This window comes from Achromobacter sp. 01N37 (assembly GCF_056399725.1).
This window is the reverse complement of the sequence record NZ_JBFTRX010000012.1, coordinates 1-115,343: the sequence shown is the minus strand read 5'-3', so window position 1 is coordinate 115,343 and position 115,343 is coordinate 1. Positions and strand designations below refer to the sequence as shown.

General features: G+C 64.1%; 91 protein-coding genes, 2 tRNA genes, 2 rRNA genes and 1 other RNA gene (1 of these 96 running past the window's edge). 31 read left to right on the top strand and 65 right to left on the bottom strand.

The features are described 5' to 3' along the window. The 10 genes from AC1DSJ_RS22575 to AC1DSJ_RS22530 all read right to left on the bottom strand — a co-directional run. Positions 1–315 carry the 5' portion of a hypothetical protein gene (locus AC1DSJ_RS22575; RefSeq protein ID WP_441370511.1) on the bottom strand. 633 nt of this gene lie to the left of the window's left edge, so only the first 315 of its 948 coding nucleotides appear in the window; its start codon is at positions 313–315; its stop codon lies beyond the left edge, outside the window. Next, the gene (locus AC1DSJ_RS22570) at positions 312–3,011 is read right to left on the bottom strand and encodes a type VI secretion system Vgr family protein (protein WP_441370510.1); all 2,700 of its coding nucleotides are present in this window, start codon (positions 3,009–3,011) and stop codon (positions 312–314) included. The genes AC1DSJ_RS22575 and AC1DSJ_RS22570 overlap by 4 nt, the downstream gene beginning before the upstream one ends. A 16-nt stretch (positions 3,012–3,027) precedes the next feature. Continuing rightward, on the bottom strand, positions 3,028–5,748 hold the full coding sequence (tssH, locus tag AC1DSJ_RS22565) for a type VI secretion system ATPase TssH (RefSeq protein ID WP_441370509.1): 2,721 nt from the start codon (positions 5,746–5,748) through the stop codon (positions 3,028–3,030). Between the two features lie 23 nt (positions 5,749–5,771). Further along, positions 5,772–6,863, bottom strand: coding sequence for a type VI secretion system baseplate subunit TssG (tssG, locus tag AC1DSJ_RS22560; RefSeq protein WP_054421336.1), 1,092 nt, complete (start codon positions 6,861–6,863; stop codon positions 5,772–5,774). Next, a complete protein-coding gene (gene tssF, locus AC1DSJ_RS22555; protein WP_441370508.1) occupies positions 6,827–8,665 on the bottom strand; it encodes a type VI secretion system baseplate subunit TssF in 1,839 nt (612 codons plus the stop codon). Before tssF ends, tssG begins: the two co-directional genes overlap by 37 nt. A gap of 48 nt (positions 8,666–8,713) precedes the next feature. After that, positions 8,714–9,199 carry a type VI secretion system baseplate subunit TssE gene (gene tssE / locus AC1DSJ_RS22550; protein WP_006226590.1) on the bottom strand — a complete coding sequence of 162 codons (486 nt, stop codon included), beginning with the start codon at positions 9,197–9,199 and terminating at the stop codon, positions 8,714–8,716. A 68-nt stretch (positions 9,200–9,267) separates the two neighbouring features. Then, positions 9,268–9,771 (bottom strand): Hcp family type VI secretion system effector, encoded by a 504-nt coding sequence (locus tag AC1DSJ_RS22545; protein WP_006226591.1) that lies wholly within the window; start codon positions 9,769–9,771, stop codon positions 9,268–9,270. Positions 9,772–9,816: 45 nt separating this feature from the next. Beyond that, positions 9,817–11,310 carry a type VI secretion system contractile sheath large subunit gene (gene tssC / locus AC1DSJ_RS22540; RefSeq protein WP_054420538.1) on the bottom strand — a complete coding sequence of 498 codons (1,494 nt, stop codon included), beginning with the start codon at positions 11,308–11,310 and terminating at the stop codon, positions 9,817–9,819. Continuing rightward, a complete protein-coding gene (tssB, locus tag AC1DSJ_RS22535) occupies positions 11,303–11,818 on the bottom strand; it encodes a type VI secretion system contractile sheath small subunit (protein ID WP_054420537.1) in 516 nt (171 codons plus the stop codon). Before tssB ends, tssC begins: the two co-directional genes overlap by 8 nt. 73 nt (positions 11,819–11,891) lie before the next feature. After that, on the bottom strand, positions 11,892–12,515 hold the full coding sequence (locus tag AC1DSJ_RS22530) for a tetratricopeptide repeat protein (protein WP_441370507.1): 624 nt from the start codon (positions 12,513–12,515) through the stop codon (positions 11,892–11,894). Positions 12,516–12,769: 254 nt separating this feature from the next. On the opposite strand from AC1DSJ_RS22530, the gene tssJ reads away from it, so the two are divergent. The 5 genes from tssJ (at position 12,770) to AC1DSJ_RS22505 (ending at position 24,540) form a co-directional block, all read left to right on the top strand. Beyond that, positions 12,770–13,387: a type VI secretion system lipoprotein TssJ gene (gene tssJ / locus AC1DSJ_RS22525; protein WP_082386884.1), complete on the top strand. Its 618-nt coding sequence runs from the start codon at positions 12,770–12,772 to the stop codon at positions 13,385–13,387. Between the two features lie 67 nt (positions 13,388–13,454). After that, positions 13,455–14,798 carry a type VI secretion system baseplate subunit TssK gene (gene tssK, locus AC1DSJ_RS22520; RefSeq protein ID WP_175170744.1) on the top strand — a complete coding sequence of 448 codons (1,344 nt, stop codon included), beginning with the start codon at positions 13,455–13,457 and terminating at the stop codon, positions 14,796–14,798. Between the two features lie 16 nt (positions 14,799–14,814). Then, positions 14,815–15,594: a type IVB secretion system protein IcmH/DotU gene (gene icmH, locus AC1DSJ_RS22515; protein WP_441370506.1), complete on the top strand. Its 780-nt coding sequence runs from the start codon at positions 14,815–14,817 to the stop codon at positions 15,592–15,594. Between the two features lie 82 nt (positions 15,595–15,676). Beyond that, on the top strand, positions 15,677–23,980 hold the full coding sequence (gene tssI, locus AC1DSJ_RS22510; RefSeq protein ID WP_441370505.1) for a type VI secretion system tip protein TssI/VgrG: 8,304 nt from the start codon (positions 15,677–15,679) through the stop codon (positions 23,978–23,980). Positions 23,981–24,039: 59 nt separating this feature from the next. Continuing rightward, complete coding sequence (locus AC1DSJ_RS22505) at positions 24,040–24,540, top strand: hypothetical protein (protein ID WP_441370504.1); 501 nt, start codon at positions 24,040–24,042, stop codon at positions 24,538–24,540. Positions 24,541–24,602: 62 nt separating this feature from the next. On the opposite strand, the gene AC1DSJ_RS22500 is transcribed toward AC1DSJ_RS22505, so the two are convergent. The 10 genes from AC1DSJ_RS22500 to AC1DSJ_RS22455 form a co-directional block, all read right to left on the bottom strand. Beyond that, positions 24,603–25,463 carry a hypothetical protein gene (locus AC1DSJ_RS22500; protein WP_441370503.1) on the bottom strand — a complete coding sequence of 287 codons (861 nt, stop codon included), beginning with the start codon at positions 25,461–25,463 and terminating at the stop codon, positions 24,603–24,605. Beyond that, positions 25,456–26,235: a DUF3304 domain-containing protein gene (locus AC1DSJ_RS22495; protein WP_441370502.1), complete on the bottom strand. Its 780-nt coding sequence runs from the start codon at positions 26,233–26,235 to the stop codon at positions 25,456–25,458. Before AC1DSJ_RS22495 ends, AC1DSJ_RS22500 begins: the two co-directional genes overlap by 8 nt. A 17-nt stretch (positions 26,236–26,252) precedes the next feature. Beyond that, a complete protein-coding gene (locus tag AC1DSJ_RS22490; RefSeq protein ID WP_441370501.1) occupies positions 26,253–28,559 on the bottom strand; it encodes a DUF2235 domain-containing protein in 2,307 nt (768 codons plus the stop codon). Next, entirely contained in the window at positions 28,549–29,331 is a 783-nt protein-coding gene (locus tag AC1DSJ_RS22485) for a hypothetical protein (protein WP_441370500.1), read from the bottom strand. The genes AC1DSJ_RS22490 and AC1DSJ_RS22485 overlap by 11 nt, the downstream gene beginning before the upstream one ends. Positions 29,332–29,548: 217 nt before the next feature. Continuing rightward, on the bottom strand, positions 29,549–30,331 hold the full coding sequence (locus AC1DSJ_RS22480) for a hypothetical protein (protein WP_441370499.1): 783 nt from the start codon (positions 30,329–30,331) through the stop codon (positions 29,549–29,551). After that, positions 30,316–30,726, bottom strand: a complete 411-nt coding sequence (locus tag AC1DSJ_RS22475) for a hypothetical protein (RefSeq protein ID WP_441370498.1) — start codon at positions 30,724–30,726, stop codon at positions 30,316–30,318. Before AC1DSJ_RS22475 ends, AC1DSJ_RS22480 begins: the two co-directional genes overlap by 16 nt. Continuing rightward, on the bottom strand, positions 30,719–31,540 hold the full coding sequence (locus AC1DSJ_RS22470) for a hypothetical protein (protein ID WP_245636227.1): 822 nt from the start codon (positions 31,538–31,540) through the stop codon (positions 30,719–30,721). The genes AC1DSJ_RS22475 and AC1DSJ_RS22470 overlap by 8 nt, the downstream gene beginning before the upstream one ends. Positions 31,541–31,626: 86 nt before the next feature. Further along, complete coding sequence (locus AC1DSJ_RS22465) at positions 31,627–32,601, bottom strand: DUF4123 domain-containing protein (protein WP_441370497.1); 975 nt, start codon at positions 32,599–32,601, stop codon at positions 31,627–31,629. A gap of 5 nt (positions 32,602–32,606) precedes the next feature. Further along, positions 32,607–35,594: a type VI secretion system Vgr family protein gene (locus AC1DSJ_RS22460; protein ID WP_441370495.1), complete on the bottom strand. Its 2,988-nt coding sequence runs from the start codon at positions 35,592–35,594 to the stop codon at positions 32,607–32,609. Positions 35,595–35,651: 57 nt separating this feature from the next. Next, a complete protein-coding gene (locus AC1DSJ_RS22455) occupies positions 35,652–36,569 on the bottom strand; it encodes a hypothetical protein (RefSeq protein WP_441370494.1) in 918 nt (305 codons plus the stop codon). A 225-nt stretch (positions 36,570–36,794) separates the two neighbouring features. Between AC1DSJ_RS22455 and AC1DSJ_RS22450 the strand changes: the two genes are divergently transcribed. The 5 genes from AC1DSJ_RS22450 to AC1DSJ_RS22430 all read left to right on the top strand — a co-directional run bounded on the left by AC1DSJ_RS22450 (position 36,795) and on the right by AC1DSJ_RS22430 (position 44,671). After that, positions 36,795–37,646 carry a M15 family metallopeptidase gene (locus AC1DSJ_RS22450; protein WP_054420519.1) on the top strand — a complete coding sequence of 284 codons (852 nt, stop codon included), beginning with the start codon at positions 36,795–36,797 and terminating at the stop codon, positions 37,644–37,646. Positions 37,647–37,703: 57 nt separating this feature from the next. After that, positions 37,704–39,062 carry a hypothetical protein gene (locus AC1DSJ_RS22445; RefSeq protein ID WP_441370493.1) on the top strand — a complete coding sequence of 453 codons (1,359 nt, stop codon included), beginning with the start codon at positions 37,704–37,706 and terminating at the stop codon, positions 39,060–39,062. Between the two features lie 64 nt (positions 39,063–39,126). Continuing rightward, positions 39,127–42,894, top strand: coding sequence for a type VI secretion system membrane subunit TssM (gene tssM / locus AC1DSJ_RS22440; RefSeq protein ID WP_342066854.1), 3,768 nt, complete (start codon positions 39,127–39,129; stop codon positions 42,892–42,894). Continuing rightward, on the top strand, positions 42,891–43,874 hold the full coding sequence (gene tagF / locus AC1DSJ_RS22435; RefSeq protein ID WP_175170729.1) for a type VI secretion system-associated protein TagF: 984 nt from the start codon (positions 42,891–42,893) through the stop codon (positions 43,872–43,874). Before tssM ends, tagF begins: the two co-directional genes overlap by 4 nt. 2 nt (positions 43,875–43,876) lie before the next feature. Beyond that, complete coding sequence (locus tag AC1DSJ_RS22430) at positions 43,877–44,671, top strand: OmpA family protein (RefSeq protein WP_054420516.1); 795 nt, start codon at positions 43,877–43,879, stop codon at positions 44,669–44,671. 101 nt (positions 44,672–44,772) lie between these two features. Here the strand turns inward: AC1DSJ_RS22430 and tssA are convergent, their stop codons facing one another. Beyond that, positions 44,773–45,894 carry a type VI secretion system protein TssA gene (gene tssA, locus AC1DSJ_RS22425; RefSeq protein ID WP_346552253.1) on the bottom strand — a complete coding sequence of 374 codons (1,122 nt, stop codon included), beginning with the start codon at positions 45,892–45,894 and terminating at the stop codon, positions 44,773–44,775. A 130-nt stretch (positions 45,895–46,024) separates the two neighbouring features. Here tssA and AC1DSJ_RS22420 point away from each other — a divergent pair, with 130 nt between their 5' ends. Next, on the top strand, positions 46,025–46,279 hold the full coding sequence (locus AC1DSJ_RS22420; protein WP_054420514.1) for a hypothetical protein: 255 nt from the start codon (positions 46,025–46,027) through the stop codon (positions 46,277–46,279). Positions 46,280–46,296: 17 nt separating this feature from the next. Then, complete coding sequence (locus AC1DSJ_RS22415; protein ID WP_054420513.1) at positions 46,297–46,566, top strand: PAAR domain-containing protein; 270 nt, start codon at positions 46,297–46,299, stop codon at positions 46,564–46,566. An 84-nt stretch (positions 46,567–46,650) separates the two neighbouring features. Here AC1DSJ_RS22415 and AC1DSJ_RS22410 read toward each other — a convergent pair. Both AC1DSJ_RS22410 and AC1DSJ_RS22405 read right to left on the bottom strand, forming a co-directional pair. Then, a tRNA-Lys gene (locus tag AC1DSJ_RS22410) sits at positions 46,651–46,726 on the bottom strand. Positions 46,727–46,879: 153 nt separating this feature from the next. Beyond that, complete coding sequence (locus AC1DSJ_RS22405) at positions 46,880–47,626, bottom strand: 3-oxoacyl-ACP reductase family protein (protein ID WP_346552254.1); 747 nt, start codon at positions 47,624–47,626, stop codon at positions 46,880–46,882. 116 nt (positions 47,627–47,742) lie between these two features. On the opposite strand from AC1DSJ_RS22405, the gene AC1DSJ_RS22400 reads away from it, so the two are divergent. Beyond that, positions 47,743–48,417, top strand: a complete 675-nt coding sequence (locus AC1DSJ_RS22400) for a TetR/AcrR family transcriptional regulator (RefSeq protein WP_346552255.1) — start codon at positions 47,743–47,745, stop codon at positions 48,415–48,417. Positions 48,418–48,428: 11 nt separating this feature from the next. Continuing rightward, entirely contained in the window at positions 48,429–50,024 is a 1,596-nt protein-coding gene (locus AC1DSJ_RS22395) for a diguanylate cyclase (RefSeq protein WP_441370492.1), read from the top strand. Between the two features lie 13 nt (positions 50,025–50,037). Here the strand turns inward: AC1DSJ_RS22395 and AC1DSJ_RS22390 are convergent, their stop codons facing one another. Next, the gene (locus AC1DSJ_RS22390; protein WP_054420498.1) at positions 50,038–52,122 is read right to left on the bottom strand and encodes an AsmA family protein; all 2,085 of its coding nucleotides are present in this window, start codon (positions 52,120–52,122) and stop codon (positions 50,038–50,040) included. A gap of 347 nt (positions 52,123–52,469) precedes the next feature. Between AC1DSJ_RS22390 and AC1DSJ_RS22385 the strand changes: the two genes are divergently transcribed. Then, positions 52,470–54,368, top strand: coding sequence for an LTA synthase family protein (locus AC1DSJ_RS22385; RefSeq protein ID WP_054420497.1), 1,899 nt, complete (start codon positions 52,470–52,472; stop codon positions 54,366–54,368). On the opposite strand, the gene AC1DSJ_RS22380 is transcribed toward AC1DSJ_RS22385, so the two are convergent. Next, positions 54,369–54,974: a DNA-3-methyladenine glycosylase I gene (locus AC1DSJ_RS22380; RefSeq protein ID WP_054420496.1), complete on the bottom strand. Its 606-nt coding sequence runs from the start codon at positions 54,972–54,974 to the stop codon at positions 54,369–54,371. A gap of 217 nt (positions 54,975–55,191) precedes the next feature. Between AC1DSJ_RS22380 and AC1DSJ_RS22375 the strand changes: the two genes are divergently transcribed. Further along, positions 55,192–55,653, top strand: coding sequence for a YkgJ family cysteine cluster protein (locus tag AC1DSJ_RS22375; protein WP_054420495.1), 462 nt, complete (start codon positions 55,192–55,194; stop codon positions 55,651–55,653). Positions 55,654–55,769: 116 nt separating this feature from the next. Here the strand turns inward: AC1DSJ_RS22375 and AC1DSJ_RS22370 are convergent, their stop codons facing one another. Next, the gene (locus AC1DSJ_RS22370; protein ID WP_441370718.1) at positions 55,770–56,612 is read right to left on the bottom strand and encodes an alpha/beta hydrolase; all 843 of its coding nucleotides are present in this window, start codon (positions 56,610–56,612) and stop codon (positions 55,770–55,772) included. 242 nt (positions 56,613–56,854) lie between these two features. Then, complete coding sequence (locus tag AC1DSJ_RS22365; RefSeq protein ID WP_082386879.1) at positions 56,855–57,634, bottom strand: helix-turn-helix transcriptional regulator; 780 nt, start codon at positions 57,632–57,634, stop codon at positions 56,855–56,857. Between the two features lie 108 nt (positions 57,635–57,742). On the opposite strand from AC1DSJ_RS22365, the gene AC1DSJ_RS22360 reads away from it, so the two are divergent. The 5 genes from AC1DSJ_RS22360 (at position 57,743) to AC1DSJ_RS22340 (ending at position 62,236) form a co-directional block, all read left to right on the top strand. Then, positions 57,743–58,183: a Fur family transcriptional regulator gene (locus AC1DSJ_RS22360; RefSeq protein WP_054420494.1), complete on the top strand. Its 441-nt coding sequence runs from the start codon at positions 57,743–57,745 to the stop codon at positions 58,181–58,183. Next, the gene (locus AC1DSJ_RS22355) at positions 58,180–58,599 is read left to right on the top strand and encodes a hypothetical protein (protein WP_054420493.1); all 420 of its coding nucleotides are present in this window, start codon (positions 58,180–58,182) and stop codon (positions 58,597–58,599) included. The genes AC1DSJ_RS22360 and AC1DSJ_RS22355 overlap by 4 nt, the downstream gene beginning before the upstream one ends. 415 nt (positions 58,600–59,014) lie before the next feature. Continuing rightward, complete coding sequence (locus tag AC1DSJ_RS22350; protein ID WP_054420492.1) at positions 59,015–59,926, top strand: LysR family transcriptional regulator; 912 nt, start codon at positions 59,015–59,017, stop codon at positions 59,924–59,926. Positions 59,927–60,106: 180 nt separating this feature from the next. After that, entirely contained in the window at positions 60,107–61,723 is a 1,617-nt protein-coding gene (locus AC1DSJ_RS22345; protein ID WP_441370491.1) for a methyl-accepting chemotaxis protein, read from the top strand. Between the two features lie 225 nt (positions 61,724–61,948). Beyond that, entirely contained in the window at positions 61,949–62,236 is a 288-nt protein-coding gene (locus AC1DSJ_RS22340; protein WP_054420490.1) for a ClpX C4-type zinc finger protein, read from the top strand. Positions 62,237–62,413: 177 nt separating this feature from the next. On the opposite strand, the gene AC1DSJ_RS22335 is transcribed toward AC1DSJ_RS22340, so the two are convergent. From AC1DSJ_RS22335 to AC1DSJ_RS22315, 5 genes are all read right to left on the bottom strand, one after another. After that, positions 62,414–62,489: transfer RNA gene (locus tag AC1DSJ_RS22335), tRNA-Lys, on the bottom strand. Between the two features lie 150 nt (positions 62,490–62,639). Further along, entirely contained in the window at positions 62,640–63,437 is a 798-nt protein-coding gene (locus AC1DSJ_RS22330; protein ID WP_441370490.1) for a MetQ/NlpA family ABC transporter substrate-binding protein, read from the bottom strand. Between the two features lie 56 nt (positions 63,438–63,493). Then, positions 63,494–64,147 (bottom strand): methionine ABC transporter permease, encoded by a 654-nt coding sequence (locus AC1DSJ_RS22325; protein ID WP_054420487.1) that lies wholly within the window; start codon positions 64,145–64,147, stop codon positions 63,494–63,496. After that, positions 64,104–65,192, bottom strand: coding sequence for a methionine ABC transporter ATP-binding protein (locus tag AC1DSJ_RS22320; protein WP_054420485.1), 1,089 nt, complete (start codon positions 65,190–65,192; stop codon positions 64,104–64,106). The genes AC1DSJ_RS22325 and AC1DSJ_RS22320 overlap by 44 nt, the downstream gene beginning before the upstream one ends. Before the next feature lie 229 nt (positions 65,193–65,421). Further along, complete coding sequence (locus AC1DSJ_RS22315; RefSeq protein ID WP_342066877.1) at positions 65,422–67,602, bottom strand: glycoside hydrolase family 31 protein; 2,181 nt, start codon at positions 67,600–67,602, stop codon at positions 65,422–65,424. Between AC1DSJ_RS22315 and AC1DSJ_RS22310 the strand changes: the two genes are divergently transcribed. Further along, complete coding sequence (locus tag AC1DSJ_RS22310; RefSeq protein ID WP_254600780.1) at positions 67,525–67,779, top strand: hypothetical protein; 255 nt, start codon at positions 67,525–67,527, stop codon at positions 67,777–67,779. The genes AC1DSJ_RS22315 and AC1DSJ_RS22310 overlap by 78 nt on opposite strands. A 137-nt stretch (positions 67,780–67,916) precedes the next feature. Here the strand turns inward: AC1DSJ_RS22310 and mnmC are convergent, their stop codons facing one another. Next, complete coding sequence (mnmC, locus tag AC1DSJ_RS22305) at positions 67,917–69,785, bottom strand: bifunctional tRNA (5-methylaminomethyl-2-thiouridine)(34)-methyltransferase MnmC2/FAD-dependent 5-carboxymethylaminomethyl-2-thiouridine(34) oxidoreductase MnmC1 (RefSeq protein ID WP_441370489.1); 1,869 nt, start codon at positions 69,783–69,785, stop codon at positions 67,917–67,919. 144 nt (positions 69,786–69,929) lie between these two features. Here mnmC and AC1DSJ_RS22300 point away from each other — a divergent pair, with 144 nt between their 5' ends. Continuing rightward, on the top strand, positions 69,930–70,817 hold the full coding sequence (locus AC1DSJ_RS22300; protein ID WP_054420479.1) for an inositol monophosphatase family protein: 888 nt from the start codon (positions 69,930–69,932) through the stop codon (positions 70,815–70,817). Between the two features lie 6 nt (positions 70,818–70,823). Here the strand turns inward: AC1DSJ_RS22300 and AC1DSJ_RS22295 are convergent, their stop codons facing one another. After that, positions 70,824–72,527, bottom strand: a complete 1,704-nt coding sequence (locus AC1DSJ_RS22295) for an AMP-binding protein (protein ID WP_441370488.1) — start codon at positions 72,525–72,527, stop codon at positions 70,824–70,826. Positions 72,528–72,603: 76 nt separating this feature from the next. Here AC1DSJ_RS22295 and AC1DSJ_RS22290 point away from each other — a divergent pair, with 76 nt between their 5' ends. After that, on the top strand, positions 72,604–73,800 hold the full coding sequence (locus AC1DSJ_RS22290) for a M20 aminoacylase family protein (RefSeq protein WP_441370487.1): 1,197 nt from the start codon (positions 72,604–72,606) through the stop codon (positions 73,798–73,800). Positions 73,801–73,812: 12 nt separating this feature from the next. On the opposite strand, the gene AC1DSJ_RS22285 is transcribed toward AC1DSJ_RS22290, so the two are convergent. Then, the gene (locus AC1DSJ_RS22285) at positions 73,813–74,706 is read right to left on the bottom strand and encodes a LysR family transcriptional regulator (RefSeq protein WP_054420473.1); all 894 of its coding nucleotides are present in this window, start codon (positions 74,704–74,706) and stop codon (positions 73,813–73,815) included. A gap of 114 nt (positions 74,707–74,820) precedes the next feature. Here AC1DSJ_RS22285 and AC1DSJ_RS22280 point away from each other — a divergent pair, with 114 nt between their 5' ends. From AC1DSJ_RS22280 to pagP, 4 genes are all read left to right on the top strand, one after another. Further along, on the top strand, positions 74,821–75,939 hold the full coding sequence (locus AC1DSJ_RS22280) for a YeiH family protein (protein WP_441370486.1): 1,119 nt from the start codon (positions 74,821–74,823) through the stop codon (positions 75,937–75,939). A gap of 105 nt (positions 75,940–76,044) precedes the next feature. After that, positions 76,045–76,455 carry an acyl-CoA thioesterase gene (locus AC1DSJ_RS22275; protein WP_054420472.1) on the top strand — a complete coding sequence of 137 codons (411 nt, stop codon included), beginning with the start codon at positions 76,045–76,047 and terminating at the stop codon, positions 76,453–76,455. A gap of 10 nt (positions 76,456–76,465) precedes the next feature. Further along, on the top strand, positions 76,466–77,938 hold the full coding sequence (mgtE, locus tag AC1DSJ_RS22270) for a magnesium transporter (protein WP_054420471.1): 1,473 nt from the start codon (positions 76,466–76,468) through the stop codon (positions 77,936–77,938). A gap of 160 nt (positions 77,939–78,098) precedes the next feature. Then, positions 78,099–78,653, top strand: coding sequence for a lipid IV(A) palmitoyltransferase PagP (pagP, locus tag AC1DSJ_RS22265; RefSeq protein ID WP_054420469.1), 555 nt, complete (start codon positions 78,099–78,101; stop codon positions 78,651–78,653). 62 nt (positions 78,654–78,715) lie between these two features. Here pagP and AC1DSJ_RS22260 read toward each other — a convergent pair whose 3' ends face one another. The 9 genes from AC1DSJ_RS22260 to AC1DSJ_RS22220 form a co-directional block, all read right to left on the bottom strand. Beyond that, complete coding sequence (locus AC1DSJ_RS22260) at positions 78,716–79,327, bottom strand: gamma-glutamylcyclotransferase (protein ID WP_175171836.1); 612 nt, start codon at positions 79,325–79,327, stop codon at positions 78,716–78,718. A gap of 160 nt (positions 79,328–79,487) precedes the next feature. After that, the gene (locus tag AC1DSJ_RS22255) at positions 79,488–79,946 is read right to left on the bottom strand and encodes an Lrp/AsnC family transcriptional regulator (protein WP_006226278.1); all 459 of its coding nucleotides are present in this window, start codon (positions 79,944–79,946) and stop codon (positions 79,488–79,490) included. A 9-nt stretch (positions 79,947–79,955) separates the two neighbouring features. After that, positions 79,956–80,738, bottom strand: coding sequence for an SDR family NAD(P)-dependent oxidoreductase (locus AC1DSJ_RS22250; protein ID WP_054420466.1), 783 nt, complete (start codon positions 80,736–80,738; stop codon positions 79,956–79,958). A 205-nt stretch (positions 80,739–80,943) separates the two neighbouring features. After that, positions 80,944–82,638 carry a thiamine pyrophosphate-binding protein gene (locus AC1DSJ_RS22245; protein ID WP_054420465.1) on the bottom strand — a complete coding sequence of 565 codons (1,695 nt, stop codon included), beginning with the start codon at positions 82,636–82,638 and terminating at the stop codon, positions 80,944–80,946. Positions 82,639–82,697: 59 nt separating this feature from the next. After that, positions 82,698–83,684 carry a tripartite tricarboxylate transporter substrate binding protein gene (locus AC1DSJ_RS22240; protein ID WP_054420463.1) on the bottom strand — a complete coding sequence of 329 codons (987 nt, stop codon included), beginning with the start codon at positions 83,682–83,684 and terminating at the stop codon, positions 82,698–82,700. Beyond that, positions 83,681–84,436 (bottom strand): GntR family transcriptional regulator, encoded by a 756-nt coding sequence (locus AC1DSJ_RS22235; protein WP_054420462.1) that lies wholly within the window; start codon positions 84,434–84,436, stop codon positions 83,681–83,683. The genes AC1DSJ_RS22240 and AC1DSJ_RS22235 overlap by 4 nt, the downstream gene beginning before the upstream one ends. Before the next feature lie 154 nt (positions 84,437–84,590). Then, positions 84,591–85,310 carry a VOC family protein gene (locus tag AC1DSJ_RS22230; protein WP_441370485.1) on the bottom strand — a complete coding sequence of 240 codons (720 nt, stop codon included), beginning with the start codon at positions 85,308–85,310 and terminating at the stop codon, positions 84,591–84,593. Positions 85,311–85,325: 15 nt separating this feature from the next. Next, entirely contained in the window at positions 85,326–88,061 is a 2,736-nt protein-coding gene (gene secA / locus AC1DSJ_RS22225) for a preprotein translocase subunit SecA (RefSeq protein WP_054420460.1), read from the bottom strand. Positions 88,062–88,238: 177 nt separating this feature from the next. Continuing rightward, the gene (locus tag AC1DSJ_RS22220) at positions 88,239–89,225 is read right to left on the bottom strand and encodes a M23 family metallopeptidase (RefSeq protein WP_054420459.1); all 987 of its coding nucleotides are present in this window, start codon (positions 89,223–89,225) and stop codon (positions 88,239–88,241) included. A 128-nt stretch (positions 89,226–89,353) separates the two neighbouring features. Between AC1DSJ_RS22220 and AC1DSJ_RS22215 the strand changes: the two genes are divergently transcribed. Beyond that, positions 89,354–89,761, top strand: coding sequence for a DciA family protein (locus tag AC1DSJ_RS22215; protein ID WP_082386878.1), 408 nt, complete (start codon positions 89,354–89,356; stop codon positions 89,759–89,761). A gap of 195 nt (positions 89,762–89,956) precedes the next feature. Here the strand turns inward: AC1DSJ_RS22215 and lpxC are convergent, their stop codons facing one another. The 16 genes from lpxC to rnpB form a co-directional block, all read right to left on the bottom strand. Beyond that, a complete protein-coding gene (gene lpxC / locus AC1DSJ_RS22210) occupies positions 89,957–90,880 on the bottom strand; it encodes a UDP-3-O-acyl-N-acetylglucosamine deacetylase (RefSeq protein ID WP_054420456.1) in 924 nt (307 codons plus the stop codon). Between the two features lie 240 nt (positions 90,881–91,120). Beyond that, on the bottom strand, positions 91,121–92,305 hold the full coding sequence (ftsZ, locus tag AC1DSJ_RS22205; protein WP_054420454.1) for a cell division protein FtsZ: 1,185 nt from the start codon (positions 92,303–92,305) through the stop codon (positions 91,121–91,123). A gap of 187 nt (positions 92,306–92,492) precedes the next feature. Further along, positions 92,493–93,719 carry a cell division protein FtsA gene (ftsA, locus tag AC1DSJ_RS22200; protein ID WP_006217473.1) on the bottom strand — a complete coding sequence of 409 codons (1,227 nt, stop codon included), beginning with the start codon at positions 93,717–93,719 and terminating at the stop codon, positions 92,493–92,495. Positions 93,720–93,723: 4 nt separating this feature from the next. Next, on the bottom strand, positions 93,724–94,548 hold the full coding sequence (locus AC1DSJ_RS22195) for a cell division protein FtsQ/DivIB (protein ID WP_054420453.1): 825 nt from the start codon (positions 94,546–94,548) through the stop codon (positions 93,724–93,726). A gap of 12 nt (positions 94,549–94,560) precedes the next feature. Then, a complete protein-coding gene (locus tag AC1DSJ_RS22190) occupies positions 94,561–95,511 on the bottom strand; it encodes a D-alanine--D-alanine ligase (RefSeq protein ID WP_054420446.1) in 951 nt (316 codons plus the stop codon). Next, entirely contained in the window at positions 95,508–96,914 is a 1,407-nt protein-coding gene (gene murC / locus AC1DSJ_RS22185) for a UDP-N-acetylmuramate--L-alanine ligase (protein ID WP_054420445.1), read from the bottom strand. Before murC ends, AC1DSJ_RS22190 begins: the two co-directional genes overlap by 4 nt. Further along, positions 96,911–97,987, bottom strand: a complete 1,077-nt coding sequence (murG, locus tag AC1DSJ_RS22180) for an undecaprenyldiphospho-muramoylpentapeptide beta-N-acetylglucosaminyltransferase (RefSeq protein ID WP_441370484.1) — start codon at positions 97,985–97,987, stop codon at positions 96,911–96,913. Before murG ends, murC begins: the two co-directional genes overlap by 4 nt. Next, positions 97,984–99,177: a putative lipid II flippase FtsW gene (ftsW, locus tag AC1DSJ_RS22175; protein WP_476760394.1), complete on the bottom strand. Its 1,194-nt coding sequence runs from the start codon at positions 99,175–99,177 to the stop codon at positions 97,984–97,986. Before ftsW ends, murG begins: the two co-directional genes overlap by 4 nt. Further along, positions 99,174–100,706 carry a UDP-N-acetylmuramoyl-L-alanine--D-glutamate ligase gene (gene murD, locus AC1DSJ_RS22170; protein ID WP_441370483.1) on the bottom strand — a complete coding sequence of 511 codons (1,533 nt, stop codon included), beginning with the start codon at positions 100,704–100,706 and terminating at the stop codon, positions 99,174–99,176. The genes ftsW and murD overlap by 4 nt, the downstream gene beginning before the upstream one ends. Then, the gene (gene mraY / locus AC1DSJ_RS22165) at positions 100,703–101,872 is read right to left on the bottom strand and encodes a phospho-N-acetylmuramoyl-pentapeptide-transferase (RefSeq protein ID WP_054420438.1); all 1,170 of its coding nucleotides are present in this window, start codon (positions 101,870–101,872) and stop codon (positions 100,703–100,705) included. Before mraY ends, murD begins: the two co-directional genes overlap by 4 nt. Then, positions 101,862–104,720 carry a bifunctional UDP-N-acetylmuramoyl-L-alanyl-D-glutamate--2,6-diaminopimelate ligase MurE/UDP-N-acetylmuramoyl-tripeptide--D-alanyl-D-alanine ligase MurF gene (gene murF, locus AC1DSJ_RS22160; protein WP_441370482.1) on the bottom strand — a complete coding sequence of 953 codons (2,859 nt, stop codon included), beginning with the start codon at positions 104,718–104,720 and terminating at the stop codon, positions 101,862–101,864. The genes mraY and murF overlap by 11 nt, the downstream gene beginning before the upstream one ends. Beyond that, entirely contained in the window at positions 104,717–106,447 is a 1,731-nt protein-coding gene (locus AC1DSJ_RS22155; RefSeq protein WP_054420435.1) for a peptidoglycan D,D-transpeptidase FtsI family protein, read from the bottom strand. The genes murF and AC1DSJ_RS22155 overlap by 4 nt, the downstream gene beginning before the upstream one ends. Beyond that, positions 106,444–106,734, bottom strand: coding sequence for a cell division protein FtsL (gene ftsL / locus AC1DSJ_RS22150; RefSeq protein WP_054420433.1), 291 nt, complete (start codon positions 106,732–106,734; stop codon positions 106,444–106,446). The genes AC1DSJ_RS22155 and ftsL overlap by 4 nt, the downstream gene beginning before the upstream one ends. Further along, complete coding sequence (rsmH, locus tag AC1DSJ_RS22145) at positions 106,734–107,831, bottom strand: 16S rRNA (cytosine(1402)-N(4))-methyltransferase RsmH (protein WP_054420432.1); 1,098 nt, start codon at positions 107,829–107,831, stop codon at positions 106,734–106,736. The genes ftsL and rsmH overlap by 1 nt, the downstream gene beginning before the upstream one ends. Positions 107,832–107,838: 7 nt before the next feature. Continuing rightward, positions 107,839–108,267: a division/cell wall cluster transcriptional repressor MraZ gene (gene mraZ / locus AC1DSJ_RS22140; protein WP_006226256.1), complete on the bottom strand. Its 429-nt coding sequence runs from the start codon at positions 108,265–108,267 to the stop codon at positions 107,839–107,841. 366 nt (positions 108,268–108,633) lie between these two features. Continuing rightward, positions 108,634–109,039: RNase P RNA component class A (gene rnpB, locus AC1DSJ_RS22135), an RNA gene on the bottom strand. A gap of 132 nt (positions 109,040–109,171) precedes the next feature. Between rnpB and AC1DSJ_RS22130 the strand changes: the two genes are divergently transcribed. Continuing rightward, positions 109,172–110,998, top strand: coding sequence for an ATP-binding cassette domain-containing protein (locus AC1DSJ_RS22130; protein ID WP_054420431.1), 1,827 nt, complete (start codon positions 109,172–109,174; stop codon positions 110,996–110,998). A 170-nt stretch (positions 110,999–111,168) separates the two neighbouring features. Here AC1DSJ_RS22130 and pyrC read toward each other — a convergent pair whose 3' ends face one another. Together pyrC and AC1DSJ_RS22120 are read right to left on the bottom strand one after the other, a co-directional pair. Then, complete coding sequence (gene pyrC / locus AC1DSJ_RS22125; protein ID WP_420840197.1) at positions 111,169–112,233, bottom strand: dihydroorotase; 1,065 nt, start codon at positions 112,231–112,233, stop codon at positions 111,169–111,171. 10 nt (positions 112,234–112,243) lie between these two features. Beyond that, the gene (locus tag AC1DSJ_RS22120; RefSeq protein WP_006226253.1) at positions 112,244–113,437 is read right to left on the bottom strand and encodes a M20 aminoacylase family protein; all 1,194 of its coding nucleotides are present in this window, start codon (positions 113,435–113,437) and stop codon (positions 112,244–112,246) included. A gap of 147 nt (positions 113,438–113,584) precedes the next feature. Between AC1DSJ_RS22120 and AC1DSJ_RS22115 the strand changes: the two genes are divergently transcribed. Then, a complete protein-coding gene (locus AC1DSJ_RS22115) occupies positions 113,585–113,863 on the top strand; it encodes an SWIB/MDM2 domain-containing protein (protein WP_008160134.1) in 279 nt (92 codons plus the stop codon). Positions 113,864–114,371: 508 nt separating this feature from the next. Here the strand turns inward: AC1DSJ_RS22115 and AC1DSJ_RS22110 are convergent. From AC1DSJ_RS22110 to rrf (AC1DSJ_RS22100), 3 genes are all read right to left on the bottom strand, one after another. Continuing rightward, a complete protein-coding gene (locus AC1DSJ_RS22110; RefSeq protein WP_054420429.1) occupies positions 114,372–114,737 on the bottom strand; it encodes a DUF4870 family protein in 366 nt (121 codons plus the stop codon). A gap of 207 nt (positions 114,738–114,944) precedes the next feature. Next, a 5S ribosomal RNA gene (rrf, locus tag AC1DSJ_RS22105) occupies positions 114,945–115,057 on the bottom strand. A 184-nt stretch (positions 115,058–115,241) separates the two neighbouring features. After that, a 5S ribosomal RNA gene (gene rrf / locus AC1DSJ_RS22100) occupies positions 115,242–115,343 on the bottom strand; the annotation flags it as partial.

Genomic DNA, 115,343 nt, shown 5'->3' with positions numbered 1-115,343 from the left:
CATGGCTTCGTCCACGGCCAAGCGGATGCTGGCGTTGATCAGGCGTTCATGGCGGATCTCATCCGGCACCTCGGCCAGATACAACGGCGGCGCGGCCGCGCCTTGGGAAATCAGATTGACCTCGCGCCGCGCGAGCCCCGCCGTGGCGATATCTTCCGCCAGCGGATCGGCCAGCGTCGAATCGCAAAGCAGCAGCACGCGGCGGTTGGCGCGGCCATCCAGCACCGCGCGCAAACCGGCGATGGCGCGTTCAACACGGTCTTCGGCGCGCGCCGTTGCTTGGTGAGGACTGCCCGGCATCCTGGTCATCTTCATGCCGCCAATGCGCCGCTGCCGGCCGCGTCTTCGAGCGCGGCGGCGCAGCCTTCCATATCGCCCTGCGGCGGCTGCGCGGGGCCGGTTCCGCTTTGCGGCCCCACCCAGCTATGCACGCCCGCCTTCAGTTCAACCTTGCCCGGCGCATGCAGCTGAATACCGCCGCCCTCGATGCGCATATAGGCGCCCGCCGCCGTGGCCAGTACTTTCTTTGACGCGTTGACATCCACCGCGCCCTGCGCCGACACCAAGGTCACCGCCTTCTCGGCCGCCAGGCGCATGCGGGCCTTCTGGCTCTGCAAGCGCAGCTTGCCGCCTGCGGCATGCAGACGAATGCCTTGCTCCTCCACCGCGCGGCCGCTGCCGCCCAGCCCCTTCGTGAACAGCACCACGCCCTGCGCCACGCACACCGCCAGGTTCGCACCCGCCGCCCAGTTCACATCCGGCGCAACCTGGCACAGCGTCGTGCCCGCCACCGTGTACGCGTTCTTCGGCGTGTATTGGCCAATGCCCTTGGGCGCGCTCACCTGGATGTGCGGCAGCGTGTAGGCGGGCACGTTGACGCCTTCTTCACCCTTCGTGCCTTCCATCACCTTGCGCACCGCGTCCAGCTCGTTCAGCGGCCGTGTCTTCTCGCTATCGCCCGGCAGCAGCGCTTCCTGCCGCACCACCGTGGCCGACAGCTCGTTTGCCTGCTCGATGGCTTTCTCCATCTGCTGAATGGCCTCTTCACTATCCAGCAAACCACCGGCCGCGCCTTCGCGCTTATCCGCGCTGATCAGCAGGCCTTCGCCCGCCCGCAGCGCCAGCGCTTCGCTCGTCGCGAGCTCCGCGCCATGGCCCAGATCCGACAAGCGTTCGTTATCGCGCTGCTGCTTCAGATGGCCCAGGTTCAGCCGCGCCTCGGCTTGCGTGGTCGACGCCGTCAGCCGCGACTGCCCCGGCGTGTCGTCCTGCACCAGCTGGTTATAGCCGCCCATGCCCTGTCCGCTTTCGGCGAGCGCCTGCGTCTTGAAGCCCGACATCACCACGTTGTGCGCATGGCCTGCCTCGCTGCCCGCGAACCACGCGGGTGCGTTGCCGGTTGCCTTGGCCGCGCCGCCTTGCACCTGATTGTTCGCCGCGTTATCCGTGCCTGCGCCGTTGTACAGCGCGCCCACCACCACCGGGCGGTCGATATCGCCATGCAGGAATTGCACCAGCACTTCCTGCCCCAGACGCGGCACGAAATGCCCGCCCCAGTCCGACCCGGCAACGGGTTCCGCCACGCGTACCCAGGTGCCTAAGGCCTCGCTGGCGGGCGCATTGTCGGCCCCTGCCGGATGGTCTTGGCGATTGCTGGAGGCGCTGCCGCGCTGCCAATGAAACTGGATCTTGATGCGGTGGTCGCGGTCGGTATAGACCGGGTCACCCGCGCCCACCACCAACGCGGTCTGCGAGCCATGCACCGTGGGCCGCGGATGCAGCCGCGCGCCATGGCCATCCACCGTGCTGGGCCGGTATTCCAGCGTGGCGGCAATGGCCTCGAACCGATTGCGATAGAAATCCGCATCGCCGTCCTGCGGCTCGCCCGCTGTGCCCAACGCCTGCGTCACCGCCGCGCCCAGGCTTTCATCGAAATTGTTGCGGGCGTCGTGGTGCATGCGCAGCACCACAAAATCGGCCCCCTCGCCTTGCGACGGCCCCCAATGGCCCGTCAATGTAAAGCGCTGGCCGGGCGCCAGCGTGCGCACCGTGCCTTCGCCTTCGTACAGCGACTGCCGCACGCGTTGCGCGGCCAGCGCGTTATGCGCCAGACGCTCGCCTTGGCCGCCATCCTCGAACAGGTACTGGCCGGGGTAATCAGAATCGGCCAGCTCCATGGCATTCGGCAGCTTATCGTCCACCTGTGCGCTGACCTTGCGTGCCTGCATCGCGCGGTAGTCCCACGTGGCCAGGCGCACGGCGTTGGTGCGCCACGTGCGGCTTTGGCGCCAGGTCTGGATGGTGTCTTCGGTTTCAGTGGCGTCCGCGCGCTGGAACTTCACGCTTTCTTGCGGGCCGGTTTCAAACGCGCCGTTGTGGTCAGCGATAACGACGGTATGGGTGCCCGGCTCGCCTTCGCCGGCTTCGTGCTCCACCCAATAAAACAGCCCTTCTTCCGCCAGCAATCGTTCCACAAAGGCGTAGTCGGTTTCGCGGTACTGGATGGTCAGGCTGCGCTTGGCATACGCGTCACGGTCTTTCACTTCCCAACGCCACTGCGGCGCCACCGCGCCCTGGCCGTTGTAGTCGCCAAATACGCTGTCAACGATGTCGATCACCGACAAGTCCTGGAACGCATAGCTGTCACGCCGCTGCCGCAACAAGGCCAGCCACGGTTCGATGCGCAAGCGGTAGCGCGCAAAGCCGCCGTTGGCGCCATCAAAGCGGGCTTCCGATACCAGGCCGCACCAAACGCGGCGCTCATCCCGGCCCAAGGCCGTCTGCAACGTCACCTGCACCGGCTGGCCGATCAACGACTTCAGCGGAATGTGCGCGTCATCAGACAGCGCATCCACCTGCAAGGCAAAGCCGCCATCGCTCAGTTGCTCGGTGCCTTGAAGCCGTTCCGCCAGCAGCTTGTCCTGGCCCAACGGCGTGCTCAGATCAAGCAGGCGATCCGCTTGGGTGAAGCCTGCGCCCAACAGGCTGGCGGCGGCGAGTTCAAGAGCCATGTCGGCGTCTCCTGCGTCAGCTCATGCGAAAACGGAAGTCGCCGTTCTTGCCCGCGCCCACGCGGATCTTGGCGATGGCTTCACCCTGCGCCATGCGGCTCAGCACCTGCTCGGCGATTTCGGGCAACAGCGTTCCGTTCAAAATGTGGTCGACGTTGCGCGCACCGGTATCCACTTCGGTGCAACGCGCCAGCACGGCTTCGACCAGCGCATCGTCCCATTCGAACGAGGCGCGGTGCGTGGCTTGCACCCGGCGCGCGATGCGGCCGAGCTTCAGCCCGATGATGTGCGCCAGCGCATCATCATCCACCGGGAAATAGGGAATGGTCTTCATGCGGCCCAGGAACGCGGGCTTGAACGCCTTGTACAGCTGCGGCGTCAACAGTTCCGACAACTGATCGGGCGACGGCCGTTCACTGGCGGGCTTGTTCAAGCAGGCTTGCATGATGGTGCTGGAACCCACGTTCGACGTCAGGATGATCAGCGTGTTGCGGAAATCAATTTCGCGGCCCTCGGCGTCATCCATGACGCCCTTGTCGAACACCTGAAAGAACAGCTCCAGCACATCGGGGTGGGCCTTTTCAATTTCATCCAGCAGCACCACGCTGTAAGGCTGACGCCGCACGGCTTCGGTCAGCACGCCGCCTTCGCCGTAGCCCACATAGCCTGGCGGCGAACCCTTCAGGCCCGAGATGCTGTGGGCCTCTTGATACTCGCTCATGTTGATCGTGACCAGCTTGCGCTCGCCGCCGTACAGAATCTCGGCCAGGGCCAACGCGGTTTCGGTCTTGCCCACGCCCGACGGCCCCACGAACAGGAACACGCCCTTCGGCTTGTCCGGGTCTTCCAGACCGGCGCGCGCCGTGCGCACCCGTTGCGCGATGGCATGCAGCGCGTGGTCCTGGCCAATCACGCGTTCCGCCAGCATCGGCTGCAATTGCAGCACGGTGCGGATTTCGTCATTGACCATGCGGCCCAGCGGAATGCCGGTCCAAGCGGAAATGATCTCGGCCACGATCTGCGCGTCCACGCAGGCCGGCACCAGCGGCTGTTCGCCTTGCAGCGCGCGCAACTCATCCATCAAACCGGCCAGGCGTTGTTGCTCAGGCGATAACGCCGGTGCGGCGGCCTTGCGCTTCGAAGCAGGCGCAGCCGACGGTGCAGCACCTTCGGCCAAGGCCGTGTCCAGCCCCTGCGCATCCTGCCCCTGCACTTCCAGTTCGGCGCGCAACGCGTGGATGCGTTCCACCAAGCCCGTCTCCGCCGCGTGGCGCGCCTCGGCATCAGCCAGCGTCTGCTCAACCGCCGCAATCTCCTGATCCAGTTCCGCCAGACGCGCATGCGGCGCACCCGTCGCGGCTTCGCGGCGCAGCGCCGCCTGTTCCGTGCGCAAACGCGTCAGGCGATGGCGCGCATCATCAATCAGTGCCGGCGTGGCGCTGCGGCCCAACGCCACGCGCGCGCAGGCCGTGTCCAGCACGCTGACCGCCTTGTCGGGCAACTGCCTGCCGGTAATGTAGCGGTGCGACAAGCGTGCCGCCGCGCTGATTGCTTCGTCCAGAATGCGCACGCCAAAATGGCGCTCCATCAACGGCGCCATGCCGCGCAGCATGGATGCAGCCAGCATTTCGTCGGGCTCTTCCACCTTCACGACCTGGAAGCGGCGAGCCAGCGCCGCGTCCTTCTCGAAGTACTTTTTGTATTCGCTCCACGTAGTGGCGGCAATGGTGCGCAGCTCGCCGCGCGCCAACGCGGGCTTAAGCAGGTTGGCGGCGTCGTTCTGTCCCGCCTGCCCGCCCGCGCCAATCATGGTGTGCGCTTCGTCAATGAACAGGATGATGGGCGACGGGCTTTTCTTGACCTCGTCGATCACGTTCTTCAAGCGATTTTCGAATTCGCCTTTGACGCTTGCGCCCGCTTGCAGCAAGCCCATGTCCAGCACCCGCAAGGTCACATCCGCCAGGGCGGGCGGCACGTCTGCGGCCACGATGCGCAGCGCCAGGCCTTCCACCACCGCCGTCTTGCCCACGCCGGCCTCGCCGGTCAGGATGGGGTTGTTTTGGCGCCGCCGCGTCAGAATGTCGATCATCTGGCGGATTTCGGCATCGCGCCCAATCACCGGGTCAATCTTGCCTTCGCGCGCGCGCTCGGTCAGGTTGGTGGTGTATTGGTCCAGCGCGGGGGATTGCGATAGCCCCGGCGCAGGCTGCCCGGCCTCGCCTTGTGGTGCGGCGCTATCGGCAAAGCCCACCGCCTGGCCCGCCTCTTCCGACCCTTCGGTCTGCGCGGCGAAGTCATGCTTCAGTTCGTCCAGCCGGAACGACTCGAACAAGGGTGAACCCCGGCGCGCCAGCTGGGCCAGATCGGGTTCGGTCAGCAGCGCCAACAGCAAATGCCCGGAACGGATGCGCGTCGTCTGCGTGTCCAGCGACGCAATCAGCCACGCGTGTTCAAACAGCTTGGGCAGGTGCGCCGAAAACACCGGCGTGCGCGTATTGCCATGCTTGAAGCGGCTGATTTCCGCCTTCAGGTCAGCCTCCAGCGCGTCGGTATGAATGTGGCAACGCCGAGCGATGATGCTGACATCGCTGGCCGGCTTCTCCAGCAGCGCCAGAAACAGATGCTCCAGATCCACCTCGTAGTGGCCTTGCGCCATGCACAGGCTGGCGGCGCGCTCGGCGGCCTGGCGGCAGGTCTGGTTCAACTTCCCGATCAACGTCTTCAGCGGTGTGGCCATGAGTGTCTATGTTGTTTTAAGGATCAGTGAATGGTGTGCAGTTCGTAGCTGGCGTCGTCGCGATCCGACTCGGCCGGGCCGCTGCACAGGAACGAATTCCAGCCCAGCCGCACGTCGCCGCCCGCGCCCAGCTGGCTGGGGGTGACGCTTTCGCGGGCCATCACCAGCCGGACTTCGTATTCGAACGTCATGCCGCCAAACATCGTCAGCAGCTTCTCCAGGGCCTGTGCGCGATCGCCGCCCGGCAGAAAGTCCGAGAAGGCCTGACCTGACAAGGGGCCAATCCACAACCGGATGCGCAGGTCGCGCTGCCAGATGCGATCGCCCGCCAACGCCGACACGCCCAGCACCGCGCCCGGTTGGCCCAGCTGCGTGCGGTTTTGCGGCGGCACGTCATACCAACGGCCCACAAACTGTTCAACACGCAGCGGCACGCCGAAGTAATCCTGCAACACGCGTTGCAGGAAAGGCGCCGACACGGGCCGCTGGCGTGCCGCCGCGGCATAGTGCGCGACAGATTCGTCAAACACCCGGCCCTTGCCGTTGTGCAGGCGGTCGCGCAGCGCCGGGTGCCCGATGCCGCCCAACGCCAGCAAGAGCGGCAGGTAATGATGGTCTTGCTCGGTCTCGTGCCGCAGCGGCATGCGGTACTTCTTCCAGGCCGCATAGAACAGCGCCGCCGCCCGGTTCGAAAAGATGTCGAAAAACGCGCGCGCGCCCCGGTCGCGGCGCAGGCTTTCCCGGTTCGCCAGCATCTCGGAATAGTGCAGCGGCAATGCCCCTTGCGCGCCCAGCAGGCCGAAGAAGGCGGGTGTCAGATCCACCCGGCCCAACCGCCCTTCGGCTACCGCCGCCTTGCGTGAAGCCTCGTCCTCCAGCACGTCGCCGTTCTTGTCGTAGGCCACGGCGTCAACGATTTCACTGGGCGGAAAACCCAGGCCGGGCGAATTGGGAAAGCGCAGGTGCACCGGCACGGTATGACGCGTCGCGCCGCGCTCCTGCTTTGCAAAGCACTGTTCAAGCAGGCGCACCGCTTGGAAAAACTTGAAACGCTGCGGCTCAGCCAGCAGCGTGTCCATCACGCTAGGATGGCGTCGCCGTTGCATGGGGGGCATCGTAGAAGTTCCTCTGCGCCACGGCGCGACAGCACAACCAGTTGCACGAAGCTGTTGGCGTGCACGTAAAGGCCAAAGAATCGGTTGATGACCGCCACGAAGGTGTGCAGGCTCGTGCCCACAAAATGGTCTTCGTTGACGGTCAGGCGGATTTCGATGCCGCGCACAAAGGTTGCGAACGGCTCGCCCGGCATCCAGTGCGTAGCCGGCTTGTAGTCCAGGCCAACCAGCCCTTCAATCTGGCGCGCCGCCACCGGCGAGCCCGACAGGTCGTACAGGCGCAGCGTTTCCTTCAGCGCGGGCAAACCGCTTTGCACCAGCGACAAATGGTTCAGCGCCAGATGCGAAATCAGCCGCCAGTGCGCGGCGCGGCCCTGCTGGAAACGGTGCGAGTTCGTCGGCCGGCGCAGCATGCGGATGCTGCGCGCAACGGTGCCGCCTTCCAGGAACAAGTCGCCGCCTGACTGCCCCACCGCAATCTGCGACGGCAGGTCGCGATTGGTGCAGGTCAGGTCCAGGCTCAGCGTTTCGGTTTGCGGCACCATCGGGTCGAAGTCGATATCGACGATGGAAATCTCGGTCTCGTACCCGGGGCTGCGTTGCGCCATCGCGGCGTCGCGCCGCATCGTCCAGTAATGGCCGGCGGCCTCGGGCGATTCGCCGTGATGCAGGGAATAGAACGACCGGAAGTCCACCACCGCATCGCCCTGGGCGTTCTGCCGCACCTGGCGCACGCGGTCGATGGAATAGACCTCGTAGCCGTAGGCGCGGCGCGCATCGGCCACCACCGGATACGACGCGGCCGCATGCGTCACGCGGATGGGGTCTGCGCGCTGCGTGAACAGGTTCACCACCGGCGTGCAGCCCAGCCGCAGATTGTCGGCCGACGTCGATTCCAGCAGCCGCGCCGTGTTCGAATCCGCGCGCAGGCCGCTTACCGGCAGATGCAGCGTGAACTGGCGCACCGTACCCAGATACGGGCGCAACGCCGCCAGATCGATATCGACGAAATTGAATTTCTCGGAAAAGACGAAGTACTCGGCCAGCAGCCGGTAGGCCGGATGCGAGCTGGCCGGAAAATCAATCAGCGCGTCGTCTTCCGCCAGGCCGACTTGCGCCAGCGGAATCGCGGGCAAGCGGTCCCAGCGGCCCGGTTGCAGCTCAACATATGCCGCCGCCGTGCGCAGGAACAGCGCGTCGCGCAGCGCCGCCACGAACGACGGCTCGCCGTGCAAGTACACGCGCAGCTTATCCACACCCAGCATGCCGAAGTGCTGGTTTTCACCCTGGCATCCCAACGTGACTGCAAAGCGGCCGGTGACGCCGGCGGGCAGCTTGGCGGTGGCCGGCGCATTGGCGCTGGACACAAAGCCCGCGCGCTGCACTTCCACGGGCGCCAGCGTCACCTCGTACGCCGTGCGAAAACGGCACGACACGCCGCGCACCGGATGCGATTTCAATTCCGTGCCGCGCGCAATGCGCACGGGCGCGGTCAGTTGCGCGCCCGCGCCGCCCAGGTCGAACTGGGCCACGCTGCACGACGGAAACGGCCGCAGATAGTGCGGGTACATCACCTCGAACAGCGCTTCAGTGAATTCGGGGTAGTCGTCGTCCAGCTTCTTGTTGATGCGGGCGCTCAGCAGTGCGAACGACTCGATCATGCGTTCGACGTGCGGGTCTTCACAGGTCTCGCCCGACAACCCCAGACGCGCCGCGATCTTCGGATAGCGTTCGGCAAAATCGCGCGACGAGGTGCGCAGAAAACCCAGTTCGCGCTCGTAATAAGGCAGCAATTCTTCCATTGATGTCTTCCTTTCCAGCGCGCCAGCGCATGAGCGATGGGTGTTGCGTCAGACCGTGGCCGGGCTCTTGGCCCAGCCTTTGGTGACGGAGTACTGCAAGGTCGACGGCTGCAACGTCGCATCAAAGGTCACGGGTTCGTGGGCGGGCCCCACATCCAGCATGGCCGTGATGGCGAAGTACAGTACCGACGTCGCCCGGCTATCCACCTGCAGCATCACCCGCACATGGGTCAGCCGCGGTTCGTGCCGCGCAATCGCCTGTTCCAGCGAACGGCAGATGAACTCGCGGTCGTAGTGGCTGGCCAGACTCAGGCCGGAAAAATCCGACAGCCCGTACGTCAACAGCGACCGCTGGCAATTCGGGTAGCGCCGCAGGTCTTCCTCGGTGAACACCATGCGGGTGTTCAGCAAGGCCTCGATGTCGCGCGCCACCGTCTCCTTCATTTCCTCGATCGACAAGCGCCGCAGGGCATAGGGCGACTGGCCCTCGCCTTCGAACAGCTTGTCGAACAGACTCGGTTCGAATCCTTTCATCCGGGCCTCAAATAAAAAAAGACAGCGACCCGGCTCGGGCCGCGGTCTTCTTGCCAGCGCAGCCGCGATCAGACCGAGTAGGTCTTGTCGTTCTTGGTCAGGCTCCAGGCGCCCTGGGCGTTACCGCCCTGGTTGCCGCCCACCTTCTGCTGCGTGTACTTCCATTGCACGGCGGCGTACTTCAGCGAGAACGACTCGTGCGGCAGCCCTTCGGCCACCACTTCGGGCGCCACGCGCGCGATGATCACGTACTTCAGCTTGATTTCCAGGTACTTGACGCGGTTGCCTTCACCGTCGGCGCGCAGGAAGTCGATGGTGACTTCGTCAAAGGTGGTGCCGCCCGAGGCGTGCTGATACAGCAGCGGGCTGACCACATCCAGGTCCTTGGTGAAGACCATTTCCCCATGTTCGGTACGCTCGGCGGTGTGCCCGCCCGAGGTCGAAGCGGTGGCCGAACGCGGCTGGATGATCTCGTGGCGCCACGAGCTGACTTCGATCCAATCCGGGTGGTCCTTGTCTTGCGACTCGCCTTTGAGCGCCGGATTGCCGAACTTGACGTAGATGTCCTTCATTGTTGATAACCTCTTTTAATGGATAAGTTGTCAGTGCAATGACGCTCAGGATTTCTGGGCCTGGGCCGGCAGTTCGGCAACCAGGCGCAACGAGATCGAGAGTTCGTCAAGCTGGAAATGCGGCCGCAAAAACGCCACGGCACGGAAGACGCCAGGACGTCCCGGGACCTCGGCCACCTGCACCGAAGCTTCACGCAGCGGGAACTGCGCTTTTTGTTCCTGCGTCGCGTTGTCGTCCAGCAGCACGTACTGCGACACCCAGCGGTTCAGGAAACTCTCTACGGACTGCGCCGATGCGAAGCTGCCGATCTTGTCGCGCATCATCGCCTTCAGGTAGTGCGCCACGCGCGATACCGAGAAGATGTATTGCAGCTGCGCCGACAACACCGCGTTGGCGTTGGCGCTGTCCGTGTTGTACTTCTTGGCCTTCTGCACCGATTGGGCGCCGAAGAAGGCCGCGTAATCCGAGTTCTTGCAATGCACCAGCGGGATCAGGCCCTGATCGCTCAGTTCCTTTTCGCGGCGGTCGGTGATGGCGATTTCGGTCGGGCACTTCAGTGCAATTTCGCCGTCGTCCGTTTTGAACGTGTGCGTGGGCAGGTTCTCGACCAGGCCGCCGCCTTCCACGCCACGGATCGCCGCGCACCAGCCGAAGTCCGCAAACGCGGCCGTCAGGCGCGCGCCGAACGCCCACGCGGCGTTGCACCACAGGTACTTCGAATGGTCGGTGCCATCCACGTCTTCAACGAAGTTGAAGCCTTCGACCGTCGTGCCTTCCACCGGGTCATACGGCAGGCGGCCCAGAAAGCGCGGCATGGTCAGGCCGACATAGCGCGAATCTTCCGAGTCGCGGAAGCTGCGCCACTTGGTGTATTCCACGGTGTCGAACACCTTGGCCAGGTCGCGCGGGCGGCCCAGGTCAGCAAAGCTGTCCAGCCCCAGCAGCTCGGGCGACGCCGATGCGATGAACGGCGCGTGCGACGCCGCAGCCACGTGCGACATCTGTTCGATGAAGTACATGTCCTCGGGTTGGCGCGTGATCTCGAAGTTGCCCAGCAAGGCGCCAAACGGCGCGCCGCCGAAGGTGCCGAACTCTTCTTCGTAGACCTTCTTGAACATCAAACTCTGGTCGAAGTCGATCGCAGTCTGGAAGTCGCGAACCAGGTCACGCTTGGTCGTGTTCAGCACCTTGATCTTCAGCATGGGGCTGGTGTCGGTCTCTTGGCACAGATAGTGCAGGCCGCGCCACGTGCTCTCCAGCTTCTGGAATTCAGGCGCGTGCATCACTTCGCTCAGCTGCGCGGAGATCAGGCGGTCCAGCTCGGCCACGCGCGCATCCAGCATGGCCGACAGGTTGTCAGAGACCACCACGGTGCCCTTCATCACTTCACGCACCAGCTCGCCAATGATGTCTTTGGCGCGGTCATGTTCGGCGGTGGACTTGGCGACGCGGCTCTGCTCGACGATCTGGTCCAGCAGCCCGTTCTCGGACGCGGCAGATGTGGCGGCGGTGTTCTGTGCGGCGGCGGAATTACTCATTGCGGCCTCCCTTGTCGGTCTCGCTGGTCAGCTGTTGCAGTTTTTCGGTGCTGGTCAGCACTTCGCCCAGCAGGTCTTCAAGCTTGTCGTTGCCAGCAAGCTTGTTGCGCAGGTCGGCCAGCTTGGTGCGGATGTCCAGCAGCTCGCGCAGCGGGTCCACCTGCTGCACCACGGCTTCCGGACGAAAGTCTTCAATCGAGCGGAACTTCAGGTCGACACCGAACGTGCCGCCCTCGTCCGTCAGGCTGTTCTTCACGCGGTAGGCCGCGCGCGGTTCCAGCCCGCGCATCACGTCGTCGAAATTATCGACGTCGATGTTGACGAATTTGCGGTCCTTCAGACGCGGCAGTTCCGCCTCGGATTGCGCGCTGAAATCGCCCACCACCCCGACCACGAAGGGCAACTCCTTCTGTTCGATGGCGTCGCCCTTCTCCACGTCATACGTGAGCTGAACGCGCGGCGGACGAACTTTCTGCAATCGTTTCTGTACGCTTTCTTTCTTGGCCATGGAAGGCTCCGTGCAAAGGATCGTGTCTGTCGGTCAAGCGTGCGCCGCATGGCGCGGCGCACGCTCAGGCGAATCACTTGGTAAGCAGGTCGCCGAACGGATTCGGCGCGCGGTTAGGCTGCTGGGCGGGCGGGGAAGCGGGTTGAGGCGCCGACGGCTGAGCCGCCGGGGGTGCTGCGGGAACGGTGGCAGGGGCCGCGCCGGACGACGCGGCTTGCGATGACGGGGTTGCGGCGCCAGGAGTCGTAGTGGCCGGGGTTGCGACGCCAGAGGTGGCTGCGCCAGGCGCCGGGTCCACCTTGCGCGGAGGCTGGCGGGGACGCGGCGGCGGGCGGCGGCCTTCAGGGAACAGCACATCCTGCCCCAGCGTCTCACGCATGGATTCGGCCAACGCCACCGCATCGGCACGCGCGTTGCCCGCCAACAGCGCATCGGCGCGCAGGTCCGCCAGCGACTGCATCGCCACCCGCAAGCCCCCCACGGCGCGCACGGTCTTGGCGACAAAGTCCTGCGGGTCGCGGCTCAGCGTTTCATCGGCGGCAACAATCGCCTGCCCATACTTCTGTTCGTCAAAACGAATCTTGGCGATGTAAGACCAGGGCTCGCCCTTGGACGGATTGCGTTGCGCGATCTCTTCGAATTGCACAACAGCCTGGTCAGCACCCTTCTGCTCCAGCGTCTTTTGCGCGGCGTCCATGGATTGTTTGAATTCAGCTTCCGACTGTGGTTTGACGGTGGCACAGCCGGCCATTACTGCAACAACACCAGCAATAACAACGAGGCGGGAAAAGGGCATTTTTAAGCACCTAGCAAGGTTGTAACTAGGGGCCGTATTTCAACAACCTTTTGTTAGTACCGCGCTACAGCGCGTGTCTTCATGTTACTTGCGCCGAAATTGCATTCATCATGCCGCGATCTGTATTGCTTCACACAGTTCCGGTATAAAGGGCCATGTCCAAACATATCCATTTATCACGTTTGTTCGCAGTGGCGGCTTGCGCGCTTGCAAGCACCGCCGTTACTGGATGTGCGGCCGTTTCGGCTATCGGCGCAGTGGCCGGTTTGACCGGTAATGCGATGGAGATGGCAGGCCTGAAAAAGCCTGAAAACGCGCCTGTGGAAGTGAAATTAGCGATTCACGCCGGAGAAAATTTGAATGCCAGCAGCGGGCAATCGATGGCTGTCGTTACAAAAATATACTACCTGAAGAATCCTGAGCAATTCCAGCGTGCACCGCTCACGCAATTGATAGACACTGCGCAAGAGAAAGCCGCGCTGGGTGAAACAGTGTTGGGCGTACGCGAGCTAACACTCACACCTGGCCAGCGCTACGAGACCGTGGAAAAGGTCCCTAAACAAGCGGAATACATTGCGATCGCGGGGCTGTTCTACGCCCCCGCGCCAATGCGTTGGAAGTACGTATTCAAGGTCGACGGTGTGGAAGACAGTGGCATTGTTTTAGGCGCGCATGCGTGCGCGCTGACAGTCGCCACTGGCAAACCCACACTGCCGGCGGGCATACCAACCTTTGACCCCGCACGCTTATCCGGCGTGCAGTGCCCTGGTTAACGCGCACTGCGCGGCCGCCCGCCTTCTATATAGATAGACATAGAAAGACAAGAGAGGGAGCGCCAACTTGAGTTATTCAGCCAAAGTCCTTTGGGGCGAAGGATTGTTCCTGAGACCGCAGCATTTCCAGCGGCAGGACGCGTATCACGAAGACCGGCTGGCCGAGATGGCCCGCGCACTGCACCCTTATGCATGGGGGTTGCGATCCGCGCGCTTTGATGCGTCGGCGCTGGCCAACGGCATGCTGCGCGCCACCGAAATGAGCGCCGTGTTTCCAGACGGCGAGCTCTACAACGCGCCCCACGGCGATGAGCTGCCGCCCCCGGTTGCGCTGACTGCGCTGGATGGCGTGAGCGAAGCGGTGTTCTATCTGGCGATTCATCCGCTCAAAGCCATTGGCGGCAACTACCGTGATGGCCAGGCCGCGAGTTTCGACACGCGCTACACGCACAACAACACGCCCGCGCCGGATCTCTACACCGGCGCCACCACCGCGGAACTGGCCTTCCTGCGTAAAGACGTGCGCCTGATTTCCGAATTCGAACCGCGCGACGAACTGCTGGCGATACCTGTTGCGCGCGTGCGCCGCACCGCCAGCGCGGGCTATGAACTCGACAGCACATTCATCGCGCCCAGCCTGTCGCTGACGGCTTCGGGCGCGCTGCATGAACAGCTGCGCCGCCTGCTCGACGCGCTGCAAGCGAAGGTCAACGCGCTCTATGGGTTTCATCGCGAGCCCAGCAAGAACATCATTGAATTCCGCTCGGGCGACGTGGCCTCGTTCTGGCTGCTGCATACCGCCAACGAAGCCTACGCCACGCTCTCGCACCTGTTCCATCATCCGCAGCTGCATCCTGAACGCCTGTTCCAGGAACTGGCGCGGCTGGCCGGCGCGTTGATGACATTCTCGAAAGTTCACACGCTGGCCGATCTGCCCGTGTATCGCCACGACGCGCCCGGCCCTGCGTTTGCACGCATGGACGAGATTCTGCGCGACCTGCTTGAAACGGTGATTTCCACGCGCTACTTCTCCATCGTGCTCGAAGAACTGCGGCCCTCGTTCCACATGGGCCGGCTCGACTCCGAAAAGCTCGACGAAACCACCTCGCTGTACCTGGCGGTGCAGGCCGCGATGCCGGCCGCCGAACTCTCCGAGAGCGTGCCCATGCGCTTCAAGGTGGGCGCGCCGGAAGACGTGGACAAGCTCGTGCTGTCGGCCATGCCGGGCGTGCCGCTGGCCTACACGCCGCAAGTGCCGCCTGCCGTGCCGGTAAAGCCCGGCGCCGTCTATTTCGCCTTGCAGACGCGCGGCTCGCTGTACGACCGCATGCTGCAAGCGCGCAGCATCGCCATCTATGCGCCCGCAGGCATTCCCGAACTCAAGCTGGATTTGATCGCAGTGACTCGCTGACAGGAACGACACCGCCATGACCGCTGACACCCCTTCCCTGATGTCCGGCGCAACCCTGCCCCCGCGCGCGGCCGACTTTCACGCCAGCCGCCCCGCCAAGTCATTGCTGGACCTGTTGTACGACGGCTTCTTGATGTTGTTCCTGGTGAAAAGCGGACAGGAGCCCACCGATGCGGCCGCCTTCTCGGCGCGCGTGCAGCAGTTCCTGGCGGACTACGAGCGCGCCGCCAAGAAGATGGATATTCCCGCCGAAGACGTGTACGCCACCAAGTACGCCTTCTGCGCGGCCGTCGATGAAACCGTCTTGAATTCCCGCTTCGCCATTCGTGATGCGTGGATGCTGCAACCCTTGCAACTGACGCTGTTCGGCGAACAATTGGCCGGCGAGAATTTCTTCGCTCGGCTTGAAGACCTGCGTGCCCAAGGCGCGCCGCGCCTGCAATCGCTAGAGATCTATTACATGTGCCTGCTGCTGGGTTTTCAGGGCAAGTACCTGATCGAAGGCCAGGAAAAGCTCGGCTATCTGACTGCGCGCCTGGGCGACGAAATTGCGTTACTGCGCGGCAAGCGCACCGGCTTCGCACCGCACTGGCCCTTGCCCGACCAAGTGGCCCACACGCTCAAGCGCGACGTTCCGCTGTGGTCGATCATGGCGGTGTTTGCGCTGCTGGGCCTGCTGGCGTTCCTGGGCATGGGCCACTTCCTGAACAGCGAAATGCAGACCGCGATGGCGCCGTATCACGACATCGTCAAGCTGGGTCCACGCGCCGCGCACCTGACCATTTCGCTGCCGTAGCCCGTAACCGCCACGCCGCCCCCGCCCCTTCCGGCGCGTACTGCGCGCCTTCGGCACTGCCGATCGAACACCGCCAAGTCCTATGAACGCCTTGTCTTCGAACGCCCCGGCCTACTCTTCGCTGAACATCGCCACCCTGTCGCAACAAGCGCGGCTGCTGCGGGTGAGCACGCCGCTGGATGCAGAGCTGGTGGCCGAACACATGACCTTGCGCGAAGGCGTCTCGCGTCTGTTCTCGCTGACGCTGGACTGCCTGGCGGCCAGCGCCGAGCTCGACGTGGCGGCGTTGCTGGGCAAGGAGATCAGCGTCAGCCTGTTGCAGGCCGACGGCTCGATGCGGCGCTGGCATGCGGTGGTCGACGGCGTCGATGCCTTGGGCGCAGATGGCGGCCTGGCCCGCTACCGCTTGCACGCCGCGCCGTGGATGGCCGCGCTGGCCTTGCGGCGCGACAGCTTCATCTATCAAGACCTGTCGGTGCAAGACATCGTCAGCGAGGTGTTTTCGGATTATCCCCAGGCCGCGTTCGCCTTTGAAGTGACTGCCGCCCTGACACCGCGCGCCGCTTGCACGCAGTACCGCGAGTCAGACCTGGATTTCGTGCAGCGCATCCTGGCCGAAGCGGGCCTGAGCTATCGCTTCGAACACCAGCAGGACGATGCGCAATCCGCAGGCGGCGGCGCGCGCCATCGCGTCGTCATCTTCGACGCCGACGCGGCACGCCCCGAAGACCCGGCATCGCCTTTGCGCTTTCATCGCAGCGACGCCACCGAAACGCGCGACAGCATCACGCGCTTTGCGGCCGTGCAGACGGTGCGCCCGAACTCGGTCGCACGCGCGGCCTGGAACGAGCGCTCGCTGACCGCGCACGCTGCGCAAACCCGTTCGCAGGTGCAGGTCGAAGCCTTGCCCGTGCTTGAGGACTACGATTATTCCGGCCATGGCCGCTACGCCGATGACGACGCCGCTGAACAAAGCGTGGCGCGCGCCTTGCGCGCCCATGAGTCCACGCTGGTGCGCTTTGAAGGCGCGGGCACGGCCCGCTCGCTTGCGCCCGGCCGGCTGTTCGCGCTGAGCCAGCACGACCGCTATGCCGCAGGCGGCGGCGGGCAGGCTGTGGACGAGCTGGGCGGCAACCGTTACGTCTTGCTGGATGTCACGCACGAAGCCACCAACAATCTGGGCGGCCAGGCGGCGCAAGTATTGAACACGCCCGACATGGAACGCGGCACGTATCGCAACCGCTTTCGCGCACAGCCCGAAGCCGCGGCATTGATCCCGGTCTGGCGCCCACGCCCCACCGCGCCCGAGGGCCTGGCTGCCGTCGTGGTCAGCGCCAGCGATGCGCCCATCACGTCAGACCGCGACTTGCGCGTGAAGGTGCAATTCCCGTGGCAACGCGGGGAAAAGCCCTTGACCGGCGGCCTGCCCCATCGCACCCATGGCGACGCCAGCGGCAACGCCCCCGGCGACGAACGCTCTGGCACCTGGCTGCGCGTGGCCAGCTCGCAGGCTGGCCCCAACTGGGGCGCGCACCATCTGCCGCGCGGCGGCACCGAAGTCATCGTCGAATTTATTGATGGCGATATCGACCAGCCCGTTGTTGCGGGCCAGCTATACAACGACGCCGACCTGCCGCCCTGGTCCGCCGGAGAGAACGGCGACGCCAACCACGCGGGCGTACTAAGCGGCTGGCACAGCCAGGGGCTGGACGGCGCAGGACGCAACCAATGGGTCTTTGACGACACCAATGGCAAACTGCGCACGCGCCTGGCGAGCTCCACGGCCGCCACGCAGCTGGGCCTGGGTTACCTGGTCGAGCAAGAACTCGACGACGCCAATCGTGGTCAATGGCGCGGCACCGGCTTCGAACTGCGCTCGGACGCCTGGACCGTGGCGCGTTCCGGCCAGGGCATGCTGATATCGGCCACGGCACGCGAACAAGGCAAGTCGACGCAGGCCGACGCCGAAGAAGCGCTGTTGCTGCTGCGCGGCGCGCAAGACGCCTCGCGCCGCTTGAACGACAGCGCCGGCCAACATCAGGCGCGCCCCTTGGCTGCGGCCGAGGGCTACGACGCCCTGCTCCAGGCGCTGGACCCCGAGCAAGACGGCCGCTACACGCCGCAAGTCAACGGACAAGCCGCCGGCAAAGCCGCCAACGGCCAACGCACGGGCGATGCAGCCGTCGAACGCATCAACGGCCCGCATCTGTTTATCGACACACCGAATTCACTGAACCTGGCCACGCCCGCCAGCGCCGTGCTGCACGCGGGCGAGCACCTGCACACCACCGCGCAGTCCGACGCGCACGTCGCTGCCCAGCAGACCTACGCGGCCGTCTCGGCGCGCTCTGCCAGCGTGTTCGCACAGCAAGGCCCGATCCGCGCCATCTCGGCGCAAGCGCCCGTGTCATTGCACGCGCACACCGACATCCTGGAAGCGCTGGCCGGCCAGGACATCACCGTCACCTCGTCCGCCGAAGGCATCGAGATCCTGGGCAACCAGCGCGTCACTTTGCAAGCCGCAGGCGGCAGCGTCACGCTGGACGGCGCGGACATCGTCTTCAAGGGGCCGGGCCTGTTCTCGGTCAAGGGCGCAACGCACAACTTTGTCGGCCCCGGCAACGACGCCGCCAATCTTCCGGCGCTGCCCAGCACCACCGTGGACGATCCGCTGATCGTCAGTGCGGAGCTGGTGCACAAGGACGGCGTGTTCGCCACCGCGGCGAAGAAGGCCGGTGCAAGTTTGATGGCGGGGTTTGGCGGCGCGGGCACCGGCGCGGGGGCTGGTGCCGCGGCAGGGCTGGGCGATGTCGTGCCCAGTGGCTTGAGTGAATTGGGCAAGACCGCGGCCGGCGCCGCCTCCAAGCTGTCGCAGCTGGCCGGCCAGGCGAACACGCTGGCCGGGCTGGCGAAGAATCCGATGGGCGCGCTCTCGGCGGGTTCTGGCTTGCTGGGCAACGCAAGCCCCGCCTTGGGCGGCCTGATGTCGACCGCCAAGAACACGATGGGCATGGTGTCGCAAGCGCAAGCCATGGTCGCCAACCCGATGTCGGCGCTACCCGCCGCGTCGGGCCTGCTGGGCTCCGTCGCGCCGGGCGCAAGCGGCATGATCGACAGCGCGACGTCAGCGGTTGGCACGGTGACGAAGGCGGCGGAATTGATCAAGAACCCCGCATCGGCCCTGCCCGCCGCAACCGACATGCTGGCATCCGTTGCGCCCGAAGGCGCATCGAAGATGATCAGCAGCGCGGCAGGCTTTGCGGGCGTTGGGGCGGGTGCGGGGGTGGGTTCTGAAGCGGGTGCAGGTGTCGGGTCGAGCGTCGGGGCCGCGCCCCAGGCGAGTGTGGCGGGTGCGAGTTCGGCGGGCGGTGCTGCAACGGCATCTGCATCGGCGACGGCTCCTGGTGCTGCTCCTGCTGCTGCTTCGGCTGCTGCTCCTGCTTCGGCTCCCGCTTCGGCATCGGCCTCGGCTCCTACCTCGGCATCGACTTCGCCGGCGGCATCCGCATCGGCGCCTGCCACCACGGCACCGAGTTCAGCGGCCGCACCTTCTACCGCGACGGCGTCTACTGCTGCGCCGACGCCTGCGGCATCCGCTGCCTCCACGCCCAATACAACCTCGACGAACGTGGCTGGCGCAAATGGAACAAGCAGCGCCACCGCATCGGATGGCGCGCCTGCCAGCGTGTCGCCGGCCGCCACCGCGCCCGCTCCGATGTCAGCGTCCACCAGCACCGGCATGTATTCCGGTACGCCTGATGCGGCGACGACTGCCGCCGGGTCGCCGATGGCCGCAGCGCAAGCATCCGCGACGTCGCCAGCATCGATGGGAAGTACCGCCAACATCCCGGTGGCCTCGACGGCCTCAGCCCCCGCCGTGGCGGGAATGGACGCACCCGTCAGCGCCGCGGGTGTCGCCTCCGGCGCGGGTGTCACCGCCGGCACAGGTGCCGCCTCCGGCACGGGTGTCACCTCCGGCACGGGCGTCGCCTACGGCACAGGTGTCACCTCCGGCACGGGTGTCACCTCCGGCACGGGCGTCACCTCCGGCACGGGCGTCATTGCTGGCGCCGCCGCAGGCACGGGTGCAGGCGCTGGTGTCGCCGCTGGTGCAGGCGCAGCGGGCGTAGCGGGCGCAGCGGGCGTAGGCGTTGCTGCAACGAACGCGTTGGCGCAATCGGCAGCCGGCAACGCCATCCCGGCCACCACGTTGGCCGCCGCGCCTGCGACAACGGGCATCGACACCGCCAGCCTGGGCAACTCGCCATTCGGCGTGAACGCCATTGATGCGCCAGGAGTCGATGCGCCCGCAGTCGTGACGCCAGCCACGTTCGCATCCGATTATTCGACTGCTGACCTATCCACGCCGAACGTCAATTCCGCAGGGTTGACCAACGCGGCCAGCGCGGCGAATGTTCAAAGCGTGACGGCAGAACATGTCGCTTCGGAGGCGGCCATTCAGGCGGTCAACCCGACAAGCACGCGCGCGATGGGTGCGGATGCGGCGGGCGTCATTGCAACCCAGGCAGGGACGGCCAACGCAGGCACGGCCAGCTTCGGAACCGCCAGCGCGGCGCCCGTCAGCCTTGACGCGGTGAATCTGGGCGCGGCCGCCACCACTACGGCCGCATTGGGCGCAACCACTACGGCGGCCTCGGGCGCAACGGTCAACGCTTCGGCCATCGACAAGACCAGCGTGGCCCCTTACGCAAACGGCTTGAATAGCAACGCCGAAAATACTTCGGCGCGCGACACTTCCCTGTCCGGCTCAATCAATACCTCGCCCGCTATGTTGCCGTCGACACCGGTTGCCGCCGACGCACCGCCAGCGGAATCCATCGCCACGCAGCCGTCGATCGGAACCGCGATCACCAACGCCGCTATTGCCAGCACCGGCCTGTTGGCCGCCGTTGCGGCAACGGTGGCGGCGACTACGCCGCTACGCTCGCGCTCGGATGACGACGCCCGCGACGACGCCACCACGCAGACGCCAACACACGCTACGCCGGGCGCGGCAGCATCGCACCACCACAACGCCGCCGCACTTAGGAGCGATACGCGGCACGCGACTCCTGCCGGCGAGAAGGCACGCGGATCGGCGCAATCATCGGCGTTGCCATCCGCGTTGCCATCCGCGTTGCCATCCGCGTTGCCATCGGCGTTGTCATCCGCGCATGCCACACAATCCACGCAAGCCGCCGCATCGTCCGCACACGCCGCATCCCAAGCAGACGCCACGCATAAAGACGATGCCGCGCAACGCCCTTCCACGGTCCCGAACGCGGCCTTGCTGACCACGCTCGCGGCAGGCGCCAGCAGCTTGTTCAGCGCTAGCGCCTCCGCAGCCAGCAGCGCCGCATCAACCCTGTCCGCCGCTGACAGCACCTTGTCCGGCGCACTGGATCTGCCCAACGTTGCATCGCCTGCCGGCACGGCGATGCCGAGCATGAACGTGCCTGACGTCACGACGAGTACGCTCCCGTCGGTTGCCGAACCCTTGCCCCAAGTTGAGGCTTATACCCGGGTCACAGAAGCGAGCCACGACGCGGGCCTCTCGACGTTATCTAACACCGGCATCCCAAGCGACTCCAACGTCCTTGCCGCCAGCACCACCCGCGTCCCGGGATCGGAGACCGTGCTGAACAGCGCGCAGTCCATACCGCAAGCTGCCACGCAAACGCCCGGCTTCGTTCCGGCATCAGGAACCTCGCTGCCGCAAGGCGCGGGCCTTCCCGGTGCAGGCGGTGGCGGCTTGGGCATTCCCGGCGTCGACGCGTCAGCCTCTGGCAACGCCGCGATGGGCGCCGCCAGCGCGGGAACCAGTGCGACCGCCGCTGCGACGAGTACGAGCTCCAGCGCTGCCTCGGCCTCGACGGCTGCGACGAGCGGCGATGCAACCGTAGCAGCCGCGTCTGCGCCGGGTGCGGGTGCGGGTGCGGGTGCGGGTGCGGGTGCGGGGACAGTCGCGCAAACAGGTTCTGCCTCGGGAGGCGTCGCGGGAACGGACGCTGTGTCCGGTGCCGGTACGAGCGTCGGCGCAGACGCTGGCGGCACTGCGAGCACCAATACCGGCACTACCGCTGGCACCAACGCAGGCAGCCACGCCAATGCCGGGACCGCTACAACCGCCACGTCCGCCGACACCGGCAACCCGGCCAGCTCCACGCATCAAGGTGCCGCCGCCACCGGTTCCACGAACCCGGGTGGCGTCGATACTCCTTCCAGCGCCTCCCCTGCCACGGCTTCGCCATCCGCTACAACCGGCGCAGCGGCGCCGAGCAGCGCGGCCACAAGTTCGGCAGCAGGCACCGCCCCCACCGTCTCTGCGCCCATCGCAAGCACCGCCCCCGCCTCCAGCCCCGACAGCGTCCTGGGCAACACGACCGCGCGCGCGGCGGGCATGTCAGACAGCACGCCCGCCACCCGCGCGACTGACTTGTCAGCCGCCGCGGGGGCCGGCGCCGCCGCAAGCACCGCGGCCTCAAGCAGTGGCGCGGGCGCATCCGGCATCGCCGCGGTTGCGGCAGGCGGCGGCCTGGCGACGTTTGCGCAGCAGGCCAGCGCCGCGTCCACGTTCGCCGCAGGCGGCGTCAGCGCCAACGTCGGCGCGGCGATCGTGCCGGTCATGACGCAGGCGTTGAACGCCAGTGGCGACCGCATGGCCGCCTTGAGTTCCGCCGTTGACACGCTGTTCAACTTGCCCGACGTCAATCAATCGAACATCCCGTCCGTGGCCGGGGCCATCCTGAGCATGCCGGGCCTGTCTTCGTCGTCGGTGCCAAGCGTGATCGGCGCCATCCTGCAATCCCCCACGCTTGCCACCGAAACCTTGCCCAAGGTGGCCGACGTGCTGATGAAAATTCCCGGCGTGGCAGATTCACCGCTGCCGCAGATCGCACGCGATGTGCTGGACTCGGTCGGGCTGGGAACCACGGCGCGCACGCAAGGCACGAACCTGCCTGGCGGTGCCCCCGCGGGCTCCGGCCGCGTGGTGGCGGGCGTGTCCACCTACCGCGCCCGCCAGGACGGCGCGCGCCTGCAGTACGTCAACCTGGCCCAAGTGGCCGAACGCTGGAACGACGGCAGCGCGCTGACCACCACCGAACGGCAATCGAACCGCCCACGCATTCACGTGGAATTCAACCGCCCCGGCCAGCACCGCTTCACCATCACGGTCAAGGCCGACCCTGCCAACATTCCCTACTCCGCACGCGAACGCGGCCGGCGCCCCAGCTATCAGGAACCGCACAGCAACCCGCGCAGCTACGTCACCAACGCCGACGGCACCCGCATCGTTGACGACATCACGCTACCCGCCGCCGGCCTGAACCTGTACCTGTTCGAAGTGCGCGACGAACGTGGGCAGTTGATCAAGACCGAACGCGTCGAAACCGTGCGCCGCCTGTACATCCAGGAGGTCATGTGCATGAGCGCGCATCCGGCCGGCCACCTGGCTGACGTCACCCCCGTCACCGCGGAGTTCGCGCTGCACGGCATCGACATGATCCAGCTTCCACGCCTGCAATTCCGAGGCCGCTCGGCGGTTGACGCGGCCGACACGCCCGAGTCCCAGCAAGCCATCATGAACGCCGTGCGCGCTGTCTATTCCAGTTCCGCAGGCAAGCAGCGCGAACCCTATACGCTGGTCGTTTGCCACGTGGACCGCCTGGCCGCGCCGGGGGTCAGCGGCGACATGCGGCTGCCGGTGCCCGCCGGCCCCGGCGGGCGCGTCATGACCGTACCCATCGTCAATGACGACCGCAGCCGGTCCAGCCTCTGGTACGAATTCGACGCCAGCGACGACTGGCTGGTGCACGCGCGCTACCTCTACACAGACGCCTCGGGCGCCGAGCGCTCGATTCCGATTCCGCGCCACCTGATCACGCCCATCCGCGAGAGCAATGGGTCGGTCTGGTCCGTGTCCGTGGACCTGACCCGCGTGTCCCCCACCCCGCTGACCGGCATGCTGAACATCCAGTTCAACACCGTGGCCGCCAGCTACGCCGGCCTTGCCATCACGGGCACCAACCTGCTGTTCGTGTCGACGCTGGACCCTTACGAACCCAATTCGCAGGCCTACCTGACCGAAACCCTTGCCCACGAAATGGGCCACTTGCTGGGCATGGTGCCCAGCGGCCCCGACTGGCCTGGGCTGCGCAACCAGGACGAGTCGGCGGACGACTCAAAGCTGGACCCGCCGCCGCACTTCTACTACAACGCAGGGGGCCACTGCTATTACGGCCTGCCCGACCAGAATGGCGAGTACAACGAAGAAATCGGGCAGTGCGTGATGTACGGCATCACCTGCGCGAACATTCATTTCTGCCCCAGTTGCAGCAAGGCCGTGCGCAAGGTCGACTGCTCCGAAGGCTGGACGGCATTCTGACGCCGCCGCCTTAGCCCCGACGACCACCGCCGCCCGCTTACGCAAATTCAGATTCCGACATGCCCATCATGACGACCGATTGGATTGAACCCGCCACCTTCGCTTCGGTGCCCTCGCACTCGCAGAAGGAACACGCCTGCATGCCGCCGCTGCAAGGCTACGACGCGCAGATGCGCATCGCCGCGCCCACCCGCGTGACGATCCGCGACGGCAGCACGCTGACGATTCCGGTCTGCGCGCGCGGCATCCTGCCCGTCGTGGACGACCCGCAGCTGCCGCGCTTTGTGGCGGTGGACACGCGCACCGGCAAGGTCTATCGCGGCATCGCATTCAACTACGTGCGGCCTAAGCTGCCCAACGTGTCGGTTGACCCCAGCGAAGGCGCCCCCCCGCCCAAGATTCCGCTGCCGCCAGGCATGACCGTCGAAACGCGCTTCACCACGGATATGGCCGGGGTACTGCATCTGCCCGCCACGCCCGCGACGTACGAGGTGTATATCGAGGCGGAAACCGTGAAGTCGAATACGGTGACGATCGAGGTCGAAGCCGGGAAGAAGTAAGCGCGGCAAAGCAGGAAGCGTGCCGCGCTGCCCGATGCGGGCCAGCCCCCATCACGCGCGCGTCATTCCGACACGCATTCTTCATTTGCGAGCATTCCAGGCGCATGCACTTTCGTGGCCGCGACGAGGCCCCGGACTTCCCTGCACACGTTCTTGTCACCGGGCGGCGCGCCGGTCGCCTTCATCTGGGCGATCTTTTCTTTTGAAAGTTTTCCCACTTCACGGCCAAAGTCGCCGGGCTTTCGGTTGGACGCTTTCAACATGGCTGCTATCTCCGCATCTCTTTCAAAATCGGACGCGACGATGAAGTACAGATACATGTAGGCGCGCATGTCCGCTGCGTCTTCGATGCGGTACCGCATCCAGGCTTGTTTGGCGACCTTGGAAAGAACATCGTTCAGCTGGTCATCGTGCTCGTATCCAACGAGTTCGTCGCGATAGTTTTTGTACAACCAGCTAGTGGTAGCGGAGATCGGGATCCTGCTTTGCCCCGACAGCTGGCGACTCAATGCAAGTTCAATATGTTCATCGGGATAGATGTGCAATTCCAGAATGAGCGTGCCATTGCCGCCGGGCGCTTTCGTGGCAGGAAAATGCACCGACGTTTCCTTTTTGAACATCACGTCGTCGAATTTGCTGTCAAACATATGCTTGCGAATCATATCGGGGTCGCCACCGCTCCACTTCACAGTGAACTCTGTTCCCGTGAACGTGTAGCAGCAAGCGACGCGTCCCCCACCGCCGCCTGGCTCCAGGGAGCTGGAACCGGCCACACGGCCGGAAGCGTCGATGAGGCGAACGGGTGCGAGGTTCCATGGCGTGTAGTTGTAGGCAACCAGGCTGACGCCGCTGTACACCGGCTCCCCGTTGCAACCCGTTAAGAGGCCAAGTCCCAACAGCGCGCCAACTGCGAGCCTACGCATTCTTGTCTCCCGGTGGTTTGCCCGTTTTCTTTAACTGATCCAGCTTGGCCTGCGGCAACGCCATGACTTCCTGAGCAAAGTCGCCCGGCGCGCGTCCCGGCCTCTCCAGAATCGTCTTCATTTGCGGGTCTGAATCGAAGTTCGATGCGACGGTGAAATACAGCCGCATGTATTGGCGCATGTCTTGCTTGTCTTCAATGCGGTATTTCTGCCAAGCAGACTGCAACACCTTTGCAGCCACCCGCAGCAGTTCGGCGTCGCTTCGGTAGTCGCCAAGCGAAGCGCGATGCTCGCGCCACAGCCAGTCCACGGTATCGACAATCGGAATCCGCGTCTGGCCAAGCAGCTTGCGGCTTAGCGCCAGCTCCATGTGTTCGTCCGGATAGATGTGCAATTCCAGATACAGAGGACCATCACCGGGCGGGATCTCCGCCGCCGGAAAGTTGATGGCGCGCTGCCGATCAAAATACAGCGAGTCGGCCTTGCCGTCATGCAGATGCGTGCGCAACAACTCCGCATCGACGCCGCGCCAGTCGGCGATGAACTCGGTTCCCTTGAGCGTGAAGCAGCAGGTGACCGAGCCTTCACCACCGCCCGGGCTGACCTGCATCGTCGACGCAACGCCATTGCCCTTGTCCTTGACGCTGATGCTGCGGATATTCCACGGCGTGTAGTTGTAGACGATGAAGCTGACGCCTCGGTAGACCGGCTCGCCATTGCAGCCGGCCAACAAGCCCACGCAACACAGCAACGCGATCCATGCCCTACGCATGCCTGTCGCTCGCGCCGTCAAGGCCGGGTGGGTGTCATTTGTTGCATGTTCTGCTCTGATCTTGTCGCCAGAGCTTCCACCTTCTCCGCGTTGCGCATGTCCTTGGCACGTTGGTCCATTTCCGCCTTCGCATCGGTCTTGGCAAATATGTCTTTGTCGCGTACGCGGAAGTACATCGTGGTGCTGGCCAACAGGTGATCGGGCCAACTGCTCAACATGGCGTCGTGCACCAGCCAGTCGAACAAAGTCATGACCTTGGGTGGCAACTGCGTTTTTCCGTCGCGCGCATCGCGCCAGGCGGTCAGCAGGCGCTTTTGCATGGCGCGTTCTGCCTTCATGTCGGCCAGCGGGTCGGGGGCCTTCTGTGCGCTCTGGGCGTCGCCCGGCTTTGCCCCATTGCGCATGGCTTCGTTGGCATCCCGTTCTCGATCCCACATTTCAATCGTGCGAAGAATCTGCGGGTTATTCTTTTCCAAATCCAGACGACGCTGCTCGGTGTCGGCATCCCGCTGCTCGGCCTTTTCAAGGCTTTTGTATTCCTCTTCCAGACGATCCCAGAGTGGCTTGAATCGTTGCGGTGGCGCTTCGCCCCGGCTCGCCATGGCGCGCTCGCGGCGTTCTTTCGCAAGGGCTTGGAGTTCGCGATGCCGCGCGGTAGTTTCGGGCTTGGCAAGCTCTTCCCGCGACAGCGTCGACAAGCGCCGCGCCTCCTCCTGGGCCTCTTGCTCGGGAGTCATGTAATCGCGGTCTTTGAGCCATGCTTCGGCGGGGTCTGAAAGACCGGCGCGAAACACCGGGTCCTGATACCGCACCGCCAGCCAGCGCAAGAAGATTTCCATGTGCGGAGCGAAATCGCAACCGGGCTCGTACTTGACGAGTTCGCGGTAGGCCGCGACGAGTTCCGGGACGTGGTAGCTCTGGCCTTCGTCTTCGATGGGGATGGCGAGGCTAAGCAATGTATAAATAGCCGGGTCCCGGCGCATCATGCTTTCCATACTTTGCATCGCCGCACCGTGCGACAGCGCAAGGTTCATCATCTCCCGTAATGGCAAGCGGGATAAGGACGCTCGGGTGCCTAGGGAGCCCAGCGGAGCTACTCCCGTAACGTCACCGCTTGAGCCTGGATACAGATACTGCAAGCCACGAGTCTTTTCCAGAGAATCCAGTCGCTGATTGCGTCGAAGTTCGTGCGCCGCTGCGAAATGTACGGCCTTCTCGACCGCCGCGGGTACGGTCAGGGTGCGGTCCTTATGCGTTTGCTTAAGCAGATCGGTAAACGGCAAAAAACCCAGAAAAGTGCTCTCGTCCATGATTGATGCAACGGAGTCAAACAACCCTAAGAATCGGATACGTATCTTTGCATCGGGCGAGCCATCCTTACCGATGATTGCCAAGTCTTGATCGTGGCGACGCTTGTACTTCTTGACGATATCGTTGACGAACTGCTTCGCGATTACGCCGCCGCGATCCGCGCCAAATACTGTTATCTCGATACGAACAACCTTCTCTGTGCCCGCGTTCGACGCTTCATAGGCTTGCTCGAACTGGCGCTTGGCCGCCTCCAAGCGTGTGTCAACGCCCGTTCCCATCAATTCGGCAACGGCAGCGTTGTCGCGCACGACCGGAACACCTTCCATGATCGTGGCTTTGACGGCGCCCTTCGCCGCCGTCCAAGCGACTTTCAGCGGGTTCTTCTTGAAATTCGCCCAAGATTCGCGAAGGGTAGCGCGCGCCCGATCACCGATCCGCTCTGGATCCATGGCATTCCAGATTCTTACGGTCTTCTCGGGCAGGGTTTTGACATCATTAACGACGTCCTTGAATACCTTCACCATGGGTTGGAAGGAACCATCTTTGACAGACTGCTGGGTTGCCTTTTTTACGCGGCCCATACCGTCGACATTGGGTACTTCATCAAGACGAGTAATGTTCTTCGCGGCATCCTGCGCACTGGCGACTGCCTTGTCGGCCATTTTTCCGCCAGCGATCTTAAGCGCGCTGACAACGATATTGGCCTTGGCGCTCTCGTTCAGGTCGATGCCAATGCCTGAGTAGTAGAGCGCGTACCAGCGTTGCTTGCTTGGCATATCCGTGGCGTCTTCCCTGAAGTGCGCCATCCATAACCTGCTCACGTTCGATAGGAACGTTGGATCATTCTTGTCGAGATCCTTGTTACGGCCGAAACCATCAAAGAAAAACCCTATGCGCAGGGTGACACCACATTCAGTACACGAGTCTTTTGGATAGGCGGCCTCGTTTTCCGCCATGGCTTTCAAAATCGAGGCGGGCGTTCTGTCCTGTTCAGGAATCCGATCACTGGACATTCTTCTCTCCAGGCTGTTTACCGGATGCCCTGATACGTGCGATTTTCTCTTCTGACAGGGCTGCGACAGCGCGACCAAAGTCACCAGGTTTCCGGCCGGGGTCTTTCAATATGGCCGCCATCTCCGCATTCTTGTCGAAATCGGAAGCCACGATGAAGTAGAGATACATATAGCCTCTCATGTCTTCGGCATCTTCGATGCGATACCGCATCCAAGCCTGCTTCGTTACCTTTGAAAGAACATCGTTCAACTGATCAGAGTGCTCATATCCGACCAGCTCATTGCGATACTTCCTGTACAACCAGCGAGTGGTCTCGACGATGGGGATCCTTACTTGCCCCGACATCTGGCGACTCAAAGCAAGCTCCATATGCTCATCGGGATAGATATGCAGTTCCAGGATTAGCGTGCCATCGCCGGCGGGCACCGCCGTAGCTGGAAAATGCACCGACGTTTCCTTCTTGAATTTCACCTCATCAAATTTTCCGTCGAACAGATGTTTGCGAAGTAGATCGGGGTCGCCCCCACTCCATTTCACGGTGAAGTCAGTGCCCTTGAAGGAGGAGCAGCAGGAGAAACTTCCCGCTCCCCCTCCCGGAATGAGCGTGCTGGAACTGGCCACATTCCCCGAAGCGTCACTAAGGCTAACCGGCTCCAAGTTCCAAGGCGTGTAGTTGTACGTAACGAAACTGACGCCGGAGTATGTAGGCTCGCCATTGCAGCCCGCCAACAGGCCCAGCCATATCAGTACGCCGATCAACCCTTTACGCATTCGTGACTCCCTTGGTATCCCGCGCCCTACCGCTCCGCGGCCGCGACGTTTTGTTCATCTTCACTTCTGACATGCTTATCTCCCGTCGCCGCATCCGATGCCACCAGGCCTTGCCCCTACGCATCACGCCCCACGCCACATAGTCCAACGTGTCCTTGTCGCTCTTCAACCCATGCCCCCCGCGCGCGGTCCGGTTGCGCTTGCACACGAGACTTGATCACTGGACATTCTTTTCTCCGGGAGGCTTCCCAGACGCCTTGATCCGCGCGATTTTCACTTCGGACAAGGCGGCTACCGCGCGACCAAAGTCGCCGGGCTTTCGGTTGGGATCTTTCAGAATTCTCGCGACCTCGACGTTCTTGTCAAAATCGGAAGCCACGATGAAGTAGAGATACATATAGCCCCGCATGTCTTCGGCGTCTTCGATGCGATATCGCATCCAAGCTTGCTTCGTGATCTTTGCAAGAACATTTTTCAACTCAGTGGCGTGCTCATATCCCACCAGCTCAGTACGGTATTTTCCGTACAACCAACGAGTGGTTTCAACGATAGGAATCCTGACTTGCCCCGTCAGATTTCGGCTCAATGCAAGCTCCATATGTTCATCCGGATAGATGTGCAATTCCAGGATTAGCGTGCCATCGCCTTCGGGAATCTTCGTATCAGGGAAATGCACCGCAGTTTCCTTCTCGAACATCATCTCGTCGAATTTGTCGTCGAACAGATGTTTACGCAGCAAAACAGGGTCGCCCCCGCTCCATTTCACTATGAAGTCAGTCCCCCTAAACGTGTAGCAGCAAGAGACGCTTCCCGCCCCCCCGCCAGCTACGAGGGTGCTAGAACTTGCCACATTCCCCGACGCATCACTAAGGCGAACCGGCGCCAAGTTCCAAGGCGTGTAGTTGTACGTAATGAAACTGACGCCTGAGTAAGTAGGCTCGCCATTGCAGCCCGCCAACAGGCCCAGCCATATCAGTACGCCGATCAACCCTTTACGCATTCGTGACTCACTTGGCATCCCGCGCCATACCGCCCCGCGCCCAATGCAACGCCTGCAGTAGAAAGAGCCGCCACGAAAGTGTCGGCCTTCGCCTCTTCGTTGAGTTCAACCCCGAGACCGGAATAATAGAGGCGAAGCCAATACTGCTTGCTGGGCCGATCCGCATCGCATTCTGAATAGTGGGCCATCCATAGCCTACTCACGTTGGATAGAATCGTAGGATTGGCCTGATCCAAGTTCTTATTTCGCCCAAATCCATCAAAGAAAAATCCAATCCGCAACGTCAGCCCACATTCGAGACGCGTATCCTTGGGGTCCGCCGCCTCGTTCTGAGCCATGGCCTTCAGCACGGCGGCTGGCGTGCGATCCTGCTCGGGGAAGTCTAGGTCAGACATTTTTATCCCCCGGAGGAGTACCTCGGGATTTCATCTGTTCGATCTTTTCTGCAGGCATCGCCGCGACAGCACGACCGAAGTCACCGGGCCTTCTATTTGCATCATGCAGAATTGCCGCAACTTCGGCGTCTTGGTCAAAATTCGAGGCAACGATGAAATAAAGATACATGTAGCCTCGCAAGTCTTCTGCGGTCTCAATTCGATAACTCGTCCACGCCTGCTTTGTCACCTTAGCAAGCACGTATCGTAATTCGTGAATACTCCTGTAATTCCTCAACTCATCTTTGTGATTTTTATATAGCCAACGCGTAGTTTCAACAATCGGAATTCTCACTTGCCCGAATAGGAGGCGGCTCACGGCCAACTCCATATGTTCGTCCGGATAGATATGCAATTCCAAAATTACCGGTGCGTCGCCAGGAGGAATTTTTGCTGCGGGTAAATGTACTTTTGTTTCCTTGCTAAATATCACTTCATCAAACTTTCCATCGTACATATGCTTTCGCATGAGATCGGCGTCTCCACCCCGCCACTTCACGATGAAGTCTGTACCGGCTAACGTGTAGCAGCACGAAATACTGCCCTCTCCTCCGCCCGAAGGGACCATACCCGTCCCCGCCACGCCACCGGACGCATCAATGATCTGGACGAGCTCCAAATCCCACGGCGTGTAGTTATAGGTAACTACGCTGACACCCCTATAAGTAGGCTCGCCATTGCACCCGGCCAGCAGCCCTAGCCAAACCAGCACGCCGATCAACCCTTTACGCATTCGTGAGCCCATGATGTCCGCCCCAAGCAGCCACGCAGCCACGACGTTTTGCTTATCTTCAACTCAGACATACTTCTCTCCCGTCGCCGCTGCTGATGCCAACAGACTGGGCCTCCCTCGGATCTGTACTACGCATCACGCCCACGCGCCCAATGCAACGCCTGCACCTCATCCCACACCGCATCCGGCACGCTCGCCAGCGCCTTCGCCAGCGCGCCGTCAGCATCCGGCCGATATCCCCGCAATCCCTCACGGATCAACGGATGCTCATCAAAACCAGGTGAAATCGACACGCCCCACGCCACATAGTCAAACGTGTCCTTGTCGCCCTTCACTCCATGCGCCCGCGCGCGTTCCAGCTGCGCTTGCACGCGAGGCACCAGCGCATCCTGATCCGGGTCGCCGGGCAGCAGTCCGGGATACAGGCGGCGTAGTTGCACCGCGAGCTTGTCCGGGTAGTCCAGATCAAACAGCATCTGGTGCTGCTCGGGCGTGAAGCGTTGGATGCCGTCGGGCGGGTCTGCGGGCAGCCTGCCCGTGCCGGACACGTCCGCCTGCGTCCCATCGCGCAGCGCGTAGCGCAAGGTGATTAGCGGCGAGGCGAAGCGCGTGCGCTGCTCGGCGGTCCAGACTTGCAGGGCGCGCGCCAGGATGCGGGCGTCGTACCAGTGCAGGAAGAACTCGCTGGCGTCGGGCAAGGCGTAGTCGCAAAACCTTCCGAAGTGCGCGATGAGTTTTTCCAGTGGCACGGCGGACGCGAAGCTCATCATTGCGTATCGGCCGCCATTGCGTTCATGCAGAGCGTTCAACACGCGCACAAGCGACGTACTGAAATCAGCCCGGCGCGGCCCGCGCAGCACGCCTTGCGATGCGCCGTCCACTTCGATCAGCAGGGGCGCCACGTCGCCGTAGATGTCCAGGCCGGTCTGCGCCCAGATCGAGCCAAAGCTCAGGTCTTCAGTGGCGGTGATGCGCGCCAGCAGATCGGGGTGGCCACGAAAGTCAACGATCACATAGGCGCGCGCGGCTTCGCCGTAGGGGCCGCGGTGTTGCGGCAGTTCAGCCATCGTGGAAAGCAGCGCCTGCTGCCAGGAATAAACCATCGCCATCACGCCTTGTCAGTGATCGACTGCACGCTGTCCTGGGCGTCCAGAATGCAGGTCTTGCACACGGTGAATTGCGGAAACGGATACGGCATTTGCGTCGGGCCGGCGAATTGCTTGTTGCCGGTCTTGACGTCGATGCGGCCCGGCGCCGTGACGGTGATGTTGCCGCCTTCGATGACGATGCTGGCGCCCGCTGCGTTGGCGATGCGGATGCGTTTGGGCGACGCGTATTCGATGCCGGCGTTGGCGCTGATCATGCGCAGGTCTTGCTGGGCCTGTACCGTCAGCACATCGTGTTGCGAGATCACGTCGACTTCGCCGGTGCCGGCGATCAGGTCCAGGCCCGACTCGGCGCCGCCCTGCTGCACGCCGGCCACGATGCCCAGCGCCTGGCCGGTGTGCACGCGCAACGAGCCGATGACGGCCAGGTTGTGGTCTTGTCCCGACGACCAATGCACCAGCTCGCCGGCCGTGATTTGCACGTTGCGCCCGGCGGCTTGCGTGAGCCCGGCGCGGCCCGCCATCAGCACCAGCGGATCGGTCAGGTGCGGCACTTTGCCGTCGGCCACTTCCGTGTGCTTGGCCGAGGCATCGCCCGATGCGACGCCGAGGGCGTCGCCGGCGACGGTGCCGGAGACGGCGTGCGTCATTGCGGCCAGCGGCGCACGTTCACCGTCCAGCCGGCTGGCGCCTGCGGACGTCGTGCCGCGGGCCGAGGCCAGCCGCACGCCCTGGTGCGCGCCGACCACGCCGTCGAATGACTGCGCCATGATGTCGGCCTGCCCCGCCAAGGCCAGCGGCGCTGCGGCATCGCCGGCAGGCTCGCTGCCGCCCGCCGTGTAGGTGGTCAGCAGGACACCGCCGCCGCCGCGCAACGCGCCGAAGCCGTCGGTGCGCAATTCCGCGCCCACGCCGCGCACGTTGCCGCGATAGTTACCCGCTTGGTGTATCAGATGGCCCAGGTTCAGCTCGCTGGCAGACTGCGTGGACTTGATCTGCATGCGCAGCTGGCCGTCGCTGTCGTCGAACACGATCTGGTTGTAGCCGTCGCCGCCGAACTCCTTGCTCTTGAAGCCGCTTAGCGCGGCTGCATTGCGATGCTGCTCGTCGCCGCCCGCCGCGCCGTGCCAGGCTGGCGCGTTGCCGCTGGCAAGGTTGGCTTGTGCGCTGGGCTTGCCATCGCTGGCCGCGGCATAGACCTCGGTGTTCATCGGTTCGCCGGATTTTCCGCCGGGGGTGGACGGAATGCCGCCTTCGCCGCGTCCGTTGTATAGGGCACCTACGACAAGCGGCTGGTCGATGTCTTCATCCAGGAATCGCACCAGTACTTCCTGGCCGATACGCGGCACAAAGCTCATGCCCATGCCCGCGCCCGCCTGGCGTTGCGCCACGCGCGCCCAGCGGCTTTTGGCCAGACCGTCGCCGTCGGCTTGCCAATGAAAGCGCACGCGTACATCGCCGCGCGCGTTGCGGTAGATTTCGTCTTCGCCGCTGGCTTCGGTGGCGCCTTCGGCGTTCGTCACGATGGCAGTGTGGACGCCCACCGCCGATGGCGCGCCGGCAAGCCTGGCGCCGCGCGCGGTGGGCGGCATGGCGCGCCAAGGGCGGTCGCAACGCACCGCGCGAAAGCGGTTGGCGTAGCCCACTTCGTGCGCACGCGCCAGCACGGCGGCTTCGGGGCGGCCGACGCCAATGTCGCCGTCGTCGCGTTGTCCGTTGTGTTGCCCGTCGTGCTGTCCGCTGCGATGTCCGTTGTGTTGCCCGTCGTGCTGTCCGCTGCGATGTCCGTTGCGTTGCCCGTCGTGCTGTCCGTGATATTCATCCTCGTCACCCGCCGCCGACTCGTCGTCTTCAAAACACAGAAAGTCGTCCAACGCGCCCAGCTTGTTGGCCAGGTTGGCGTCGGCCTGACCGGGCAGGTTGTTCACACCCGCATGCTCCACGCGGTCTAACGCAAACACCGGTTCAAAACCCGATTCCCCTGACGGCCCCAACGGCGACATGTCTTGCAGCGTGAAGCGCGTGCCGGATCGGAACGTCCGCACATTGCCGCGCCCCAAGAATGTCTCGGCGCTTGCCTGCACGGCTTCCATCAGCAAAGTGGCCTGGAACTGCGCGTGCGCCTGATTCAGCAGCCCGCCGTGGCCCAGAGGTTCAAACCATTCCAGGCCCGCGCTCTCGTCGTCGGCGCCGCTGGCGGGGCCGGCCAGCGCTTGTCCGGTGATGGCGTGTTTGCCGCTGTCGTGCCAGGCCAGCACGGTGACGCGTTCGACGCCTCGGCGCTGCCTGCGCGCCAGGGCCTGCACGCCGTCGCGCGATTCCGTTGCATGCGCGCGCTGAAAGCGCACACCCGCGCCGGCGGACTCAGCGTCTTCAGCCAAGCTGCGGCTGTCGGCAAAGATCAGTACGGCGTGGCGCGCCGGAGCAGCATCGTCTTCGACGGTGGTCCAGCCCAGGCCAGATTCCGCGAGCAGGCGCGACAGGAAGGCGTAATCGGTTTCGCGGTACTGCGTGGTGTACGACCGCGCGGGCAGATCGGCCAGATGGCGCTCGACCTCGGCGGCGATCTTGTAGGTGTAGCCCTCGTAGCTATCCAGCACGTGGCGCACGATTTCAAGGACGGGCTGATTTTCATAGATGCGGCTGTCGCGCCGTTGTGTGGCCAGCCACAGCCACGGCGCCAACGTCACGCGGTAGCGCGCTTTGCCCGCATTGCCGCCCAGCATCTCGGCCGCTCGCACGACACCGCTGCGGCCGGTCTCGCTGCCATCGGCGCGCGTGGTCCACAACGTAGCGGGGCGCGACACCATGTCATTCAGGTCCAGCGCCGCGTCGTCGGCCAGCGCCACGACGCGCATCTCGGCCAGCGCTGACAGGCCTTCGCGCGCGACCCAGCCTTCAACTTGCAGGGACGCCATCGCGCCCTCGCCGTCAAGCCGGTAGAGACGGGAGTTGGCGCTGGCGCTGCCGTTGCTTGCGTTCACAGCCATGGAGCAAAAACCTCGTGGGGGACGTTAGCGATACCGGCCCGATACGGACGGCAAATTTCAGGGTTCGACGTTGGCCTGCGGGGTGGGGCATTCGGGCGCGGTGCCCCATTGCCCTGCGCACACGCGCAGGCGGCATTGTTCGCCTTCGATAAAGCTGAGCTTGCGGCATTCCTTCAAGCGCTCGGACAGCGGCGAGCCGGGCATCTCGCGCATGAAAACGCCTTCCGACTTATACACACGCGTGCCCGGCGGCGATGCGGGCGGCAAGCCATAGTTCATCAACGCGGACAACAGCGCGGCGTCGGTATCAGAGGGCTTGGCAGTCTTGCGCGGCGGCGTGCTGGCGGGCTTCGCGGCGCGCGGTGCATTGGCGTGCTGCGCGCGTTGCTCGGCAGCCTGGCGCGTGGGACCGGGAGCTGCGGCAGGCGAACCTGCGGCAGGCGATCCTGCGGCGGGCGACCCTGCGGCGGGCGATCCCGCGGCGGGCGATCCCGCGGCAGGCGGTGTCGTCATCGCCAGCATGGATAGCGGATTGGTGGGTTCGTTTTGCGGCTCAGGTTCACCACGGCCCACGCCTGCATCGCGCGCGGGCGGCGCTTCGTCAATGATGGCGGCCACGTCGGGCGGCCTATCCATGGGCTTGATGGCAAGCTCGCCCGATGGCGAAGACGGGCTCGGCATTGACGCCTGCGGCAACGAGGCGACGGGGTTGGAAGCGGATGCCACGGCAGGCGCCGGAGCCTGCGCCACCATCGGCGCGGCCCCGTCCTCATGAATGATCCAGCTGATGCCGCCCGCCATCAGCGCCAGCAATACCGCCAGCGCCACCCAACGCCGCGCGCGGCCCTCGCGCGGCGTCGCAAGATGTTTGACTTCGGCTTCCGGCGCGCGCCCTTCAAGCGCGGCAAGAATTCGCGACGACTCGGCCTCGCCGCGCGCGGGTGCTGAAGCGCTGAGCAAACTCGGCGCGGTCATCGTAGGGCGAGCTTCTTTTTTCTCTTCTGCCATGCGGGTTCCCGTGTCAGCAGGAGGCGTGTGCAGCCCCCCTGTAACCAAGCTCGACGAGAATACCCGATAGGCCTATTTTGAACATTGCTCCTTGTTACGATTCCTAAGGGTCGGACGCTGTTTGCAACGCCGGATCACTTGCCTCATGCGCGAATAGAACAAAAGATTACGCCTTCACATGAGGGACCTAACTTGTTGCTGCTACTGCCCCTGTATTTTTTACTGGCGGTGGGCGTCTCCGCTCTCCTGTTTTTTCCGGCGCTGCGCCAAGGTGCAGTCCGGAGTTTGCGCGCGTGCGTACAGGGCGTAGCACGGGGCGCAACGCGTAGCGCGAGCCATGCCGGAGGCGCGGTTGGCGGCACAGCGGGCGCAGTCAAAGATGGCATGAATGCGTCGATGGAGTGGGTGGGAAGGTATCGCTGGCAGGTCGCGATTGGGCTGACAGTTGTATTGCTTCCGTCACTTTTCGCTTTCGTCATGCGACACAATCACACATTCGTTTACAGCACTCAAACGGCCGGTCCAGACCGCCGAATTCAGGCGTTACTGGAGGGTGAACGGCTCGCTGCACCGCCTGCATTGCCCCCCGAAGCGTTCACCACGCGCGAGGTGGAATTGGTGCGTCCGAAGCTTGGTGGCGCAAGCCGCAACTGGGATCTGTTCGATGCGGATTTCCGTCAGCGTCTGCTGCTTGCGTATCGCATCATGCGTGAACAGCATGGCTATGAAATGGCGCTGATCGAAGGCTATCGCAGCCCCGAGCGGCAGGAAGAACTGGCGGGCATGGGCACGCATGTGACGAATGCCGGCGCGTTCCAGAGCTATCACCAATATGGGTTGGCGGCTGACAGCGCGTTCTATCGCGACGGCAAGATCGTCATCTCTGAAAAAGACCCCTGGGCCATGCGTGGCTACGAACTGTTCGGCGAAACCGCGGAACTGGTCGGCCTGACATGGGGCGGGCGCTGGAAGATGATGGACTTCGGCCACGTCGAGCTGCGCCGGCCCGGCGTCATGCAGCGTGCGCGCGAGGCCGCGAAATGAGGGCGCCGTGGTTGATTGCCCTGCCCTCTGTCACGAAACCCCTTTGATCAGGCACACATGGCTCGCGTACTGAAAAAAGGTCTGTTGATTCTGGCGCTGTTCGCAGTGGTGTGGCTGGCCGTCATTATCTGGTGGCAGGAATCCCGCACGCTGCCCACGGGCGTCGACATCGGGCTCTATTTATTTGCGCTGCCGCTGGCGATGCTTGCCGCGCTGTGGCTGGGCGTGCGCGCCGTGCGGGCCGCACGCGCACCGAAGCCCGAACCGGCCGCAGCGCCGCAAGCCGCGGCCGAAGCGCCTGCGCGTGCCGTGGAACTGCGCGTCATCGCCGTGGCCGCGCGCGCCTCGGCGGGTGACGATGCCGCGTCGATCTCGCAAGCACTGGCCGAACAGAAGCGCCCTGAGCTCGACCCGGAACTGAAAACGCAGCAAGGCTTTCCGGTGTTTGCCGGGCGCGTGCCGGGCCTGGACGATATGGCGCTGTACGCGACCGCGCAAGAACGTGGCGCGCCGCCTGACGCATTGGCCATCGCCGCATTGCGCGTGACGGCACTGTTGACCGATATCGCCAGCACGCTGACTCGGGAAGCGCATCGCCACGTCACCGAACTGGACGTGCCCGCCCGCGATGAAGACTGGCCCTTGCTGCGCTTCGAACTCTTGCTGCCGGCAGATTGGCCCGAAGCCGCGCGCCAGCGTGTACGCACCGAAGTGTTGGCCGCCGCGCGCGTCTGGCCGGACGCGCGCGTCAGCGCCACCGAACATCTGGCGCGCGACGCCATGGCCGCAGACCTGCTGTTGCGCGAACTGGCGTCCGCGCCCGACGCCCCCGACGCCCCGCCGCCGTGGCGGGTGGTGCTGGCGGGCGACGGCTATGTCGACGCCGAACGTGTCGCGCAATGGGATGCCGAGGCCACCCTGCTCACCCACGCCAATCCGCACGGCCGCGTGCCGGGCGAAGCCGCCGCCGGCCTGTTGCTGGGGCCTGCCGATGCCGACGCAGAGGTGCGCGTGGCGCTGTCGCCCGTGCTGCGTCGGCAGAAGCCCGCCGATGCGCGCGGCGCGCAGGCCGAAGCCGCGTTCTCTGACCTGGCTCGCGATCTGCTCGAACGCGCGAACGTCACGGCTGACAGCGTGATCCAGATTGTCAGCGAAGCCGATCATCGCGGCAGCCGCCCGCTGGAACCGCTGGGCGTGGCCTCGCAGCTGTTCGCCCATATGGACGCCGCCAAAGATTGCCAGTCTGTCGCCGCAACCTGTGGCCACACCGGCGCGGCGGCGTCGCTGCTGACGCTGGCCGTAGCCGCGGACGCCTGCGTGCAGTTCGATCAAGCCGTGCTCGCTTTAACCCTGCAAGACCCCGCATTGCGCTGCGCGGCGCTGGTCTCCCGACCCGCCGCCCGCGCTACCGCCTGACCCTAAAACAACAGCGAAAACCATGCGTAGCCCATCAGGATTCCTTTCTCGATTTTCCAGCGCCATGAGCGATGTCCGCTATTGGGGCGCGCGCGTGTTCGCCAACCCGCGCACCTTCATGGTCATCGGACTGATCGCGTTGATCGTGTTCCTGTTCCTCTTTGCCGACACGATGCAAATTGCCTTCGTCTGGGCTGGGGTGTTGCTGGGCGTGCTGCTGGTGCTGTGGCTCTGCGTACAGCTGTGGCGCCGCCGCCGCACGCGGCGCGCGAATCAGAAGCTGGGCGACATGCTTGAGCAGCAGGTGCAAACGGGCGCTGCCGCCAGCCCCGCCGCCAACCGCAGCGAAATCGATGCGCTGCGCACGCGGTTGACGCAAGCCGTGCGCACGATCAAGACGTCCAAGATTGGTCAGACCTCGGGCAACGAGGCGCTGTATGAGCTGCCCTGGTACATCGTCATCGGCAACCCGGCGGCCGGCAAAAGCAGCGCGGTCATCAATTCCGGTTTGCAGTTTCCGTTTGCGGACAAGAACGGCGCGGCGGTGCGCGGCGTGGGCGGCACGCGCAACTGCGATTGGTTCTTCACCACCGAAGGCATTCTGCTGGACACGGCGGGCCGCTACTCCGTTCACGAAGAAGACCGCAACGAGTGGATGAGCTTTCTGGATCTGCTCAAGCGCCATCGCCCCAAGGCGCCGATCAACGGCATCATCGTTGCCGCCAGCATCAGCGAGCTGACTGACTCCGGCCCCGAGTTCGCCATCAACCTGGCCAAGAACCTGCGCCAGCGCGTGCAGGAACTGACCGACCGGCTGGAAGTGTTTGCGCCGGTGTATGTGATTTTCACGAAGGCGGATTTGATTGCCGGCTTCTCGGAATTCTTTGCCGATGCCGATGCGCGCGAACGCGACCGCGTGTGGGGCGCCACGCTGCCCTATGGCGCCGACGAAAGCCGCGATGTGCTGACGCTGTTCGACGATCGTTTCGACGAGCTGTATGAAGGCCTGAAGGAAATGGGCACCGCGCAGATTTCGCTGCGCCGCAGCGGCGCCCTGCCCCCGGGTCTGTTGACCTTCCCGCTGGAATTCGCAGGCATCAAACCCGCGCTGCGCACCTTCCTGTCGACGCTGTTTGAGACCAACCCATTCCAGTACAAGCCGGTGTTCCGCGGCTTCTACTTCACCAGCGCCTTGCAGGAAGGCGCATCGCGCAGCACCTCTACCGAGAAGCTGGCCGAGCGTTTCACCTTGCGCCCGGCCTCGCATGAAGCGGCGCGCAGCGTCACGTCGCACAACGGTTTCTTCCTGCGCGATCTGTTTTCCAGCGTGATCTTTGCGGACAAGAAACTGGTGCGCCAGCACGCCAGCCCGAACAAGGTGCGCATGCGCTACCTGACGTTCTTCGGGCTGGTGCTGGCATTGGGCCTGGTGTTGGGCGGCTGGAGCTGGTCGTACCTGGGCAACCGGCAGCTTGCCACCAATGTGCAGGCGGACCTGGACAAGGTCGTGCGCCTGCAAAGCGAGCGCACTGACTTGCAGAGCCGTCTGGAAGCGATGGAGATTCTGCAAGACCGCATCGAACAGCTGGACCGTTATTCCGCCAGCCGGCCGCTGTCGCTGGGCCTGGGGCTGTATCAAGGCGACGTGTTGAAGCAGCGCCTGCTGGCCGAGTACTACAACGGCCTGCGCCAGTTCATGCTGGTGCCGGTGAAAGCCAGCCTGGAAGATTATCTGGGCCGCGTCGATGTCTCGCAGGCCGCCGCTTCCGGCACGCGGCCCACGGCGCCGCCGCCGCAGGCGCAGCCCGTGCGCGCCAATGCGGGCGACACGCTGTTCCAGGACGCCTCGCCCACCAACGTTGACGACGCCTACAACGCGTTGAAGACGTACCTGATGATGGCGAATCGCGAACACGTGGACCCCACCCATCTGTCGGACCAGATCACCCGCTTCTGGCGCGGCTGGCTGGAAACCAACCGGGGCGCGATGCCGCGCGATCAACTCATCCGCAGCGCCGAACGGCTGATCTCGTTCTATGTGGCGCGCGCGGCCGATGCCGATTGGCCGCAGATTGAAACCAACCTGGCCATGGTCGAACGCACGCGTGGCAACCTGCGCAGCGTGATGCAAGGCATGCCGGCGCGCGAACGCGCCTACGCCACGCTGAAGGCGCGCGCCGCCACGCGCTTCCCGGCCATGACGGTGGCGCGCATCATGGGCGAAGCCGACGCGGCCGTGGTGGCCGGCAGCTACGCCGTGCCCGGCACCTTCACCCGAGAAGCCTGGGAGCAATACATCGAGCCCGCCATCGGCGAAGCGGCGCGCCGCGAAGTGCAGACCAGCGATTGGGTGCTGGGCGTGAACGCGCGCGACGACCTCACGCTGGAAGGCAGCCCGGAGCAGATTCAGAAGAGTCTGGCCACGATGTACAAGACCGAGTACGCGCAGGAATGGCAGAAGATGCTGCGCGGGGTCACGATCAAACCGTTCACCAGTTTTGATCAAGCGGTGCACGGCATGAACCGCCTGGGCGACCCGCAGAATTCGCCGCTGGTGAAGCTGATCAACACCACGTATGAACAAACGTCGTGGGATAACCCGTCGTTGATCAACACGGGCATTTCGCAGGCGCAGACGGGCGTGGTGGCGTGGTTCAAGCGCGTGATCTTGCGCCAGGGCCAGCCCAAGCCCACCGAAGTGGCGCCGGGCGGTGAGCAGATCCCGATGGGGCCGGTGGGCCGCGAGTTCTCTGACGTGGCGCGCTTGGTCGTCACGCGCGAGAACCAGTCGCTGATGGGCAACTACATGAACGCCCTGTCGAAGATCCGCACGCGGTTCAACCTGATCAACAACCAGGGCGACCCCGGCCCCGGCGCGCTGCTGCTGATGCGCCAGACGCTGGAAGGCAAGGACTCGGAACTGGCCGACGCGCTGAAACTCGTCGACGAGCAAATGCTGGCGGGCCTGACGCCCGCGCAGCGCGAGACGTTGCGCCCGCTGCTGGTGCGCCCGCTGATTCAGGGCTACGCCGTGGCCATGCAACCGGCGCAGACCGAGCTGAACAAGGTCTGGAACGCGCAGGTCTATCAGCCGTTCACGCAAGGGCTGGCCGACAAGTATCCGTTCTCGACCAAGGCCGGTATCGAAGCCAGCGGCGAAGAAATCGGACAAGTCTTCGGCCCGCAAGGCAGCATCGCCAAGTACGTCAACGACACGCTGGGCCCGCTGACCGTGCGCCGTGGCGACATCCTGACGGCACGCACCTGGGGCGACATGGGCATTGATTTGCAGCCGTCGTTTACCGCGAACTTCGCGCAGTGGGTTGCACCGCTTGCCGGTGGCGCGGCGGGCTCGGGCGCGGCCAGCCAGCCCCAGACGTTGTTCCAGATTCAGCCCAAGCCGGCAAGCGGCGTCACGGAATACACCATCGAGATCGACGGCCAGCAACTGCGCTACCGCAACACGCCGCCGCAATGGGTGAACTTTGTGTGGCCCAACGCGCAGGGCGCACCGGGCGCGCGCATTACGGCCACCGCCTTTGATGGCACCGTGGTCGAGATCGTCAACGAACCCGGCCGCTTTGGCCTGGAACGTTTGATCTCGGGCTCGCAACGCAAGCCCAACCCGGATGGCAGTTTCGAGATGAGCTGGGCGAAGTCGAACATCACCGTGCCCGTCAAGCTACGCATCATCAGCAACGCGCAAGCGGCCAGCGCCGGCGGCACCGAGCCGGGCAGCCAAGGCCTGCGCAATCTGCGCCTTCCCGCTTCGGTGGCGGGCGCGTCCCCTCAACCCTCCGTCGCCCCGACGCCTGCCGGAGCGCAGCAATGAGCAACCCGCAGTCTCCCATGTTCCGTACGGCCTACTTCGGCAAGATTCCGTCCCGTGGCGACTTCGTCAAAAACACCTCGCATCCGCAGCTGATGGCGACGCTGGATGCGTGGGTGGCCAACACCATGGAGGTGCTGGCGCAGGACCCGCACTGGAAGACGCTGTACGACGAGGCGCAGCCCGTTCCCTTTGCGGTACTGGGCTCGCGCGGCAAACTGGCCATTGCCGGCCATTTGCAGCCCAGCCGGGATCAGTCCGGACGGCGCTTTCCGTTCATCACCGCAACGTCCGTTGAAGTGGCCCGCCCGCTGGATTTCATTGCGCGCAGCCCGCTGGCGTTCAGCCGCATGTGGAACCGCATGGGCAGCGCCGCCGCGCAACTGATGCATGACGGCGACCCCGCCCCCGCGCTGCAAACGCTGAACGACCTGGAAGGCGAAATCCGTACCGCCGCCGATGATGGTTTCGACGCCTTCATCGACTTGCAGACGATTGAACGCGTCGAAGCCATGCTGCGTGGCAACGGCCATGCAGCCAGCATGCATGACATCGTGCTGGCGCTGGGCATTCTGCTTGCGCCCGTGATGTCCAGCGGCTCGTCGCAGCTGGACACGGGCCTGGCCCTGCCGCTGCCGGATGATCCGCTCTATATCAATCTGGTCGCAAGCTATTGGATGACGCTGATCGCGCCGTTCCTTACGCGCGCGGATTTCGAGATCGCCCTGTTCATCGGGCAGATCGCCGGCAAGCACCGGCTGGTGGTGGGCTTTCGTGGCGCATCGCCGCAGACGCTGGCCACATTGCTGTCCACGCCGCAGACCTTGTCGCAGCACTACATCGTGCTGGAAGACGCGCCGTGGGTGCGTGACCACGTCAGCGCCAGCCATGGCCTGGCCAAGCTGTCGAGCTATCTGGATCAACCGCGGCTCTCTTTGCGCCAGGCGCTGGAGACGTTTCGCGAAGTCTTTATCGGAGCCTAGGCATGCGCACGCTTACTCTCGTCCTGGCCGCCGCCCTGTCGTGCGCGGCCCACGCGCAGGATGCCGCCACGGTGGTCCCCGCCAACGTCATCCCGCAACCCGGGCAGGTCGTCGCCAGCGGCGCCGTGCCAGATGAAGCCACCAAGGCCGACGTGCTGGCGCGCCTGCAAAAAGTCTATGGCGTGGGCAATGTGATCGACCGCATCGATGTGGGTGGCGTGGTCGCCCCGCCGAACTGGTCGCAACACGTAGGCAAGCTGCTGGACAGCCCGCTCAAGCAGATCAACCGCGGCCAGCTGGAAATAGACGGCACGCAGATCCGGCTGCGCGGAGAAGTCGACAACGAAGCCTCGCGCCAGCAGATTGCCAGCACGTTTGCAACCTCGCTCAACCCCACCTACAAGATCGTCAATGGCTTGCGCGTGTCGGCGGGCAAGGACGAGCAGGACGTGCTGGACAACCTGCTGAGCAACCGCGTCGTGGAGTTTGAAACCGGCAGCACGCGCCTGACCGCGCGCGGCCGCGAACTGCTGGACCGCGTGGCCGACGCGGTGCCAAAGCTGCGCGCCGACAAAATCCAGATCATCGGCCACACCGACAGCTCGGGCAGCCGCAGCACCAACCTGGCGCTGAGCCAGGCGCGCGCGGACGCGGTGCGGGATTATCTGGTGGACAAGGGCTTGCCGGTATCGCGGTTTGAAGCCATGGGCGCCGGCCCCGATCAGCCGGTCGCGACGAACGCTACGGCGGAAGGACGAGCGAAGAACCGCCGTATTGAGTTTCGCGCGGCGCGATAAGCGGAGCGGGGCCTGGGCCATTGGGTTGGGCCCCGCGTCAGGCCGGATCGCGTGGGCAGGGGTGCGTAGGCCGTGCCACGCCAGCCCCGCCATGTCGCGCGTCAGTTGTTTTCGCCGGCCTTCTTGATGCCCAGCAATTCTTCCAGGCCCGACAGCGTCTCGTCGTTCTTGACCACCGTGCGCAGCCACAGGTGCAGGGACATTTCACCCCAGCTTGCGGCCTTGTCGGCCAGATAGGCGACCGGGCTGTGCGGCTCGGTGCGGCGGAAGAAGTCCGCCACATCGCGCAACTGCGCCAACGCCTGTTCGCGCGTTTGGATCGGACCGCGCACGGCGGGCGTCACGGCCACATGCGCCGGCGTGTCGGCGGCAGAGAAATGATCGGCAGCGGGCAAGGTAGGCTCCACTCGAACGGGAACGGCAGGCGTCGCGGCCGCCTGCGCGGGCGCCAGATCGGCGCGTACCAGCAAACCGGCATCCCGCGCGAAACGATGCACGAGTTCGGTCACATTGCGCAGCGACTCACGCACGCGTGAGAACGCGGGGCTTTCATCGCCCAAGCGTTCGTCCAGCGTGCGTTCCAGTTGCGCCAGCGCCTGCGCGCAGCCTTCCAGCTGGGTATCCAGTTCGGAATAAAACGACGGCGGGGTATCCCGGCGCGCCGCATCAAAACGATCCAGCGTGAGCTTGCCGCGCGTCAGTTCATTGGCATTGTCGGGCGTGCGCTTGACCGCGTTCGCGAGCTGGCTCGCGGCCTCCCATAGCACCGCGCCATAGCGCGCGCCATCCGCCTGCGTCAGCGGAATCTCGCCTATCAGTTGCTGCGACCGCGACAGCAGCCACGCCAGATTGCCCACGCGCTGCTGCACGTCGCCATCTTCGGGCACCGGGTGCAGCCCATCCCAATAATCGCGGCACAGGCCATCAATCAGCAGATAACCATCACGCAGCCCCGCAAAGCCGCGCGTCTTGGCCCAGGCTTCCGCCAGCCACGATGCAATCCGGATGTCTTTGCTGCGCTCGCGCAGTACGGTGGAGCAGATGCGCGCCACCTCGGGCCAGTCGGCCTCTTTCAGATCAATGACCCAATCGCCCTGATCGAGCTGAGGATCGTCATGCCGGCGCGCCTCGCGAATGGCGTCGAACTCGGGCGAAAACACCAGGTCGACGCCGCAGGGCGCATCGCCGGGTATCGGTTGCAACAAGGCGTTGATGTCTGTCATAGGCGCAGGTCTGTAGTAGGCGCAAATCATCCCACAACTGCTTACGTATAACGTTCAAAGATGACACGTCCTATTACAAGGCGCATCACGATGCTTCGCTATGATTTGCGCTCCTACCGAAGGAGCATTCATGACGACGAAATCGATCCGTATGTTGCCCGACGGGCACTTCATCTCTGGCACGCCACGCCGCGCGCCGGACGGCACTTACGTCGGTGGAGACGGCCCCATCACCCGCGCGCCAGATGGCACCTACGTGGCCGGCACGCCCCAGCGCGCCCCCGACGGCACGTACAAAGGCAGCGGCGGCCCGGTGCGCATGGCGCCCGACGGCACGTTCGTGGTTGGCCCCGCCCGGCTCGCGCCGGACGGCACGTATCTGTAAACAAATATCTCGCGCCCATGTCCCAACGCTCCGTCATCCGCAAGGGCGACAAGACGTCGCACGGCGGCGTCGTCGTGACCGGCGATGAAACCGTCGTCATCTTCGGCCAACCCATGGCCCGCGTCGGCGACCGCGTCACCTGCCCCAAATGCGGCGACACCCACACCATCGTCGAAGGCGTGCAAAACGTCAGCTCAGACCGCAAGACCGCGCTTGAAGGCATGCGAACGTCATGCGGGGCGACACTGATCGCCAGCCAGAATTTTTATCAGTTGGAATATGGTTGATGGCGTTGGGCTTTTACTGACGACCCAAAGTTACTGACGACACAAAGCAAAACGCCACCCGATTGGGTGGCGTCTTGAGAATTCTGGTGGGCTGTGAGTGGCTCGAACACTCGACCTACGGATTAAGAGTCCGCTGCTCTACCAACTGAGCTAACAGCCCTGCAATCCACTCATTTCAATCCGCTTGAACCACCGACGTTGCCGTCGTTGTTGTCTGCGTTTCGTTATGTGTGTAGTGCGAAGAAGCAAGATTATATGTAGGTTTTTTGGTTTGTGCAAGTCGGGTGCGAAAAAACTTTTACCGGGGTCGCAATCAGGCCGCGTAGCCCCCGTCTACCGACAGGCTCGCGCCCGTGACATAGCGGCCGTCTGGGCCGGCCAGGAAGGCGACCATGCCTGCGATGTCGCGGGTTTCGCCATAGTGCGGCAAGGACAGCACGGCCACGAGTTCGCCGGCGCGGTCGCCGTCTGCGGGATTCATGTCGGTGTTGATCGGGCCGGGATGCACCACGTTGACCGTGATGCCGCGTGCGCCCAGGTCGCGCGCCAAGCCCTGCGTCAGGCCGACCAACGCGGACTTGCTGGCGGCGTAGAGCGCGACGCCTGCGCGCCCTGCCCGGCCGGCCAGGCAGCTGCCGATGTTGATGATGCGGCCGCCATCGGGCATGGACGCCTGCGCGGTGCGGATCGCGACGAAAGGCGCACGCACGTTGATGTCCATCGTGCGCTCGTAGTCATCCATGCTGGTGTCGCCGATCAGGCCGGCAACGAAAATGCCCGCGTTGTTGACCAGCACGTCCACCGGCCCCAAGGCCTCGATCGCTTGTTCCACTGCTTGCCGCACCGCCAGCGCATCTTCGGAATCCGCCTGGATGGCGCGCACGCGGCGGCCGTCTACGGATAGTTCGTTCACCAACGCCTGCGCGGTTGCCGCCGATGACGCGCTGACATAGGTGAACGCCACATCAGCGCCCTCGGCTGCCAGCCGCCGCACAATCGCCGCGCCAATGCCTCGGCTGCCGCCCGTCACGAACGCGACTTTTCCATTGAGATTGCCCATCGCCAATCCTTAATTTGTAGTGATCAGTACAAATATCATCGCAGCGGCAAATCTCATCCGTCAATCATTTTTTTATCGATCAACACAAAATAGCCGACACGAGTAAAATCACGGGCATGGCAGAACGTGGGCGTCCCCGGAACTTCGACCGGGCCCAGGCCTTGCACAAGGCCATGGAGGTTTTCTGGTCGAAGGGATATGAAGGAGCATCGCTAACCGATCTGACGGAAGCGATGGGTATCAACTCGCCCAGCCTCTACGGCGCATTCGGCTCAAAAGAAGGACTATTCCGCGAAGCGGTCGAGCTGTACCGCGACACCGAAGGCGGCTCGTCGCGCCGCGCGCTGCAAGCTGGCGCGACCGCACGCGACGGCATTCAAAACATGCTGCTGGCCGCCGCAGACCGTTTCACTGCCCCCGGCTTGCCGCCGGGCTGCATGATCGTGCTGGGCGCGCCGTCGGGCAGCGTCAACCAGGCGAGCGTGGGCGGCTTTCTTTGCGACAGCCGCCGCGAGATGCAAAGCCGCATCCTGGCCCGGCTGACCGCGGGCGTCGCGCAAGGCGAACTGCCTGCGGGGGCTGACTTGAAAAGCCTGGCGGCGTTCTTCACGACCGTGCTGCACGGCATGTCGATCCAAGCCCGTGACGGCGCCAGCCGCAAGACCTTGCAGGCGGTGGCGCGACAAGCCATGTGCGCCTGGGATGCACTGACCAGCAGCCGGCCGCCATCGGGCGTTCCGCCGGGCGGCGTTCCGTCGGGCGGCGCTCCGCCGGGCAGCGCCCGTTCCTGACGGATATCGTCATGTTCCGTATCGACCTTCGGCGCCTTATCCTGTGGATCAGCCTGCTGTCGGTCATCCTGGTCGTGGCGGGCGGCCTGCATGCCAGCTATCTGGTGCAGCGCGATCTGCTGCTGCACAACGCCCTTGAGGTCAACCGCGCCTACGCGTCCAAGCTGGCGACCACCACGAATGTGTTCCTGGGCGACGTGCTTCGCTATCTGTCTTACAGCGCCGATGTGCTGTCCGACATGGAAGCGCATCCGAGCCTGATGGCCGATGAGACACGGCGCCAGCAGGAACAGTTGGGGCATTTCAATTCCAGCGTGGTCGTGTCGCCGCAGGGCAAGGTGATTGCGGTGTCGTCGTCGTACCCCGAGCTGCTGGGGGCACAGCTGACGAGCGAGGCGTCGAAGGACGCGATCCGCACCAAGATGCCGATCATCAGCGAGCCCTTCAAGGCCAGCAATGGCCGCTGGCTGATTCTGTATTCGCACCCGATCTACTCGCACGATTACCGCTACCTGGGCTATATCGCCGGCACGCTGTATCTGCACGAAGACAATGTGCTGGACCGCCTGCTGGGCCAACATTTCTACCGCGACGATTCATTTTTGTACGTGGTGGACCGCAACGGCACACTGATCTATCACCCCGACCGCAGCCTGCTGGGCCAGACCGCCCCCGACGACGAGATATTCTCCGCCGCCCGCCGCGGCGAAACCGGAGAGAAGCGTTTCACGGACGAACATGGCCGCGACATGCTGGCGGGTTACGCGCCGGTGGCCAGCACCGGCTGGAGCATCATCGCGCAGCGCCCGGTGGACAGCACGCTGCAACCGCTGAGCGACCTGCTCATGGCCACGGCCCGCAATACGCTGCCGCTGCTGCTGCTGGCGGTGGCGTCGATCTGGCTGCTGTCGCGCTGGATTGCGCGGCCGCTGGGCGAACTGGCGGGCATTGCGCGGCACATGCAGGACCCGGATTCCGCGGAGCGCATCCGCAACGTGCGTTCCTGGTATTTCGAAGCGGCGCAGCTCAGACGCGGGCTGCTGATGGGGCTGGCGTCGATGCATCACAAGATTCGCGATCTGCGCCGCGAGACCACGACCGACACGCTGACCGGCCTGCTGAACCGGCGCGGCCTGGACGAAGCGCTGGCGCTCTTGCAGGCCGACGAAGCGCCAGTGGCGCTGCTCGTCATCGACATCGACCACTTCAAGAGCATCAACGACCGCTACGGCCACACGGCGGGCGACCACGCCTTGCAAGCGTTGGCGATGGTAATGAACGACAGCTCGCGCAGCGGCGACACGCTGGCTCGCGCGGGCGGTGAGGAATTTGTCATGCTGATGCCAGGCGTGCCGCTGGCCGCCGCCGTCACCGCCGCGGAACGCCTGCGCCAGCGACTGGCGGCACAAGATCCGCCTGGCGTGATTGGGTCACCCATTACCGTATCGGTCGGCGTGGCGCGCTATCCCGACCACGGCGCGACGCTGGACGCCGTGTACCAGCGTGCAGACCAGGCGCTCTACTACGCCAAGAATCACGGCCGCAACGCCGTCTGCGTGGCCGACAACGACACCCCAGACGGCGCGCGCCGGGCGTCGCCCGGCTGAAACTGAACGCCCCCTACTTGCCCTTCGCAGCCGGAGGCGCCGGCGCCTTGGGCGGTTTGCGCATCTGCTCAAGCAAGGGGCCGCACGCGTTCTCGTCGTTCGTGCTGGGCGCAATCAGCGCCAGCAAACCGGCAGCGGGCGTCAACAGCACACCCAACGCCACCGCCCCCGCCCCGCGCGCCGCCAGCGGCAGCACATGCACGCCCACGTCCGGCGAACCGAAGGTGCCGCGCACGTACAACGGCGAGCGCAGCGAAAAGATGCGAAAGCCCTTGCTGTCCGGCGTGATGTCCATGTCCACGGTTTCGTTCTTGAAGTCGGCCGTGCCGGTAATGGTGATCAGCGCGTTTTCGGTATCAAACACGAACACGCGCGGCGTCACCACGCCCTTCTTCATTTCCAGGTCGGCCGCACCGCAATTGATGTTGACCTCGTCGTCGCCAAACAGCTTGGACACCACGTAATTGCCCACATTCAGGCCCGCGATTTCCATCAGGCTGCGGCTGATGACGCCGTCGTTCACCAGCATCTTCACGTCGCCCGTGGCGGTGCCCAACAACGCGGCCACCGAATTGCCCGTGCCGCTGACGGCCAGGTCGCCGTTCAACTCGCCCAGCGTTTTCTGCATGGCTTCGGTTGCCGGGAACAGCTGCTTCAGGCGCAGGCGGCGGGCATGCAGATCCACCTGGCCGTTCATCGTCTCGGTGGCGCCGTCCAATTTGATAGTGCCGTTGATGTTGCCGCCCGCGATGCCGAAGCGGAACGGGTCCAGCGTCAGCTTGCCGTCTTGCAAGACCACATGCACGGACAAGTCGGACAAGGGCAGCTTGCTGTCGTGGATGATGCGGCCGGCATCGAGTGCAACGTCGGCGTCCATGTCGCGCCAGCGGTCGGTGCGGAAGGCCTGGGTCGGCAACACCTTGCCGCCCTTGGGTTTGGCCGGCGCGTCCTTGGACTTGTCGGCGGGCGCGGCCGCCGTGCCGCCTGCGGGCACACCGATCAGCGGCCCCAGGTCCACCATGCGCAGCTGTTTGGACGACAGCTTGCCCGTGAGCTTCGGGCGCGGTGCGCCCAGCGCGAACGTGATGTCGCCATGCAGATCGCTATTGCCGACTTTGCCGTTGAAGTCCTTGTATTCAAACACCGCGCCGCCGGGATGATGGAGTTTGGCGATCAGGTGGCCGTCCGTGGAATACGGCGGCGTGTCTGGCAAGGTCACACCTGTCAGCGGATACAGCTGCGCCATCGATGCGCCCGACAACTTCAGGCGCAGATCCAGCGCGCCCAGATTGACCGGGTCGGTCAAGGTGCCCGTCACTGCCGCACGCGTGCCGCCGATGGACACGTCGGCCTGCACGGGGAAAGGCTGGCTGGCGTCTTGCAAGGCCAGCATGCCGCCCACCTTGCCTTCGCCCTTGGTGGGCAGGCCCTTGAATTTGCCTTCCACATTCCAGCCGAACACGTAGTCGCGCGGCGCGGGCGCTTTGCCGTCTTGCGGCACGAAGGCGGCGCCGGCCACGTCCGCGAAAGGCACGGGTTTGCCCAGCGGGTCGACCAGCACGGTCAGGTCGGCCTTCAGGACTTCATCGACATAGCCCACGCGTCCCTTGTCGAAACCGATTTCGTTGATGTCCAGCACCCAGGGCGAAGGCTCGCCTGTCTCGGGCAGGGTGAAGACCCAATTGGCGCGGCCGTCGGCCAGCCGTTCGAGGTCGGCGGCAGGTTCGGTCAGCTGGATCTTTCGGATGACGACGCGCTGGCGCAATAGCGGCAGCGGCGCCAGGCTGAACTCGCCGCGCTTGAGCGTGGCGAAGTTCGGCGCTTTGGCCCACGGCGCATTGCCTACCGAGATATCGTTGGCGATGACGTGCGGCCATGGCACCCAGGCGCGCCATCCGCCTTCGGCCGGTTCGCGCTCCCACTTGACGCTCAAGTCGCCGTTGATGGCGAAGGGCCGGCCGATGGCGGCGCTGGCGCGCTCGTTGATCATGGGTTTTGCGCGGTTCCAATCAAAGGTGGCGATCACCACCCCTGCCACCAGCACGAGCAGCGCAAGCCCGCCTACAATCCCGATCGCTATTTTTCTTGTGCGCGTCATGGTTACTATCCTTGGCGTTGTGGCCAGCCTGTGACCGCCAGCCCTCGTTACCTGCAAGGGTATCGCGGCTCACCGCAAGGGTTACGCTTGCCGGTCCCATAATGTGTGCGGATCTTTCCGCCCGCATTCGGCCCTGGCTGCGCCCCTACGCACCGCCGCTCAGGGTTCGCGCAGCATGAAGCGTGCCTGGCGCCAGGCCAGATAGTTACAAAGCGAAATGGCGGCGGACGGCAAAATAGCGGTCAGGCTGCGGAATTTCACGGAATTTTCAACGCGGCTACTGTTCCAATGCCGATCGATTGATTCCGCCCTACCGGGCCGGATAGCAAGAACAACCTGGAGGCCCGATGCGGCATTCGACTTTGATTTTCGTGGTGGCGGCATTTGCATTGCTGACGCTAAGCCGCCTGGCGCTGGCCGCCTGGCAGTGGCAACGCGTGCGCAATGCGGGCGGCTTGGTCCCGCTGCTGCTGGGCGGACTGCGAATCGACGCGCATCAGATCGCCGTGCTGGCCGCGCTGCCCGCCGTGCTGTCGCCGCTGCTGGGGCACTTTCCCATTGCCGCAACGATTGCGGGCTATTGGTATCTGATTGCCTTTGTCTTGCTGGCCTTTCTGGAAGTGGCCTCGCCGCCCTTCATCATCGAATACGACAGCCGGCCCAACCGCCTGTTTGTGGAATACCTGAAGCACCCGCGCGAAGTGTCCGGCATGCTGTGGCGCGGCTACAAGCTTGCGCTGGTGGGCGGCTTCGGCGCGCTGGCGCTGATCGGCTGGGGCGCCTTCAACCTGTTCGGGCACGCCCAACCCGACGCGCCATTGACCTGGTGGCAGATGCCGATCGCCAGCATTGTCATTCTGGCCGTGGTCATCCTGGCCATACGCGGCACGCTGGGCCATCGCCCCATCAACCCGTCGTCGGTGGCGTACAGCTCTGACGGCATGCTCAACACGCTGGCCTTGAACTCGCTCTACAACGTGTTCTACGCCATCTACAGCATGAAGAACGAGAAGTCGGCGTCCGACGTCTATGGCGGCATGGACGACGACAAGATGCATGACCTGGTGTTGGCGCAGGCCGGCCTGCCCAACCCGCCGTCCAACCCCGACTACCCCAGCCTGCACCACCATCCCGCCACACGCAAAACGGCACGCCCGTTGAACCTGGTGATCATTTTGGAAGAAAGCCTGGGCGCCCAGTACAGCGCCGGCTTGGGCGGCGCCAACCTGACGCCGGAACTGGATGCGCTGGCGCGCGACGCCTGGACGTTCACGCGGGCGTACGCCACCGGCACGCGCTCGGTGCGCGGACTGGAAGCGGTAGTGACGGGCTTCCTGCCCACACCCGCGCAAGCCGTCTTGAAGCTGCCCCGTTCACAGCGCGGGTTTTTCTCGCTGGCGGATCTGCTGGGCCGCCACGGATACCATTCGCGCTTTATCTATGGCGGGGAATCGCACTTCGACAATATGAAGGGCTTTTTCCTGGGCAATGGCTTCAAGCAGATTGTTGACCGCGCCGACTTCGTTGACCCCGCTTTCGTTGGCACCTGGGGCGCGTCGGACGAAGACATGTTCAACCAGCTGGACCGCCTGCTGCGCGAAGATGGCGACAAGCCCACCTTCACGTTGGCGTTCAGCGTGTCAAACCATACGCCCTGGGAATACCCCGCTGGCCGCATCCAAACGGAAGGCAACCCCGCCACGGTAGAGAACACCGTGCGGTATGCCGATTGGGCGCTGGGCCGTTTCTTTGAACGCGCCAAGGCGTCGCCCTATTGGGAGAACACCGTATTTTTGGTGGCGGCCGACCATGATTCCCGCGTGTTCGGCGCCAGCCTGGTGCCGGTGCGCCACTTCCATATTCCGGCTGTGATCCTGGGCGCGGGCATTGAAGCGCGCCGCGATGACCGCCTGATCAGCCAGATCGACCTGCCCCCGACCCTGCTGTCGTTGATTGGCGTGGACACCGAGCACCCGATGATCGGCCACGACCTGACCCGCAGCACGCCGGGGCGCGCCATCATGCAGTACGACAGCACCTACGGCTACCTGAAGGAAGACGAGCTGCTGGTGCTGGCCCCCAACAAGACGCCCGTGCAGTACCGCTACACCGCGCCGGAAGACTACGCACCCGTGGCGTTGAACCCGGCACTGGCCACCGAAGCGCTGGCGCACGCGCTCTGGCCCAGCTGGGCGTACCGCGAAGGCCGCTACAGCCTGCCGGGCAGCGCAGAGAAAGCCGAATAACTACGTGGGCCGTTTGAAGCCCTTGCGAGCCTTGTCGCTTAGCGCGTGGCAATGGCACTGCGGGCTGTGGTCATTCACCATGCCGACTGACTGCATGAACGCATAGACGGTGGTCGGCCCAACGAACTTCCAGCCTAGTTTTTTCAGCGCCTTGGACAAGGCGATGGACTGTTCTGACGTAGACGCGCCCAACGTGGACGGCGCCCCTTTCGGGGCTTCGTAGCGCCAGAAGAACGCGGCCAAGGACCCTTCCTTGTCGATCATTTCCAGCGCGCGGGCCGCGTTGTTGATCACGGCTTCGATCTTGCCGCGATGGCGCACGATGCCGGCGTCAGCCAGCAAGGCCAGCACCTGCTTTTCGCCAAACTTGGCCATCTTGGCGGGTTCGAAATTGGCGAAGCCGCGGCGGAAGGCCTCGCGCTTGTTCAGGATGGTGCGCCAGCTGAGCCCCGACTGAAAACCTTCCAGGCAGAGTTGTTCGAACAGGGCGCGGTCATCGCCTTGCGGGCGGCCCCATTCGGTGTCGTGATAGGCCATGTATTCGGCGGATGTATCCACCCAGCCGCAACGGGCAAGCCCATCGGGAAATTCGGTTTTGGCGTTCAAGGCAGAGCTCCAGGCGGCAATCAGGCTACCGATGCTACCGCAGCAACGTCCCCGAAAAAAGTCGTAGCGACCGCAGTTCGAATCCAGCTATTATTTGCAGCCCTGATCCCGCGCCGGCCCTCTGCGCGCGCGCTCCGGACCCGTCAACGGGCTTGCAACCACGCAAGCCCGTTTTGCGTGGGCACCGGGCAGGGGCAGACTTTCGAACTCCCGACCCATGTCCCTGCTAGAGACCGCTGTCCTCACCTTCGTCTCCCCCGCCGTCCTGGCCGGTGACGATCCGAACGCCAACCCCTGCCTGGACTGCGGCGCATGCTGTTCGCATTTCAGGGTGTCGTTCTATTGCGGCGAACTGGCGGGCGAAAACGGCGGCCAGGTGCCCGTGGAACTCGTCACGCAGATGAGTCCATTGCGCGCCTGTATGAAGGGTACGGAAATGGGCGGCGGGCGCTGCATCTCGCTGCGCGGCGAACTGGGTCAGCCGGGCATCCACTGCGCCATCTACGAAAACCGGCCCACACCGTGCCGTGAATTCGACATCTGGATGCCGGATGGTTCGCCCAACCCCGATTGCCAACGCCTGCGCGCCGGACTCGGCTTGCCGCCCGTGGCGCCGCGGCCGGATGCGGAAAACGATCCGCAAGGCCCGCTGCATCCGAATCAGCCCGCCGCGGCCTGAGCCGCTTGGGATTCCGCTTGGGATTCCGCTTTGAATGCCGCTTTGAATGCCGCTTTGAATGCCGCTTTGATTGCCGCTTTGAATGCCGCTTTGAATGCCGCGTTGATTGCCGCTTGTCAGGCCGCCTGTGACGCCAGCGCGTGTGGTGATGCCGTTGATCGCGCCAACGGCCGCTTGCGCGTTCTGACCAGCTCGGGGTCTTTGCCCACAAACGCCAGCACGCTGCGCATGACCCGTTCGCGCTCGTGGTCGACGCAGATCATGTGATAGCTGTCTTGCAGCAGCACGACTGCCGCGCCCGGAATGCGGTCGCCCAGAAAGCGGGCCGAGCGCGGACTCGTCAGCTCATCTTCTTCAGCGTGCATGATCAGCGTCGGGCAACGCAGCGTGTCCAGGCCACGCTGCACCATCCCGCGCAGGCGGTCCACTTGCCGCACGCAGGCCAGCGGCACCCATTGATAGTGAAAGCCGTCACCCCGCGCGAACCCCGCCTTGATGAAGGCGCGCACCAACTCGCTCTTCACGCCATATGGGTCTTCTTCCTGCACCCGAATCCGGCGCGGCACGCCCGGCACGCGATACAGCAGATAGCGCAGGCCGCGATACCAGGGCGTGCTCCATCCATCCAGAAATACCGGCGCCGACAGCACCACCAACGCGCCGCGCGTATGCGATTCACGCTTGCACAGCTCCACGGCCAGCAGCGCGCCCAGGCACATGCCGATCACGTGCAGCACGTCGTACTGCGCGGCAAGTTCGCGGTAGCGCTGCGTGACGACATCCATCCAGTCTTCCACCCGCACATCCAGCAGGTCTTCCGGCCGGCCCGCGTGGCCGGGCAAGGTCACGCCATGCGTGTCGATGCCCGCGCGCGCCAGCACTTTGTGCAGTCCGCCCATATCGAATTCCGTACCGCCCAGCCCATGTATGAGCAGCGCGCCGGTGCGCAGCGGGCTCAGCAGGTCATCCATGTCACACCCCAAAAGCATCTTGGGTGGACGACAACAGCGATCCACCCCCGGACGCCATACTAGGGAGGCGGCTCGCATGAAGATCCGCAAAAATGTCGGAGAAAAGTGAAGACGTGTAAAGGCGGCAGCCCGACGGCAAAAGCGCTGCGCAAGACGAAGAGGCAGACCCAGGAGCGGCAGAACAAGGAGCGGCAGACGCAGCGCTGCGGCACCGGCGCTAAAAGTGGCGGCTAGTCGCGGTCGGCCAGGTAGCGGGTGGGCGTTGCGCCAAACGCGCTGCGGAAACTGCCGATGAAGGCGCTGGTGCTTTCGTAGCCCACCGACAGCGCGGCTTCGGTCACGGAACCGCCACGGCACAGGATTTCCAGCGCGCGCAGCAAACGCGCCTGCTGGCGCCACTGCCCAAGCGTCACACCGGTTTCCTGCCGGAAGCGTCGCATCAGCGTGCGTGACGACATATTCAAACGCTGCGCCCATTCCTCAATGCCTGCCGTATCGTCAGGCTGGCCCAGCAGCGTGTTGGCCAGATCCTGCAAGCGCGGATCGGTGGGCATCGGCAGCAACAGCGGCGCATGCTCGCGCTGCTTGATCTCTTCCAGCAGCACGTCGAACAACTGCGCAAGATAGCTTTCCGACAATTCCCCAGCCTGCTCACTGACGAATCGGTCGATCAGCGCTTCGATCAGTTTGGATGACGGCCATGAACGGCAATGTGGCGGCAGGCGATGGCAGGCATCGGCCCGCACGTACAGGAAGGAACCGCGCGCATCGCCAAACCATCTTGCGCCATGCTGCGTGCCGGGCGGAATCCAGCCCAGGCTGCCCGGCATCACCGTCCAGACTTCCGCGCCCGCCTGCACCACGACCAAGCCTTCATGCACCAACACCAGCATGCCCTCGTCATGAACATGCGAGGGCACGGCAATGCCTTTGGATTCCCGCCGCCCGTGCACGCTGAATGAGGTCAGCAGGACGTTGGGCTGGGCGGGCGCGACGGCCACGTGAAGCATGGTTGGCAGGTTTGAGCTACAGGTTGACGGGTTCCCGTTAGCGGGAGCATTTGAAAATGTACATCATTCTCATCAGTCGGGCATCAGCCCCCCGAACGGAGAAATCATATGGACACCACGCGGCTGCGCGACGCCGGCATCAAAGCCACTTTTCCTCGAATCAAGATTCTGGACATCTTTTATCAGCGCGCGAACCAGCACATGAGCGCAGCGGACGTCTACCGGAATCTGATCTCGGACCACAGCAGCATCGGCCTGGCGACGGTTTATCGCGTCATCACGCAACTTGAAGACGCCGGGCTGCTCAAACGTACTCAGCTCGACGCGCACACGACCGTGTTCGAGCTCAATGACAAGGGGCATCACGACCACATGGTCTGCACGCAATGCGGGCAGATCCTGGAGTCCAGCGATCCCGCCATGGCGCAACTGGTGCGAAAGATCGCCAAGCGCAGTGGCTTCGCGCTGGACTCGTACAGCCTGGTGCTCTACGGCGGGTGCGGCTGCAAACCCAGCGCGCCCGTCATCCCTCACGGAGATTTCGAATGAACCGCGATCAGTTTTTCTTCCACGACCTATCCCGCTTTCCCATCGTGACGGCCAAGCACGGCGGCGCGCCCGCGGGATATTCGGCCAGCTGGATACGCGAAATGGAAATGCTGGTGGACAATCCGCAGACCTTCGTCATGGTCGTGCCTGACATGCGCCAGGAAGCCAGCCACGACGACCGCAAGGCCATGGTCGAATGGCAGACCACCAACATGCCGCGTTTGAAGGCGCGCTGCCGCGCGTTCATTGCCGTTGAACGTGAACCGCACGCGCTGGACAAGATCCGCAAGCGCGGCGAAAAGATGGCTCGCGCATTCGGCATGCCGTTCCTGGCGGTCGCTACTGCCAACGAAGCGATGCAATGCGCACGCGAACTGCTGGGCCATAGCGGCCCCGGCGGTTTCGTTGTGGATTGATCCGCCTTCCTACCCGTTTCTTTACCGCGCGCCTTCGGGCGCGCTTTGCATTGGCGCACGCCTACTACGATTCACCATTGCGCCGCGGTAATAACGTGATTGCCGAAATTAGAATGCAATATTGATAAATTTGCGATTGTGGCAAAAGGCGGAGCTGGAATAAATTCCACCTCTGGCACATTCGCCTGTCCTGCATGATTGGGGCGGGCATCCTGGCGCGCCGGACTCTCCGGATGGCGCTTGTCTGCCCATCCATGGCGCAACCCGCCATCGCTTCCCTGGTCCGTACCTGTTGGCCTGCGCGTTCACGAGACGCCGTGGCGGGCGGCTATTCCAACGCCATCCGCCAAACGCGCGCTATTTTGCGGCTGCCAACCGCCTGGACTCGACATTGAGATTTACGGCATTCACATCAATGAAGCGATTCCAATTCGACAGCACCGCGCTTCGTTATTTTCTGACCGTCGTCGACACCGGGTCCGTCAATGGCGCGGCGGCTCGCCTGAACGTGGTCAGCTCCGCCGTCAGCCGGCAGATTGCGGGCCTGGAGCAGCGGCTGCAGAACCAGCTGTTCGAACGGCATCCGAAGGGGATGCGCGTAACCGAAGTGGGCCGCATCCTGGCGGACCACGCGCGCCGGGTGGAAGCCGACGCGGCCCGCACCTATGCCGAGATCGGCGGGCAAAACGGCCGCTATACACAAACGGTGAAAGTGGCTGGCGCGCATGGTTTTGCGGCGCAGGCCTTGCCGCGAAAATTTGCCGCGTTTCAGGCCGAACATCCGTCGGTGCGATTCAACCTGACCGTGCTGGACGCGGGGCTGGTCACCGAACGCGTGCGCTCGGCGCAGGCGGACATCGGCGTCACGTACAGCCATGCCGCCGAAAAAGATATCGCCGTCATCTTCTCGCGCCCTGCCGAAATCGTCGCCGTGATGCGCCCGGGCCATCCTTTGTCCGTGCACGACGCCTTGCATCTGACGCAACTGTCCGCCTATCCGCTGGCGCTTCCCGAAGGCGGCAGCGCGCTGCGCCGGCTGCTGGATATGACGTCCAGCCTGTACAACATCACCTTGTCGCCCGCCTTCACGTCCAACCTGCCCGACGCGGTCTACAACTACTTGTTGACTGGCAATGCGGTGACCTTATGCGCACGGCTATCGGCATCCCAAGAGCTCGATAGCGGCCGGCTGATCTGCCGCCCCGTCGACGACGCCCTGCTCAATGGCGGCCAGATCCAGGTACAGACCCACGTGTCCCGCCCCTTGCCGGACGCCGCCCATCGCTTCCTGCGCTTCATCCGCAGCGACACGCCGCCGCTGTTCTGATTCCAGCCGGCCCCTGCGCGGCTTTCCGCCCCTTGGCATCCAGGCGTTGCCGAAACCAGAACGGGCCAGTGAAAAATGATCAATTGTTAAATATGTAATTCAAACTTACATTTGGCTCGGGTTTACCACTAGATCTCGGCCAATGGCGCTTGCGCCGTCGGCCTTTGCAGGAGCCTTGCCATGCTTAAGAACCTGAAAATCCGAACCGGACTGCTAGCTGTCCTGACCCTTTTCGTCGTGGCCTTGGCCGGCGCCACCAGCATGGGCTGGTTGTTCGCCAAGGCGGCCGACGAGGCCGTCGACGATCTGAACCGCGTGTCCACGGAACAGACCCGCCCGCTTTATGAAACCCAGGTGCTGTTGCTGCGCACCCGCATCACGCTGGTGGCGGCCTATCTGGATGTGCAGGCGGGCCGCGGCGCGCAGGCGCAGGCAAGCGTGGATCAGGCAACCAAGTTCCTGAACGATGCGCGCCAGCGTTACGGCGTCTACCAACGCGTGCCCAAATTGTCGGAAGCCGGCCGCAAACTGGCGGGGGATCTGGATGGCACGTTCAATGCCTATGTGCGCAGCATTGACTCGCTGGGCGAAGCGCTGCAAAAGCAATCGGCCGAGCAGTACGTCACCGCCGTCGCAGACGCCCGGGCCGCCGACGCCCGCTTCGAAGAACGCGTCACCGCCTTTCTGAACCACACGGAACAACGCGCGGTCGAGATCAACACCGCCTCGGACCGGCGCTACGACCAGGCCGAAATCTCTACCATCATCATGCTGGCCCTGGCGCTGATTCTGGCGATTGGATGCTGGCGTTTCATCAGCCGCCAGGTGCTGTCGCCGCTGAAGGACGCGGCCGTGCACTTTGACCGTATCGCGTCGGGCGACCTGACCCAACGCGTGGCCGTGGGCGCCGATAACGAAATCGGCGTGCTGTTCGCCGCGCTCAAACGCATGCAAGACAGCCTGACGCGCACCGTCGCGGAAGTGCGCCGCAGCGTGAATGAAATCAACACGGGCGCAGCGGAAATCTCGTCGGGCAACACGAACTTGTCTTCGCGCACCGAAGAGCAAGCCGCGTCGCTGGAAGAAACCGCGGCCAGCATGGAAGAGCTGGCCACCGCAGTGAAGCAGAACACCGAGCACGCGCATCAGGCCAACGCGCTGGCCGCCGAAAGCCGTGGCGTGGCCATGCGCGGCGGCGACGCCGTGCATCAGGTCGTGGAGACCATGGCGCGCATTTCGGATAGCTCGCGCCGTATCGCGGAAATCGTGTCGGTGATTGATGGCATCGCGTTCCAGACCAACATCCTGGCGCTGAACGCCGCCGTGGAGGCCGCCCGCGCGGGTGAACAGGGCAAGGGTTTTGCCGTGGTGGCAGGCGAAGTGCGGTCGTTGGCGCAGCGCAGCGCGCAGGCCGCGCGCGAGGTCAAGGACCTGATCGAACAGTCCACCAGCAATGTGGACAGCGGCGCGGAACAGGTCCGCCAGGCCGGCGAGACGATGCAGGAGATTGTGAGTTCGGTGCAGCGCGTGACGCAGATCATGGCCGAGATCACCGAGGCGTCCACCGAGCAATCCATTGGCATCGACCAGATCAACCGCGCCGTCACGCAGATGGATGACGTGACCCAGCAGAACGCCGCGCTGGTGGAAGAAGCGGCCGCCGCGGCGTCCTCGCTGGAAGATCAGGCCAAGCGCCTGGCCGCCACCGCCGCCTTCTTCAAGGTGCCTGCCGAAACCATCATCGACGTCACGGCAGAATCCGCCCCGGTCGCGCTGCGGGCCGCCTACGCGGGCTGACATGGCGCGAGGGTTGCGGGTCGCCTAGGCGGGTTGACATTGCGTGAGGGTTGCGGACCGCCTACGCGGGCTCACATGGCGCGAGGCGGGTTCATCCTTTTGTCCGAGTCTGTTCGTCCTAGGGCGCGTGGCTGACTTAAGAGTTGGCCCGCCAGGCCGTTGTCTAAGGGCAGGCGCCGCGTTTCGCACGGCGCCGTCCGCCCACCCGATGATGAGCCGCCCCTCATGAACCGCGCCCTCGCCTGTATGTTTTGCCAATCGACGCTGGCGCAAGGCGCGCCGCTGCTTGAGAAGAACGGCGCCGCCATCTGCAAGACCTGCGTGGATCAATTCTCCGACCGCTTCGCCGAACGCGCGTGGGCCATGGCGTCTACGTTGCAGGAACAGCTGGATGTACTGCTGGAAGAAAGCCGGCGGGCGCTGGCCCAAAGCGAATCGCTGTCTGAACGGGCGCGCACGTGTGGGCTGAGCCTGCATGCGCTGGCAGATGCGTCGGCACGCACGCCTTCGTGATCCCGGGCGGGTTCCCGTCTTTATCCCTATCCCTTTCTCCCTATCCCTTTCACGCAATCTTTTTCTACGCAGTCTTTTCTACGCAGTCTTTTCCACGCAATCGCGACAGACGAAAAAAAAGCACCGCGATCACTCGCAGGTGCTTGTTTCTCTTTCCGCTTGAACAAAAAGCGGGGGTGGTGGGCTGAGCGAGACTCGAACTCGCGACCAACGGATTAAAAGTCCGCTGCTCTACCGACTGAGCTATCAGCCCGACCGAAGCCAGAAATTATGGCGGATTTTTTTTAACTTGTCAAAAGGTTTGACGAAGATCCGCCATGAACATTCCGAATGTGCGCGCTTCATCGTCCATGGAAAACGGCCGCGCAAGGCGGCCGTTCTTGGGGCTGGGGTGAACCTGGACTTACCAGGCGGCCACCACGGCGCCCTTGTACTTGGTTTCGATGAACTGCTTCACGGCCGGGCTGTGATAGATGCTGACCAGCTTGGCGAGCTCGGGGCGGTCCTTGTCCTTTTCACGCACGACCAGCACGTTGGCGTACGGCGAATCCGGCGATTCCTGGGCGATGGCGTCCTTGGTCGGGTTCAGGCCGGCTTCCAGCGCGAAGTTGGTGTTGATGGCCGACGCGTCGGTGTCGTCCAGCGAACGCGGCAGTTGGGCGGCGTCCAGTTCAATGAAGCGCAGCTTCTTCTTGTTCTCGACGACGTCGATCGGCGTGGCCTTCAGGCCGGCTTCCGGACGCAGCTTGATCAGGCCATTGGCTTGCAGCAGCAACAGGGCGCGGCCGCCGTTGGTCGGGTCGTTCGGCAGCGCGATGCGCGCGCCATCCTTCAGCTCAGCCAGCGACTTGATCTTCTTGCTGTAGATGCCGATGGGGAAAATCACGGTCTTGGCAATGCTGACCAGCTTGTAGCCGCGGTCGGCGTTGGCGTTGTCCAGGTACGGCTGGTGCTGGTAGCTGTTGACGTCCAGGTCGCCCGAGGCCAGTGCAACGTTGGGCTGCACGTAGTCGGTGAATTCGATGATCTGGATATTCAGACCCTGCTTGGCGGCTTCGGCCTTCACCACATCAAAGATCTGGGCGTGCGGGCCGGCGGTCACGCCAACCTTCAGCGGCTTGTCCTGAGCCAGCGCGGGCTGGGCGAAAAGGGCGGCGCCCAGGGCGAACGCGGCCAGCGACTTCAAAACCTTGATGCTCATGATGCGAGTTCCCGAATAACGGAAGTAGAGAGAAGAAAGAATGGGCGTCTTAGTAATCAGCGATGCGACATGCGGCGCACGAAGCGGTCGCCAAGGCTTTGGATCGCCTGGACCAATACGATCAGCACGATCACGACCGCAGCCATGACGTCCGATTGGAAGCGTTGATAGCCGTAGCGGATGGCCAGGTCACCCAAGCCGCCGCCGCCGATGGCGCCGGCCATGGCCGAATAGCCGATCAGGCTGACCACGGTAACGATGGTGGCGGCGATCAGGCCGGGCAAGGCTTCGGGCAGCAGCACCTTCATGATGATCTGCATCGGCGATGCGCCCATGGCGCGCGCCGCGGTGATCAGCCCCGGGTCCACTTCGCGCATGGCGTTTTCCGCAATGCGGGCCATGAACGGAATCGCGGCCACCGACAGCGGCACGATGGCGGCCGTGGTGCCGATGGAGGTCTGCGCAACCAGGCGCGTGAACGGGATGATGGCAACCATCAGGATCACGAACGGCACCGAACGCGTGGCGTTGATGATGGCGCCCAGCACGTGGTTGACGGGCTGGTTCTCCAGCATGTTGCCGCGCGCGGTCACGGTGAGCGTCACGCCCAGCGGAATGCCGATGACCACCGCGATGGCGCTGGCCACACCCACCATCAACAAGGTGTCAAGCAGCGACGTAATAAGCAGGTCGATCAGTTGCGGACTCATGAGCTATTTCTTCAACGGTAATGTCACGGGCGGCCAACGCGGCAATCGCGTCCTTGACCGCGGCGGGCGCGCCTTGGGCCAGCACGAACATCGTGCCCACGGCCACGCCCTGGATATCTTCAACGCGGGCCTGCACCAGGCCCACGTCCAACGAAAACTGCTTGGCCAGGTCGGACAGGAACGAGCCCGACGCATCGGTGCCGGTCAAGGACAGGCGCAACAGGCGCACGGCCTGGCCCTGCTTGGCGGCGGCCAGCGTGGCGATGCGTTCCTTCACGGCGGCCAACGTGGCGTCGGTCAGGTCGGACGCGGTAGCGGCCGACACCATGCCGCGCGTCACTTCGTGGCGCGGCTGCGCGAACACTTCGCGCGTGCTGCCAACTTCCACCACTTCGCCTTGCGACAAGACGGCGACGCGGTCGCAGACTTCGCGCACCACTTCCATCTGGTGCGTGATCATGACGACCGTCACACCCGTCTTGCGGTTGATGTCGCGCAGAAGCGCCAGGATGTTGTGCGTGGTTTCCGGGTCCAGCGCGGACGTGGCTTCATCGCTGAGCAGCACGTCCGGGTTGTTGGCCAACGCGCGCGCAATGCCCACGCGCTGCTTCTGGCCGCCACTGATCTGGCTGGGATAACGGTCGCGCAGATGCTCCAGGCCCACCAACGCCAGCAGGCGTTCGACGCGCGCCGGGATCTCGGCCTTGGCCACGCCGGCGATTTCCAGCGGCAAGGCCACGTTGCCGTAGACCGTGCGGCGCGCCAGCAGGTTGAAGCCCTGGAACACCATGCCGATGCGGCGGCGCTGGGCTCGCAGCTGCGCTTCGTTCAGGCCAGTGAGCTGCTGCCCGCCGATGGCGATCGTGCCTTCGTTGGGGCGCTCCAGCAAATTGATGCACTGGACCAGCGTGCTTTTACCGGCCCCGCTGGGGCCGATGATGCCGAAGACCTCGCCCTGCTCGATGTGCAGGTTGATGCCTCGCAGCGCCTGGAATTGTCCATGCGGCGTGGCATAGGTCTTGGATAGGTTCTCGATGTGAATCATGGCAAGCGATTTTGTATCTTTTCTCTTCTAAAGAGAACGACCGTTTTTTCCATTTTTAATAACTATAAGTAATATAGTGCGCCGTCATCGCCTTGCGGCGTCCCCGACGGCGCCTATGACCCCTGCTGCGATCTGGCGGCAACCAAAAAGGCGCAAAGGGCAGTCAAGAAGGAAAGCCTTCCTGACTGCCCCTTTTATAACGGTGGCCGGTCAACCGGCCACGTCGTTGTCAGCGAGCGCGCGAGATGCGGACTTCCGCGCCCCGGCGCTTGACCTCAAGGCCTTCGGACGGCGAAATCCGCAGCCCTTCCAGACCCTTGATGTAGCTGGAGCCCTGCATTTGCATCACGCGGATCTTGTTGCGCATGACGACCGGGTTATGCACCGGCATGCCGAACATCCAGACTTCGTCCAGAATGCGCGCCGAATTGAACTCGCCCGTATGCTGCGCGGCCGGTCCCAGACAGAGCATGTGCCCTTCGCGGCCGAAAACCGGGAACTGGCCCAGCTCGCAGTCGATCGTCCAGGTGGTGCCGCCTTCATAGCGGTGACCCGTGTTCAGATCCCACCAGGCTTCGCCCTTGGGCAGATACACGCGCACCTGCTTGCCCGGTTCGGTGACCGGCGCCACCAGCAGGGCCGGGCCCAGCAGGTATTGCAAGTCCCATTCGTGGGCATGCGGATCGTTCGGGAACGACAGGGCCATGGAACGCTGCACGGGCAAACCGGTGCGGGCCGAATCTTCGATGGCGCCCAACACATAGGGCACCAGGCGATAGCGCCATTGCATCCAGGTACGGGCTTGCGCCAGCGTTTCTTCGCCGAAGTCCCAAGGCATCAAGCCTTCAACACCCTGGAACGAGAAGTTTGCCGAGAACACGCCCACCGTCAGCCAGCGCAGGTACAGCTCGGACGTCATGCCCGAGCGGTCGCGCGAGGCCGAACCGATGCCATGCACCTGCACGGGCAGGCCGCTGGCGCCAATCGACAAGGCGGTACGCAAGGTATGGCGCAAGCCGTCCCAGGTGTTTTCAGCCTGCGGCCCCACCTGCCACGGCAGGCGTTGCGCGGCGGGGAACAGGTCAGCGCTGGGCACCACGCCTTCCGGCGGGACTTTCAGGCCGGCGACGGCGTCAAACAAGGCACGGCGCACCAGCAGCGGATACATGCTGCGCAGCGCGGGGCCGGTTTCGCCGTTGCGGGCGGTGACCCCATCGGGAATGGCGATCTGGGCGTCGCACGCGGGCGCGTCCAGGCCGTCATCCACCAATTGGCGATGGCGCTCAACCCACAGGTTGTAGATGTCGCGATACGTCAGGTCGAGCAGGCCGTAAGGCTGGCCCGACGTGGCGGCGTTGCCGTCAAACACCTGCGCGGAACCGTCGTCCTTGGCCAGCAGCCAGCCACGGTCTTCCAGTTCTTCGAACAGTGGGCTGGTCTTCAGCACGCCGGGGAAACCGGAGGCCGCGACGTGCACGTTGTGCTTGTGGAACAGGGCCAGCATCTGCTTGGCGTCCGGGAAACGCTGAGCGTCCCATTCGAACACCGCCTTGTCTGCCTGAAAGCCCCAGGCCGCCGGCTGCGCCAGCGTCACGGCGTCAACCGGAATCTGGTTTTCGCGCATGCGGGCCACCAAGGCCACCGTCTGCGTGGGCATTTCGCCTGCGGCCTGTTGCAGCCACGCGCCCATCGCCCACAACACGGGCTGGCCGGCTCGGCCGGTCAGTGCGGTGTACTGGTTCAGGATTTCAGCGGGTTCGCCGGCGAACAGGAACAAGTCCAGCACGGCGTCGTCCACGGTCAGCACGTAGGCCGAATCCGCAGGCGCGACGCCCACCGAATGTTCAATGCGGCGCATCGTGTTCACATAGACACCCCAGCCTCGCGGGCTCCATGCCAACGGCAAGGCGCGGTGCTCGGGGTCATCGGAAACGACCGATTCTTCGCGGCGGTTCAGATCGCCCGGGGTTTCGCCCAGGCCGAACACGCGCTCGTCGGCCTGCAGGGTGAACCCCGCCGTCCAGACCGCGCTGTCGTCCTGGTCCAGCGCGTTATGCCCGAATGCGGGCGTATGCGCGGAAACCTCGGATTCGAACACCCGTTCTTCGTTGCGATAGATCGCAACGCGCACAGGGTTCGATTGGATTTCCAGGGCAACATCGCCCTGTGTGATGCGCCAACCGTCGCCCCCTTCGCGGGGAGCAATGGCGGCTTCGCCCACGGCCTCTTGGCGGGCGAGCAGCATCTCGGCCACAGCGCGCGCACGCGCACTGGGCTTGTCATCATTCAGGTGGTTCGCCTCGCCGCAGCGCAGGCGAAAAACACCAGGCGCATGCGCCTCGACTACCAGGTGCAACCCATCGCCCGCATCGAAATCGAAGCGACTGGGGCGGGACGTCAGCAGCTCGATATTATCGAGCTGGGTAGTATGGGCAAAGTCGAACTTGGGCGGCACAGAGCATCCCCCGGCTTAAGCCAAAAACCATCAAAAGACGCTATTTTGACGGATTTGAGCTTTGAAATAAACTCGGTCCCTCTTTTGGACGGCAATCTCATCCAAAAAAGGGGGCATAAAGCCCTCGGCTGACACGAATCGGCGCTGATGCCGTGCGTGGCCGAAACGCCAATTTTGAGCCCAAAGCGGCCTATTTGGCGCCAAATCCTGGCAATTACTGCAATTCTACGCCACCTGACTGACAGTCTCCTCAAGCTCCCGACTTTTTTTCATCGCGGTGAAACAAGTTGGGCCAGATCGGTTTCCAGCAAACCGGGCTCGCCTGTCAGCCGAGCGGCAATCTCGTCACCCATCAATGCCGACCAAGACAGCCCTCGCGAGGCATAGCCGACGGCCAGCCACACGCCCTTAGCATGCGGCAACTCGCCCACGGCAGGCAAGCGCCCCGGCAACACCGCGCGCCATCCGGCCCAGCCCGGCAACGTCCCCGGCACCAAGGCATCAAAGTCGGGAAAGTGACCGCTCAGCAGGCCGGCCGCCTTGTCCAGCGTGACGCGCTGGCCTTCCGCACTGACCTGCGTCTGCGTGGCGCCGTGCATGTACGTGCTGCCCACCACGCAACCCGCGCCCACATCGGGCAGCAGATAGCCCTCGCCCCCCACAATGCAACGCGGGCCGCCGGCAAGCGAGGCCGCGGGCACCAGGGTGACTTCGCCCGCTAGCGCATGCATTTGCGCAATGCGCGGCAAGGGGTCGAGCAGACCGCTGCCGGCCAGTACCCCCTGCGCGCCAAAGGCGTTGGCCAGGATGACGGTTTCGGCATGCGCGATTTCCAGGCCCTGCTCATCCAGCACGCGCCAGCCCTGCCCAACCGGTTCCAACCGCGCTGCCTTGGCGGGCACGACCGTCACACCCGGCGTTTGCAGCAGCGCATCGATCAGACGATTCGGCTGCACCAGCATCCCCTGCGCAAAGAACACGCCGCCACGCGCCAGCGGCAGACCTGCCAACGCGCTGGCCTCGTCGCGGTCCACCATGCGTACCCAATCAGACGGAAACGCCAGCGTTTCCAAGGTGCCCGCCAGCGCTGCGGACTTGCCCGCATCGCGCTCGACCTGGACGGTGCCGCAGACACGCGGCGCGGCGCCATGGGCCAGCCCTAGCCAGCGGGCCTCGGCGCGCTGGCTGCCTGCGCGCGACAGCCGCGCCCGGGCGTTGTCGTCACGCGCAATCACGGGGGTCAGCGCCGCCGCCACGTGCCCCCCATGCGCGGGCGCGCCCAGCGCCCGGCCGGCATCCAGCACGGTGACGCGCCATCCCCGCCCCGCCAGCGACTGCGCAATGCCCGCACCCGCCAGCCCCGCCCCCACCACCACGGCATGCCTGACTGTCGCGCGCGGGGCCGCTGCCGCGCTGCCCGGCGTGCGAACCGTGCCCACGGTCATGTGCCCCTTGCCGCCATACCCCGGCGCGCACGCCACGTCGAAACCGGCGCCCTGCAAGACATGCCGCAACTCGCCCGTGCAGACCCAGGTGGCAACCGTTGCCCCGGGCGCCGCCAGCTTGGCAAGATCGCGCAACAGCGGCGTGGCCCACATTCGGGGATTACGTTCGGGCGCGAAGCCATCCAGAAAAAAGGCATCCACCCGCGCGTTCAAGCGCCGCGCCAACCCCTGCGCGTCGCCAAAACCCAGGGTCAGCGTGACCGCCCCATTTTCGAACTCCAGCCGGTGCAGGCCAGGCAGCAACGCCGGCCATTGCGCCGACAGCGCTTGCGCCAGCTCCGCCAGCGGCGCGGGCGCATACCGCGCCAACTGCGCCACCAGGTTCGCGCGTGTGAAGGGATGCGCCTCCATCGACACCATATGCAGGGCGGCAGGCCGCTGCGGGTCATTGCGCCAGGCGTTCCACAGCGCCAGAAAGTTCAGCCCCAGGCCGAACCCTGTCTCGCACACGGTAAACCCGTCGCGCCCCCGCCAGCGCTCGGGCAGGCCGTTGCCTTGCAGAAACACATGTTCCGCCTGCCCCAACGCCCCCGACGGCGAGTGATACACATCGTCATACAAGGGGCTGAACAGCGTGCCGTCGGCATTGATGTCCGTCACGGCGGGGGTCAGGGGCAGATAAGACGAGGACATGGAATTCCGAGGAAATAATCAGAGTTGAGACAAGCGCGAATGATCGATCGGCGCCCGCGCGGGCGTTGGATGGACGCCACGCGGTATCCGCCTTTCGCGCCACTGCCACGGGTTTGACGCATTGCTGGGCTTACACTGGTTTACATGGATACCTATGATCAGCCCCGCTCACTGGCCCAGCCCATCGACCTGTGCGCCGCGATCGATGCGGCAGTCACGGCGGCGCATGCTGGCGCGGCCATTCTGCAATCCTACGCGCACCATCGCGCCGATCTCGTGATCGACCGCAAGGCGCGCAACGATCTCGTGTCCCAAGCGGACCGCGAGGCCGAAGCCGTGATTATCCAGGAGCTGCAAACGCGAACGCCCAAGTTCGGCATCGTCGCCGAAGAAACGGGCGGCAAGCCACAAGGCATCGCCACCTGGTACATCGACCCGCTGGATGGCACCACCAACTTTCTGCACGACATCCCGCACTACGCCGTATCGATTGCGTTGATCGCCCACGCAGGCACGGCGGTGTCGGCCACGGAAACGCTAAAGGAAGACACCCCCGTCATCGGCGTGGTGTACGACCCCAACCGCGAAGAGCTGTTCACCGCGGTGTATGGCATGGGCGCCTGGCTGAACGGCCGGCGCATCAAGTGTTCGCGCACGCAGACGATTGAAGATTCGGTGCTGGCCACCGGATTCCCCTTCCGCGACTTTTCGTTCGCCGACCAATACATGCCCATGCTGAACGACGCCATCAAGCGTGCGCGCGGCGTGCGCCGCATGGGCGCGGCCGCGCTGGACCTGGCGTGGACCGCCTGCGGCCGTTACGACGGGTATTGGGAAATGGGCCTGGCGCCGTGGGATGTGGCCGCTGGCACGCTGATCTTGCGCGAAGCGGGCGGCACCTGCACAGACATGCACAAACTTGACCCCTGGCCGATCGGCGGACGCGTCGTAGCGGGCAACCCCGCTATCGAACGCGCCCTGCATGACATGGTCGCCCCGCACCTGGACAACCCGCCGTCTGACGCGGCATAACGCCAATCAGGCGGCCGCAGCGTCCTGGGGCGCCTTGGCCGGCGCGTCGGGGCGCAGTTCGCGGCGCAGGATCTTGCCCACGTTGCTCTTGGGCAATTCGTCGCGGAATTCCACGAAGCGCGGGCGCTTGTAGCCCGTGAGCTTTTCGCGGCACCAGTCCTGCACCTGGGCCTCGGTCAACGACGCATCCTTCTTCACGACAAACACCTTCACGGCTTCACCCGAGTGCTCGTCAGGCACGCCGATGGCGGCGCATTCCAGAACACCCGGCATTTGCGCCACGACGGCCTCGACCTCATTCGGATAGACCTTGAAGCCGGACACCGCAATCATGTCTTTCTTGCGGTCGACGATGCGCGTGTAGCCTTGCGCGTCCATGATGCCGATGTCGCCCGTACGGAAGTAGCCATCGGCCGTCATCGATTGCCGCGTTTCTTCGGGCTTCTGCCAGTACCCCAGCATCACCTGCGGCCCGCGTATGCCCACTTCACCGCGCTCGCCCAACGGCACTTCATGGCCGGCGTCATCAAGAATGGCCACATCGGTGGAAGGCAGCGGCAAGCCGATCGAGCCTGAATACGCGGTGGCGTCGGTGGGGTTCACCGTGGCCACGGGCGAGGTCTCGGACAAGCCATAGCCTTCAATCAGCGGCCGGCCGGTAATCTTCAGCCAACGCTCCGCCACCGACTGCTGCACCGCCATGCCGCCGCCCAAGGTCAGCCGCAACGCCGAAAAATCCAGCTTCGCGAAGTCTTCGTTATGGGCCAGCGCGTTAAACAGCGTATTGACGCCCGGGAACAGATTGATCGGCACCTTGCGCCACGCATTGATCAGCGACGGCTGATCGCGCGGGTTGATGATGAGCACGTTGCGCATGCCCGCGTGCAGGCCGTACAAGCCGCATACCGTCATGGCGAACACGTGGTACAGCGGCAGTGCGCTGATGATGGTGAGCTGCGTGTGCGCAAGATCGTGCACCACGGGCTGCGCCACGGCTTCCGTCTGCAACACGTTGGCCGCCAGATTGCGGTGCGACAGCATCGCGCCCTTGGGCACGCCCGTCGTGCCGCCGGTGTATTGCAGCACCGCCACATCGTCCATCGACAAGGCGGGTGGCGTGAACGGCGCACGCGCGCCATCACGCAGCACGGCCGGCAAATTGTGTGCGCCGTCGATGCGCCAGGGCTTGACGATCTTCTTGATGTGGCGGGCCACAAAGTTGACGAGAGGCGCCTTCAGCCCGCCCAGCAAATCACCCGGGCCGGTTACCACGATGTGCTTGAGCTGGCCGCGGTTCTTCACCGCCTGCAAGGTATTGGCAAAGTTCTCAAGAATCAGGATGACGGATGCGCCGCTGTCTTGCAGCTGGCGCTCGAGTTCGTCTGCGGTGTACAGCGGGTTCACGTTCACCACGACCAGCCCGGCGCGCAACGTGCCCAGCATGCCGACCAGATACGCGGGCACGTTTGGCATCATCAGCGCCACGCGCGCGCCCTTGGGCAGGCCCAGGCTTTGCAGCCAGCCTGCGAAGCCGCGCGCATATTGATCCAGCTGCGCATAGGTGATGTCGCTGCCCATCGCCGTGCAGGCGATGCGCGACGCATATTGTTTGCAGGCCCGGTCAAGCAGGTCGGCCAACGAGGAATAACCCTCAGTGGAGATCTCCGCCGGAACCCCCTTCGGGTAATGGGCAAGCCACGGACGCGTCATGGTATTTGTCTCCATTAAATAGATTTTTGATTGATGATAACCTTGTTGCGTTCCCCAATTCCGCCTGACTTTCCCCATGAAACTGCTCGAACCCATCGTCGCCTGGCATCAAGACATTTCCAAGATCCGACGCGACATCCACGCGCATCCTGAACTGGCATTCGAAGAATTCCGCACCGCCGATGTGGTCGCGGCCAAGCTTGAAGAATGGGGCATCGAGGTCGACCGCGGTTTGGGCGGCACGGGCGTCGTTGGCGTCATTCGCGGCAATCAGCCGGGCGAACGCGCCGTGGGCCTGCGCGCCGACATGGACGCGTTGCCCATGCAAGAGGTCAACACCTTTGCGCACGCCAGCCAGAACGAAGGCAAGATGCACGCGTGCGGCCACGACGGCCACACCGCCATGCTGCTGGCTGCGGCGCAATATCTGTCGCAACACCGTGATTTTGCTGGCATCGTCTACGTGATTTTCCAGCCCGCCGAAGAAGGCGGTGGCGGCGCCAAGCGCATGATCGACGACGGCCTGTTCAAGCGTTTCCCGATGGAAGCGGTGTTTGGCATGCACAACTGGCCCGGCATGAAAACCGGCCAATTCGGCGTGACGCCCGGCCCCATCATGGCGTCCAGCAACGAGTTTTCGATTGTCGTGAAGGGCAAGGGAACGCACGCTGGCATGCCCAACCTGGGCATCGACCCGGTCATGGCGGCCGTGCAGCTGGCGCAGTCGCTGCAGACCATCATCACGCGCAACCGCAATCCGCTGGACGCGGCGGTGCTCAGCATCACGCAGATTCACGCCGGCAGCGCCGACAACGTCGTGCCCAATCACGCCGAATTGCGCGGCACGGTGCGCACCTTCACGCTGGACGTGCTGGACCTGATCGAACGCCGTATGGAAGAGATCACGCGCCACACCTGCGCCGCCATGGATTGCGACGTGCAATTCACGTTCCAGCGCAATTACCCGCCCACCATCAACCACGCTGAAGAAGCGGCGTTCTGCGCCGATGTGATGCGCGACATCGTGGGCGAGGCCAACGTCAACGACCATGTGCAGCCGACGATGGGCGCGGAAGACTTCGCGTTCATGCTGCAGGAACTGCCGGGCTGCTATGTCTGGATCGGCAACGGTACGGGCGAACACCGCGACAGCGGCCACGGCCTGGGCCCCTGCATGCTGCACAACGGCAGCTACGACTTCAACGACGACCTGCTGCCGCTGGGCGGCACGTACTGGGTCCAATTGGCGTTGAAGCGTCTGGCCAAGGCCTGAGCTTTACGCGCCCTACCCGCCCTCCGCCGCCCCGACCGCCAGGCACATCGCCAAAAAGCGTTCGGCGGCGCGGGCCGCGGCATCCGCATGCGGCACCAGAATGCTCAGCGTGCGCGTCAGCGGCTTGGGCAACAAGCGCAATGCCGCCAGCGCACCGTCCTCATGCCGCATCGACATGACGGATACAAAGCCCACCCCCAGCCCCGCGCGCACCGCCTGCTTCACCCCTTCCACCCCCGCCAGCTCAAGCCCCACCGACGGCGCCAGCCCGGCATCCGCAAACGCGCGTTCGACCAGACGGCGCACGCCGGAGCCAGGTTCGCGCATCACCAATGGCGACGCGGCCAGGTCGCGCAATGTCACCGCGCCCTTGCTGGCCAACGCGTGATCCGCCCGCACGATCGCCACGACTTCGTCCTGCCGCCAAGCGTGCACCGCGGTATCCGCCGGCAGGCCCGTGGGCACATCTCCTTCAATAAAGGCCAGATCCAGCGCGGGCAGCCGCTCAACGATTTCGCGCGTGTTGCCATCTGACAGGTGCAGGCTGACCGCGGGAAAGTTGTGGCGGAAATCGGCGACCAGGCGCGGCAACAGATAGCTGGCGGGCGTGGTGCTGGCGCCTAACCGCAGCGCGCCGGTTTCCAGGCCGCGCCACGATTCCCGCACCGCCTGCGCCTGCCGATACACCTGCCGCAGTTGCCGGGCCTGCTCGGCCAGCCGTTCGCCGGCCTCGGTCAATGCAATGCCGTGGCCGCTGCGGCGGTAGAGCGGTTCGCCAAACCATTCTTGCAGCATGCGCAGTTGGCCCGACACAGCGGGCTGTGACAAATGCAGCACTTGCGCGGCGCGGCTGATGTTGCCGGTATCGGCAACGCAGGCGAAGGTCAGTAATTGATCAGGGGTCATAGGCAGTTAATTATCAGAATTTCCGATATTACATATTCAAAATAAAGATTTTTCAAATAGTAGTGGCACATCTAATATTTCGAGAAGTTATTTAGATATGCCCAAAGGGCCATCATGAGCACCACCACCAGCACCGCAGTACCGCTTCCCGCTTCGACAGCTGGGGCGCCCGCCGCTGCGGCATCGGCCGCCGCAGCACCGGCTGCCGCCCCCACCGCCACCCCTTGGCGCGACAAACTCAACGGCGTGCTGTTCGTCGGCCTGATGGCTGCGGCCGTCATGCAGCTGGCGGACCTGCCCGCCATTCGCCAGCTGGGCTTTTCCCCGCTGGTGGTCGGCATTGTCTGCGGCATGCTGTATGGCAACTTCCTGCGCGGCACCATGCCGGCGGATTGGGGCGTGGGCGTGAACTTCACCGCGCGGCGCCTGCTGCGCATCGCCGTCGCTTTCTACGGTTTGAACATCAGCATCCAGCAGATCGCGGCCGTGGGCTTGCCGGGGCTGGCGGTCTCTGTGGCCGTGGTGCTGGGCACCCTGTTGATTGGCACCGTGGTCGGCCAGCGCATGCTGGGCCTGGATCGCGACACGGCCATGCTGACCGCAGCGGGAAGCGCCATCTGCGGCGCGGCCGCCGTGCTGGCGTTCGAACCGACCTTGCGCGCCGCCCCGCACAAGAGCGCCGTGGCCGTGGCCACCGTGGTGCTGTTCGGCACGCTGTCCATGTTCCTGTACCCCATCCTCTATCACGCAGGCTGGCTCAACCTGGATACCCAGGCGCTGGGCATCTATATCGGCGGCACCATCCATGAAGTGGCGCAGGTTGTCGGCGCGGCCAGCAATATCGACCCCGCCACCACCGAAGTCGCCACCATCGTCAAGATGACCCGCGTGGCGCTGCTGGTGCCGGTGCTGCTGGTGCTGGGCATGTACTTGCGCAGCGCCGCCAGCCAGACGGGCGGCCAGGCCAAGGGCGCCAAGTTGCCCATTCCCTGGTTCGCGGTCGGCTTCCTGGTGCTGGCCATCATCAATTCGCTGAACATCATTCCCGCCGACGCCATCGCCGCCATCCGCCGCCTGGATGTCTTTGCGCTGACCATGGCCATGACGGCGCTGGGCATCGAAACCCGCTTTGCCCAGATCAAGAAAGCCGGCCCCCGCGTGATGGCCCTGGGCCTGATCCTGTACGCGTGGCTGTTGGTTGGCGGCTACGGCATCGTCAAATTGGCCACCTGATCCGCGCGGCCGCCGCTGCAAAGCGCGGCGGCCGTTCGTCCATGCACGCCGCAGTCGCTTTTTTCCTGCATAATCGGCTGGTTCCCTAGCAGTGGAGTCGGCCGCATGACCTCCAGCAACAAATCCCCGTTTACGACCTTGCCCGCCGATCGCGACGCGGTATTGCGCGTCATGCCGATGCCGGCCGACGCAAATATCCACGGGGACGTGTTTGGCGGCTGGATCATGTCCCAAGTCGACATCGCCGGCTCCATTCCAGCGGCCCGCCGCGCCGCTGGCCGCGTGGCCACCGTCGCGGTCAACGCCTTTCAGTTCAAAGAGCCCGTGTTCGTGGGCGACCTCCTCAGCTTCTACGCCGCCATCGTCAAGACCGGCAAGACGTCGATCACGGTGTCGGTCGAGGTCTACGCGGAACGCCAGCGCCTGGACGCCGAAGTCGTCAAGGTCACCGAGGCCACCCTGACATACGTCGCCACCGACGAAGCGCGGCGCAGCCGCCCCCTCCCCACTCTTTGAGCCGTAACGCATGACGCAGTCCGCCGCCGCGCAGAAACCGCCCGCGACGCCCCGCCGCCTCGACCCGGAAGACGCACAGATCGCCCTGGCCGAAGTGCAGGAACGCCTGCGCCGCCAGCAATTGGTGGCCGATCTGGTGCATCGCCAAGAAGAAGGCGACGCCAAGGCCACGCTGGTCGAAGACCTGGTGCACCGCCAGCACGAGGCCGAACTCAAGACGCTGCTCGACGGCCTGCATCCGGCCGATATCGCCTTCATCCTGGAATCGCTGCCCAAGGACGAACGCCAGGCCATCTGGAAGCTGGTCAGCCCCGAGCACGACGCCGACGTGCTGCTGGAAGTCGAAGACTGGGTGCGGGAATCGCTGATTGAAGCGATGGACCGGCAAGACCTGGTCGCCGCCACCGGCAACATGGACGCCGACGAGCTGGCCGACCTGGCGCCCGACCTGCCGCCCGACGTGGTGGCGGAAGTGCAAAAGGGCCTGACCGAAGAAGAACGCGCACAGCTGCTGGAAGCCATGGGCTATCCGGAAGACAGCGTGGGCGCGATCATGGACTTCGAAATGGTCCGGGTGCGCGAAGACGTCACGCTGGAAGTGGTGCTGCGCTATCTGCGCCGCCTGCACGAGCTGCCCGACCACACCGACCAGATTTTCGTGGTGGACCGCCAGGACAAGCTGCAAGGCATTCTGCCGCTGTCGCGCCTGTTGGTCAGCGAACCCGAAACCGAGGTGCGCGCCGTCATGAATTCGGATTTCCTGGCGCTGAACCCGCTGGATTCCGACGCCGACGCCGCCGGCGCCTTTGAACGTTACGACCTGGTGTCCGCCCCCGTAATGGACGACCAGGGCCGCCTGATCGGCCGCGTCACCATCGCCGACGTGGTGGACGTGATGCGTGAAGACTCGCAAGAACAGGCGCTGTCGCGCGCAGGTCTGCAAGAAGAAGACATCTTTGCCCCCGTCAGCACCGCCTTGCGCAACCGCGCCCCCTGGCTGCTGTTCAACCTCTGTACCGCCGCCACGGCGTCTTTCGTGGCATCCCAATTCGAAGGCACGGTCAGCCAGATCGTCATCCTGGCCTTCCTGATGTCCATCGTGGCCGGCATTGGCGGCAACTCCGGCAACCAGACCATGACGCTGATCATCCGGGCGCTGGCCATGGGCCGGATCACCGGACGCAACCTGTGGCAGCTGGTCAAGCGCGAGCTGTTTGTGACCTTGCTGGTGGGCTTGTGCGGCAGCTTGGTGGCCGCCTTGTTCGCGTGGGTGATCTCGCATTCGATCTCGATCGCACTCGTCATGATGGCGGCGATGATCTGCAATATGCTGGTCGGCGCGTCCGTCGGCGTGCTGGTGCCGATGCTGCGCGCCCGCTTCGGCAAAGACCCTGCGATGGGTTCGTCGGTACTGCTGACGTTCGCCACCGACTCGCTTGGCTTCTTCATCTTCCTGGGACTGGCCACGCTCTTCCTGCTGTAGCTTGACCGCCACAGAGAATTCTTAATCTATGTTTGCCATCTGCCCGCTTTCAGCGGGCAGATGCATTCGAACGTCGTTTCATGACAGCGGTCTGACAGGGATATGCCCGTGACTCCATGTAAAGTCATGGAATTGTCATCTTCATCCCTTAGTACCCGTAATGACCGCCAACATCCGGGCAGCGATCCTTTGCCTGCTGCTCTCGACTTTCGCCGCCACTGCTCAAGCCTGTGAAAATATGCCCTCTTGGGCGCAGTCCGCTTGTAATCGCCTGGACCAGATCTGGACCGAAGGCGGCCACGACCTCTACGTTTCCGGCTACGCCTGGCACAACCGCGCCATGTACAGCAAAGAGAAAATCGACAGCTTCAACGAACTGGCGTGGGGCGGCGGCTATGGCCGCAGCATCTACGACGAAGACGGCGACTGGCAGGGCCTGTACGCCATGGCGTTCCTGGATTCGCACAGCAAGGTCGAACCGATTGCCGGCTACGGCTTCCTGAAGATCGGACAAGTCAGCGAGAACTTCCGCCTGGGCGCGGGCTACACGGTGTTTCTTACCGCGCGGCACGACATCATGAGCTACGTGCCGTTCCCCGGCATCCTGCCGCTGGTGGGCGCGGGCTACAAAGACGCCATGTTCTACGCCACCTACATTCCCGGCGCATCCGGCGCGGGCAACGTGCTGTACATGTTCGGCCGCTGGCACTTCTAAAGCGCAGGGCCGAACGTCAGAACATTTGGCCGCTGGCACCGTTCAAGCGCAGGGCCCAATCGTCAGAAGGCGTGGCCCAGCTTGCGGACCAGATCGCCCAGCCGCCAATCGTCAATGCCATGCGCGCGCAGCGCACGCTCGGTCTCCACCACGTAATCCAGGCACGGCCCGGAATGCCCGACGGCATTGCGTATGCACGCGAGCAGGCGGTCGTCGCTCAGGTCAGCGGCGTATTCATCGCAAGCCCGGTTCAGCAGGAAGACCAGCCCGCGCACGGGTGCGGCTTCGGTGTGGCACGTGAGCCAACGGGGGGTGTAGGCGCCCGTCACCATCTCGCGGCGCCAGAGCGCCTGGAACACGTCGCGCACGTCAGCCGCCGCAATCTGATACGCCACGCCACGGCAGCAACCGCCCCGGTTCAAGCCAAACACGAGGCCTGGGTTATCGGGCGAGCCGCGATGGTCGTGAGACCACAGGCACAAAGAACGGTGATAGCCGCGCACCGTGGCCAGCCGGCGCTCGAGCCAGGCAAAGCCGGGATGCCAGATCAGGGACCCATAGGCGAACACCCATAAATCGTCGACGCCGTTCCAGCCGGCCAACAAGTCGTCCACCGATAGCGCTTGCCGCGATTTGGCCAAACCGGCACAGCCGGCGGGTACTGCCAACGACATAGGGTCCTCTGATATCCCGATTCATTCCCTAGCAGGAATGAGCGATATCCTACGCCGAGCACCGCGCAAAAGAATTGCGAGATGGGCCTTGTGCAACACGCCGAAAGAAATTTGCATCCGCCGCAGCCCTCGCACAAGAAAAAAAATTGCGCGCCGGCCGCTACACCGCGTCCAACGGCAATTCCGTCGTGCTTTTGATGATCTCCATGGAGAAGCTGGCGCTGACATCCAGCAGATCCACCGCGCCGATCAGCCGGCGGTAAAAGCGGTCATACGCCGCCATGTCTTCCACGACCACCTTGAGCAGGTAGTCGATATCGCCCGCCATGCGATGAAACTCCACCACGTTGGGCAGCGCCATGACCGCGTTGATCAGGCTTTGCGTCCATTTCTCGTTGTGCTGGCTGGTCTTGATGGACACGAAGACCGTCAGGTTCAGCCCCAGCGCCCGGGGGTCCAGCAGGATGGCGTTGCGCGCGATAACGCCATCGTCCTTGAGCTTCTGGATGCGGCGCCAGCATGGCGTGACGGACAGGTTCACCTGCTCGGCGATTTCAGCAACCGAACAGGTGGCGTCCTTTTGCAGCAAGGCCAGGATCTTGATGTCTGTCTGGTCCATGGGGAATCCTCAGTACGTGCCGGGGTAGCCGCCGCCGTCGATCAAGATGTTTTGCGCGGTCATGTAGCCGGAGTGCGCCGAGCAGATGTACGCGCACAGGGCGCCCATTTCTTCGGGCTGTCCGTAGCGCCCTGCGGGGTTGGCGCGGCCGCGCTCGTCCCAGAGCTGGTCGAAGGTCTTGCCGCCGGACTGCTCCAGCATGCCCTGGATGTGGCGCACCTGCGCATCGGTCGCGAACGCCCCCGGCAGCAGGTTGTTGATGGTGACGTTGTGGCGCACGGTCTGCCGCGCCAGCCCGCCCACAAAGCCGATCAGGCCCGAGCGCGCACCGTTGGACAGGCCGAGCTCCGCATGCGGCGCCTTCACGCTGCGCGACACGATATTCACGATGCGGCCAAAGCGCCGTTCGATCATGCCGTCGACCACGCGGCGGATCATGTCGATCGGCCCGAGCATCATCGCGTCCAGCGACGCGATCCAGTCTTCCCGCGTCCAGTCGCGAAAATCGCCCGGCATCGGGCCATCGGCATTGTTGATCAGGATGTCTGGGTGCGGGCACGCGGCCATTGCCGCATCGCGCCCGGCGGCTTGCGTCAGATCGGCCGATACCCAGCCCACGCCGATGCCGGTTTCGTGCGAGATCTCGGCTGCGGCTTGCTCAAGCGTCTGCGGATTGCGGGCCGCGATGGTGACCGCCACGCCTTCCCGCGCCAGTTGCAGGGCGCACGCCCGGCCCATGCCACGGCTGCCGCCAAACACCAAAGCCGTCTTGCCCCTGATCCCCAAGTCCATGCCCGATTCCCCTGTGATGTGCCGCAGACCACGCGCCTGCGCGCCGAAGCGGATCAGTATAGGAGCGCGCGCCGCGCTCCGGCACAAAAAAAGGGGCCCCGAAGGGCCCCTTTATGCGTTGATGCCGCATCACTGCGCTACCGCTGCCGCATCCACGCAATGCCGCATCACTGCGCCACCGCTGCCGCATCCACGCAGTGCCGCATCAGCCCATCCACTGGCTGACCGGCGCCGCGGCGTCTTGCAACGGCTGCGCCACCACGTCGATCAGCGCCGGGCCGTCGTGCTCCATGGCGGCCTTGATCGCGGCGTCCAGCTTGGACGGATCTTCCACGCGCCACGCCTTCACGCCATAAGCCTCGGCGATGCGGGCATGGTCGGTGCGGTTGAAGTCCACGCTGTAGTAGCGCTGGTCGTAGCCCGCCTTCTGGCTGGCCTTGATCCAGCCGTAGACCGAGTTCGAAAACACGATCATCAAGAGCGGCGCCTTGTGACGCACGATGGTTTCCAATTCGCCCACGGTGAAACCGAAGCTGCCGTCGCCCATCACGGACACGCACTTGGACTGCGGCCGGCCAACCCAGGCGCCCAGCGCCGCCGACATCGAGAAGCCCAGCGCCCCATGCGCGCGGTTGGTGATGAAGTGACGGCCGGGGCGCGACACGTCGTAGTAAGCCGAAAAATACGGGCAAGGCGTGCCGGGGTCCGCGCACACGATCGCATCATCGGGCAGCAGGCGGTTCAGCGATTGCACGACGCGCTCGGGACGGATCGGCGCTTCCAGGCTGTTGGCCAGCGGCTCTAGTTGCGCCAGCCGGGCCGCCTTGGCGCGGCCAGCCAGCACCGCGCCGTCAACCGCGTCGGCGTTGCGATGCGCCAGACGCGCTTGCACTTCGGCGCCCAGTGCTTCCAGCGCCAGCTTGGCGTCGCCCACCAGACCCACTTCGGTCAGGTAGTTGGCGCCGATCACCATCGGGTCGATATCGATGTGCAGGATCGGCACGTCGCGGTTCGGGAAGCGCCAGTGCTCGGTCGACGTCGACCCCGCGCGGCAACCCACGAACAGCACCACGTCAGCCGCGGCCACCACGTCACGCGTGGCCATCACGCCGCCGTTCGAACCCACCACGCCCGCGTTCAACGGGTGCGTGTCGGCCAGGCTGCCCTGCCCGCTGACTGTGACGCAGACCGCCGCCTTCAGCGTTTCCGCCAGTTCCTGCAAGGCGCCACTGGCGCCGGCAATGACAACGCCACCGCCGCAAATGATCACCGGCGCACGCGCGCCGATCAGGCGCTGCGCGGCGCGGGCCACGTCAGCCGGGTCCGGCGCAAAGCGCATGGACGGAAACTGGCCGTGCTCGGGCTGCGCCCAAATGTCCGACGCATCCACTTGCTGCTTCATCACGTCATACGGAAAGCACAGGTGCGCGGCGCCCGGCTTGCCGGTCGTCATAGCGCGGAACGCCGCCCGCACCATGCCCGGAATCTGGTCAGCGCGATCAATCGTGCGGTTCCACTTCGTCAGCGGGCGATACAAGGCTTCCTGGTCAAGTTCCGTCAGCGGGTACTTGCCACGCGAGCCCACCGCCACGTCCGACGTAATGCCCAGCACGGGAATGGACGATTCGTTGGCTTCCACCAAGCCGGGCAGCAGATACGTTGCGCCGCCGCCGCTGGGGCCTTCGCACACGCCGACCTTGCCGGTCACGCGCGCATAGGCGTCCGCCATATAGCCCGCGCTGCGCTCATCGCGCGTCAGGATGTGCTGCATGCCGTGGTCCAGGCGGTACAGCGCGTCGTAGAACGGCAGGCTGGTGTCGCCGCACAGGCCAAAAATATGTTTGACGCCGTTGTGCTGCAGCATCCGCACCATGGCTTCGGCGCCGGTCAAATTTTCCATGTCATCTCCACGTGTTTCGCGGTTGGGGCCGAACGGCAAGCCGTCCGGCCGGCCACCGCTCAGTTATCCAGATTGATGTTGCTGCTCTTGATGAAGGCGCTCCAGCGGTCGTACTCCGACTTCACGTACGCATCCAGCGCAGGACCGTCGGACGCCACGATCTCGAAGCCCGCTTCGGTGACCTTCTTCTTGATTTCCGGGTCGGCCAGCACCGCCTTGAAGTCCGCCGTCAGCTTCTTCACCGTGGCTTCCGGCGTGCCCTTCGGCGCGAACATGCCGCTCCACGAATAGGCGACAAAGCCGGGGAAGCCGGACTCGATCACGGTTGGCACATTCGGCAATTCGGGCAGGCGCTTTTCGCCCGCCACCGCCAGCGGCTTGATCTTGCCGCCTTGAATCTGACCACGCAGCGCCGCAAAGCTCAGCCACGTCATGTTGGCCTGACCGCCCACCACCGCCTGAATGGCCGGCCCCCCGCCGCCATACGGCACGTGCAGCAGCTCCACCTTCGACAGGCGCTTGAGCTCTTCCGGCGCCAGGTGGTTCAGCGAACCGACACCGGTTGAGGCGTAGTTGAATTTGTTGGGCGATTCCTTGGCGGCTGCCGCCAGGAACTCCTTCAAGTTATCCCCAGGCACGTTCGGGTTTGCGCCGATCACCAGCGGAAAGCGCACGGTCTGCGAAATGGCGACGAAGTCCTTGAACGTGTCGTAGGGCAGCTTGGGCTTCACGGCGGGGTTGATGCCGTGGTTGTCGAAGCTGACCAGCAAGGTGTTGCCATCGGGCTCCGCGCGGGCCACAAAAGCCGTTGCGATCTGGCTGGCGGCGCCCGGGCGGTTTTCCACGACAACGGCGCGTCCGCCCAATTGCTGCGACAAACGCGGCTGCAAGATGCGCGCCAAAATGTCCGTGCTGCCGCCCGGCGGGTACGGCACGACCAGGATCAATGGCCGTTCTTCGGCGGCGGCGGGCGCGGCGATCATGGCGCCCCCCACCGCGGCCAGCGCGCATAAGCTCGCTGCAATCCGCTTCATCGTATGAGTCATTTTTTTTCCCCTGCTGTTGTGGTGTTGGCCGGCGCTGCCGTGGCGGGTTCGGCCTGGTCCCGCATGTAAATCGTTGAAAAGCCGGTGCGTATGACGTCGGTGATCTGGTCCAGCCGCCGGCCGATATGCGTGCTCATCAGCCCGGCCAGACCATCGGCATCCCGCTGTTCCAGCGCCTGCACGATGCGCAGATGTTCACCTTGGGTATGGCTGCGGCGGCCCTGCTGCATGTCAATCCAGCGCACGAAATGGATGCGGGCATTGACGCTTTCCAGGGCGCGCACGAATTCTTCGTTGCGCGACAGGCGCGCCAGATGCAGGTGGAACGCTTCGTCCAGCTCCAGCAAGCGCGTGGCGTCGCTGTCTTCGGGCACATCGCGCGACCGCTCCACGAACGCGCGCAGGCCGGCCAGTTCTTCGTCGCTGGCGCGCTCGCACGCCGCGCGCACAATGCCGGCCTCCAGCACCGCGCGGTATTCGTACAGGCTATGGATCTGCTTGGCGTCCAGCAGCCGGGCGATAAAACCGCGGTTCACCGAGCGGGTCAGAAAGCCTTCAACCATCAATTGGTTCAGCACTTCACGCAACGGCGTGCGGCTGACATTCAAGCGGCGCGCCAGCTCAACTTCGTTGATGCGTTCGCCCGGCTTGAAATCAAACCGAACCGCCATCGCCTTGACGGCGCCATACAGCTCCGCCTGTCCGGCGGACGTCCGGGCAGCGGGTCGGATGGCTGAAGGGGGATGGGTCATCAGGGCGGCTGGCGAAGGGGGATGAAGTGCATACTAAAGTGCATACACTTTGCTTCACAACCAGGGTTTGCCCGCAAATGCGCACGACAAAAGGCGCGCATCCCTGACCGGAATGAAAATTTAAAACGGGGATGGATAACCCCAGGATGGGGTCTTACAGGCCGGTATCCAGCGTGTAGTGGGCGCCGTCGCGGTTTTCCAGCGTCAGCGTGGACAGCACCGGCGTAACCGCCGTAGCGTCTTGCTGCACGTGAATACGCAGATTGGCCAGCGGCACGTCCCAGCCGCCCGTGGCGGCTTCGGCGATAACGTCCGCTACCAGCGCCAGACGCTCGGCCACGGCACGGGCATCCGCCGCGCGGGCGTCGATACGCAACAGACTGCGTGCGCCGTTCGGGTGCGCCATCAATTCAGGAGACCAGACGCACTCGGGCGTCAGATGGCGGCAGAAATACATGCGAATGCCGGGCAAGGGCTGCTCGGCAAAACGCACGGTATGAAAACGGGCCTGCACTTCCTGGCCGTCCAGCATCGCGGGGCGCGTCAGTTCCTGCACGGGATTCACGGCGAACCCCGCCGCCTTCAGCCGTTCATACGTGGCGTCGGCGTCATAGGTGCGAAACACCAGCGCTTCCAGCCCGAACGGAGAATCAGCGATTTCCTTGCGAGCGGGCGGCGCGCCTTCCGGCCAGCCCAGCAATTCAACATACGTGCCTTCCAGCACGATCAACCGATTGCACGAGCCCAGGTTGTGCACCGCCTTGTCGCTCAGGTGAAAGCCCTGGCGCTCGAAGTGCGGCGCCAGCGCATCCAGCCGGTCACGCACCATGACGACGGCGTGGTCGAATTCGGTGTGGCCGACAGAATGCAGCATGGCGTTATTTCCTGATCAGACGAGCTTGCCGTGGCACTGCTTGTACTTCTTGCCGCTGCCGCACGGGCACGGGTCGTTGCGGCCGACCTTGGGCAGCGCATTGCGCACAGGTTGCGCACCGTCATCCGATTCCGTCTGGGCCAATGCTTCGTCGTAATCAGAGTGGTGGTACTGCACGTTTTGCACATGCGATTGCGCGGCTTCGGCTTCGGCTTGTTCAACCTGTTCCGACGACTGCACACGCACGGTCATCAACACGCGAACCACGTCGTCGCGGATGCGGTCCAGCATGCCCGAGAACAGTTCAAAGGCTTCGCGCTTGTATTCCTGCTTCGGGTTCTTCTGCGCATAGCCGCGCAGATGGATGCCCTGGCGCAGGTAATCCAGCGACGACAGGTGCTCGCGCCAGTGCGTGTCGATCGCTTGCAGCATGATCGAACGCTCGAACTGCGACCACGATTCCGTGCCGACTTGATCGACCTTGGCCTGGTAGGCCTCGCGCGCGGCGTTGACCACGCGTTCGCGCAGCTCTTCGTCCGTCAGGCTGGTTTCTTTTTCCAGCATTTCGGTCAGCGGCAGATGCAGGTGCCAATCAGCTTCCAGGGCCTTTTGCAGGGCCGGGATGTCCCACTGCTCTTCCACAGATTCCGGCGGCACGTAGGTGTTGAACATCTCAACCACGGCGGCGTCGCGCAGGTTATTCACCGTTTCGCTGACGCTGGCAGCTTCCAGCACGTCGTTACGCTGCGAATACAGCACCTTGCGCTGGTCGTTGGCCACGTCGTCGTATTCCAGCAATTGCTTGCGGATGTCGAAGTTGCGGCCTTCCACCTTGCGCTGCGCGGTTTCGATCGAACGCGTCACCATGCCTGCTTCGATGGGTTCCCCCTCGGGCAGCTTCAGGCGCTCCATGATGGCGCGCACGCGGTCGCCCGCGAAGATGCGCATCAGGGAATCTTCCAGCGACAGGTAGAAACGGGACGAGCCCGGGTCACCTTGGCGGCCGGCGCGGCCACGCAGCTGGTTGTCGATACGGCGCGATTCGTGGCGCTCGGTGCCGATGATGCGCAGGCCGCCAGCGGCCTTGACCTGCTCGTTCAGCGGCTTCCATTCCGCGCGCACCTGTTCGATGCGTGCGTTCTTTTCGGCTTCCGACAGCGATTCGTCGGCGCGGATCAGGTCAACCTGCTTATCCACACTGCCGCCCAGCACGATGTCGGTACCGCGACCGGCCATGTTGGTGGCAATGGTGATGTGGCCCGGCTTGCCGGCTTCGGCAACGATCTCGGCTTCACGGGCGTGCTGCTTGGCGTTCAGCACTTCGTGCGGCAGCTTGGCCTTTTTCAGCAGGCCCGACAGCAGCTCGGAGTTTTCGATGCTGGTAGTACCCACCAGCACGGGCTGGCCGCGCTCGTGGCAATCGCGGATGTCTTCCAGGATTGCGTTGTACTTTTCCGGATCGGTCTTGAAGACCTGGTCGTTCTGATCCTTACGGATCATGGGCTTGTTGGTCGGGATGATGACCGTTTCAAGCCCGTAGATTTCCTGGAATTCGTACGCTTCCGTGTCGGCCGTACCGGTCATGCCGGACAGCTTTTCGTACATGCGGAAGTAGTTCTGGAACGTGATCGACGCCAGCGTCTGGTTCTCGTGCTGGATCTTCACGCCTTCCTTGGCTTCGACGGCCTGGTGCAGGCCATCGGACCAACGGCGGCCCACCATCAGGCGGCCCGTGAATTCGTCGACGATCACCACTTCACCGTCTTGCACGACGTACTGCTGGTCGCGGAAGAACAGGTTGTTGGCGCGCAGAGCCACCATCAGGTGGTGCATCAGCGCAATGTGGCGCGGGTCGTACAGCGACTCGCCTTCGGGCAAGATGCCCAGGCGGGCCAGAATGGCTTCGGCGTTCTCGTGGCCGGCTTCCGACAGATAGACCTGCTGGCTCTTTTCGTCGACCCAGTAATCACCTTCGGGTTCCGGCTCCTGCGGCTTGGGCTCGGTGGCCATGCGCTTGAGCAGCGGCGGCACCGCGTTCATGCGGATGTAGAGCTCGGTGTGATCTTCGGCCTGGCCGGAGATGATCAGCGGCGTACGGGCTTCGTCGATCAGGATCGAGTCCACTTCGTCGACGATGGCGTAGAACAGCACGCGCTGGCGGCGGTCCTCAACACGGTATTCCATGTTGTCGCGCAGGTAGTCGAAGCCGAATTCGTTGTTGGTGCCGTACGTGATGTCGGCAGCGTACGCGGCCTTCTTTTCTTCGTTCGGCTGCTGCGGCACCACCACGCCCGTGGTCATGCCCAGGAAGTGGTACAGGCGCCCCATCCATTCCGCATCACGGCGGGCCAGATAGTCGTTCACCGTCACGACGTGGACGCCCTTGCCGGCGACCGCGTTCAGGTAAACGGGCAGCGTCGCCATCAGCGTCTTGCCTTCCCCCGTGCGCATTTCGGCGATCTTGCCGCTGTGCAGCGCAATGCCGCCCAGCAACTGAGAGTCGAAGTGGCGCATGCCGAATACCCGCTTGCCGGCTTCGCGAACCACGGCGAAGGCTTCGGGCAGCAGGTCGTCCAGGGAAGTCCCCTGAGCGTATCGGGATCGGAATTCGTCGGTCTTGGCCGCCAGCTCCGCATCGGAAAGCGCGGAAATCTTGGGCTCTTGCCCATTGATCTGGGTTACCAGCTTGCGATACTGCTTAAGCAGCCGGTCATTGCGGCTACCTATGAGTTTTTTGAGCAGAGAAACCATGCGTATGTCGGCCGCACGTACCACGCCGCGCCTGCATAAGGCCTGGGCAGCGTCGCCCGTGACTTTTGATGTTATTGGTTGAGCGGGGGTCCGCTGGGAAACGAACCAGTTTAACGCACCTGGAGCGTAATAGCCTGGATCTATGACCAGGGTGCTTTCATTGTCCTGTTGGACCGGTCAGCGCGCCGCAGGTTCATTTGTCGTTGCCTGCGCCACCGCGGGCGGCGCGGGCTGCTGCGAACCCAGGAACAATCGGGGGTCCAGCGGCTGTCCGGCAAGGCGGACTTCAAAGTGCAAATGCGGGCCGGTAGACCGCCCCGAACTGCCCACGCGAGCCACTTGCTGGCCACGCTCGACAAGCTGCCCTTGCTTGACCATCAGCGATGACGCATGCGCGTAACGCGTGATCAAACCATCACCATGGTCGATCTCGACCATGTTGCCAAAGCCGGGCTGGAACTTGGCTTCCAGCACCACGCCCCCAGAGGCCGCCAGAATCGGCGTCCCCGACGGGGCCGCGAAATCCAGCCCTTCATGCATGGCCGTGCGCCCCGTCACCGGGTTGCGGCGCCAGCCGTAGGACGAACTCAGATAGGGGTAATCGGTAATCGGCATCGCGGTCGGCATGCGGGCCTGATCCGCCGACCGCTTGGTCAGCGCCGCATCCAGCAGCTTCAGGTTGTCGGACTGCTGGGCGAGCCGCGCCTGGATTTCGTCCAGTTGGCGGCCCAAGGCTTCGGCCGACGCCGCGCTGGGCGGGGGATGGTCGGTGAACAGGTCGTCCATGACCTGCGTGGCTTCGGGCTGCGTCAGCGCTTCGGGTTGGGCCACGGCCAATTGCTTGGCCAGCTCCGGGTCCGTGTAGGCCACGCCGGCCACTTTGGCCACGCGCTGGCCCAGGCCGTCGATGCTGACCAGCTTGGCCTGCAACGCGCCGACTTTGGCAGCCAGCAAGTTCATGTTTCCGCGCAGGAAATCAGTGTCCCGGCCCGGCTGAGTGGCCAGCGGCCACCCCACGGTCTGAACCGCCGGCAGCATGGGAGTAAGGTATCGTTGTAGCGCGGCGCCAAAGATGGCTGCCGTCACGAGCGCGGCCCCGAGAAACAACGCCAGTCGCGCTCCTCCCAGGGTGAAATGCCCGTCCCGCCCGTCGCGGGCGTGCATAATCACGATTTTCAAGGTGTGCTTCCTAAATCTTTATAGCCGGGATGAATAGACCCACTTCATACCGTCAACGTTCCAGTGCCAGCCGGCGGAAAGAAAATACCGCTCTGGGATGGCTGGGTCATGACATGCGGGGCGCCGGAGTGTTGGCGACTGCCCGCAAGCACTTGCAAATTCAGTATGCGGTGGCGGCGGTTCTGCCCGCCCCGCTAGGTGCTGTCTGCCAGGTCGGTAAGCTGGAAAACCAGTGCCTGCATCTGGTGGTGCCCAGCGCCGCTCATGCCGCCAAGATGCGGCAATTGGCGCCGCGCGTGGCGCGCGCCCTGGCCGACCAAGGCTGGAACCTTAACGAAATTGCCGTCAAGGTACAAGCGGGTTTACCGAAGCCCGGCGCCCGTCAGCCGCTGCCCCCCAAAGAGGCGCAACCGCTGGGAGACACCGCGCTGGGCGCGTTCAAATCGCTACATGACACGCTGCGTCCGGGCCCGTTGGCAGACGCAGTCGCCAAGCTCTTGAAGCATCACAAGAGTAGCTGAAGCTATCCGGCCCTGTCCGGCGCCTGGGGCGTCCGGAAACGAAGCGAAACCAAGTTCTGGGGGGTTTAGACCCGATGGTTTGCAACCGGATGGCGGTTTTTGCGCTAAGGGATGGCGGCCAGCGCCATCCTTAAGCAGGGGCCTGATGAGGATACCGGGGACACTCCCCGGTTCAGGCCCGATCAGAAAGCGGCGTTATGCCAGCTTCCATTCGTGGCGGAAGGCCTGCGGCGCTTCAGCCTGCGATTCATAGGTGACTAGTTCCCAGGCGTCTTGCTGAGCAAGCAGCGCACGGGCCAGCTGGTTGTTCAGGCCGTGGCCCGACTTGCACGCCACATAGCGCGCCACCAAGGGTTTGCCCAGCAGATACAAGTCGCCGATGGCGTCCAGGATCTTGTGCTTCACGAATTCGTCGTCGTAGCGCAGGCCGTCGCTGTTCAGCACGCGGTATTCGTCCATGACGATCGCGTTGTCGAGGCTGCCGCCGCGGGCCAGGCCCATCGAGCGCAGCGCTTCCACTTCGTTCACGAAACCGAAAGTGCGCGCACGGGCGATCTCGCGCACATACGAGTGCGTGGCGAAATCGATCTCGGCGAAATTGGCCGTGGAATCAATGGCGGGGTGGCGGAAGTCGATCGAGAACGCCAGCGCGTAACCCTCGTGGGGTTCCAGGCGGGCCCATTTCTCGTTGCGGCCTTCGCCTTCGCGCACTTCCACCGTCTTTTTGACGCGGATGAATTGCTTGGGCGCGTTCTGCTCGACGATGCCCGCCGAGCGCAACAGATAAACAAACGTAGCCGCACTGCCGTCCATGATGGGGACTTCTTCGGCAGTGAGGTCGATATGCAGGTTGTCGATACCCAGGCCGGCCAATGCCGACATGAGATGCTCCACCGTGGAGACGCGGACGTTGCCCTGTTGGAGGACGGACGCCATGCGCGTATCGCCCACGCCAGTGGCCTGCGCGGGCAGGTCCACGACCTCGGGCAGGTCGACGCGGTGGAAAACAATACCGGTATTGGGTTGTGCCGGACGCAGGGTGAGTTCTACCCGCCGTCCGGAGTGGACGCCGACGCCTGTCGTGCGGACTAGATTCTGAATGCTGCGTTGTCGGAACATGAGACTTAGGTGCTTTGGAGCCAAGAAGCCGGCACGAAGAGAACAGATTGCCGGCGTAACTGACGTATTGTAACGCTGTCCGACCCATGACGCCAACGTGCGCCCGGATCGACCGATACCTCCGTCCCTTAATTGAACCGTGCAAGGGAAACACGGACCGCTCCGCCTCCGGCTCGCCCGCGGGGACAGGCGAGCCGGAGATGAGGGAGTGCGATTAGAGCCTGTGACCGGCTCTTAGGTTCAATCCGCCTGCTTGCGCAGGAACGCCGGGATGTCGAAGTGATCCATACCCGAGCTTTCCAGTGCACGCACCTGGGCCGACGCCTGGCTGCGCGGATTGCGCATGACCGACGGCATGTCCAGATTGCGGTAATCGCCGCCTTGACCGGCCGGCATCGTGCCCATGGGCATGTTGTCGGTACCGGTGCGCAGCACCTCAGCGGTGTTCTGCACCAGCTGCGGACGCGCTTGCGCACGGCCCAGGCCAGTTGCCACCACGGTCACGCGCAGGTTTTCACCCATCGACTCGTCATAGGCCGTACCGAAGATCACGGTGGCGTCGTCCGAAGCGTAGCTGCGGATCGTTTCCATGATTTCGCGCGTTTCGCGCATCTTCAGCGTGCGGCTGGCGGTGATGTTGACCAGCACGCCGCGAGCGCCGTTCAGGTCCACGCCTTCCAGCAGCGGGCAAGCAATGGCGTGCTCGGCAGCGACGCGAGCGCGGTCTGCGCCCGAAGCCGATGCCGTGCCCATCATGGCCTGGCCTTGCTCGCCCATGATCGTCTTCACGTCTTCGAAGTCGACGTTGACGTTACCTTCGACGTTGATGATTTCGGCGATACCCGCGCAAGCGTTGTGCAGGATGTCGTCGGCGGAACGGAAGCAGTCTTCCTGCGTCGCGTCCTCGTCCATCAGTTCATAGAGGTTCTCGTTGAGCACCACGATGAGCGAATGCACGTGCTTGGCCAATTCCGAGATACCGTCCTCGGCCATCTTCAGGCGCTTATTGCCTTCGAACGTGAAAGGCTTGGTGACCACGCCCACGGTCAGAATGCCCAGTTCCTTCGCCACTTCGGCCACGACCGGACCTGCGCCGGTGCCGGTGCCACCGCCCATGCCRGCGGTGATGAASACCATGTGAGCGCCGTTCAGCGCAGCACGGATCTCCTCGCGCGCGGTTTCAGCCGACGCACGTCCTTGCTCGGGCTTGGCGCCCGCACCCAGGCCAGTACGGCCCAGACGAATTTGCACCGGGGCGTTGGTCGCCGCCAGTGCCTGCGCATCGGTGTTGGCGCAGATGAAATCCACGCCGTGCACGCCGCTGCGAATCATGTGCGCGACAGCATTGCCGCCCGCACCGCCCACACCAACGACCTTGATTACGGTCCCTTTGGTGTTGTTCTCAAGCATCTCAAAGTTCATCATGATGACTCCCTCACAAGTCCGATTTTGCAAATCACAAAAATTCCCCAACAACCTATATTTTGTGAATCGCCTCAAAGCCGATGCCGACTACATAGGTCCGCGACGGGTTTGAGACGCCTCCTCTTTCTGGCGCGCCCCGCAAAACAACCGCGAGTCACACCAAGGAGCAGGCCCCTACCTGCACCTTTCAATTCATAAACCATTCCTTCATGCGCGCCAGCAGGCTCTTGAAATTGCCGGTCTGGGCGGCGACCTTGCGGCCGCGCACACGCTGCATCCGTGCTTCCTGCAACAAGCCCATCACCGTCGAGAAGCGCGGATTACGCATCACGTCAGCCAGGCTGCCTTCATATTCGGGAACCGCCACGCGCACCGGCTTCAGGAACACGTCCTCGGCCAGTTCGATCATGCCGGGCAGTTGCGCCGACCCGCCGGTCAGGACCACGCCCGAGGCCAGCAAATCTTCGTAGCCGGAATCGCGCACCACCTGCTGCACCAACGTGAACAGTTCTTCGACGCGCGGCTCGATCACGGCGCCCAGCGCCTGGCGCTTCACTTGGCGCGGGCCACGGTCGCCCAGGCCCGGCACTTCCACGGACTCGTCCGGGCTGGCCAGCACCTGCTTGGCCACGCCGTAGCGCAGTTTGATTTCTTCAGCGTCCGGCGTCGGCGTGCGCAGCATGGCGGCGATGTCGTTGGTGATCTGGTCACCGGCAATCGGCAGCACCGCGGTGTGGCGGATCGCACCGCCGGTGAAGATGGCGACATCGGTCGTGCCGCCGCCGATATCCACCAGCACAACGCCCAGTTCTTTCTCGTCGGCAGTCAGCACGGCCAGGCTGGATGCCAGCGGTTGCAGGATCAGGTCTTGCACTTCCAGGCCGCAGCGGCGCACGCACTTGACGATGTTCTGCGCGGCGCTGACCGCACCCGTCACGATGTGCACGCGCACTTCCAGGCGCAGGCCGCTCATGCCGATGGGCTCGCGGATGTCTTCCTGGCCGTCGACGATGAACTCCTGCGTCAGCACATGCAGCACCTGCTGGTCCGTCGGGATGTTCACCGCTTTGGCGGTCTCGATGACGCGGGCAACGTCGGTGGCGGTGACTTCTTTGTCCTTCACAGCGACCATGCCGCTGGAATTGAAGCTGCGGATATGGCTGCCGGCAATGCCGGTGTAGACGTCGCGAATCTTGCAATCTGCCATCAGCTCGGCTTCTTCAAGCGCGCGCTGAATGGAATTCACAGTGGTCTCGATATTGACGACCACGCCCTTGCGCATGCCGCGCGATTCGTGCTGGCCCAGGCCGAGCACTTCGAATCGCCCTTCGGGCAAAATTTCAGCCACCACAGCCACCACCTTGCTGGTGCCGATATCGAGGGCGACGATAAGGTCCTTGATGTCACGGGTCATGGCGTTAGCGTTTCTTGGGAGGTTTCGGTGTGGATTTGGATTTGGTTTCCGACGCGGGCAACGGAGCCAGCGCCAGGGCGAAACCATTCGGATAGCGCAGGTCGGCCTGCGTGATGGTGCGCCCTTCCAGGCGTCCCGACACGGCGGGCCACGCCTGCACAAAGCGTTGAATTCGGGCCGCGAACGGCAGCGCGCCGGGCAGGCCATGCGGGTCCGGCGCATCGGCGCCCGGATCGCGGCCCAAGTCCAGCATCATGCCGTTGGACAACACCACCCGCCAGGCGTAGCGCGGGCTGAGCTCCAGCTGTTTGACGTGCATGTCCAGCGGCGCGAACCAGCGCGCCAGCTCGGCGTAGCGCTGCACGACGAGCGGCTCCGTGCCCTCGGGCCCGGAGAACTGCGGCAGTACGGTTTCGTCGTCCACCTCGCCCGTGTTCGCCGTGAACGCTTCGCCCCAGGTGTTGATCATCTGGTTCTCGTTCCACAGCGCAAGCGGCTGCTGTTCCTCGATGCGCACGCGCAGCACATTGGGCCAGATCCGGCGCACGGTGGCATGGCGCACCCACGGCACCGATTCGAAGATCTCGCGCGCGTCGTCCAGGTCCACCGTGAAGAAGTTGCCCTTGAAGCGCCCCGCGATGGCGGATCGCACCGCTTGCGGAGACACATAGTGCAGCTCGGTGTCCGGCATCGATTCCAGCTCGATGGCCGTCAACGTGAAGAACGGGCGTTGCGCTACCCACACCACGCCCGCGATGAGCATGGCGCAAACCGCCAGCACGGCTAGCGTGTTGGCGATCAGGTTGGTAGTACGAGCGTCGTTCCACACGGATTATCCAGGTCAAGCGTTACGCGCGGCGCTGTGCACTTTGCACGACGCCTCAGACAAAATTGCCACGCACAGATCGGCGTAGCTGATCCCAACGGCCTTCGCGGCCATCGGCACCAAAGAATGGCTGGTCATGCCAGGCGAGGTATTCATTTCAAGCAGCCACGGCCGGTTGTTGCGGTCGAGCATGAAGTCGGCGCGGCCCCAGCCTTCGCAGTTCAGCGCCTGATAGGCCTTCACGGCAATGGCGGCGACTTCCTCAGCCACGCCGTCCGGCAGCGTCGCCGGGCAGAAGTACTGCGTGTCGTCCGAGAAATACTTGTGTTCGTAGTCGTAGTTGCCGCCGGGCGCCGCGATCTCGATCACGGGCAATGCGCGTGCGCCCTTGCCTGCACCCAGCACGGCCACGGTCAGTTCGCGGCCGGTGATGAATTGTTCGGCCAGCACAACGCTGTCAAAGCGCGCGGCAGCCGCGTAGGCTTCCTTCATGTCGGAATAGCCCACCACCTTGGTGATGCCAACGGTGGAACCTTCATGCGGCGGCTTGATGATCAGCGGCAAGCTCAGACGGTCGGGCACCAGACGAAGTTCCGTGTCGGCGTCCAGCACTTCAAAATCAGGCGTGGGCAGACCAATCTGTTGCCACACGCGCTTGGTCATGGTCTTGTCCATGGCCAGCGCGGACGCCATCGGGCCGCTGCCGGTGTAAGGAATGCCCAGCAATTCCAGCGCGCCTTGAATCGTGCCGTCTTCACCATAGCGGCCATGCAGCGCGATGAAGACGCGGTCGAAGCCTTCGGCGGCCAGCTCGGCCAGGCTGCGTTCCCCCGTGTCGAACAGGTGCGCGTCCACGCCGGCGCTGGCCAGCGCCTGCTGCACGCCCTTGCCGGACATCAGCGACACTTCGCGCTCGGCGGAACGCCCGCCGTACAAGACACCCACTTTGCCGAATTGCGTGCTCATGCCAGCTCTCCTACTTGGCCAGGGACTTTGCTGATCGAACCCGCGCCCATCACAATCACCACATCGCCATCGCGCACGAAGTCCACCACTGCCTGGGGCAGCTCGGCCACGTCTTCGACGAACACCGGTTCCACCTTGCCGGCCACACGCAGCGCGCGCGACAGGGCGCGGCCGTCTGCGGCCACCAGCGGCGGCTCGCCGGCCGAATAGACCTCGGTCAACAACACCGCGTCGGCTGTGCCCAGCACGCGCACGAAATCTTCAAAACAATCACGCGTCCGCGTGTAGCGATGCGGCTGGAACGCCAGCACGATGCGGCGATCAGGCCAGGCGCCGCGCGCGGCGGCCAGCGTGGCGGCCATCTCAACGGGGTGATGGCCGTAGTCGTCGATGACGGTGAATGTGCCGCCGCCATGGCTGGCCGGCACGGGGAATTCGCCCGTCTGCGTGAAACGGCGGCCCACGCCCTTGAAGGCGGCCAGCGCGTCGCAGATGGCGTCGTCGGACACGCCCAGTTCCGTTGCCACGGCGATTGCGGCCAGGGCGTTGCGCACGTTGTGCAGGCCCGGCAGGTTCAGCACCACTTGCAACGGCGGCAGCAGCGTATCGCGGTGCGTGCGCTGCACGTTGAAGCGCATGCGCGTGCCTTCCGGCTGCACTTCATAGGCGCGCACTTGTGCGTCTTCGTTCAGGCCGTAAGTGGTGATCGGCCGCGACACGAAGGGCATGATCTCGCGCACGTTCGCATCGTCAGAGCACAGCACGGCGCTGCCATAGAACGGCAGGCGCTGCGTAAATTCGATGAACGCACTTTTCAGGCGCGCCACGTCATGGCCGTAGGTGTCCATGTGATCGGCATCGATGTTGGTCACGATGGCCATCACCGGCAGCAGATTCAGGAAGGACGCGTCGGACTCGTCGGCCTCGACCACGATGTAGTCGCCCTGGCCCAGGCGCGCATTGGCGCCGGCGGAGTTCAAGCGGCCGCCAATCACGAACGTCGGGTCCAGGTCACCAGCGGCCAGCACGCTGGCCACGAGGCTGGTGGTGGTGGTCTTGCCGTGCGTACCCGCCACGGCGATGCCGCGCTTCAAACGCATCAGCTCGGCCAGCATGATGGCGCGCGGCACCACGGGGATGCGCGACGCGCGGGCGGCGATAACTTCAGGGTTGTCACCCGCCACCGCCGTGGACGTCACGATGGCGCCCGCCCCCGTGACGTTGCTGGCCACGTGGCCGATCGCGATCTTCACGCCCAGGCTGGCCAGACGACGCGTCACAGCGGACTCGTTCAAGTCGGAGCCGCTGATGGTGTAGCCCAGGTTGAGCAGCACTTCGGCAATGCCGCTCATGCCCGAGCCGCCGATGCCTACGAAATGGATATGTTGAATTCTGTGTTTCATGATGAACGCCCCGCTGCTTGTTCACAGACGTCGGCGATATGCGCTGCCGCTTCCGGGTGCGCATGCGCGCGGGCACGGATGGCGACGGCTTCCAGTTCTTGTCGGGTACGCTGGGCCAGCCAGTCCGCCAGCCACTCGGGCGTCAAGGCGGTCTGCGGCTGGAGCCAGGCGGCCTCGGCGTCGCTCAAGAAGCGCGCGTTGGCGGTTTGATGATCATCGATGGCATGCGGGAACGGCACGAACAGCGCGGCGACGCCAGCGGCCGCCACTTCGGACACCGTCATGGCCCCCGCGCGGCAGATCACCAGATCCGCGTCGCCCAAGGCGCCCGCCATGTCATCGATGAACGCGCGGCAATCAGCCTCTACGCCCGCTTGGGCATAGGCCTGCTGCAACGCGGGCAAATGTTGTTCGCCAGCCTGATGGATGGCCATCGGACGGCTCTCTTGCGGCAAGCGCGCCAGCGCTTGCGGAACGGTCGTGTTCAGCGCCTGCGCGCCCAAGCTGCCCCCCACGACGAGCACGCGCAGCGGGCCCGTGCGGTTGGCGTAGCGCGTGGCCGGGTCCGGCAGCGCGCACAAGTCGGCACGCACCGGGTTGCCCATGGCTTCGCCCTTGGGCAGCACGCCGGGGAACCCGCTCAACACGCGGCGCGACATCTTCGCCAGGCACTTGTTCGCGGTGCCTGCCACGGCATTCTGTTCATGCACCACCAGCGGCGTGCCGCGCAGCGCAGCAATCACGCCGCCCGGGAACGCCACGTAGCCGCCCATGCCCAGCACCACGTCCGGGCGCACATCCGACAAACGCGACCACGCTTCTCCGAACGCGCGCAACAGCAGGAAAGGCAGCTTCAGCAGCGCGGATGCGCCCTTGCCGCGCACGCCTTGAAAGCGCAACGGCACCAGTTCGATGCCGCGCGGCGGCACGAGCTTGCCTTCCATTTTGTCGGGATTGCCCAGCCACAGCACGCGCCAGCCACGCTCGCGCAGCACATCGGCAACCGCCAGGCCCGGCATGATGTGTCCGCCGGTGCCGCCGGCCATGATCAGGATGGTGCGGGCCGCGGTCATACTCGCCCCCCACGCATCATGACGCGGTTTTCCACGTCGACCCGGATCAGCATGGCCAAGGCGCACAGGTTCATCACCACGCCCGAACCGCCATAGCTCAYCAGCGGCAGSGTCARMCCCTTGGTGGGCAGCAGGCCCAGGYWCACGCCCATGTTGATGAACGACTGCACGCCGAACCACATCGCCACGCCATGCGCCACCAGGCCCGCGAACGTGCGTTCCATGGCGATGGCCTGACGGCCGATATCGAAACCGCGATAGATGATGATGGCGAACAGCGTGATCACCGTCATCACGCCAATAAAGCCCAGCTCTTCGCCCACCACCGCCATCAGGAAGTCGGTGTGCGCTTCGGGCAGGTAGTGCAGCTTTTCAACGCTGGCGCCCAGGCCGACGCCGAACCATTCACCACGACCCAAGGCAATCAGCGAATGCGACAGCTGATAGGCGCTGCCGTAAGCGTTGTCTTCGTTCCAGGGGTCCAGGTAGGCAAACAGGCGCGCACGGCGCCACGGCGACAACCAGATCAGCATCAGGAACGTGCTCACCAGCACGGCCAGCAGGCTGCTGAAGTATTTGCCGTTGATGCCGCCCAGGAACAGGATGCCGATGGCGATGGCCACGATCACCATGAACGCGCCCAGGTCGGGCTCCAGCAGCAACAGCATGCCCACACCGGCCAGCGCGAACGCCATCGGCAAGAAGCCGCGGGCAAACGCCTGCATGTGCTCTTGCTTGCGCACGGTGTAATCGGCGGCGTAGAGCAAGGCGGCCAGCTTCATCAATTCAGACGGCTGGAAGTTCAGCGGACCCAGCGGAATCCAGCGGTGCGCGCCGTTGACTTCACGGCCGATGCCGGGAATCAGCACCGCCACCAGCAAGATCATCGACACCACGAACAGCGGCACCGCCATGCGCTGCCAGACCCGGATGGGAATGGCCAGCACAACGGCGCCCGCGACCAGCCCGGCGCTGACGAACAGGCCGTGGCGGATCACGAAGTAATAACGCCCATAGGACGCGTAACGCGGGCCGTCGGCCAGCGCGATCGACGCCGAATACACCATCAGCAAGCCGAGCAGCAACAGCGTCGATGCCGCGATGACCAGCGGCAGATCGAAGTTGCGCATCTTGGTACGGCCGGGCCGTACGGCATTGACGCTGGCGGTGAGATCGGCGATCAGGCTCATGCCACCTCTCCACGGTCGCGGGCCAGGTCTTCGACCTCTTCCACGAACACCTGCCCGCGATGCGGGTAGTTGCGGAACATGTCCAGGCTGGCGCAGGCGGGCGACAGCAGCACGGCGTCGCCAGGCTGCGCCAATTCGGCTGCGCCGCGCACGGCATCATGCAACGATTCAACGGTGATGCAGTTGACGCCCGTCGGCGCCAGCACGCGGCCAATTTCGGGGCCATCCACACCGATCAGCATCACGGCGCGCGCATGACGCGACACTACCGGGATCAGCGGAGAAAAATCCTGGCCCTTGCCCTGGCCGCCGGCGATCAGCACCACCGGTTGGCCCAGGCCTTCCAGGGCGGCGACGGTGGCGCCCACGTTGGTGCCCTTGCTGTCATTGATGTAGTCGACGCCGCCAATCTGGCGCACGAAGGCCGCGCGGTGCGGCTCGCCCGCGTATTCACGCAGCGTGCGCAGCATGGCGCCCCAGCCCAAGTCCAGGCAGCGCGCCAGTTGCAAGGCGGCCAGCGCATTCAGGGCGTTGTGGATGCCGCGGATGCGCAGGGCGTCCACCGGCATCAGGCGGCTCATGCGGCCGTTGGCGCGCACGGGTTCGGGTGCATCTTTCTTGCGGCGCACGGGCGGCGCGGGTTCGTCGAAATCGCTGGGCTCGGAAGCCACCAGCCAAGCTACGCCCTGCCCCAGTTCCAGGCCCATGTCGCCGACCAGTTCCGGCATGTCGCGGCCAAAAGTGCGCACATTCAGCGCGTTCACCGTCGGCACCATGCGCAGCGTCATCGGGTCATCGCGATTGACGATGGCGATGCGCGCCATCTTAAAGATGCGCGCCTTGGCCTCGGCATAAGCGTCCATGCCGCCATGCCAGTCCAGATGATCTTGGGTGACGTTCAGCACGACGGCGGCGTCAGCCTTCAGCGACTGCGTCGTTTCCAGCTGAAAGCTGGACAGTTCCAGCACCCAGACTTGCGGCAGCGCGTCGTTGTCCAGCGCATCCATCAGCGCGGTCAATGCTGCCGGGCTGATGTTGCCAGCCGCCACAACGGTCAGGCCGCTGGCGTCGATCAAGTCACGCGTGAGCGCCGTCACCGTGGTCTTGCCATTCGTGCCCGTCACGGCCAACAGGCGCGGACGGTATTCACGCGTCTCGGCCAGATCGGCCAGTGCGCGCGCAAACAACTCAATTTCACCGACGACTTCGATGCCGCGGGCTTTCGCCTCGCGCAGCAGCTCGGCGGCGGGCGGTAGCGCGGGCGCCAGGCCGGGGCTCAGCACCACCTGGTTCACACCATCCAGCAACGCCACGTCAAAGGACGCGTCGCAGCCCAAACGGTATTCCACATCGCTTTGCGCCAGCGCGTCACGCAGCGCGGCAAGGCCGCCCGGCTCGGCGCGTGTGTCGGCCACGCGCAAGCCGGCGCCCAATCGGGCGCACCAGCGAGCGGCGGCGACACCCGTCTCGCCCAATCCGAGGATCAGGACGAGCGGCGCGTCAGCGCGGGAGGGTTCAATCGTATTCATCGCAACTTCAGCGTAGAGAGGCCGATCAGCACCAGCATCATGCTGATGATCCAGAAACGCACAACCACCTGGGTTTCTTTCCAGCCACCCACTTCAAAGTGATGATGCAACGGGGCCATGCGGAATATGCGTCTACCTGTTCCATAACGTCGCTTCGTGTACTTGAACCAGGTCACCTGGATCATCACCGACAGCGTTTCCACCACGAACACGCCGCCCATGATGAACAGCACGATTTCCTGGCGCACGATGACGGCGATGGTGCCCAGCGCGCCGCCCAGCGCAAGCGCGCCGACGTCACCCATGAAGACCTGCGCCGGATACGCGTTGAACCATAAAAATGCCAAGCCCGCGCCCCCGATCGCCGCGCACAGCACCATCAATTCCGAGGCGCCGGGAATATACGGGAACAGCAGATATTTGGAATAGTCGACGCGGCCGACGACGTAGGCGAAGATGCCCAACGCGCTGCCGACCATCACGGTCGGCATGATGGCCAGGCCATCCAGGCCGTCGGTCAGGTTCACGGCGTTGCTGGTGCCGACAATCACGGCCCACGTCAGCGCCACAAAACCCAGCACGCCCAGCGGATAGCTCACCGATTTGAAGAACGGCACGATCAAGTCGGCACGCGTGGGCAACGCCATCGTGAAGCCGCTGCCTACCCAGGCCTTGAACAGCGGCCACAATTCAGTGTTGGCGGGCGCGGACACGGCAAACGCCAGATACACGGCGGCGATGATGCCGATCGTGGCCTGCCAGAAGAATTTCTGCCGTGCGGGCATGCCTTCCGGATCGCGATAGACCACCTTGCGGTAATCGTCCATCCAGCCGATCCAGCCGAAGCCGAACGTCACCAGCAGCACGACCCACACGAAACGGTTGGTCCAGTCCGCCCACAGCAAGGTGCTGATGGCGATGGAAATAAGGATCAGCACGCCGCCCATCGTGGGGGTGCCGGTCTTGACCAGATGCGTTTCCGGACCGTAGGCGCGCACGGCCTGGCCGATCTTCATTTCGGTCAACTTGCGAATCACATGCGGACCGGCAACCAGGCCGATCAGCAACGCCGTCGCGCACGCCAGCACGGCGCGCAAGGTGATGTATTCGAACACGCCCAGGGCGCGTACATCATCAGAAAGCAGACGGGCGATTTCAAGCAGCATGGTGCTCTCCCTGCCCCTTGGCCGCCGTCGCGTCATTCATAGAAAAAGCCGTCACTACCCGCTCCATGCGCATAAAGCGCGATCCCTTTACCAATACGCAGGACGCGCGCAAACCGCGCAAGGCGGCAACCACTTCGTCTACCGATGCGCAGGCGTGCGCGCCAACACCGAATGCGGCCGAAGCCGCCTGGCTGGCGTCGCCTAGCGTGATCAGCGCGTCAAGCCCATGCTCGCGCGCGTAATTGCCCACCTCGGCATGCAAGGCGGGGCCGTTGTCCCCGATTTCACCCATGTCGCCCAGCACCAAAACACGCTTGCCGGCGATGCGCGCCAACACGTCGATGGCCACGCGAACGGAATCGGGGTTGGCATTGTAGGTGTCATCAATGAGCAACGTTCCGTCACTCAAATGTTTGTGCTGCATGCGGCCCGCAACGGGGACAAATCCCGCCAGGGCGCGCACCGCGCAATCCAGCGGCGCACCCGCCGCGATGGCGCTGGCGATTGCGGCCAGCGCGTTGCGCAGGTTGTGCAAACCCGGTACCGGCAACACCAGATCGGCCACGCCGACGGGCGTGACGACGCGGCAGCGCGTGGTGCCGACATCGGCCAGAATGTGTTCCGCATACACATCCAGGCCGGGCTGCAAGCCAAAGCGCAGCACGCGGCGCGGTTCGGCCAAGGCGTCCCAGATGGCGGAGTACGGTTCATCGCCGGGATACACGGCCACGCCGTCATCGGGCAGCGCAGCAATCGCCGCGCCGTTTTCGTGCGCCACCGCTTCCACGGTGTGCATGAATTCCTGATGTTCGCGTTGCGCGTTGGTCACCAGCGCAACCGTGGGCGCGGCCATGGCGGCCAATTGCGCGATTTCGCCCGGGTGGTTCATGCCCAGTTCGAAGACGGCAGCGCGGTGCTCGGTGCGCAAGCGCAACAGGGTCAGCGGCACGCCGATGTCATTGTTCAGATTGCCGGCGGTGGCCAGACGGCCGGCCTCGCCCTGCCATTCGGCCAACATGGCCGAGATCATTTCCTTGGTGGTCGTCTTGCCGTTGCTGCCGGTCACAGCCACCACGGGCAGCGTGAACTGCGCGCGCCAGGCCGCGCCGATGCGCATCAGCGCAACGCGCGTATCGCCCAGCACCAGTTGCGGCAGCTTGGCGTCGCCAACGGCATGCGCCACCACCGCCGCACATGCGCCACGGCCTTCGGCCTGATCCAGATAGTTGTGCGCGTCAAAGTTCTCGCCCACCAGCGCAACGAACAATTCACCCGTGCCGATGCGGCGGGTGTCTGTCGACACGCCCTTGACCTGCGGCAGCAGCAGCGCCAGCCGTGCCCACTCGCGGTCATCAAAGGGCAGCTTTTCGCCGCCAATATCCTGATAGGTCTCGTGCCCCTTGCCCGCCAGCAGCACCACGTCGTCGGGCGACGCGGACCAGATGGTCTGCATGATGGCGCGTGCGCGATCCACCTGAACGTCGGCTTTTGCGGCTGCGGGAATGCCCGCCAGGATCTGCTCGACGATCGATTCAGGAGATTCCGTGCGCGGGTTGTCGCTGGAGACTACGACGTGGTCAGCCAGCTCTGCGGCAATGCGGCCCATCTCGGGGCGCTTGCCCGGATCACGCTCGCCGCCGCAACCAAACAGGCAGATCAAGCGGCCGGACCGCGCCACGGCTACGGCGCGCAATGCGGTCAACGCACGCGACAGCGCATCCGGCGTGTGGGCGTAATCCACCACCACCAGCGGGCCGCCGCGGCCTGCCGGCGTCTGGGTCGAAACCGGCACCGTTTCCACGGTTTGCAAACGGCCGTCAACGGGGTCCGTCGCGGCCAGTTCACGCGCGATCTGCGCAAACGGCAGGCCAAGCTTGTACAGCACGCCCGCCACCAACAGCAGGTTCGACACATTGTGCGCGCCCAGCAGACGCGTCACGATCTGCGCTTCGCCGTGCGGCGACACCAACGTAAAGATCTGGCCCTGCGACGTGGCCTGAAGATCACGCGCGCGCATCGCGGCGGGAATCTCAGCCGCGTCGCTCAGGCTGTAGCCCATCGCCATGCCCGCGGGCATGCTTGCGATCAGGCGGCGGCCGGCTTCATCGTCGGCGTTGACGACGGCGGCAGTCAGGCCCGGCCAATTGAAAAGGCGCGCCTTGGCGGCCTCGTAGCGTTCCATCGTGCCGTGATAATCAAGATGGTCGCGCGTCAGGTTCGTGAAGGCGGCCAGCGCCACACGCACACCGTCCAGGCGGCCTTGTTCAATACCGATCGACGACGCTTCCATCGCCACGGCTTGCGCCCCCGCGTCGCGCATGGCGGCCAGGGTGCGGTGCACGGTCAGCACGTCGGGCGTGGTCAGGTCGCCGCCCAGCGTACGGCCATCGGGCAGCACGGCGCCCAAGGTGCCGATGGTGCCGCAAGGCTTGTCGTTGCGGCTCAGCGCGTGCGCGATCCATTGCACCGACGAGGTCTTGCCATTCGTGCCCGTTACCGCCACCACCGCCAACGCGGCCGACGGGCGGCCATACCACGTGTCAGCCAGCTCGCCGAGCAAGGCGCGCAGGCCGGTGACCGGCAGCATCGGCGTCTCGGCGGCGGCGGTCTGGATGGCGTCGTTGGCGGGGGCTTCAAACAGCACGGCGCTGGCGCCCAGCGCCAACGCCTTATCTATATAGAGACGGCCATCGCTGGACAGGCCCGGGCAGGCGACGAACACATCGCCCGGCTCGATATCGCGCGAGTCCAGCTTGAGGTGCGCGGTCAATGAGACGCGCGCATGCAACCACGCCACGGTTTCAGCAACCGTGGCGACAGGGGTAGAGAGGAAGCCTTTGGCGCTCATCTGCCTGGCTCCTTGAGACCAGCAACAATCGTGGATTCAAAAGGCGCGTCCGGCCGCACCCCCATCAGCCTCAAGCTCCCCCCCACGATGTGGGAGAACACGGGCGCGGCAATGGCGCCGCCGTAATAACCGCCGACCGTGGGTTCGTCGATGGACACCGCCACGACAATCTTCGGGTCAGACACCGGAGCGAAGCCCACGTATGAGCTCCGGTAACGCTGCATGCTGTACTTGCCATCCACGATCTTGCGCGCGGTGCCGCTCTTGCCGGCAACGCGATAGCCCTGCACCTGAGCGGCCTTCGTGCCTTCGGGGCCTGCCGCCGCTTCCAGCATCGCGCGCACCATGGCGGTGGTCTTGGGCGTGTAGATCTTGACGCTGGTGGGGTCGCTGTCGCGCTTGACCAGCGTCAGCGACACCATGTCGCCATTGCGGGCAAACACGGTATAGGCGCGCGCCACTTGCAACAGCGACACAGACAGGCCATAGCCGTAGGCCATGGTCGCCTTTTCGATCAGGCGCCAGCGGTCCCACGGACGCAGGCGGCCAGGGGCCGCGCCGGGGAATCCCACTTGGGGCGCCTGACCCAGGCCCAATTCGGTGAAGCGATCCCACATCTCGCGGGAATCCAGCTTCTCGGAAATCATCGTCATGCCGATGTTGCTGGACTTGCGCAGCACGCCCGCCACGTCCAGCGTACCGTTGCGGCTCACGTCGCTGATCGTGCTGCCTTGATACGAGAAGCGGCCATTGCCGGTCTCGAACAAGGTCGACGTCGTGATGCGGCCCAGGTCCAACGCCAGCGCGGCGGTGAACGGCTTCATGATCGAGCCGGGTTCGAAGGTATCGGTAATGGCTTGATTGCGCAGCTTGGAGCCGTGGAAGGACTCGCGCTTGTTGGGATCAAACGTCGGCACGTTCGCCAGCGCCAGGATCTCGCCCGTGTGCACGTCCACGACCACGGCGGTAGCGCCCTTGGCCTGGTGCTTGTCCATGGCGTCCTTCAATTCCTTGAACACCAGGTACTGCAAGCGGGTATCGATGGACAGGCGCAGATCGCGGCCATCAACCGGCAACGTGACGGCCTGCACGTCTTCAATGACGCGGCCCAGCCGGTCCTTGATGACGCGGCGGCTGCCGGGGCGGCCTTGCAACTGCTGGTTGAAGGTCAGCTCAACGCCTTCTTGCCCCTGATCTTCGACGCTGTTGAAACCCACCACGTGAGCCATCACGTCGCCGTCCGGGTAATAACGGCGGGTCTCGGGCTGCTGATGAATGCCGGGCATGCCCAGCTGCTTGATCTTGTCGGCCACATCCATGGCGACCTGACGCTTCAGGTAGACGAAGTTCTTGTCTTCATCGACCAGGCGGTGGCGCAGATCGGCCACGGGCGTTTCCAGCAACTTGGCCAGCGCGTCCATCTGCGCGGGCGTGCCTTGCTTGGCGTCTTCGGGAATGGCCCAGATGGCGCGCGCCGGCACGCTGGAGGCCAGCACGGCGCCATTGCGATCCGTGATCTTGCCGCGTGTGGCGGCAAGCGTCAGCGTGCGTTCGTAGCGGCGTTCACCCTGCTGCTGCAGAAACTCCGTCGACAACCCTTGCAGAAACAGCGCGCGGCCAGCCAGCACCGTGAACCCGCCAAACAGCAGGATCAGGACCAGGCGTGCGCGCCAAGTGGGCAATTGCCCGCGCAGTACGGGGTTGTCGAAGAAGGGAACGCGTTTCATTGCGCGCCTCCGGTTGCGGAGACGGGCGCTTGATTCAAGTACAGCGTGCGGTCCGGAACGATGGGGATCATCTTCAGGCCGTCACGTGCAATGACGTCCACCCGCGCATTGCGGGCGAGTTCGGCGCGGTCGAGTTGCAGGCGGCGCCAGTTGGTTTCAAGGTCGCGCGCTTGCGCCTGATCGCGTCCCAGCTCAACGAAGAGCTGGCGCGACTGATACCGGCTGGTGACCAGGGAAATGGCCGACAGCATCAGTAAAGCCGCAACGATCAGGTTGACACGACCCATTAGCGCCGCCCCCCTTTGCCGCCGCGCCGAGGCGGCGGAGCCAGGTCGCTGCCGGGCAGCGAGCCGATCTTCACAAACGCGAAACCGCCCTCGGGGGGCAGCGGCGTTTCGGTGCGTTCGGCAACGCGCAGGACAGCGGAGCGGGCGCGGGCATTGCCGGAGACTTCATCGTCTTCGGCCTGAACACGGCCCAGGGAACGCAGGACGGGCTGGGGCATTTCGCTTTCGCGCAGCGGCAGGCGTGCATGCGCGGCGGCCGGACGAGCCGCCGCCACGATGCATTGCTTGACCATGCGGTCTTCAAGCGAATGAAAGCTGATCACCGCCAACCTCCCCCCTGGGGCAAGCAGGTCTAGAGCTGCCGCGAGGGTGCGCGCGAGCTCTTCGAGTTCCCGATTGATGTAAATCCGTAGAGCTTGAAAGGTGCGTGTGGCCGGATGCTGCCCCTTTTCGCGCGTGCGGACGGCGCTGGCGACGCACTCGGCAAGCTCGAGCGTGGTGCGCAGCGGCCTTGTTGCGCGGCGAGCAGCAATCGCCTTTGCAACCTGAAAAGCAAACCGTTCTTCGCCATAATCCGCTATGACCTCCCGCATCTCATCCACACTGGCTTGCGCCAGCCAATCCGCCACCGTGGGACCACGAGTGGTGTCCATCCGCATATCGAGCGGGCCGTCTCTCATGAACGAGAAGCCACGCTCTGCGTCATCAATCTGAGGCGACGAAACGCCCAGATCCAGCATCACGCCATCAACCTTGTCGATGCCGAGCTGCTGCAATTCTTCTGCCATGGTGGCAAAGCCGCCATGAATAACCGTGACCCTGGGGTCCGCCGCCGCCAACGCATTGGCTACCGCGATCGCCTCGGGGTCCTTGTCGAACACCACCAGCCGCGCAGATTTGCCCAAACGCCCAAGCAGTTCGCGACTGTGCCCGCCGCGGCCAAAAGTGCCGTCGACAAACACACCGCGTTCCGCCCGCGTAGCCGTATCCGGCTCGGTCTGCGTGTGCGACCGTGTCGCGCCCTTGCCGCCGAAATCGGGCAGCAATAGTGCGTCCACCGTCGGCTCCAGCAGAACGGGCCGATGTTCGAATTCCATAAATTTTTCAGAACGAAAACTGGTTCAACACATCCGGCATACCCTTGGCCAAGTCCTCAGCCTCGCGGCTGGCCAGAGTAGCGGCGTCCCACAGCTCGAAGTGCGCGCCCAGACCGAGCAGCATCACATCGCGCGTCATACCGGAAGCGTTGCGCAGTTCAGGAGCGATAAGGACCCGGCCGGAGCCATCCAGTTCGACGTCCTGAGCGTTGCCCAGCAACAGCCGCTGCAACGCACGAGCCGTCATGGGAAAAGCGGCGATCTGTTCGCGCTTCTTTTCCCACTCCGGCCGCGGGTACACCAGCAAGCAGCCGTCAGGGTGGCGCGTCAGGGTCAGCCGGCCATCGGCCTGCGACATCAGCGCGTCACGATGCCGAGTCGGAATCGAAATCCGTCCCTTGGCATCCAGCGTGAGCGCGCTGCTTCCCTGAAACACCACTTTTACCCCACTTAATTGCACAATTTCCTACTATTTCCCACTCTACGGTATGGCACAGGGGCGGTCAAGCGCGTGGTTGCAATTTTTTCAATCACAACAAGGACTTAGATCAATATGTAAATCCGCAAAAAGAAAAACCTCCTAATAAATCAGGAGGTTGCGGCACACTCTACAAGTCCTTCTTCAGAAGTAGCGCCTAAGGATGACTTTGCATTGTTTTACGTGAGGCCGTATCGCCCGTAGTGACGAGGCTTCCCGCCGACCTTGCCGCGATAGGCTGCGAAAAAATTGGGGAAGCAGGCGCCGGACGCGGCCGAGGCCAGCCGGGCTCCCGGCCCGGCCAACTCGCGCGTGGAAAATTCGATGCAAGACGGGTCTATAGGCCGGATTCTGTACACCAGGTTGCCCTGGCGGACGATCATTCCTCTGCGCGGATCATTGCTGAGCCGCTCTAGCCACCTACCCGCATGCTTGGACGGAGCCGCCCTTCGCGACCCGAGGGCCGCACGCATGCCTATTTGATGTTGCTCCGGATAGAGGTTGCCGCGTTTCACCCTGCGACGCCGCCCTTCGTTGCCGAAGGGCGCGATACGGAGATGGCCGTACCTGTGCGTGCCATGCACGCCCGCTTCCCAGTCTCGTCTCTGTGGCCCTATTCCTCAGCCGCGCCCGAAGACGCAACCGGACGGCCGTTAGCCGTTACCCTGCCCTATGGAGTCCGGACCTTCCTCGATGGATTCGCATCCACCGCGATCGCCCGACCCGCCTTGCGGTTCGTATTCTATTACAGGTCACTGCTCTGTCCCCGTGGCGCGCGCCAGAAGTGTCGTCAAACAGCTTTACGGGGTTTCGGCGACAATACGCGCTGATCCGCTTAGACGCCGCACACACGAACTCCTACATGGCCCTCGCAACTCTCATCACCCTTACCGACATCCAGCTGGCCTACGGCCACCACCCACTGCTGGACCACGCCGATTTCGCCATCCAGGCCGGCGAACGTATCGGCCTTATTGGCCGCAACGGCGCCGGCAAGTCATCGCTGCTGAGACTGCTCGATGGCCGCACCCTGCCCGACGACGGCGACATCGCCCGCAACTCAGGACTGCGTGTCGCCACGGTCGAACAAGAGCCCGAACTGGACGAAAATGCCACGGTGTTCGATGTGGTCTGCAATGTGGAAGGCGACCACGAAGACTGGCAGCGCCCCTCCCGCGTGCGCTCCATGCTGGAAAAGCTGGGCCTGCCCGCGGATGCGCAGATCGCTGGCTTGTCGGGCGGCACCCGCAAGCGCGTCGCCTTGGCGCGCGCCCTGGTCGAAGAGCCCGATCTGCTATTGCTGGACGAGCCCACCAACCATCTCGACTTCGATGGCATCGCCTGGCTGGAAGACATGCTGCGCAGCTGGCGCGGCGCCGCGGTCATCATCACCCACGACCGCCGCTTCCTTGATGCCGTCACGACCCGCATTGTCGAACTCGACCGCGGCCGCCTGCTGAGCTTTCCCGGCAACTTCTCGCAATGGCAAGAGCGCAAGGCGCAATGGCTGGAGTCCGAGCGCCTGGAACAGGCTCGCTTTGACAAGCTGCTGGCGCAAGAAGAAGTCTGGATCCGCAAGGGCGTCGAAGCCCGCCGCACCCGCAACGAGGGCCGCGTGCGCCGCCTGGAAAGCCTGCGTGTCCAGCGCGCCGAACGCCGCGAACGGATCGGCGATGTGTCCTTGGCATTGGCCGAAGGTCAACGGTCCGGCAAGCTCGTGGCCGAACTCGAACACGTCGGCAAGACCTTCGGCGACAAGGTCGTGGTGGACGACTACACCACCACCATCCTGCGCGGTGACCGCATCGGCATCATCGGCCCCAATGGCGCGGGCAAGACCACCTTGCTCAAGCTGATTCTGGGCGAAATGCAGCCGGACACCGGCACCACGCGCCTGGGCACCAACGTGGCCGTTGCGTACTTCGACCAGATGCGTGCGCAGCTGGACGAAAACGCCTCGCTGGTCGACATCATCAGCCCGGGAAGCGAATGGGTTGAAATCGGCGGCACGCGCAAGCACGTCATGACCTACCTGGGCGACTTCCTGTTTTCGCCCGCTCGCGCCGGCTCGCCGGTGCGCAGCTTGTCCGGCGGCGAACGCGCCCGCTTGCTGCTGGCCCGCCTATTCGCGCGCCCCGCCAACGTACTGGTCCTGGACGAGCCCACCAACGACCTGGACATCGAAACCCTGGAACTGCTTGAAGAGTTGCTGCAGGAATACGCCGGCACCGTGCTGCTTGTCAGCCACGACCGCGCGTTCCTGAACAACGTCGTCACCCAGACCATTGCCTACGAGGGCAACGGACACTGGCGCGACTATGTCGGCGGCTACGACGAATGGGTCGCCCAACGCCCGGCGCCGGCAGCTCCGGCCGAGGACGCCGACGTTGCCGCCAAGCCAGCCGACGACAGCGCCGCGCGCGCCAAGGCTGCCCGCCCCAAGCCGGCCAAGGCCACCAAGATAAACGCCTGGGACTTGCGCGAACTTGAAGGCCTGCCAGACGCCATCGCCGCGCTCGAAGCGCAGCAGGCGGAACTCGCAGGCAAGCTGGCCGACGGCAGCCTGTACCGCGACGCCCCTGCGGAAGTCGAACGCATCAACGGTGAACTCGCCAAGCTGGAAAGCGAGTTGGAAGAGAAGTTTGCACGCTGGGAATTGCTGGAAGCACGCCGCGACGGCACGCTTTGAAGCCGTCGTCTATGTAGGACGCCTGTGTAGGTTGTCATGTAGGTCGTCTATGTGGGTCGTCTATATATATAGACGCTTTGCGACATAGCAAAAAATTCGGGGTGGACCGCATCTTGCCGTCCACCCCGTTTTTCATTGTCGACCGCGCATTTTCAGCGCAAGCCCGGTGCTCAGCAATGAGCGCGCCAGGCCAATGCTTCGCCGGCCGCCAGCGGAACCAGGGTCGTGTTGCCGAATGCCAGCTCGTCGGGCACTTGGTAAGTCTCGCGCACGAGCGTCAACGTGCCGGTGTTGCGCGGCAGGTCGTAGAAGTCCGGGCCATGGAAGCTGGCGAAGCCTTCCAGCTTGTCCAGCTTGCCAACGGCGTCGAACGCAGTCGCGTAGAGCTCCATCGCGTGCAGCGCTGTGTAGCAACCCGCACAGCCGCAAGCATGCTCTTTCAGGCCACGCGCGTGCGGTGCGCTGTCGGTGCCCAGGAAAAAGCGCGGGCTGCCACTGGTGGCCGCCTCGACCAAAGCCAGGCGATGCGTCTCACGCTTGAGGATCGGCAGGCAGTACATATGCGGACGCACGCCGCCCTGGAAAATGGCGTTGCGGTTGTACAGCAGATGCTGCGGCGTGATCGTCGCGGCGATCGGCCCTTCGGCGTCACGCACATACTCCGCGCCTTCCTTCGTGGTGATGTGCTCGAACACCACTTTCAGCGCCGGGAATGCGCGGCGCAACGGCTTCATGACGCGTTCAACGAAAATCGCTTCACGGTCGAAAACATCAATCGCCGGGTCCGTCACTTCGCCGTGCACCAACAAAGGCATGCCGCACTTCTCCAGCGCTTCGAGCGCCTTCGTGCACTTGCCCAGCAAGTCGGTCACGCCAGCGTCCGAGTTGGTGGTGGCGCCCGCCGGGTACAGCTTCACGGCATAGACCTGGCCGGACTCGTGCGCGCGGAAGATTTCTTCGGCGGACGTGTTGTCGGTCAGATAGAGCGTCATCAGCGGCGTGAAACCATCCGGGTTTCCGCCTGCCTTGCGCAGCGCTTCCAGGATGCGGCCGCGATACGCCAACGCCTGCTCGGTGGTCGTCACCGGCGGCTTCAGGTTCGGCATGATGATGGCGCGTGCGAATTGACGCGCGGTATCCGCCACCACGGCTTCCAGCGCAGCGCCATCGCGCAAGTGCAGGTGCCAGTCGTCGGGGCGGGTGATGGTGAGCTGAGTCGTGTTTTGAGTAGACATGAAAGGCTTCTTAATCTGCCAGCGGCATGCCCCGTTCTGCCAGCGCGCAGAACATCGCGCTGCCCAGGGGAATGACCGCATCGTTGAAATCAAAATGCGAGTTGTGCAGCACGCAGCCGGACTCGGCGCCGCCCTGGCCCAGCCGGAAGTACGCGCCGGGCTTGCTCTGCAACATGAAGGAAAAATCTTCGGAACCCATCGAGGGTACCAAGTCACGTACCACGTTTTCCTTGCCGATCATCTCGGTGGCGATATCGGCCACCAGATTCGCGTGCTGCGGCGTGTTCAAGGTCGCAGGATAGATGCGTTCGTAAATGAGTTCGGCCGTGCCGCCGAAGGCGCTGGCGATGGCAGTGACCAACTCGCGCATGCGCGTCTCGACCATCTCCTGCACGGATTTTCGGAACGTGCGCACCGTGCCAACCAGCTTGGCTTCGCGCGGGATCACACTCATCGCACCCGGATGGCCCGCCTGCATGGACCCGATCGACACCACAGCCGAATCCAGCGGGTTCACATTGCGCGACACGATGGTCTGCAACGCGGTGATGATCTGCCCGGCAATCGTCACCGGATCAATCGTCTGATACGGATGTGCGCCATGGCCGCCCCGGCCCGTAATCTGAATTTCGAAGCGGTCTGCTGCCGCCATCATCGGCCCGGGATTGATGCCGATGGTGCCGGGCCGGAGTCCCGGCCAGTTGTGCAAGGCATAGATCGCATCACACGGAAAGGTGTCGAATAAGCCATCCTCGAGCATGGCACGTGCGCCGCCACGCCCTTCTTCCGCTGGCTGAAAAATCAGCACGGCCGTACCGTCGAAATTGCGCGTCTGCGCCAGGTACTTTGCCGCGCCGATCAACACTGCTGTGTGGCCATCATGACCGCAACCGTGCATCAAGCCCGGCTTGGTGGACTTGTGGCCAAAGTCGTTGTCCTCCGTCATGGGCAACGCATCCATGTCGGCGCGCAGGCCGATCATGCGTCCGCTGTCGCAACGCTTGCCACGGATAACGCCCACCACACCGGTCTTTCCGATGCCACGGTGCACTTCAATCCCCAGCGCCTCAAGCGCGCCGGCCACGATCCCGGAGGTACGGACTTCTTCGAAGCCCAGCTCAGGGTGTGCATGCAAATCGCGCCGCAGCGCTGTCAACTCGTCATGAAAAAGCCGAATTGATTCCAACGGAGATCGTGCGTACATAGGAGGTTACAGAATGACGTGATAGAGGGGACGGTGCGCCCATTTTAGTTGCTACAGAGGATAAATGCCTTTGTCTTTACGAGAGAGACACGTTATGCTCCGGCCGCAGGACAATTTTTCCAACAGCCAGAGAAGGAGCGCCGCATTATGGCCACAACCTCCAAACCCGCGACCGCGCGCAAGCCGAACGCTGCATTCATGAAGCCCCTGACCCCCAGCGCCGAATTGGCCGCTGTCATCGGCTCGGAAGCCGTGCCGCGTACCGAGGTCACCAAGAAGATCTGGGAATACATCAAGAAGCACAACCTGCAAGATGCCAGCAACAAGCGCAACATCAACGCCGATGCCAAGCTGCTTCCGATCTTTGGCAAGGATCAGGTCACGATGTTCGAACTGACCAAACTGGTCAACGCACATCTGAAGTAAGCAGGCAAAGGGCGTACCCCGTACGTCCCTGCCTACTGAATTGTCGCGACGCCCTGGCTCACCGCCGGGCTAGCCCAACCCTCTTCGCGCAAGCGCTATTTTTCAGCGCAACCCTTCGCGCAAACCGGTCCTCCATGTTCTTTGGAGACGGCAAATTCCCGCATGATATCCATTCGATCAACTTCCATGATCGGCAAGCTGAGTGCGTCTTTTCAAGCCGCCTTTTCAAGCTGCCTTTCAAGCGGTTCGTGGCTACAGCCTGCGAAAGGCAACCGCCCTCCACTTGTGGCGCATGCACCCCGTATGCACGAGCGCTCGCAAGGCTCATAGAAGAGGCGCCAGCCGCACGCATGGACGTATCCCGAGCCCTACCCCACGGATGAGCGGCAAGGTCGGCAGGGCATGCCTGATACGCGCCGCACAGCAAACGCTTACGCATCAGTGAATGCCCGACGCGCAGACATGAAAAGGCCGGCGATATGCCGGCCTTTTTAACGTGCTGTACAGGTCAAGCGTACGTGGTTGGTGCACTGCCTTCCAGCAACGCCAGCCAACCTTTGATCAGCCGGTACAACACCCACACTACCGTCGCGATCAATCCGATCCAGCCGATGAAGATATACACCGCGATGCCGCTGATGGCGAGCCACAACATCGCCCACCAGAACGTGCGCAACATCCAGTCGAAGTGGGCGGCATATACCGTGCCGGCCGCATCGGAGCGCTTCAGGTACATCAGCACAACCGCAGCCAGCGTCGCAATGCCCAGAATTCCGCTCGTCAGGAAGCCCAAGGCGAACAAGCCATAAGCCACGTGGGTCAGCGTGCGCAGGTCTAACGTCGTACCGGGCACAGGGGTCTGGGGATCACTCACGATAACGCTCCAACGAATTGACTCGGTCAATCTTACCGCACAAACTCCGCCCGCCCACGGACGTTGTTATTTGTGCACATTCAACATTGGCGCGGCTCACAGCCTGATTGCCGAAGGTTGACGCACGAATTTTTGCGCCGAATTTCATGCGGCAAAGGCACAAAAACAAAGCCCCGCCGGGAACCGGCGGGGCTTTGCGAGATAAGAGCTTGACGATGACCTACTTTCACAGACGTCCGTCCACTATCATCGGCGCGAAGGCGTTTCACTGTCCTGTTCGGGATGGGAAGGAGTGGTACCACCTTGCTATGGTCGTCAAGCGTAACTGCTTGAGGGGTTGCCTGACTCATCAACCGCTCGAATTCTGGGTACTGCTTCAGCACTGCAACGAACACCCAACTACTCAAGTGATATCAGGTATCACCTAATATCACGAACACCTTGGGTTCTCACTATAAAAGACAAAACCCCACAGGGTTACCTGTGGGGTTTTGCGGAATAAAAGCCTGACGATGACCTACTTTCACAGACGTCCGTCCACTATCATCGGCGCGAAGGCGTTTCACTGTCCTGTTCGGGATGGGAAGGAGTGGTACCACCTTGCTA

Coding starts and splice junctions, on each gene's coding strand:
- AC1DSJ_RS22570 (WP_441370510.1), bottom strand. CDS start 3,011: ATGGCTCTTGAACTCGCCGCCGCCAGCCTGTTGGGCGCAGGCTTCACC.
- tssH (WP_441370509.1), bottom strand. CDS start 5,748: ATGGCCACACCGCTGAAGACGTTGATCGGGAAGTTGAACCAGACCTGC.
- tssG (WP_054421336.1), bottom strand. CDS start 6,863: ATGCCCCCCATGCAACGGCGACGCCATCCTAGCGTGATGGACACGCTG.
- tssF (WP_441370508.1), bottom strand. CDS start 8,665: ATGGAAGAATTGCTGCCTTATTACGAGCGCGAACTGGGTTTTCTGCGC.
- tssE (WP_006226590.1), bottom strand. CDS start 9,199: ATGAAAGGATTCGAACCGAGTCTGTTCGACAAGCTGTTCGAAGGCGAG.
- AC1DSJ_RS22545 (WP_006226591.1), bottom strand. CDS start 9,771: ATGAAGGACATCTACGTCAAGTTCGGCAATCCGGCGCTCAAAGGCGAG.
- tssC (WP_054420538.1), bottom strand. CDS start 11,310: ATGAGTAATTCCGCCGCCGCACAGAACACCGCCGCCACATCTGCCGCG.
- tssB (WP_054420537.1), bottom strand. CDS start 11,818: ATGGCCAAGAAAGAAAGCGTACAGAAACGATTGCAGAAAGTTCGTCCG.
- AC1DSJ_RS22530 (WP_441370507.1), bottom strand. CDS start 12,515: ATGGACGCCGCGCAAAAGACGCTGGAGCAGAAGGGTGCTGACCAGGCT.
- tssJ (WP_082386884.1), top strand. CDS start 12,770: ATGTCCAAACATATCCATTTATCACGTTTGTTCGCAGTGGCGGCTTGC.
- icmH (WP_441370506.1), top strand. CDS start 14,815: ATGACCGCTGACACCCCTTCCCTGATGTCCGGCGCAACCCTGCCCCCG.
- tssI (WP_441370505.1), top strand. CDS start 15,677: ATGAACGCCTTGTCTTCGAACGCCCCGGCCTACTCTTCGCTGAACATC.
- AC1DSJ_RS22505 (WP_441370504.1), top strand. CDS start 24,040: ATGCCCATCATGACGACCGATTGGATTGAACCCGCCACCTTCGCTTCG.
- AC1DSJ_RS22500 (WP_441370503.1), bottom strand. CDS start 25,463: ATGCGTAGGCTCGCAGTTGGCGCGCTGTTGGGACTTGGCCTCTTAACG.
- AC1DSJ_RS22495 (WP_441370502.1), bottom strand. CDS start 26,235: ATGCGTAGGGCATGGATCGCGTTGCTGTGTTGCGTGGGCTTGTTGGCC.
- AC1DSJ_RS22490 (WP_441370501.1), bottom strand. CDS start 28,559: ATGTCCAGTGATCGGATTCCTGAACAGGACAGAACGCCCGCCTCGATT.
- AC1DSJ_RS22485 (WP_441370500.1), bottom strand. CDS start 29,331: ATGCGTAAAGGGTTGATCGGCGTACTGATATGGCTGGGCCTGTTGGCG.
- AC1DSJ_RS22480 (WP_441370499.1), bottom strand. CDS start 30,331: ATGCGTAAAGGGTTGATCGGCGTACTGATATGGCTGGGCCTGTTGGCG.
- AC1DSJ_RS22475 (WP_441370498.1), bottom strand. CDS start 30,726: ATGTCTGACCTAGACTTCCCCGAGCAGGATCGCACGCCAGCCGCCGTG.
- AC1DSJ_RS22465 (WP_441370497.1), bottom strand. CDS start 32,601: ATGGTTTATTCCTGGCAGCAGGCGCTGCTTTCCACGATGGCTGAACTG.
- AC1DSJ_RS22460 (WP_441370495.1), bottom strand. CDS start 35,594: ATGGCTGTGAACGCAAGCAACGGCAGCGCCAGCGCCAACTCCCGTCTC.
- AC1DSJ_RS22455 (WP_441370494.1), bottom strand. CDS start 36,569: ATGACCGCGCCGAGTTTGCTCAGCGCTTCAGCACCCGCGCGCGGCGAG.
- AC1DSJ_RS22445 (WP_441370493.1), top strand. CDS start 37,704: ATGGCTCGCGTACTGAAAAAAGGTCTGTTGATTCTGGCGCTGTTCGCA.
- tssM (WP_342066854.1), top strand. CDS start 39,127: ATGAGCGATGTCCGCTATTGGGGCGCGCGCGTGTTCGCCAACCCGCGC.
- tagF (WP_175170729.1), top strand. CDS start 42,891: ATGAGCAACCCGCAGTCTCCCATGTTCCGTACGGCCTACTTCGGCAAG.
- AC1DSJ_RS22430 (WP_054420516.1), top strand. CDS start 43,877: ATGCGCACGCTTACTCTCGTCCTGGCCGCCGCCCTGTCGTGCGCGGCC.
- tssA (WP_346552253.1), bottom strand. CDS start 45,894: ATGACAGACATCAACGCCTTGTTGCAACCGATACCCGGCGATGCGCCC.
- AC1DSJ_RS22420 (WP_054420514.1), top strand. CDS start 46,025: ATGACGACGAAATCGATCCGTATGTTGCCCGACGGGCACTTCATCTCT.
- AC1DSJ_RS22415 (WP_054420513.1), top strand. CDS start 46,297: ATGTCCCAACGCTCCGTCATCCGCAAGGGCGACAAGACGTCGCACGGC.
- AC1DSJ_RS22405 (WP_346552254.1), bottom strand. CDS start 47,626: ATGGGCAATCTCAATGGAAAAGTCGCGTTCGTGACGGGCGGCAGCCGA.
- AC1DSJ_RS22400 (WP_346552255.1), top strand. CDS start 47,743: ATGGCAGAACGTGGGCGTCCCCGGAACTTCGACCGGGCCCAGGCCTTG.
- AC1DSJ_RS22395 (WP_441370492.1), top strand. CDS start 48,429: ATGTTCCGTATCGACCTTCGGCGCCTTATCCTGTGGATCAGCCTGCTG.
- AC1DSJ_RS22390 (WP_054420498.1), bottom strand. CDS start 52,122: ATGACGCGCACAAGAAAAATAGCGATCGGGATTGTAGGCGGGCTTGCG.
- AC1DSJ_RS22385 (WP_054420497.1), top strand. CDS start 52,470: ATGCGGCATTCGACTTTGATTTTCGTGGTGGCGGCATTTGCATTGCTG.
- AC1DSJ_RS22375 (WP_054420495.1), top strand. CDS start 55,192: ATGTCCCTGCTAGAGACCGCTGTCCTCACCTTCGTCTCCCCCGCCGTC.
- AC1DSJ_RS22365 (WP_082386879.1), bottom strand. CDS start 57,634: ATGCTTCACGTGGCCGTCGCGCCCGCCCAGCCCAACGTCCTGCTGACC.
- AC1DSJ_RS22360 (WP_054420494.1), top strand. CDS start 57,743: ATGGACACCACGCGGCTGCGCGACGCCGGCATCAAAGCCACTTTTCCT.
- AC1DSJ_RS22355 (WP_054420493.1), top strand. CDS start 58,180: ATGAACCGCGATCAGTTTTTCTTCCACGACCTATCCCGCTTTCCCATC.
- AC1DSJ_RS22350 (WP_054420492.1), top strand. CDS start 59,015: ATGAAGCGATTCCAATTCGACAGCACCGCGCTTCGTTATTTTCTGACC.
- AC1DSJ_RS22345 (WP_441370491.1), top strand. CDS start 60,107: ATGCTTAAGAACCTGAAAATCCGAACCGGACTGCTAGCTGTCCTGACC.
- AC1DSJ_RS22340 (WP_054420490.1), top strand. CDS start 61,949: ATGAACCGCGCCCTCGCCTGTATGTTTTGCCAATCGACGCTGGCGCAA.
- AC1DSJ_RS22330 (WP_441370490.1), bottom strand. CDS start 63,437: ATGAGCATCAAGGTTTTGAAGTCGCTGGCCGCGTTCGCCCTGGGCGCC.
- AC1DSJ_RS22325 (WP_054420487.1), bottom strand. CDS start 64,147: ATGAGTCCGCAACTGATCGACCTGCTTATTACGTCGCTGCTTGACACC.
- AC1DSJ_RS22320 (WP_054420485.1), bottom strand. CDS start 65,192: ATGATTCACATCGAGAACCTATCCAAGACCTATGCCACGCCGCATGGA.
- AC1DSJ_RS22310 (WP_254600780.1), top strand. CDS start 67,525: ATGCGCCTCGACTACCAGGTGCAACCCATCGCCCGCATCGAAATCGAA.
- mnmC (WP_441370489.1), bottom strand. CDS start 69,785: ATGTCCTCGTCTTATCTGCCCCTGACCCCCGCCGTGACGGACATCAAT.
- AC1DSJ_RS22300 (WP_054420479.1), top strand. CDS start 69,930: ATGGATACCTATGATCAGCCCCGCTCACTGGCCCAGCCCATCGACCTG.
- AC1DSJ_RS22295 (WP_441370488.1), bottom strand. CDS start 72,527: ATGACGCGTCCGTGGCTTGCCCATTACCCGAAGGGGGTTCCGGCGGAG.
- AC1DSJ_RS22290 (WP_441370487.1), top strand. CDS start 72,604: ATGAAACTGCTCGAACCCATCGTCGCCTGGCATCAAGACATTTCCAAG.
- AC1DSJ_RS22285 (WP_054420473.1), bottom strand. CDS start 74,706: ATGACCCCTGATCAATTACTGACCTTCGCCTGCGTTGCCGATACCGGC.
- AC1DSJ_RS22280 (WP_441370486.1), top strand. CDS start 74,821: ATGAGCACCACCACCAGCACCGCAGTACCGCTTCCCGCTTCGACAGCT.
- AC1DSJ_RS22275 (WP_054420472.1), top strand. CDS start 76,045: ATGACCTCCAGCAACAAATCCCCGTTTACGACCTTGCCCGCCGATCGC.
- mgtE (WP_054420471.1), top strand. CDS start 76,466: ATGACGCAGTCCGCCGCCGCGCAGAAACCGCCCGCGACGCCCCGCCGC.
- pagP (WP_054420469.1), top strand. CDS start 78,099: ATGACCGCCAACATCCGGGCAGCGATCCTTTGCCTGCTGCTCTCGACT.
- AC1DSJ_RS22260 (WP_175171836.1), bottom strand. CDS start 79,327: ATGTCGTTGGCAGTACCCGCCGGCTGTGCCGGTTTGGCCAAATCGCGG.
- AC1DSJ_RS22255 (WP_006226278.1), bottom strand. CDS start 79,946: ATGGACCAGACAGACATCAAGATCCTGGCCTTGCTGCAAAAGGACGCC.
- AC1DSJ_RS22250 (WP_054420466.1), bottom strand. CDS start 80,738: ATGGACTTGGGGATCAGGGGCAAGACGGCTTTGGTGTTTGGCGGCAGC.
- AC1DSJ_RS22245 (WP_054420465.1), bottom strand. CDS start 82,638: ATGGAAAATTTGACCGGCGCCGAAGCCATGGTGCGGATGCTGCAGCAC.
- AC1DSJ_RS22240 (WP_054420463.1), bottom strand. CDS start 83,684: ATGACTCATACGATGAAGCGGATTGCAGCGAGCTTATGCGCGCTGGCC.
- AC1DSJ_RS22235 (WP_054420462.1), bottom strand. CDS start 84,436: ATGACCCATCCCCCTTCAGCCATCCGACCCGCTGCCCGGACGTCCGCC.
- AC1DSJ_RS22230 (WP_441370485.1), bottom strand. CDS start 85,310: ATGCTGCATTCTGTCGGCCACACCGAATTCGACCACGCCGTCGTCATG.
- secA (WP_054420460.1), bottom strand. CDS start 88,061: ATGGTTTCTCTGCTCAAAAAACTCATAGGTAGCCGCAATGACCGGCTG.
- AC1DSJ_RS22220 (WP_054420459.1), bottom strand. CDS start 89,225: ATGCACGCCCGCGACGGGCGGGACGGGCATTTCACCCTGGGAGGAGCG.
- AC1DSJ_RS22215 (WP_082386878.1), top strand. CDS start 89,354: ATGCGGGGCGCCGGAGTGTTGGCGACTGCCCGCAAGCACTTGCAAATT.
- lpxC (WP_054420456.1), bottom strand. CDS start 90,880: ATGTTCCGACAACGCAGCATTCAGAATCTAGTCCGCACGACAGGCGTC.
- ftsA (WP_006217473.1), bottom strand. CDS start 93,719: ATGACCCGTGACATCAAGGACCTTATCGTCGCCCTCGATATCGGCACC.
- AC1DSJ_RS22190 (WP_054420446.1), bottom strand. CDS start 95,511: ATGAGCACGCAATTCGGCAAAGTGGGTGTCTTGTACGGCGGGCGTTCC.
- murC (WP_054420445.1), bottom strand. CDS start 96,914: ATGAAACACAGAATTCAACATATCCATTTCGTAGGCATCGGCGGCTCG.
- murG (WP_441370484.1), bottom strand. CDS start 97,987: ATGACCGCGGCCCGCACCATCCTGATCATGGCCGGCGGCACCGGCGGA.
- murD (WP_441370483.1), bottom strand. CDS start 100,706: ATGAATACGATTGAACCCTCCCGCGCTGACGCGCCGCTCGTCCTGATC.
- mraY (WP_054420438.1), bottom strand. CDS start 101,872: ATGCTGCTTGAAATCGCCCGTCTGCTTTCTGATGATGTACGCGCCCTG.
- murF (WP_441370482.1), bottom strand. CDS start 104,720: ATGAGCGCCAAAGGCTTCCTCTCTACCCCTGTCGCCACGGTTGCTGAA.
- AC1DSJ_RS22155 (WP_054420435.1), bottom strand. CDS start 106,447: ATGAAACGCGTTCCCTTCTTCGACAACCCCGTACTGCGCGGGCAATTG.
- ftsL (WP_054420433.1), bottom strand. CDS start 106,734: ATGGGTCGTGTCAACCTGATCGTTGCGGCTTTACTGATGCTGTCGGCC.
- rsmH (WP_054420432.1), bottom strand. CDS start 107,831: ATGGAATTCGAACATCGGCCCGTTCTGCTGGAGCCGACGGTGGACGCA.
- AC1DSJ_RS22130 (WP_054420431.1), top strand. CDS start 109,172: ATGGCCCTCGCAACTCTCATCACCCTTACCGACATCCAGCTGGCCTAC.
- pyrC (WP_420840197.1), bottom strand. CDS start 112,233: ATGTCTACTCAAAACACGACTCAGCTCACCATCACCCGCCCCGACGAC.
- AC1DSJ_RS22120 (WP_006226253.1), bottom strand. CDS start 113,437: ATGTACGCACGATCTCCGTTGGAATCAATTCGGCTTTTTCATGACGAG.
- AC1DSJ_RS22115 (WP_008160134.1), top strand. CDS start 113,585: ATGGCCACAACCTCCAAACCCGCGACCGCGCGCAAGCCGAACGCTGCA.